This window comes from Brevundimonas sanguinis, from assembly GCF_029636725.1.
Taxonomy (GTDB): Bacteria; Pseudomonadota; Alphaproteobacteria; order Caulobacterales; family Caulobacteraceae; genus Brevundimonas; species Brevundimonas sanguinis.
Map to the genome: position 1 here is coordinate 2,916,596 of NZ_CP116770.1, position 108,274 is coordinate 3,024,869.

At 67.0% G+C, this 108,274-nt stretch carries 126 protein-coding genes, 3 tRNA genes, 2 pseudogenes and 1 riboswitch (2 of these 132 cut by a window edge); of the genes and pseudogenes, 80 read left to right on the plus strand and 51 right to left on the minus strand.

Going from position 1 to position 108,274, the window contains the following annotated elements:
• The 33 genes from PIB44_RS14325 to PIB44_RS14485 form a co-directional block, all read left to right on the plus strand.
• On the plus strand, positions 1-51 hold the 3' end of the coding sequence (locus PIB44_RS14325) for a hypothetical protein (RefSeq protein ID WP_278069876.1). The gene continues 408 nt to the left of window position 1, outside the view; the window shows 51 of its 459 coding nt (coding positions 409-459); the start codon falls outside the window, past its left edge; its stop codon occupies positions 49-51.
• A complete protein-coding gene (locus PIB44_RS14330; RefSeq protein WP_278069877.1) occupies positions 48-455 on the plus strand; it encodes a hypothetical protein in 408 nt (135 codons plus the stop codon). The genes PIB44_RS14325 and PIB44_RS14330 overlap by 4 nt, the downstream gene beginning before the upstream one ends.
• Positions 452-685, plus strand: a complete 234-nt coding sequence (locus PIB44_RS14335; protein WP_278069878.1) for a hypothetical protein — start codon at positions 452-454, stop codon at positions 683-685. Before PIB44_RS14330 ends, PIB44_RS14335 begins: the two co-directional genes overlap by 4 nt.
• Entirely contained in the window at positions 682-1,005 is a 324-nt protein-coding gene (locus tag PIB44_RS14340; protein ID WP_278069879.1) for a hypothetical protein, read from the plus strand. The genes PIB44_RS14335 and PIB44_RS14340 overlap by 4 nt, the downstream gene beginning before the upstream one ends.
• On the plus strand, positions 1,005-1,754 hold the full coding sequence (locus PIB44_RS14345) for a hypothetical protein (protein ID WP_278069880.1): 750 nt from the start codon (positions 1,005-1,007) through the stop codon (positions 1,752-1,754). The genes PIB44_RS14340 and PIB44_RS14345 overlap by 1 nt, the downstream gene beginning before the upstream one ends.
• Positions 1,751-1,984 carry a hypothetical protein gene (locus PIB44_RS14350; RefSeq protein ID WP_278069881.1) on the plus strand — a complete coding sequence of 78 codons (234 nt, stop codon included), beginning with the start codon at positions 1,751-1,753 and terminating at the stop codon, positions 1,982-1,984. The genes PIB44_RS14345 and PIB44_RS14350 overlap by 4 nt, the downstream gene beginning before the upstream one ends.
• A gap of 22 nt (positions 1,985-2,006) precedes the next feature.
• Positions 2,007-2,294 carry a hypothetical protein gene (locus PIB44_RS14355; protein ID WP_278069882.1) on the plus strand — a complete coding sequence of 96 codons (288 nt, stop codon included), beginning with the start codon at positions 2,007-2,009 and terminating at the stop codon, positions 2,292-2,294.
• Positions 2,291-3,271 carry a helix-turn-helix domain-containing protein gene (locus tag PIB44_RS14360; RefSeq protein WP_278069883.1) on the plus strand — a complete coding sequence of 327 codons (981 nt, stop codon included), beginning with the start codon at positions 2,291-2,293 and terminating at the stop codon, positions 3,269-3,271. Before PIB44_RS14355 ends, PIB44_RS14360 begins: the two co-directional genes overlap by 4 nt.
• Positions 3,264-4,094 (plus strand): hypothetical protein, encoded by an 831-nt coding sequence (locus PIB44_RS14365; protein WP_278069884.1) that lies wholly within the window; start codon positions 3,264-3,266, stop codon positions 4,092-4,094. The genes PIB44_RS14360 and PIB44_RS14365 overlap by 8 nt, the downstream gene beginning before the upstream one ends.
• Positions 4,095-4,342: 248 nt before the next feature.
• Positions 4,343-4,723: an HNH endonuclease gene (locus PIB44_RS14370; RefSeq protein WP_278069885.1), complete on the plus strand. Its 381-nt coding sequence runs from the start codon at positions 4,343-4,345 to the stop codon at positions 4,721-4,723.
• 11 nt (positions 4,724-4,734) lie between these two features.
• A complete protein-coding gene (locus PIB44_RS14375; RefSeq protein WP_278069886.1) occupies positions 4,735-4,914 on the plus strand; it encodes a hypothetical protein in 180 nt (59 codons plus the stop codon).
• A 79-nt stretch (positions 4,915-4,993) separates the two neighbouring features.
• Entirely contained in the window at positions 4,994-5,452 is a 459-nt protein-coding gene (locus PIB44_RS14380; RefSeq protein ID WP_278069887.1) for a hypothetical protein, read from the plus strand.
• 45 nt (positions 5,453-5,497) lie between these two features.
• Positions 5,498-7,135: a terminase large subunit gene (locus tag PIB44_RS14385; RefSeq protein WP_278069888.1), complete on the plus strand. Its 1,638-nt coding sequence runs from the start codon at positions 5,498-5,500 to the stop codon at positions 7,133-7,135.
• 10 nt (positions 7,136-7,145) lie between these two features.
• Complete coding sequence (locus tag PIB44_RS14390; protein ID WP_278069889.1) at positions 7,146-8,423, plus strand: phage portal protein; 1,278 nt, start codon at positions 7,146-7,148, stop codon at positions 8,421-8,423.
• On the plus strand, positions 8,410-9,279 hold the full coding sequence (locus tag PIB44_RS14395) for a head maturation protease, ClpP-related (RefSeq protein ID WP_278069890.1): 870 nt from the start codon (positions 8,410-8,412) through the stop codon (positions 9,277-9,279). Before PIB44_RS14390 ends, PIB44_RS14395 begins: the two co-directional genes overlap by 14 nt.
• A gap of 25 nt (positions 9,280-9,304) precedes the next feature.
• Positions 9,305-10,552, plus strand: a complete 1,248-nt coding sequence (locus PIB44_RS14400) for a phage major capsid protein (RefSeq protein ID WP_278069891.1) — start codon at positions 9,305-9,307, stop codon at positions 10,550-10,552.
• A gap of 110 nt (positions 10,553-10,662) precedes the next feature.
• A complete protein-coding gene (locus PIB44_RS14405; protein WP_278069892.1) occupies positions 10,663-10,902 on the plus strand; it encodes a hypothetical protein in 240 nt (79 codons plus the stop codon).
• A 3-nt stretch (positions 10,903-10,905) separates the two neighbouring features.
• On the plus strand, positions 10,906-11,205 hold the full coding sequence (locus tag PIB44_RS14410) for a head-tail connector protein (RefSeq protein WP_278069893.1): 300 nt from the start codon (positions 10,906-10,908) through the stop codon (positions 11,203-11,205).
• A gap of 11 nt (positions 11,206-11,216) precedes the next feature.
• Positions 11,217-11,462, plus strand: a complete 246-nt coding sequence (locus PIB44_RS14415; protein ID WP_278069894.1) for a hypothetical protein — start codon at positions 11,217-11,219, stop codon at positions 11,460-11,462.
• Positions 11,449-11,808, plus strand: coding sequence for a head-tail adaptor protein (locus tag PIB44_RS14420; protein ID WP_278069895.1), 360 nt, complete (start codon positions 11,449-11,451; stop codon positions 11,806-11,808). Before PIB44_RS14415 ends, PIB44_RS14420 begins: the two co-directional genes overlap by 14 nt.
• Positions 11,805-12,212 (plus strand): HK97 gp10 family phage protein, encoded by a 408-nt coding sequence (locus PIB44_RS14425; protein ID WP_112999599.1) that lies wholly within the window; start codon positions 11,805-11,807, stop codon positions 12,210-12,212. Before PIB44_RS14420 ends, PIB44_RS14425 begins: the two co-directional genes overlap by 4 nt.
• Positions 12,209-12,634: a DUF3168 domain-containing protein gene (locus PIB44_RS14430; RefSeq protein WP_278069896.1), complete on the plus strand. Its 426-nt coding sequence runs from the start codon at positions 12,209-12,211 to the stop codon at positions 12,632-12,634. The genes PIB44_RS14425 and PIB44_RS14430 overlap by 4 nt, the downstream gene beginning before the upstream one ends.
• A 66-nt stretch (positions 12,635-12,700) precedes the next feature.
• The gene (locus tag PIB44_RS14435) at positions 12,701-13,141 is read left to right on the plus strand and encodes a phage tail tube protein (RefSeq protein ID WP_278069897.1); all 441 of its coding nucleotides are present in this window, start codon (positions 12,701-12,703) and stop codon (positions 13,139-13,141) included.
• Positions 13,141-13,593 carry a gene transfer agent family protein gene (locus PIB44_RS14440; protein ID WP_278069898.1) on the plus strand — a complete coding sequence of 151 codons (453 nt, stop codon included), beginning with the start codon at positions 13,141-13,143 and terminating at the stop codon, positions 13,591-13,593. The genes PIB44_RS14435 and PIB44_RS14440 overlap by 1 nt, the downstream gene beginning before the upstream one ends.
• A gap of 159 nt (positions 13,594-13,752) precedes the next feature.
• Positions 13,753-14,109, plus strand: coding sequence for a hypothetical protein (locus PIB44_RS14445; protein WP_278069899.1), 357 nt, complete (start codon positions 13,753-13,755; stop codon positions 14,107-14,109).
• A gap of 67 nt (positions 14,110-14,176) precedes the next feature.
• A complete protein-coding gene (locus PIB44_RS14450) occupies positions 14,177-17,137 on the plus strand; it encodes a phage tail length tape measure family protein (protein ID WP_278069900.1) in 2,961 nt (986 codons plus the stop codon).
• Complete coding sequence (locus PIB44_RS14455) at positions 17,137-17,742, plus strand: hypothetical protein (RefSeq protein ID WP_278069901.1); 606 nt, start codon at positions 17,137-17,139, stop codon at positions 17,740-17,742. Before PIB44_RS14450 ends, PIB44_RS14455 begins: the two co-directional genes overlap by 1 nt.
• 6 nt (positions 17,743-17,748) lie before the next feature.
• The gene (locus tag PIB44_RS14460) at positions 17,749-18,387 is read left to right on the plus strand and encodes a hypothetical protein (protein WP_278069902.1); all 639 of its coding nucleotides are present in this window, start codon (positions 17,749-17,751) and stop codon (positions 18,385-18,387) included.
• Positions 18,387-18,848, plus strand: coding sequence for a DUF6950 family protein (locus tag PIB44_RS14465; RefSeq protein WP_278069903.1), 462 nt, complete (start codon positions 18,387-18,389; stop codon positions 18,846-18,848). The genes PIB44_RS14460 and PIB44_RS14465 overlap by 1 nt, the downstream gene beginning before the upstream one ends.
• Positions 18,841-22,761: a phage tail protein gene (locus PIB44_RS14470; protein ID WP_278069904.1), complete on the plus strand. Its 3,921-nt coding sequence runs from the start codon at positions 18,841-18,843 to the stop codon at positions 22,759-22,761. Before PIB44_RS14465 ends, PIB44_RS14470 begins: the two co-directional genes overlap by 8 nt.
• A 185-nt stretch (positions 22,762-22,946) precedes the next feature.
• Positions 22,947-23,282: a hypothetical protein gene (locus PIB44_RS14475; RefSeq protein ID WP_278069905.1), complete on the plus strand. Its 336-nt coding sequence runs from the start codon at positions 22,947-22,949 to the stop codon at positions 23,280-23,282.
• Between the two features lie 80 nt (positions 23,283-23,362).
• Entirely contained in the window at positions 23,363-23,698 is a 336-nt protein-coding gene (locus PIB44_RS14480; protein WP_050796573.1) for a hypothetical protein, read from the plus strand.
• On the plus strand, positions 23,695-24,207 hold the full coding sequence (locus PIB44_RS14485; protein ID WP_278069906.1) for a hypothetical protein: 513 nt from the start codon (positions 23,695-23,697) through the stop codon (positions 24,205-24,207). Before PIB44_RS14480 ends, PIB44_RS14485 begins: the two co-directional genes overlap by 4 nt.
• A 136-nt stretch (positions 24,208-24,343) precedes the next feature.
• On the opposite strand, the gene PIB44_RS14490 is transcribed toward PIB44_RS14485, so the two are convergent.
• On the minus strand, positions 24,344-24,547 hold the full coding sequence (locus tag PIB44_RS14490) for a hypothetical protein (RefSeq protein WP_278069907.1): 204 nt from the start codon (positions 24,545-24,547) through the stop codon (positions 24,344-24,346).
• A gap of 576 nt (positions 24,548-25,123) precedes the next feature.
• Here PIB44_RS14490 and PIB44_RS14495 point away from each other — a divergent pair.
• From PIB44_RS14495 to PIB44_RS14515, 6 genes are all read left to right on the plus strand, one after another.
• A complete protein-coding gene (locus PIB44_RS14495; protein ID WP_278069908.1) occupies positions 25,124-25,561 on the plus strand; it encodes a M15 family metallopeptidase in 438 nt (145 codons plus the stop codon).
• Positions 25,558-25,929 (plus strand): hypothetical protein, encoded by a 372-nt coding sequence (locus PIB44_RS14500; protein ID WP_278069909.1) that lies wholly within the window; start codon positions 25,558-25,560, stop codon positions 25,927-25,929. The genes PIB44_RS14495 and PIB44_RS14500 overlap by 4 nt, the downstream gene beginning before the upstream one ends.
• Positions 25,889-26,119: a hypothetical protein gene (locus tag PIB44_RS14505; RefSeq protein ID WP_278069910.1), complete on the plus strand. Its 231-nt coding sequence runs from the start codon at positions 25,889-25,891 to the stop codon at positions 26,117-26,119. Before PIB44_RS14500 ends, PIB44_RS14505 begins: the two co-directional genes overlap by 41 nt.
• A gap of 219 nt (positions 26,120-26,338) precedes the next feature.
• Positions 26,339-26,626 (plus strand): type II toxin-antitoxin system HicA family toxin, encoded by a 288-nt coding sequence (locus tag PIB44_RS15205; protein WP_376787719.1) that lies wholly within the window; start codon positions 26,339-26,341, stop codon positions 26,624-26,626.
• Positions 26,604-27,107 (plus strand): type II toxin-antitoxin system HicB family antitoxin, encoded by a 504-nt coding sequence (locus tag PIB44_RS14510; protein WP_278069911.1) that lies wholly within the window; start codon positions 26,604-26,606, stop codon positions 27,105-27,107. The genes PIB44_RS15205 and PIB44_RS14510 overlap by 23 nt, the downstream gene beginning before the upstream one ends.
• Positions 27,104-27,508, plus strand: coding sequence for a hypothetical protein (locus tag PIB44_RS14515; protein ID WP_278069912.1), 405 nt, complete (start codon positions 27,104-27,106; stop codon positions 27,506-27,508). Before PIB44_RS14510 ends, PIB44_RS14515 begins: the two co-directional genes overlap by 4 nt.
• A gap of 166 nt (positions 27,509-27,674) precedes the next feature.
• On the opposite strand, the gene PIB44_RS14520 is transcribed toward PIB44_RS14515, so the two are convergent.
• Both PIB44_RS14520 and PIB44_RS14525 read right to left on the minus strand, forming a co-directional pair.
• The gene (locus PIB44_RS14520) at positions 27,675-27,983 is read right to left on the minus strand and encodes a hypothetical protein (RefSeq protein ID WP_278069913.1); all 309 of its coding nucleotides are present in this window, start codon (positions 27,981-27,983) and stop codon (positions 27,675-27,677) included.
• Positions 27,984-28,066: 83 nt separating this feature from the next.
• Positions 28,067-28,375, minus strand: coding sequence for a hypothetical protein (locus tag PIB44_RS14525; RefSeq protein WP_278069914.1), 309 nt, complete (start codon positions 28,373-28,375; stop codon positions 28,067-28,069).
• A 111-nt stretch (positions 28,376-28,486) separates the two neighbouring features.
• On the opposite strand from PIB44_RS14525, the gene PIB44_RS14530 reads away from it, so the two are divergent.
• Positions 28,487-28,903 carry a translation initiation factor 2 gene (locus PIB44_RS14530; protein WP_278069915.1) on the plus strand — a complete coding sequence of 139 codons (417 nt, stop codon included), beginning with the start codon at positions 28,487-28,489 and terminating at the stop codon, positions 28,901-28,903.
• 58 nt (positions 28,904-28,961) lie between these two features.
• Here the strand turns inward: PIB44_RS14530 and PIB44_RS14535 are convergent, their stop codons facing one another.
• From PIB44_RS14535 to PIB44_RS14555, 5 genes are all read right to left on the minus strand, one after another.
• Positions 28,962-29,150, minus strand: a complete 189-nt coding sequence (locus PIB44_RS14535; protein WP_278069916.1) for a hypothetical protein — start codon at positions 29,148-29,150, stop codon at positions 28,962-28,964.
• Positions 29,147-29,848, minus strand: coding sequence for an SOS response-associated peptidase family protein (locus PIB44_RS14540; RefSeq protein ID WP_278069917.1), 702 nt, complete (start codon positions 29,846-29,848; stop codon positions 29,147-29,149). The genes PIB44_RS14535 and PIB44_RS14540 overlap by 4 nt, the downstream gene beginning before the upstream one ends.
• 86 nt (positions 29,849-29,934) lie before the next feature.
• The gene (locus tag PIB44_RS14545; protein ID WP_134581747.1) at positions 29,935-30,210 is read right to left on the minus strand and encodes a hypothetical protein; all 276 of its coding nucleotides are present in this window, start codon (positions 30,208-30,210) and stop codon (positions 29,935-29,937) included.
• Between the two features lie 9 nt (positions 30,211-30,219).
• Complete coding sequence (locus PIB44_RS14550) at positions 30,220-30,753, minus strand: hypothetical protein (protein ID WP_278069918.1); 534 nt, start codon at positions 30,751-30,753, stop codon at positions 30,220-30,222.
• A 179-nt stretch (positions 30,754-30,932) separates the two neighbouring features.
• Entirely contained in the window at positions 30,933-31,094 is a 162-nt protein-coding gene (locus tag PIB44_RS14555) for a hypothetical protein (RefSeq protein ID WP_278069919.1), read from the minus strand.
• Positions 31,095-31,179: 85 nt separating this feature from the next.
• Between PIB44_RS14555 and PIB44_RS14560 the strand changes: the two genes are divergently transcribed.
• The 7 genes and pseudogenes from PIB44_RS14560 to PIB44_RS14585 all read left to right on the plus strand — a co-directional run bounded on the left by PIB44_RS14560 (position 31,180) and on the right by PIB44_RS14585 (position 34,529).
• Positions 31,180-31,309 (plus strand) — tRNA-Ser (locus tag PIB44_RS14560).
• A gap of 179 nt (positions 31,310-31,488) precedes the next feature.
• Positions 31,489-31,605: pseudogene (locus PIB44_RS15210) on the plus strand (DUF6538 domain-containing protein); the annotation flags it as partial.
• Positions 31,606-31,626: 21 nt separating this feature from the next.
• Positions 31,627-32,334, plus strand: a complete 708-nt coding sequence (locus PIB44_RS14565; RefSeq protein WP_278069920.1) for a hypothetical protein — start codon at positions 31,627-31,629, stop codon at positions 32,332-32,334.
• Entirely contained in the window at positions 32,331-32,855 is a 525-nt protein-coding gene (locus PIB44_RS14570; RefSeq protein WP_278069921.1) for a site-specific integrase, read from the plus strand. The genes PIB44_RS14565 and PIB44_RS14570 overlap by 4 nt, the downstream gene beginning before the upstream one ends.
• 68 nt (positions 32,856-32,923) lie before the next feature.
• The gene (locus PIB44_RS14575) at positions 32,924-33,286 is read left to right on the plus strand and encodes a hypothetical protein (RefSeq protein ID WP_278069922.1); all 363 of its coding nucleotides are present in this window, start codon (positions 32,924-32,926) and stop codon (positions 33,284-33,286) included.
• Between the two features lie 353 nt (positions 33,287-33,639).
• Positions 33,640-33,900, plus strand: coding sequence for a hypothetical protein (locus tag PIB44_RS14580; protein ID WP_278069923.1), 261 nt, complete (start codon positions 33,640-33,642; stop codon positions 33,898-33,900).
• A gap of 83 nt (positions 33,901-33,983) precedes the next feature.
• Complete coding sequence (locus PIB44_RS14585; RefSeq protein WP_278069924.1) at positions 33,984-34,529, plus strand: DUF488 domain-containing protein; 546 nt, start codon at positions 33,984-33,986, stop codon at positions 34,527-34,529.
• Between the two features lies 1 nt (position 34,530).
• On the opposite strand, the gene PIB44_RS14590 is transcribed toward PIB44_RS14585, so the two are convergent.
• The 4 genes and pseudogenes from PIB44_RS14590 to PIB44_RS14605 all read right to left on the minus strand — a co-directional run bounded on the left by PIB44_RS14590 (position 34,531) and on the right by PIB44_RS14605 (position 37,004).
• Positions 34,531-35,124 carry a recombinase family protein gene (locus tag PIB44_RS14590; RefSeq protein WP_278069925.1) on the minus strand — a complete coding sequence of 198 codons (594 nt, stop codon included), beginning with the start codon at positions 35,122-35,124 and terminating at the stop codon, positions 34,531-34,533.
• Positions 35,125-35,208: 84 nt separating this feature from the next.
• Positions 35,209-35,442 carry a hypothetical protein gene (locus tag PIB44_RS14595; protein WP_278069926.1) on the minus strand — a complete coding sequence of 78 codons (234 nt, stop codon included), beginning with the start codon at positions 35,440-35,442 and terminating at the stop codon, positions 35,209-35,211.
• A 42-nt stretch (positions 35,443-35,484) separates the two neighbouring features.
• A complete protein-coding gene (locus tag PIB44_RS14600; protein ID WP_278069927.1) occupies positions 35,485-35,646 on the minus strand; it encodes a hypothetical protein in 162 nt (53 codons plus the stop codon).
• A 169-nt stretch (positions 35,647-35,815) separates the two neighbouring features.
• A pseudogene (locus PIB44_RS14605) lies at positions 35,816-37,004 on the minus strand (IS3 family transposase).
• Between the two features lie 126 nt (positions 37,005-37,130).
• On the opposite strand from PIB44_RS14605, the gene PIB44_RS14610 reads away from it, so the two are divergent.
• Positions 37,131-37,574 (plus strand): hypothetical protein, encoded by a 444-nt coding sequence (locus PIB44_RS14610; protein ID WP_278069928.1) that lies wholly within the window; start codon positions 37,131-37,133, stop codon positions 37,572-37,574.
• Positions 37,575-37,700: 126 nt separating this feature from the next.
• Here PIB44_RS14610 and PIB44_RS14615 read toward each other — a convergent pair whose 3' ends face one another.
• The 3 genes from PIB44_RS14615 to PIB44_RS14625 form a co-directional block, all read right to left on the minus strand.
• Positions 37,701-38,021 (minus strand): HigA family addiction module antitoxin, encoded by a 321-nt coding sequence (locus PIB44_RS14615; protein ID WP_278069929.1) that lies wholly within the window; start codon positions 38,019-38,021, stop codon positions 37,701-37,703.
• A gap of 54 nt (positions 38,022-38,075) precedes the next feature.
• Entirely contained in the window at positions 38,076-38,357 is a 282-nt protein-coding gene (locus PIB44_RS14620) for a type II toxin-antitoxin system RelE/ParE family toxin (protein WP_278069930.1), read from the minus strand.
• A 118-nt stretch (positions 38,358-38,475) separates the two neighbouring features.
• Positions 38,476-38,706, minus strand: a complete 231-nt coding sequence (locus PIB44_RS14625) for a helix-turn-helix domain-containing protein (protein ID WP_318035480.1) — start codon at positions 38,704-38,706, stop codon at positions 38,476-38,478.
• 218 nt (positions 38,707-38,924) lie between these two features.
• On the opposite strand from PIB44_RS14625, the gene PIB44_RS14630 reads away from it, so the two are divergent.
• The 5 genes from PIB44_RS14630 to PIB44_RS14650 all read left to right on the plus strand — a co-directional run bounded on the left by PIB44_RS14630 (position 38,925) and on the right by PIB44_RS14650 (position 41,796).
• Positions 38,925-39,365, plus strand: coding sequence for a HEPN domain-containing protein (locus PIB44_RS14630; protein WP_278069931.1), 441 nt, complete (start codon positions 38,925-38,927; stop codon positions 39,363-39,365).
• Positions 39,362-39,634: an RNA polymerase sigma factor gene (locus PIB44_RS15215; protein ID WP_376787720.1), complete on the plus strand. Its 273-nt coding sequence runs from the start codon at positions 39,362-39,364 to the stop codon at positions 39,632-39,634. Before PIB44_RS14630 ends, PIB44_RS15215 begins: the two co-directional genes overlap by 4 nt.
• Before the next feature lie 274 nt (positions 39,635-39,908).
• Entirely contained in the window at positions 39,909-40,112 is a 204-nt protein-coding gene (locus PIB44_RS14640) for a hypothetical protein (RefSeq protein ID WP_278069933.1), read from the plus strand.
• Positions 40,113-40,124: 12 nt separating this feature from the next.
• Positions 40,125-40,502, plus strand: coding sequence for a recombinase family protein (locus tag PIB44_RS14645; protein ID WP_278069934.1), 378 nt, complete (start codon positions 40,125-40,127; stop codon positions 40,500-40,502).
• Positions 40,390-41,796 carry a recombinase family protein gene (locus tag PIB44_RS14650; protein ID WP_278071006.1) on the plus strand — a complete coding sequence of 469 codons (1,407 nt, stop codon included), beginning with the start codon at positions 40,390-40,392 and terminating at the stop codon, positions 41,794-41,796. Before PIB44_RS14645 ends, PIB44_RS14650 begins: the two co-directional genes overlap by 113 nt.
• Here PIB44_RS14650 and PIB44_RS14655 read toward each other — a convergent pair.
• A tRNA-Arg gene (locus tag PIB44_RS14655) sits at positions 41,767-41,843 on the minus strand. The genes PIB44_RS14650 and PIB44_RS14655 overlap by 30 nt on opposite strands.
• Before the next feature lie 137 nt (positions 41,844-41,980).
• Between PIB44_RS14655 and PIB44_RS14660 the strand changes: the two genes are divergently transcribed.
• A complete protein-coding gene (locus PIB44_RS14660) occupies positions 41,981-43,267 on the plus strand; it encodes a hypothetical protein (RefSeq protein WP_278069935.1) in 1,287 nt (428 codons plus the stop codon).
• Between the two features lie 68 nt (positions 43,268-43,335).
• Positions 43,336-43,641, plus strand: coding sequence for a hypothetical protein (locus tag PIB44_RS14665; protein WP_278069936.1), 306 nt, complete (start codon positions 43,336-43,338; stop codon positions 43,639-43,641).
• A 180-nt stretch (positions 43,642-43,821) separates the two neighbouring features.
• Here PIB44_RS14665 and lpdA read toward each other — a convergent pair whose 3' ends face one another.
• The 5 genes from lpdA to PIB44_RS14690 are packed head-to-tail and all read right to left on the minus strand — an operon-like array spanning position 43,822 to position 49,754.
• Positions 43,822-45,222, minus strand: a complete 1,401-nt coding sequence (lpdA, locus tag PIB44_RS14670; protein WP_278069937.1) for a dihydrolipoyl dehydrogenase — start codon at positions 45,220-45,222, stop codon at positions 43,822-43,824.
• Positions 45,219-45,710, minus strand: a complete 492-nt coding sequence (locus PIB44_RS14675) for a hypothetical protein (protein WP_278069938.1) — start codon at positions 45,708-45,710, stop codon at positions 45,219-45,221. The genes lpdA and PIB44_RS14675 overlap by 4 nt, the downstream gene beginning before the upstream one ends.
• Before the next feature lie 56 nt (positions 45,711-45,766).
• Positions 45,767-47,416, minus strand: coding sequence for a dihydrolipoyl dehydrogenase family protein (locus tag PIB44_RS14680; RefSeq protein ID WP_278069939.1), 1,650 nt, complete (start codon positions 47,414-47,416; stop codon positions 45,767-45,769).
• Position 47,417: 1 nt separating this feature from the next.
• Positions 47,418-48,521, minus strand: a complete 1,104-nt coding sequence (locus PIB44_RS14685) for an alpha-ketoacid dehydrogenase subunit beta (protein ID WP_278069940.1) — start codon at positions 48,519-48,521, stop codon at positions 47,418-47,420.
• A 3-nt stretch (positions 48,522-48,524) separates the two neighbouring features.
• Positions 48,525-49,754 (minus strand): 3-methyl-2-oxobutanoate dehydrogenase (2-methylpropanoyl-transferring) subunit alpha, encoded by a 1,230-nt coding sequence (locus tag PIB44_RS14690; RefSeq protein ID WP_278069941.1) that lies wholly within the window; start codon positions 49,752-49,754, stop codon positions 48,525-48,527.
• A gap of 148 nt (positions 49,755-49,902) precedes the next feature.
• Here PIB44_RS14690 and PIB44_RS14695 point away from each other — a divergent pair, with 148 nt between their 5' ends.
• On the plus strand, positions 49,903-50,391 hold the full coding sequence (locus PIB44_RS14695; protein WP_025976636.1) for an Lrp/AsnC family transcriptional regulator: 489 nt from the start codon (positions 49,903-49,905) through the stop codon (positions 50,389-50,391).
• 31 nt (positions 50,392-50,422) lie between these two features.
• Here PIB44_RS14695 and pdeM read toward each other — a convergent pair whose 3' ends face one another.
• Complete coding sequence (gene pdeM, locus PIB44_RS14700; protein ID WP_278069942.1) at positions 50,423-51,154, minus strand: ligase-associated DNA damage response endonuclease PdeM; 732 nt, start codon at positions 51,152-51,154, stop codon at positions 50,423-50,425.
• Positions 51,151-53,661, minus strand: a complete 2,511-nt coding sequence (locus PIB44_RS14705) for a ligase-associated DNA damage response DEXH box helicase (protein ID WP_278069943.1) — start codon at positions 53,659-53,661, stop codon at positions 51,151-51,153. Before PIB44_RS14705 ends, pdeM begins: the two co-directional genes overlap by 4 nt.
• 58 nt (positions 53,662-53,719) lie before the next feature.
• Here PIB44_RS14705 and PIB44_RS14710 point away from each other — a divergent pair, with 58 nt between their 5' ends.
• The 4 genes from PIB44_RS14710 to hisC all read left to right on the plus strand — a co-directional run bounded on the left by PIB44_RS14710 (position 53,720) and on the right by hisC (position 59,576).
• A complete protein-coding gene (locus PIB44_RS14710; RefSeq protein ID WP_278069944.1) occupies positions 53,720-56,590 on the plus strand; it encodes an ATP-dependent DNA helicase in 2,871 nt (956 codons plus the stop codon).
• Between the two features lie 75 nt (positions 56,591-56,665).
• Positions 56,666-57,724 (plus strand): DUF2125 domain-containing protein, encoded by a 1,059-nt coding sequence (locus PIB44_RS14715; RefSeq protein ID WP_278069945.1) that lies wholly within the window; start codon positions 56,666-56,668, stop codon positions 57,722-57,724.
• 13 nt (positions 57,725-57,737) lie between these two features.
• Entirely contained in the window at positions 57,738-58,430 is a 693-nt protein-coding gene (locus PIB44_RS14720) for a hypothetical protein (RefSeq protein ID WP_278069946.1), read from the plus strand.
• A gap of 30 nt (positions 58,431-58,460) precedes the next feature.
• On the plus strand, positions 58,461-59,576 hold the full coding sequence (hisC, locus tag PIB44_RS14725; RefSeq protein ID WP_278069947.1) for a histidinol-phosphate transaminase: 1,116 nt from the start codon (positions 58,461-58,463) through the stop codon (positions 59,574-59,576).
• Between the two features lie 4 nt (positions 59,577-59,580).
• Here hisC and PIB44_RS14730 read toward each other — a convergent pair whose 3' ends face one another.
• From PIB44_RS14730 to PIB44_RS14750, 5 genes are read right to left on the minus strand one after another with little or no spacing between them, the layout of a single operon-like run.
• Positions 59,581-60,372 carry a MipA/OmpV family protein gene (locus PIB44_RS14730; protein WP_029972385.1) on the minus strand — a complete coding sequence of 264 codons (792 nt, stop codon included), beginning with the start codon at positions 60,370-60,372 and terminating at the stop codon, positions 59,581-59,583.
• Positions 60,373-60,423: 51 nt separating this feature from the next.
• Complete coding sequence (locus PIB44_RS14735; protein WP_253121909.1) at positions 60,424-61,137, minus strand: lysophospholipid acyltransferase family protein; 714 nt, start codon at positions 61,135-61,137, stop codon at positions 60,424-60,426.
• Entirely contained in the window at positions 61,134-61,781 is a 648-nt protein-coding gene (locus tag PIB44_RS14740) for a YdcF family protein (protein WP_025976645.1), read from the minus strand. Before PIB44_RS14740 ends, PIB44_RS14735 begins: the two co-directional genes overlap by 4 nt.
• Before the next feature lie 10 nt (positions 61,782-61,791).
• On the minus strand, positions 61,792-62,673 hold the full coding sequence (locus tag PIB44_RS14745; protein WP_278069948.1) for a cell division protein FtsX: 882 nt from the start codon (positions 62,671-62,673) through the stop codon (positions 61,792-61,794).
• A complete protein-coding gene (locus PIB44_RS14750; RefSeq protein WP_025976647.1) occupies positions 62,670-63,410 on the minus strand; it encodes a cell division ATP-binding protein FtsE in 741 nt (246 codons plus the stop codon). The genes PIB44_RS14745 and PIB44_RS14750 overlap by 4 nt, the downstream gene beginning before the upstream one ends.
• 69 nt (positions 63,411-63,479) lie before the next feature.
• Here PIB44_RS14750 and PIB44_RS14755 point away from each other — a divergent pair, with 69 nt between their 5' ends.
• A complete protein-coding gene (locus tag PIB44_RS14755) occupies positions 63,480-64,343 on the plus strand; it encodes an MJ0042-type zinc finger domain-containing protein (protein ID WP_253121923.1) in 864 nt (287 codons plus the stop codon).
• Positions 64,336-64,875, plus strand: a complete 540-nt coding sequence (locus PIB44_RS14760) for a phosphoribosyltransferase (RefSeq protein WP_025976649.1) — start codon at positions 64,336-64,338, stop codon at positions 64,873-64,875. Before PIB44_RS14755 ends, PIB44_RS14760 begins: the two co-directional genes overlap by 8 nt.
• Here PIB44_RS14760 and lysA read toward each other — a convergent pair.
• Genes lysA through argH form a run of 3 tightly spaced genes read right to left on the minus strand, consistent with a single transcriptional unit; the run spans position 64,872 to position 67,856 of the window.
• Complete coding sequence (lysA, locus tag PIB44_RS14765) at positions 64,872-66,152, minus strand: diaminopimelate decarboxylase (RefSeq protein WP_278069949.1); 1,281 nt, start codon at positions 66,150-66,152, stop codon at positions 64,872-64,874. The genes PIB44_RS14760 and lysA overlap by 4 nt on opposite strands.
• Positions 66,153-66,189: 37 nt before the next feature.
• Positions 66,190-66,441 carry an LPS translocon maturation chaperone LptM gene (gene lptM, locus PIB44_RS14770; protein ID WP_235599170.1) on the minus strand — a complete coding sequence of 84 codons (252 nt, stop codon included), beginning with the start codon at positions 66,439-66,441 and terminating at the stop codon, positions 66,190-66,192.
• Positions 66,438-67,856, minus strand: coding sequence for an argininosuccinate lyase (gene argH / locus PIB44_RS14775; RefSeq protein WP_278069950.1), 1,419 nt, complete (start codon positions 67,854-67,856; stop codon positions 66,438-66,440). Before argH ends, lptM begins: the two co-directional genes overlap by 4 nt.
• Between argH and PIB44_RS14780 the strand changes: the two genes are divergently transcribed.
• From PIB44_RS14780 to PIB44_RS14790, 3 genes are all read left to right on the plus strand, one after another.
• Entirely contained in the window at positions 67,855-68,517 is a 663-nt protein-coding gene (locus tag PIB44_RS14780) for a TlpA family protein disulfide reductase (protein WP_278069951.1), read from the plus strand. The genes argH and PIB44_RS14780 overlap by 2 nt on opposite strands.
• A 70-nt stretch (positions 68,518-68,587) precedes the next feature.
• The gene (locus PIB44_RS14785) at positions 68,588-68,959 is read left to right on the plus strand and encodes a YciI family protein (RefSeq protein ID WP_278069952.1); all 372 of its coding nucleotides are present in this window, start codon (positions 68,588-68,590) and stop codon (positions 68,957-68,959) included.
• 78 nt (positions 68,960-69,037) lie between these two features.
• The gene (locus PIB44_RS14790; protein WP_278069953.1) at positions 69,038-70,396 is read left to right on the plus strand and encodes a hypothetical protein; all 1,359 of its coding nucleotides are present in this window, start codon (positions 69,038-69,040) and stop codon (positions 70,394-70,396) included.
• Positions 70,397-70,461: 65 nt separating this feature from the next.
• On the opposite strand, the gene clpB is transcribed toward PIB44_RS14790, so the two are convergent.
• Positions 70,462-73,050 (minus strand): ATP-dependent chaperone ClpB, encoded by a 2,589-nt coding sequence (gene clpB / locus PIB44_RS14795; RefSeq protein ID WP_278069954.1) that lies wholly within the window; start codon positions 73,048-73,050, stop codon positions 70,462-70,464.
• Positions 73,051-73,224: 174 nt separating this feature from the next.
• Complete coding sequence (locus tag PIB44_RS14800; RefSeq protein ID WP_278069955.1) at positions 73,225-75,495, minus strand: TonB-dependent receptor domain-containing protein; 2,271 nt, start codon at positions 75,493-75,495, stop codon at positions 73,225-73,227.
• A gap of 211 nt (positions 75,496-75,706) precedes the next feature.
• Here PIB44_RS14800 and PIB44_RS14805 point away from each other — a divergent pair, with 211 nt between their 5' ends.
• From PIB44_RS14805 to PIB44_RS14815, 3 genes are read left to right on the plus strand one after another with little or no spacing between them, the layout of a single operon-like run.
• Positions 75,707-78,562, plus strand: a complete 2,856-nt coding sequence (locus PIB44_RS14805) for a M16 family metallopeptidase (RefSeq protein ID WP_278069956.1) — start codon at positions 75,707-75,709, stop codon at positions 78,560-78,562.
• A gap of 56 nt (positions 78,563-78,618) precedes the next feature.
• The gene (locus tag PIB44_RS14810; RefSeq protein WP_278069957.1) at positions 78,619-79,194 is read left to right on the plus strand and encodes an SEL1-like repeat protein; all 576 of its coding nucleotides are present in this window, start codon (positions 78,619-78,621) and stop codon (positions 79,192-79,194) included.
• Positions 79,158-79,652: a tetratricopeptide repeat protein gene (locus PIB44_RS14815; protein ID WP_278069958.1), complete on the plus strand. Its 495-nt coding sequence runs from the start codon at positions 79,158-79,160 to the stop codon at positions 79,650-79,652. Before PIB44_RS14810 ends, PIB44_RS14815 begins: the two co-directional genes overlap by 37 nt.
• 7 nt (positions 79,653-79,659) lie before the next feature.
• On the opposite strand, the gene PIB44_RS14820 is transcribed toward PIB44_RS14815, so the two are convergent.
• From PIB44_RS14820 to rlmN, 3 genes are all read right to left on the minus strand, one after another.
• Positions 79,660-80,484, minus strand: coding sequence for a S1 family peptidase (locus PIB44_RS14820; protein WP_278069959.1), 825 nt, complete (start codon positions 80,482-80,484; stop codon positions 79,660-79,662).
• A gap of 10 nt (positions 80,485-80,494) precedes the next feature.
• Entirely contained in the window at positions 80,495-80,938 is a 444-nt protein-coding gene (locus PIB44_RS14825; protein ID WP_029972642.1) for a DUF350 domain-containing protein, read from the minus strand.
• 132 nt (positions 80,939-81,070) lie between these two features.
• The gene (gene rlmN / locus PIB44_RS14830; RefSeq protein ID WP_025978069.1) at positions 81,071-82,234 is read right to left on the minus strand and encodes a dual-specificity RNA methyltransferase RlmN; all 1,164 of its coding nucleotides are present in this window, start codon (positions 82,232-82,234) and stop codon (positions 81,071-81,073) included.
• Positions 82,235-82,338: 104 nt separating this feature from the next.
• A riboswitch (yybP-ykoY riboswitch) is annotated at positions 82,339-82,520 on the plus strand.
• Positions 82,521-82,529: 9 nt separating this feature from the next.
• Between rlmN and PIB44_RS14835 the strand changes: the two genes are divergently transcribed.
• From PIB44_RS14835 to PIB44_RS14845, 3 genes are all read left to right on the plus strand, one after another.
• Positions 82,530-83,120, plus strand: a complete 591-nt coding sequence (locus PIB44_RS14835) for a manganese efflux pump MntP (RefSeq protein ID WP_278071007.1) — start codon at positions 82,530-82,532, stop codon at positions 83,118-83,120.
• 92 nt (positions 83,121-83,212) lie between these two features.
• Entirely contained in the window at positions 83,213-83,437 is a 225-nt protein-coding gene (locus tag PIB44_RS14840; protein WP_278069960.1) for a hypothetical protein, read from the plus strand.
• A gap of 613 nt (positions 83,438-84,050) precedes the next feature.
• The gene (locus PIB44_RS14845; protein WP_025978066.1) at positions 84,051-84,260 is read left to right on the plus strand and encodes a cold-shock protein; all 210 of its coding nucleotides are present in this window, start codon (positions 84,051-84,053) and stop codon (positions 84,258-84,260) included.
• A gap of 238 nt (positions 84,261-84,498) precedes the next feature.
• Here PIB44_RS14845 and PIB44_RS14850 read toward each other — a convergent pair.
• Positions 84,499-84,575 (minus strand) — tRNA-Met (locus PIB44_RS14850).
• Positions 84,576-84,769: 194 nt separating this feature from the next.
• Here PIB44_RS14850 and PIB44_RS14855 point away from each other — a divergent pair.
• The 3 genes from PIB44_RS14855 (at position 84,770) to PIB44_RS14865 (ending at position 89,658) form a co-directional block, all read left to right on the plus strand.
• Complete coding sequence (locus PIB44_RS14855) at positions 84,770-86,002, plus strand: PQQ-dependent sugar dehydrogenase (RefSeq protein WP_278069961.1); 1,233 nt, start codon at positions 84,770-84,772, stop codon at positions 86,000-86,002.
• A 240-nt stretch (positions 86,003-86,242) separates the two neighbouring features.
• Positions 86,243-87,448, plus strand: coding sequence for an acetyl-CoA C-acetyltransferase (locus PIB44_RS14860; protein ID WP_278069962.1), 1,206 nt, complete (start codon positions 86,243-86,245; stop codon positions 87,446-87,448).
• 17 nt (positions 87,449-87,465) lie between these two features.
• The gene (locus PIB44_RS14865) at positions 87,466-89,658 is read left to right on the plus strand and encodes a 3-hydroxyacyl-CoA dehydrogenase NAD-binding domain-containing protein (protein WP_278069963.1); all 2,193 of its coding nucleotides are present in this window, start codon (positions 87,466-87,468) and stop codon (positions 89,656-89,658) included.
• 295 nt (positions 89,659-89,953) lie between these two features.
• Here the strand turns inward: PIB44_RS14865 and PIB44_RS14870 are convergent, their stop codons facing one another.
• From PIB44_RS14870 to PIB44_RS14880, 3 genes are all read right to left on the minus strand, one after another.
• Positions 89,954-90,769, minus strand: coding sequence for a TIGR02186 family protein (locus PIB44_RS14870; RefSeq protein WP_025978062.1), 816 nt, complete (start codon positions 90,767-90,769; stop codon positions 89,954-89,956).
• Positions 90,769-91,692 (minus strand): sulfite exporter TauE/SafE family protein, encoded by a 924-nt coding sequence (locus PIB44_RS14875; RefSeq protein WP_025978061.1) that lies wholly within the window; start codon positions 91,690-91,692, stop codon positions 90,769-90,771. The genes PIB44_RS14870 and PIB44_RS14875 overlap by 1 nt, the downstream gene beginning before the upstream one ends.
• A 120-nt stretch (positions 91,693-91,812) precedes the next feature.
• Positions 91,813-94,635: an SEL1-like repeat protein gene (locus PIB44_RS14880; protein ID WP_278069964.1), complete on the minus strand. Its 2,823-nt coding sequence runs from the start codon at positions 94,633-94,635 to the stop codon at positions 91,813-91,815.
• Positions 94,636-94,879: 244 nt separating this feature from the next.
• Here PIB44_RS14880 and PIB44_RS14885 point away from each other — a divergent pair, with 244 nt between their 5' ends.
• Both PIB44_RS14885 and PIB44_RS14890 read left to right on the plus strand, forming a co-directional pair.
• Positions 94,880-95,098: a hypothetical protein gene (locus PIB44_RS14885; protein WP_025978059.1), complete on the plus strand. Its 219-nt coding sequence runs from the start codon at positions 94,880-94,882 to the stop codon at positions 95,096-95,098.
• 60 nt (positions 95,099-95,158) lie between these two features.
• Positions 95,159-95,665 carry a pyridoxamine 5'-phosphate oxidase family protein gene (locus tag PIB44_RS14890; protein ID WP_025978058.1) on the plus strand — a complete coding sequence of 169 codons (507 nt, stop codon included), beginning with the start codon at positions 95,159-95,161 and terminating at the stop codon, positions 95,663-95,665.
• 44 nt (positions 95,666-95,709) lie between these two features.
• On the opposite strand, the gene argF is transcribed toward PIB44_RS14890, so the two are convergent.
• From argF to PIB44_RS14910, 4 genes are all read right to left on the minus strand, one after another.
• On the minus strand, positions 95,710-96,627 hold the full coding sequence (argF, locus tag PIB44_RS14895; protein WP_376787721.1) for an ornithine carbamoyltransferase: 918 nt from the start codon (positions 96,625-96,627) through the stop codon (positions 95,710-95,712).
• 154 nt (positions 96,628-96,781) lie between these two features.
• Positions 96,782-97,957 carry an aspartate aminotransferase family protein gene (locus tag PIB44_RS14900; RefSeq protein WP_278071008.1) on the minus strand — a complete coding sequence of 392 codons (1,176 nt, stop codon included), beginning with the start codon at positions 97,955-97,957 and terminating at the stop codon, positions 96,782-96,784.
• 135 nt (positions 97,958-98,092) lie between these two features.
• On the minus strand, positions 98,093-99,007 hold the full coding sequence (locus tag PIB44_RS14905) for a M20/M25/M40 family metallo-hydrolase (protein ID WP_278069966.1): 915 nt from the start codon (positions 99,005-99,007) through the stop codon (positions 98,093-98,095).
• Between the two features lie 56 nt (positions 99,008-99,063).
• Positions 99,064-99,903, minus strand: coding sequence for an ABC transporter permease (locus tag PIB44_RS14910; protein ID WP_278069967.1), 840 nt, complete (start codon positions 99,901-99,903; stop codon positions 99,064-99,066).
• A gap of 235 nt (positions 99,904-100,138) precedes the next feature.
• Between PIB44_RS14910 and gcrA the strand changes: the two genes are divergently transcribed.
• Positions 100,139-100,681 (plus strand): cell cycle sigma 70 cofactor GcrA, encoded by a 543-nt coding sequence (gene gcrA / locus PIB44_RS14915; RefSeq protein ID WP_025978053.1) that lies wholly within the window; start codon positions 100,139-100,141, stop codon positions 100,679-100,681.
• Between the two features lie 440 nt (positions 100,682-101,121).
• Here gcrA and apaG read toward each other — a convergent pair whose 3' ends face one another.
• Positions 101,122-101,529 carry a Co2+/Mg2+ efflux facilitator ApaG/CorD gene (gene apaG, locus PIB44_RS14920; protein ID WP_025978052.1) on the minus strand — a complete coding sequence of 136 codons (408 nt, stop codon included), beginning with the start codon at positions 101,527-101,529 and terminating at the stop codon, positions 101,122-101,124.
• 93 nt (positions 101,530-101,622) lie between these two features.
• Here apaG and PIB44_RS14925 point away from each other — a divergent pair, with 93 nt between their 5' ends.
• A complete protein-coding gene (locus PIB44_RS14925) occupies positions 101,623-102,660 on the plus strand; it encodes a 2'-deoxycytidine 5'-triphosphate deaminase (protein WP_278069968.1) in 1,038 nt (345 codons plus the stop codon).
• 192 nt (positions 102,661-102,852) lie between these two features.
• On the opposite strand, the gene PIB44_RS14930 is transcribed toward PIB44_RS14925, so the two are convergent.
• A complete protein-coding gene (locus PIB44_RS14930; protein ID WP_446680385.1) occupies positions 102,853-104,061 on the minus strand; it encodes an MFS transporter in 1,209 nt (402 codons plus the stop codon).
• Positions 104,062-104,249: 188 nt separating this feature from the next.
• Between PIB44_RS14930 and dapE the strand changes: the two genes are divergently transcribed.
• A complete protein-coding gene (dapE, locus tag PIB44_RS14935; protein ID WP_278069970.1) occupies positions 104,250-105,437 on the plus strand; it encodes a succinyl-diaminopimelate desuccinylase in 1,188 nt (395 codons plus the stop codon).
• A 27-nt stretch (positions 105,438-105,464) separates the two neighbouring features.
• Here dapE and uraH read toward each other — a convergent pair whose 3' ends face one another.
• The 3 genes from uraH to PIB44_RS14950 all read right to left on the minus strand — a co-directional run bounded on the left by uraH (position 105,465) and on the right by PIB44_RS14950 (position 106,524).
• Entirely contained in the window at positions 105,465-105,866 is a 402-nt protein-coding gene (gene uraH, locus PIB44_RS14940) for a hydroxyisourate hydrolase (protein WP_278069971.1), read from the minus strand.
• A gap of 99 nt (positions 105,867-105,965) precedes the next feature.
• On the minus strand, positions 105,966-106,181 hold the full coding sequence (locus PIB44_RS14945; RefSeq protein ID WP_025978047.1) for a hypothetical protein: 216 nt from the start codon (positions 106,179-106,181) through the stop codon (positions 105,966-105,968).
• A gap of 1 nt (position 106,182) precedes the next feature.
• Positions 106,183-106,524 carry a RidA family protein gene (locus PIB44_RS14950; protein ID WP_025978046.1) on the minus strand — a complete coding sequence of 114 codons (342 nt, stop codon included), beginning with the start codon at positions 106,522-106,524 and terminating at the stop codon, positions 106,183-106,185.
• 129 nt (positions 106,525-106,653) lie between these two features.
• On the opposite strand from PIB44_RS14950, the gene PIB44_RS14955 reads away from it, so the two are divergent.
• Positions 106,654-107,088 carry an SRPBCC domain-containing protein gene (locus tag PIB44_RS14955; RefSeq protein WP_025978045.1) on the plus strand — a complete coding sequence of 145 codons (435 nt, stop codon included), beginning with the start codon at positions 106,654-106,656 and terminating at the stop codon, positions 107,086-107,088.
• 21 nt (positions 107,089-107,109) lie between these two features.
• Here PIB44_RS14955 and PIB44_RS14960 read toward each other — a convergent pair whose 3' ends face one another.
• The gene (locus tag PIB44_RS14960) at positions 107,110-108,102 is read right to left on the minus strand and encodes a type II secretion system F family protein (protein ID WP_025978044.1); all 993 of its coding nucleotides are present in this window, start codon (positions 108,100-108,102) and stop codon (positions 107,110-107,112) included.
• A 16-nt stretch (positions 108,103-108,118) separates the two neighbouring features.
• Positions 108,119-108,274, minus strand: the final stretch of a protein-coding gene (locus tag PIB44_RS14965; protein WP_278069972.1) for a type II secretion system F family protein. It continues 828 nt past the right edge of the window; only the last 156 of its 984 coding nucleotides appear in the window; the start codon falls outside the window, past its right edge; it ends in the stop codon at positions 108,119-108,121.

Below are 108,274 nucleotides of genomic sequence, written 5' to 3' on the forward strand. Positions count from 1 at the left end.
TCCGCCATCGCGGCCCTGGCCGGGGCAGCGTTCAAGGGCGGCAGGCCATGACCGGCGGCTGGAACGGCCGGAAGCCGGGGGTCCGCGCGACGGGCGTCAACACGCGGGCGCAGTGGCGGGACCTGCTGAGCCTGGCCGGCCAGTGCGCCGCCGACGCGGACCGGGGCGACGACGGCGAGGCGGCCCAGCTGAGGCGGGCCAGCCTGGCCAACCGGATCAACACGGCGACCGCCGCCCTGTTCGAGCGCGAAGCGGGGGCGGCGACGGCGGACGCGGCCAAGGCCTTCATCCGCGTGACGCGGGCGTTCGCGCGGCGCGAAACGGCGCAGGCCCTGCGCCACGACATGGCGAACATGGTCAGCGACGCGGCGGCGTTTCTGGACCTGCGCCTGACGCAGATGGCGACCGACGATTTCAACCGCGCCCATGCCGGGCGCCCGGAGGTGTGGCGATGAGTGCAGAGACAGTGGTGGTGTCGGCCGAGCGTCTGGCGCAGGCGCTGGTGCGGTCCAGCCGGGGCGCGGGGATCGATCCGTTGACGGTCTTTGAGCCGCAGAACGAGTTCGTGCGGGCCGAGGCGGCCACCTATTTCGGGCGCTTCACACCCGGCCGAGTTGCGTTTCTGACGCGGGTGCTGCGCCTGCGTCACCCAGACTGCGCCTGCCTGCGGACGGGCGCGGCATGAGCGCGGAGGTCATCCAGTTCCCGGCCAAGACGCCCAAGCCGCCCAAGCATTTGAAGGAGGGCGACCTGCTGGTCACCTGTTTCAACGCGACCATGGGCCTGTGGTGCGCGTGGCCGGTGGCCGCCGTCGATGACGACGGCGTGCCGATGGGCGTGCGCCTGAGGAGCGGCAAGGTGCTGGCGGCGGATCGCGTCAGCTGTCAGCCCGAGGCGTACGGCTTCCGCCGGGGCGATCACGGAGACGGGTGTTTCGAGCGGCTGGCCTGGCGCACCTGGACATCGTCGGACGCGGCGCTGGAAGCGTTCGGAGGGCCGTGCTGATGGCGGGCTCGCGCGCGACGATGGCCAGCCGCGTCGAAGATCCGCAGAGCCTGGACTACTTCCCGTCGCCGCCCTGGTGGGGACGGGCGCTGGGCGAGGCGCTGGAGCGTCTGGGCCTTCCTCTGGCCTTGCACGGCTGGCCGTGCGCGGTGGAGGAGCCGGCGGCGGGCGAAGGCCATCTGGCCCATGGTCTGGCCGATGTGTTCGACGATGTGTGGGCGTCGGACGTGTTTCCCTATCCGCCCCGGCCGGGCGCGGTTCCCATCGTGGTGCAGGACTATCTGCATCCGGGGCGGGCGCCGTCGAGGCCTGCGCCGTGGCAGTCGTGTTCGGCGGGCTGGACCGCGACGAATCCACCCTTTGGCGACCTGACCGAGCCCTTCATCCGGCGCGCCTATGGGCGGGCGAAGGTGGGCGCGGCGATGTTGCTGCAGCTGCGCCTGCTGGAAGGCAAGGGGCGGCATCAGCTGTTCCGGGAGTGCGGCCTGTACGCGACCGTGGTCCTGCCCCGCAAAGGGTCCGGGGTGCGCAAGGGCGTGTGGAAGCCGGGTCAATCCACGGCGACGGCCTATGCGTGGTTCATCTTCGTCAAGCCGGGGATCGTGCCCGGCTGGCGGGGCTTTGACGGCGAGGCGCGTCAGCTATGGATGGACCCCGAGGCGGCCGCCCGGCTGACCCGGCCCAGCGACATGGCGTTCGCGGGACTGAAGGGCGTTGCGTCCGTGCCTGAGCTCGGGGCCGCGCCATGACGGGCGATCTCTTCGGACATGATCCGCCGAAGCGTGAGTCCGCAGGCGGTCAGGTGGCGCTGGCGATGGTGCTGCACGGCGAGACGTCGTCCGCCTGGCTGTTGGCCGAGGGAATGGACCGGCGCGAGGCGCGCTGGGTTCCGAAAAGCGAGTGTCGTCGCGGCGAGGGTCGGGACGAGAACGTCTGGACGCTGCCGACGTGGATGGCGCGCGACCGGGGGTGGATGTGATTCAAGCTTTGGGGGTGCGGCCATGCAGGCGGCGCTGAATATCCTGAGAGAGCAGAGGCGGGCGGTCCTGGACGTGCACCGGCAGTTGCTGCGCGATCATGCGTTGGAGGCCGAGGACCCGGCGCACCGCCGCCAGTTGCTGGCTCAGACATTGGCCGAGCAGCGCGAGCTGTCCGAGGCGCTTACCCTGATCGAACGGGTTATGGGCGGGCGTCTGGTCGAGGTCGCGGGAGAGGCGCGCCCGGCGCCGATAGGGGCGTGGGCCGAAACGGCGCCGGGCCGGCTGGTATCGCGCGAGGCGGGGGCATGAGCGACGTAGCCGTGACCTGGGCCAAGGCGCAGGAATGCCGGGACGCCAAGGGCAATCGCGACCGCAACGCCAAGGACGTGCTGAAGACGATCGCTGCATGGGCCGACGCCCAGGGCGAGGTGTGGGCCGCCGTGCCGGTTCTGGCGCTGGAGTGCGAGGTGTCGGAGCGGACGGTTCAGCGTGGCCTGCGCGCCCTGAAGGGCATGGGCCTGCTGATCGAGACGGGCGAGAAGAAGGTCTATCTGGGCCGGGTCTATCCCATCTATCGCATGCCGCTGGAGACGGGCCACGCCAGCACGATCCGACGCCTGAGGGCCGAGCGGGAAGCGGAGGCTTGGGGTGACACGGGCGTCACCCCAAGGGCTAACGATGGGGTGACGCCCGTGTCACCCCATGACGACACGGGTGTCACCCCGCGGGGTGACACGGGCGTCACCCAAATAGGGAAGGAAATTACTCAAGGGTTGAAACCCTCATCGCAGGCGCGCGCGTGTGCAGCCGCATGCGAGGCCTGGGCGACCAAGGCCCCCGAACGGGTCGCCCCTCGGCCGGTGGAGCGGGCGTGGCTGACCGCGGTGGAGCGATCGGGGCTGGGCGGCGAGCAGCTGCTGTCGGCGGTGCTGGCCGCCGTGGGCCGCGATCCGGACTTTGGGCGCGGCAAGGCGATGAACCTGGACCGCTGGCTGGACGAAGGCCGGTACGAGGCGTGGCTGGCGAGCGAGCCGGTCGCGGGTCCGGCTGCCGGCTCGGCGATCTGGGCCGGACCTGCGGAAGTGGTGACGACCGTGGCGGCCGCCATGGGGCCGGCGGCTGTGGCCAGCTACCTGAACCGAGCAGGCTGGGACGGCGGTCGGAGCGTCATCATCGCTTCCACGACGGTCGCGGCCGAGCGGCTGCGCGACGGGGCGGGAGCGGCGTTGCGGGCTATCGGGGTCCGCGTTGAACACGGGATCAGCGGGAGCGCTCAGCATGGCTAGGTCAGTGAGCGCAGCGGCCAAGATGCTGGCGGTCGCAGCAGGCGAGGTCGGGGCGCGGAAGGCGAACCGGGCTGCGTCAGACCGGATCGTGGTCAACGGGCAAACCCTCAACCGGGAGCAGGCCGAGGCGCTGGAGCGGGCGGCGATCCTGGCCAAGGGCTCGATCGAAGATCGGCGGCAGGCGGCTGCTATGGTCCGCCGCGTCGAGCGTCAGCTGTCGGCCGCGCGTGAGGCGGCTGCGGTCGCCGCCGGCATCGTCGAGACCGTGCAGGCGCTGGGCGGCGCTGATGTGGGCGTCGCGGTGGAGGTGGTCGAGACGGCCAGCTTTGTGCGCGACACGCACGGCGCCGTGCTGCGCCACCAGGGCGAGCCGGTGCTGAAGGTCGAGACCGCGACCCGCGCGAAGCGGGTGGACGGCCTCGAAAGCCTGCTGAAGTCCGGCGCGCTGGACGCGCATGACCATGAAGCCGGGCTGCTGTACCGGCGGATGGTGGCCAAGGCGCAGGCATCGGTCGGCTCCAGCCTGAACGAGCGATCGGCTGCGCCGCGGATGAGCAGCGACGGGGCGGTGTGGTCCGCCCTGGAGCGTGGCTATGCGGCGCTGAGGCTGCGGCTGGTCAAGGCGGCTATCGGGGATGAACGGTCGATGGCGGTGCTGGACGCTGTGGCGGGGCGCGGGATCACCATCAGGACGCTGGCCGGTGGCGGCGATGTGCGGGCCGCGAACGTGCGTCGCTTGGTGCGGGCTCTGCGCGTGGCCGGGCCGTTGCTGCGGACCACGGATGCGCAGTTGAAGAAGGCGCTTGCGAATCAGGGCCGCTAAGGGCATCTGATTCAGCACATTCAGAAATGCGCCTTGAGCCCGCCAGACACCTGTCTCGGCGGGCTTGGCGTATCTGGACCTCTTCCCGCATCTGATCACCCTGGGCCGGCTCCGAGCGCGGCAGGGACACCACGGCGGGCCTTAGGCTGAGAAAGCAACGGCGATGCGGGCGGCTCGCGTAACGGTCGGTTTCCTAACCGGCTGAGCCGATCTTCACCGGAAGGCCTGTCACACTCGGGCGAGTTCACATGGCGAAGTTGAAGGGTCCGCCGCCACTGATTGGCGCGCCGCGCTCAAGGGTCGGATGGGCTGCGGATGAGCCGGTTCGCAGCGATGCGCGCTCCAGCGGGGCTGCATGGCGCGCCTGGTACAAGACGGCGCGATGGCGCGCGCTGCGGGAGCAAGTGCTGATCCGCGACGCCTACACGTGCAAGCGCACCGGGCAAGTGCTGGGCGGGCGCTATCCCGCGCCGGACAGCCCGACCGTCAACCACAAGCGGCCGCATCGCGGAAGCGCCGAGCTATTCTGGGACATCGACAACCTGGAGACGGTCAGCAAGGCCGTCCACGACAGCGAGATCCAGCGCGAGGAACAGGTCAGCCTGCACCATCGCGGGGTCTGGGACTGAGGGAGATCGACATGGCTCCAATCCAAGTGACTGTCCGAGTTGTGCGGCCTTGGTGGCTGCCTGTGGTGGTCTACCTCGCCAAGCAATGGTTCGGCTGGAGGGCCTTCTGCCTCGACCGCAAGCTGACCGACGCCGAGTTGGCCGCCTTCGCTGATTGGTACGGCCGCCAGCTGCGCGCCGTCGTCGACTGACCCGGCCGGGGGGCATCGAAAGTCTGGAAGGCCCTTGTCTCAGAGACCGGCGCCCCCCTCACTCAGGGATTTTTTTCCGATGAGCGATGAAAACGAGGGCGATGTCGATCTGTGGGGAGACCCGTGGACGCCGCCGAAGGACCGGCGCGGGCGGAAACGGCATCGCTGGATGAAGCAAATCGCTGAAAACATTGCGGTTTTGAAAGCCTCGGGCCTGACGGTGGAAGTGATCGCCAGCCGCATCGGGCTCAGCGAGCCGACGCTCAGGAAGTATTATTTTCGGGAGCTTGAGGAAGGGGCTGACCTCGCCCAGGCGGTGCTGAACGAAGCGATGTGGCGGAAGGCGATCGCCGGAAACGTCGGCGCTGCGCGGTACATCCGAGAGGAGTTCGGCAAGGGGCCTGCGAAGGCGGCGGCGAACCGGGTTCGTCAGCGCGAAGAGAAGGCGCCCGCCTTGGGCATCAAGGCGGAGCGGCAGGCAGCCGCCGAGCGCGTCGGCGGCATCTTCGCGACCCCGGCCCCGCCGAAGCTGCAGTAAGCCATGGAGTGGTCGACGGCCTGCCTGGACTGGCGCGAGAGGATCGTGTCCAGGCGCTCTTTGCTGCCCGCACCGCTCTTCGTTGATGAGGGTGAGGAGGCGCTTCGCGTCTTCAAGTCGCTGCGCATCGTGGATGCGCCGGGCAAGCCGACCTTTGGCGAGGCCTGCGAGGAGTGGGTCTTTGATTTCGTTCGCGCGATCTTCGGCGCTTATGACGCGGCCAGCGGCCGGCGCCTGATCCGCGAGTTCTTCCTGCTGATCAGCAAGAAGAACTCAAAGTCGACCATTGCGGCCGGGATCATGGTGACCGCCCTGGTTCGTAACTGGCGTCATTCGGCCCAGCTGCTGATCCTGGCGCCGACTCTGGAGATCGCGAACAACGCCTTCGAGCCTGCTCGGGACATGATCCTGGAGGACGAAGACCTGGTCGTGCTGATGCACATCCAGGAGCACACCCGGACCATTACGCACCGAACAACGAAGGCGGTGCTGAAGGTCGTCGCGGCGGACACGGACACGGTCGGAGGCAAGAAGGCCGGGTTCATTTTCGTTGATGAGCTGTGGATTTTCGGCAAGCGCCCCAAGGCCGACGCCATGCTGAGGGAGGCGACCGGGGGCCTTGTTTCGAGGCCGGAAGGGTTCGTGATCTGGGCGAGCACCCAGTCGGATGAAGCGCCCGCCGGCGTCTTCAAGACCAAGCTGGACTACTTTCGTGGGGTCCGCGACGGGCGGATTCATGATCCGGCCAGCCTGCCCCTGATCTATGAATATCCGGAGGCGATGATTGAGGCGCAGGCCTATCTAGACCCGGCCAACTTCTACATCACCAACCCGAACATGGGGCGGTCTGTCTTCCTGAACTGGCTGGTCGATGAGCTGAAAAAGGTCATCAACGCCACTGGCGGTGAGCTTCAGGTCTTTCTCTCGAAGCACCTCAATGTCGAGATCGGTCTCCGCTTGGCGCAGGATCGCTGGGCCGGCGCAGACCACTGGCCAGGAGCTGCCGACGAAACGCTGACGCTCAACGAGCTGCTGGCCCGATCAGAGGTGGTGGTCGGCGGTGTTGACGGCGGCGGACTGGACGACTTGATGGGGCTGGGCCTCATCGGTCGGTGCCGGGACACGCGCGATTGGCTGTCGTGGTCGCGGGCTTGGGCCCACGACGACGTGCTGCAACGGCGGCAGGACATCGCGACCCAGTTGTGGGAGTTCGAGGCGGACGGAGATCTGGTCATCTGTGATGATCCGCTTCAGCCCATCCGGGAGGCCGCGGACATTCTGGAGCAGGTCTTCGCAGCCGGCCTGTTCCCCGAGAAGTACGGCATCGGCCTCGACCCGTTCGGGATCGCCGCCCTGATTGACGAGCTGGCGGTTCGGAAGATCGAGGGCGACCTGCTCTCGTCCATTCGCCAGGGATCGGCGCTGTCTCCGGCGTCCTGGGGGTTGGAGATCAAGCTGAAGAACCGAACGTTCCGCCACGGCGGGCGTCGGATGATGACCTGGTGTGTCGGGAACGCGAAAGCGCAGGTCCGCGGCGGCGCCGTGCTGATCACGAAGGAAAGCGCCGGGCGGGCCAAGATTGACCCCCTGGTCGCCCTGTTCAACGCGGCCATGCTGATGAGCCGCAATCCGGAAGCTACAGGCCCGTCCGTCTATGAACGGCGGGGCCTGTTGATGGTCTGAAGGAGGCGGAATGGATCTCGCCCGTCTCTGGCCCTTCGGGGCGAAACAGCAGGCCGAAGCAACCGCGCCCCGCGCCGATGTCGGCGATGGGGCCGTTTTCTATGCGCTCAACGACCCGATGGTGCAGGAATTTCTGCGCGACGGTCTGACGGCCGCGTCCGGCGCCACGGTCAACACCGAGACGGCGCTTCGCAATCCGGCGATGTTCCGGGCGGTAAGCCTGATCAGCTACGCGATCGGGATGCTGCCGCTCCACGTTATTGACGAGGAGACGAAGGAGAAGGCGGATCACCCGCTGTTCCGCATCCTTCACCGCGAGCCGAACAACTGGCAGACGGCCTTTGACTTCCGTTCGCTGATGCAGCTGCGTGCACTGGTCAAGGGAAACGCTTACGCCCTGATTGTCCGGTCGCGGCAGATCAGGACCGGCCGTGACGAGATCGTCCGCCTGGTCCCCCTGAACCCCGACTACGTTCAACCGGTCCAGAACGCCGATTGGAGCGTCAGCTATCGCTACCAGCCGCCGCAGGGCGTTCAGCGGACGCTGCGGCCGGAGGAGGTGTTTCACCTGCGCGGCCTGTCTCTGGACGGCCTCAACGGCCTCTCTTTGGTCAAGCAGGCTCGGGACGCTATCGGCCTCGCCCTCAGCGCCGAGCTGGCGGCTGGGCGTCTGTTCAAGAACGGCTCGTTTATCGGCGGCGCCCTGAAGCATCCTGGCAAGCTGTCTGACCCCGCCTTCGAGCGGCTCAAGACCAGCCTTGCCGAGAAAGAGGGCGCTCAGAACGCGGGCAAGAACCTGATCCTCGAAGAGGGGATGGACTACGTGACCATGGCGCAGAACGCCAAGGACGCGCAGCTGACCGAACTTCGAAAGATGCAGGTCGAGGAAATCGCCCGCGTCACTGGCGTGCCTCGCCCGTTGCTCATGGTCGATGAGACGAGCTGGGGTTCGGGCATTCAGGCGCTGGGTCAGTTCTTTGTCCAGTACGCCCTGGGGCCGTGGTTTGAGGCCTGGCAACAGGCGGCCGAACGATCGCTTCTTGTTGGGGCTGAGAAGGATCAGTTTTCCGTCAAGTTCAACCCGGGCGCCCTGTTGCGCGGCTCGACCAAGGATCAGGGCGACTTCTTCGCCAAGGCGCTCGGAGCAGGCGGCCAGCCCGGCTGGATGAGCCAGAACGAGGTCCGCCGTCTCAACGACATGCCCGCTGTCGAAGGCGGCGACGAAATCAGCAAGGGGCTTGGCGCGCCGCCAACCCCATCGAAAGGAGGCGAAGATGAGCCAGCGTAACCTGCGGGTCTTCGCCAAGACCCGCCCGGCGGCCATGCCGCAACCGGCGACCCGCGATGTTCACGCATTCACCAAGCCCCAGGTGTTCGACAAGTGGTCGGACGACGCGGCAGGCATCCGTGCCCTCGAGCGTGGCGACAACGTCATTACGATGTTCGACATCATCGGTGAGGACTTCTGGTCCGGCGGCGGGGTGACGGCGAAGAAGGTCGCCAGCCAGCTCCGCGCCATCGCCGGTCCTGTCGAAGTCCAGATCAACTCGCCCGGCGGCGACATGTTCGAGGGGATCGCCATCTACAACGTCCTGCGGGAGCATCCGCACGACGTGACGGTCAAGGTGATGGGCATGGCTGCCTCGGCGGCTTCGATCATCGCCATGGCCGGCGACACCGTCGAGATTGGCGCGGCGTCGTTCCTGATGATCCATAACTGCTGGGTCTTGGCCGTGGGCAACCGCCACGACATGCGGGAGACGGCAGAGTTCCTGGAGCCGTTCGACGCGGCCATGGTGGATGTCTACGCGGCGCGTTCCGGCCAGAAGTCCGAAGACATCGCCAAATGGATGGACGCCGAGACCTTCATGAGCGGCTCGCAGGCCATCGAGCGCGGCTTCGCCGACGCCCTGCTGGCGGCCGACAAGATCACGACCGATGACAAGGCGAAGGCTGAAGATCGTCGCGTCAACGAGCTCCGCGCGATGGAGCTACAGCTGGTTTCTGCGGGACTGACGCCTGCCCAGGCGCGCGACCGCATTCTCAAAATCACGGGCAAATCTGTCCCTGATGAAGCCGCCGAACCCGGCGACCAAGGCCTATCGGCGTCTATTGTCGGCCTGCTGGCTACCCTTCGCGCCTGAGGCGCTTCAACAGAAAGACCACACCATGAAGACCCATCTGTTGGGCGCCGCTCCGCGCGCCCTGTGCGGCGCCGTGCGCGCCGACGCGTCGGACCCCAAGGCCATGATCGGCCAGCTCCAAGCCGCCTTCGAAGAGTTCAAGAAGGCGAACGACGAGAAGCTGAAGGCCAAGGCCGACGTTGTCCTGGACGAGAAGGTCCAGCGCATCGACGCCGCTGTCGACGGCTTCCAAGCCGCCATCGACGAGCTCAACGCGAAGATCGCGGCAGGCCCTGCCGGCGAGAACATCATCGGCGATCTGCAAGGCGATCCTGAGTATGTGAAGGCCTTCAAGGCTCACATGCGCAAGGGCGACAACGCCGGCTCTGAGATCCAGGCCGCCATGACGAAGGGCACCGACGCGGACGGCGGCTATCTGGCCCCGGTCGAGTGGGACCGCACCATCACCGGCAAGCTGAAGCAGGTCTCGCCGATCCGCGCGAACGCCCGCGTCATCTCGATCACCACGAACGGCTTCAAGAAGCTGTTCACTGATCGCGCCGTCGGCAGCGGCTGGGTTGGGGAAACGGCCGCCCGTCCGGCCACCAGCACGCCGCAGATCGCTTCGCTCGACTTCCCCCTGGGTGAAATCTACGCGAACCCGGCGATCTCTCAACAACTGCTGGACGACGCGGCCATCGATCTGGAAGCCTGGCTGGCCGATGAGGTCCAAACCGAGTTCGCGCGCCAAGAGGGCATCGCCTTCCTGTCGGGCGACGGCACGAACAAGCCGCACGGCATCCTGACCTACGTGGAAGGGGCCGCCAACGCCGCTCGCCACCCCTGGGGCGCCATCCAGACCGTCAGCAGCGGCGACGCCGCCAAGCTGACCTCGGACGGGTTCATTGACCTGTTCTACAGCATCCCGACCGAGTACCGCGCCAACGCGAAGCTCTACACCAACCGCGGCTCTCAGGCTGCGATGCGTAAGCTGAAGGACGGTCAGGGCAACTACCTGTGGCAGCCGTCCTATGCTGCTGGCCAGCCGGCCACGCTGGCGGGCGAAACCATCGTCGAGGTGCCGGACATGCCGGCCGTGGCCGCCAACTCCATCGCCGCCCTCTACGGCGATATGGAAGCGACCTACCTCGTGGTCGATCGCGTCGGCATCCGCGTGCTGCGCGATCCCTACACCAACAAGCCTTTCGTCCACTTCTACACGACGAAGCGCGTGGGCGGCGGGGTCTACAACCCCGAGCCGATGCGGGCCCTGAAGGTGGCGGCGGCCGCCTAACCATCACGACAGACTGACGGGGCCGGTTCACGCCGGTCCCGGCTTTCCCGAGCGGGCGTGCTGCGCCCCTTCTGGCAAGTCGGGGAACCCACATGGCTCAGGAGGCCAATATGACCGAGACCAAAGACAAGAAGACCGAGGCCAAGATCGCCCCGGCGACCGAGTTCGCGCCGTCGGGCGCTCCGATCCAGTCCGTGCCGGACGTTGATCCGAATGACCCTGCCGTCGACTCCGACCCGCGCGCTGGCACGACCGAGGACCAGAACCGCATCGACTTCAACGATCCGACGCTGTCGGGCGCCGAAGCGGTCGCCAAGAACCTCGGCTTGAAAACCGAAACCAAGGACTGAGCCATGCTCAACGTCGTCGTCACCGAGACCGGCCCGCTCTTCAGCCTGGCCGAGGCCAAGCAGCACCTGCGCGTCGATCACGATGACGACGACACCCTTATCGAGACCTACGCTGACGCCGCGGTCTCAAGGGTCCTGCAATATTGCAACATCGCCACGGTCCCGGCCGGGGACATCCCGGTCGCTGCCTTCAAGGCGTCCGCTCTTCTGACGCTGGGCGCCCTTTACGAAAACCGCGACGACGGTGTGTTGCCGAGGGCCGCGAGCCTTCTGGTCGATCCATACCGTTGGCTCCGCGTCTGAGGAGACCCGCCATGCGCGTTCGCTTCACCGAACCCTATGACTACACGCCGAGCGAAGAGCCGCGCGTGCTGATTGCTTTCTCTCCGACTGGCGGGGCCGAGAAGGACGGCGCCTACACAGTCCGCCGGGAATGCGGCGAAGCTGCCGTGAAGGCGGGCAAGGCGGTCGAGATCGCCCCGGACCCGCTCGACCACGACCGCAACGGCCGCAAGGGCGGATCGCTGCCGAAGGCGAAGAAGACCAGTGCCGAAGCCTAAGGGTGCCGGCGACCTTCGCCATCGGGTGAAGTTCCAGCGCCGGCCGATCGACGGCGACGACGGCTACGGCAACCCCGAAGGCGACTTCGCCGACCTGGGTATCGAGCGCTCCGCCAGCCTGACCCCGACGCGCGGCGGCGAGGATGTTCAGGCCGGCCGCGTGGCAGGCAAGGCCCTTTGGGACTGCTGGGTCAGGAACGACAGCGGGACGCGTCAGATCACGACCGGCGACCGTGTGGTGGACGCCAGAGATCCAAGCTGCGTCTTCAACATCCGCTTCATCGGCGACATGGACGGCGACCGGACGTGGCTGCTGATGCAGCTGGAGAGCGGGGTCGCGACGTGAGCGAGGACATCGAAGGCCTCAACCGCCTGATGGCCCGGTTCGCCGCTATGCCCGCCAATGTGCGCAAGCGCGCCGGCCAGCAGGCGTTCATGGGCGCCGAGGACATGGTCGCGACGATGAAATCCATCGCCCCGCGTGATGACGGGGAAGACGGCGACCAGAAGCTGGTGGATCACATCTACCAGGAGGAAGGGCGGCTGGGGGATATCTCCTACGTCGTCATCAGCGACGCCAAGGACAGCAAGGGGCGGCCGAAAGCTCCGCGTGTCGAGCTGGGGCACGTCGCGGAGGATGGAACGCAGGTGCCGGCCGTGCCCCACTTCTACCCGGTCGTCCGGACCTTGGGCCCGAAGATCAAGCGCCGGATCGCCAGCGCCGTGACGCGGGAGCTTCGCAAGAAATGATCGACGGACAACTGGAGCTGCAGGGCGCCATCAACTCCACGGTGCGCGGATCGGCTGTCATGGATGGGCTGATCGGCAAGCGCATCTATGACCAGGTCCCGGCGGACGAGACCGGGCGGGTTTCGGACGACCTCTTCCCATATGTGTCGTTCGGCCCGATGACGTCTGGCGACGACGGCGACCAATGCCACGACCTGGTGGCGATCTCCGTCCAGTTGGACTGCTGGTCGCGCGCTGTGGGCTGGCCCGAAGTAAAGCGGATCGCAGCGGCCTTGGTGAAGCTGCTGAACGACAAGATCGCGGTGCCCGGCTTCACCGTCGTCATTCACGAAGTGGAGCGGGTGCTTTCGACCCGCGAGGCAGACCGGCGGACCAGCCGCGTCGCCATCCACCTTCGCTACCGGCTGGCGCCTCGCGCCTGATCCCCGAGCAACCGCTCAACCCTGAACCGCCCCTGACCGGGCGGCGCTTTCACATGGAGAACCGCTATGGCGGAACCTGAATACGTTGAGGTCGTCTCGGGCGAGTCGATCCTTGTCCAAATCGGCGATGGCGCTGACCCCGAGGTCTTCGCGCACGACTGCATGATCAACGGCTCGCGCTCCTTCGAGCGCACTGCGTCGGTGACCGAGCAGAGCATTCCCCGCTGCGACGACCCTTCCCAGCCCGACAAGATCGTGCGGCGTGTCGACAGCACCGACAGCAGCATTGGCGGTGGCTTTAAGGTCCACGCCTCTTCGATGCTGCCGTGGATGCAGCGTGTCGGTCAGACGGTGAACGTGCGCGTGCGTCAGGCTGGCATGTGGCGCGTGGCCGGGGCCTACATCCTGCAATCGTTCAGCGTCGAGGCTGAAGCTCGCGGCTACGCCACCGGCTCGATGAACATGGTGCAGGCCGACGAGCCGACCATCGGCGCGGACGCTCCTTAATGAGCCGTTCGGCCAAGGCCCGCGCCCCGTTCGGCGACAGCGTCTATGACTTCCAGCTGACCATCGGTCAGTTGGAGGAGCTTCAGGAACTGACCGATGCAGGGCCGGAGGAGATCTATCAACGGATCTCGGAAGGTCGCTGGCGGCTGGCGGACCTGCGGCAGACGCTGCGCCTGGCGCTCATCGGCGGCGGCGTCGATCAGTTCAAGGCGCTGGGCCTGGTCGAGCGATACGCTGGGCCGGGCGACTTCCTGGCCTTGAAGCCGCTGTGCCTGTCCATCATCGCCGCCGCGCTGGTCGGCGCTCCTGACGAGGACAAGCCGAAGGGGGAGATGGAGGGGGAGACGAACCGCTCCCCCGACGAAAGCTCCGGTTCGGCAACTTCTACGCCATTGGCGGCGCCATCGGCCTCTCGCCCGAAGCGGTCGCGCAAACCTCGATCTGGCGACTGATGCGAGCCTATGACGGCTGGCTGAAGGCCCAGGGCGCGGAGAGTAAGGAAGGCCCGCCGTCCGATGCCGAGTTTGAGGCGGCGGTGAAGGCGGCGCGGAGTTAGGCCTTCCCCGAGGGCTGCCGCCAAAATATGCTCCTGCGAATGAGCGGAGGGTTCTTTGAAAAAGATCGCGATCTTGTCGTTGGCTTTTCTCGCAGGTTGCGGCTCGGCGCTGGACATCCGGGACGCGAAAGAGGCCGTGAAAGACACGCTTCGAGACCCGGGTTCTGCAGAGTTTAGACACGTAAGAGTGGTTCGGCAGGACGGGCAGCCACGAGTGGTGTGCGGAGCGTTCAACGGCAAGAACGCTTTCGGCGGGTACGTTGGCTTTCGCGACTTCTATTATCGAGACGGTTATCTGCGCGTGGGTAGTGAGGTCGGCGACGCCTCGCGCTCACTAGCGGAGATCGAGGACAGCACGAGATTCATTCGTGAGCACGCGCGGCTGTGTTTGGGGCTGGATGTGCAGCCGTAACCGGCAGGCAGTCTGAAGGTGTAACGGGCGGTTCTTTCGGAGCCGCCCTTTTTCATGGGCGGTGTGCATGGCCGAAGAGATTGATCGGCTGCTGGTTCGCATTGAGGCGAACGCGACGCAGTTCGAAGCGACCATCAAGAAGATGAACCGCTCGCTGCATGGCGCCCAGGCGGAGACCCGGCGGTCCATGGCGGAAATCCAGAAGAGCGTCGATGGCGCATCGATGGGCATCCGTCGCTCGGCGCTGATGGCCACTTCAGCCTTGGCTGCCCTCGGCGTCAGCTTTGGCGCCGCCCAGCTGGTGAAGGATTTCCGGGAGGGCGAAGAGGCCGCCAAGCGGCTGGAAGCCGTTTTGAAGACGACCGGCCACGCGGCGGGCTTGTCGTACGGGCAGATCGCTTCCTGGGCGCGAGAGCTGGAAGAAGAGACAGGACGAAGCGCCACCGAAATTCAGAACGCAGCGGCGCAGCTGGCGACCTTCACGTCGATCGGTCGGCGCGAGTTCACCGAGGCCATTGAGGTCGCCACCGACATGGCGGCGGTGTTCGGCGGGGACCTGAAGTCCAATCTGGACGCTGTGGCGCGGGCGCTGGACGATCCGATTGAGGGCTTTGCGAACTTGCGCAAGCGGGGCTTCGCCCTGACCGAGGCCGAGCTGAAGCGGGCCGAGGCTCACATGAAGGCGGGCCGGTTCGCCGAGGCGCAGCAGGTCGTTCTCAAAAACCTCTCTTCCCAGGTCGATGGCGCGGCCAAGGCCGTGAACACGGGCCTGACCAAATCACTGAACGATCTGCAGCGGCAGGCGGGCGACACCTTTAAGCAGCTGGCCGATCAGGGCGGGACAGCTGCGGCTATCGCTGCGCTGGAGTTGGCGACCAAGGGCGTCGCTTTCCTCGGCGACAACATGGGCGTCCTGTTGGATGCCGCGCAGGCGTTGGCGATATTCATCGGGACCAACTACGTCGCGTCGTGGCTGGCAGCGGAAAAGGGCATGGTTCGCACCGCGATCTCTGCCGCGCGCGCGGAGGGGGCCGTCAAGGCTCTTCAGGCCGCGCTAAGCGCCAACGCTGTCGGCCTCGCGACGCTAGCCGTTGCTGGGTTGGTGACTGGCCTGGTCATGTTGGCCAAAGCCCAGACTACCGCAGAAATCACCGCCAAGGCCCACGCCAAGGCGCAGGCTGAAATCGCGCCTGCAACTAGCGAGTTGGAGAAGCTGGTCAGGAAGCTGGCTGCCGCCAATGATGAAGAGACGGCGAGCATTCGCCGGAAGATAGACGCCCTGCTGGCTGAGGAGCGCCTCAAGGCGCAGATGAAGCGGAACGCTTATCTGGACGCGAAGGCTGAGGTCGCGTCGAAACCAGTCACAACCTATTCCCAATCGCTTTCGATGGGCGGCATTCCGGCGGGCTTCTCACTCCTGCCCCAAGAACAGCGGCCCACCCAGATCGGCCCGAACGGCAACCCGATTGATACCGTCCAGGAGACGACGGACCTCAAACGCCTGCGCATCGAGGCAGAGGAAGCCGAGAAGGCCTATCGGGCGCTGGCCGAAACTGCGCAGGAGACGGTCGTTCAGGCGACAACGCCGCTCGAATACACCGACAAGAACGCGGGCAAGAACGCCAAGGCCGCCGAACAGCGCAAACGCCTGCTGGAGGACCTGAAGGCGCAGACGGCGCTGGAAGTCGCGCAGCTGGATGAGCAGGTCGCTAAGGTCCGCGAGCTGGAGCGTCAGGCCGAGATCACGGCTCGCATCCGTCAGCTGGAAGACGCCGGGTTCAAGGCGGCGCAGGCGAAGGCCATTTCGAGCGAGGTCCAGACCAAGCTGGACGAAGCCCGCGCCCGCGCCATGGAGCGCGAAGAAGGGTTGCTGAAGCGCGGCTGGGACCTCGACATCGCCCGCCTGGACGAGAACTGGGCGACGGTCCGCGCGATTGAGGAAGAGGTCGAGAAGCGGGAGCTGGTGGCAGCGCTGGCCAAGGTGACGGCCGACGAGACGAGCGCCATCGCCAAGGCCGAAAGCATGCTGGCCGCCATTCAGTCCGCCCGCGTGGATGCGGCCAAACGCGGCCTCGATCTGGCCCGCGAGGAGCATCGCCTCGCGGTTGCGCAACTCAGCGGCAACCGCCAGCTGACCAAGGAGCTGCAGGACCAGGCGGCAATCCGTGAACGCACCAAGGCCTATCAGGCCGAGGGTTACGGACTGAAGCCTGCCGATGCGGAGCGTCGAGCGACTGAGGAGGTCACACGGGAGCGGACAGCGGCGACCTACGGCGAACACCGCGAGTTGTTCGCCTCGGCGTTCAGCGACGGCATCCGCGCCGCGATGGCGGGCGACCTGCAGGGCTTCCTGTCCAATCAGTTCGGCAACTTCGCCGATACGATGATGCAGAAGGCGGGGGAGCAGATCTTCGACGCGGTGTTCGGCGGAGTCGATGCTGTGGCTACGGGGACTGCAGAGGGCGCCGCCCATGCGGCCGTCGTATCACCGGCCATCGTCACAGCAGGCGCGGCTGCCGGAACGACGATGGCAGCCTCGATCGTGACTGCTGGCGCGGCGGCGGGGGCCGCCATGGCCGCACAGATCGTGGCCGCATCCGCCGCAACCTCGTTCCTGCCGGGCTTCTCATCCGGCGGCTACACCGGCCCCGGCGGCGTGAATGATCCGGCAGGCGTCGTCCACAGGGGCGAGGTGGTTTGGTCGCAGCGGGACGTCGCGCGCGCCGGCGGCGTGGCTGCTGTCGAGGCCATGCGCCGGGGCTTGCCGGGATACGCCAGGGGCGGCGTTGTGGCGTCCACGCTCCTGCCCCAGGTCGCCCGTGCCATGGAGCGCGGCGAAGGCGCTGGGCGTCAGCCCATCATCGTCGAACAGCATCTGCACAACAACTTCGAGGGCGCGGTGATGACCGAAGAGCTGTTGCGGGACATGGACCGCAAGGCTGCAATGGCCCAAGCGGGCGCTGTGGCTCAGGTCGCCAGCGCCTCAGCCGAACAGCAGCGCAAGTCCATTTACAGGACGCGGCGGTAATGGCTCGGCTGACACTGCCGCCGCTGCCTCGTCAGACCGACTATCAGGAAGTCCAGATCGCCGCCGGAACAACGCAGCGCCCGGCCTGGGGCGGGCCGCTGCTGCCCTTGGCCCGGACCGGTGACCGGTGGGCTTTCGATGTCTCGATCCCGGCCATGGCGGCGGCGACGTGCGGAGCCAAGGTCAAGCTCATCCTCGCGAAGGGCAAGATCAATACCGTGATTATGGCCGTTCGCGAACCGGGTTCGCCTGATCGCGATTACGGCGCACCGCGCGTGGCGCTGGGCGGCCAGCAGGGCACGTCGCTCAACGTCGCGGGCCTGACGCCCGGCGTCGTCATTCCCGACGGAAAGTGGATGAACCTCGTCATCGGCGTCCAGCACTTCCTCTATCTGGTCGACGGCGAGGTCACGGCGGACCTCAACGGCGCCGCCATCTTGAAGCTGTGGCCGATGATCCGGCGCAGCGCGCCGCTGAACGCGCCCGTCCGGCTGGCCGACCCGGTGATCGAGGGCTTCGTCACCATCGAGGGCGGGGTCTCCATCAAGGACTTCGCGCACGTTGGCTCGGCCGCCGTGAACTTCCGCATCGAAGAGCAAGAGTAGGTTCCCATGGACCCGATCCTGAAAGCCGCGCTGGGGCAACCGGCGCGGACCTTTACGGCTGTGCGCGGCGAACTGCCCGACGGGGCGGCGCCCCTGCGTCTGCTGAACGGCGGGCAGGCCGTCATCGCGGGCGAGACCTATCTCGGCCGGGATGACCGCTTCGGCGCCATCGACAAGATCAGCCCCATCAGCGACGGCGTGAAGAGCGAGGCGACCACGGCCAGTCTCGTCCTGCGCACGGCCACGGCCGAGGCCATTGAGGTGCTGGCCAATCCGAGGACGCAGGGCGCGCCGATCACCATCACGCAAGGCGCCATCGACACGGACACCGGCGGCGTCTTCGGCGTCGAACTGCTGTTCCGAGGCGAGATCAACTATGCCGTCCTGGTCGCCGACGAAGAGACGCGGGCGGTTCGGGTCGAGCTGATCACAGAAGAGGCGCGTGCGCTCGAGCCGAATGATGAACGTAGGCTGAGCCATTCCTTCCATCAGTCCGTCTGGCCCGGCGAGCTGGGCCTCGTCCACGTCACCGGCGTTACGCAGAAGGATTTCTGGCGCATCCGCAAGCCCTCAGTTTCGTATAGCGGCGGCGGCGGGCGCCCTGGCGGCGGCCACTTCGACGGCGGCATGGCGCACCTGTTCTGATGGCCCGCGAGACAATCCGCCGGGAGGCGGCGGTGCGAGCCTGTATGGCGCGCTTCGACGGCAAGGAACTGCGTTATGGCGTGGCGGACTGCGTTCGCCTTGTCGGCCATTCGATGCACAAGCTCGGCGTTGGCACCCCGCTGTTGAAGGGGGTGCGGTATCGCTCGGAGTTGGGTGCGGCCAAGGCGCTGAAGGGCCTGGGCTTCGCCGATCTGGCTGAAGCTGTCGACGCGCTGGGCTTTGTGCGCATCGGCGCCGCCATGGCGTGGCCCGGCGACATCATCGCCGGACCCAGCCGTGAGGACGGTCCGTTCCGCGTCGCCCTATCGGTCGCGCACGAATACGGCGCCGTGCGCACCCTGGCATTCGGCCCCACGCCGGACGGCCGTGTCATCTGCGGCGTCGGCAAGCCCGACCTATCGCACCCTGACGTGATCGCCTGGAGGGTCGCCCATGGCTGAGATGGCAGCGGCCGCGTGGGCCTTCGTCAAGGCGGCCTTCGTCGCCGTAGGGAGCGGAACTGCAACGGCCGGTCAGGTCGCAACCGTGGTCGCTGTCAACGTGGCCGGTTCGGTCGCTTTGTCGACCGCAGCTTCGGTGCTGATGAAACCGGACGTGGGCGGTCGCGCGCCGGGCGAATGGCTGGCGGACCCCAACGCCGGCATCCCGTTCGCCATCGGCGACCGCATCGGCGTCGCCGGAAACATCGTCTACAAGAACACGTTCGGGAAGGATAACGAATACAAGGGGATCGTCACCGTCCTGTCGGGTGCTGGCCCGATCAGCGCCTATCTTGGCTTCACCGCTGACCGCGAACCCATCGGCTTCGCCGGAGAGGCGGCGACAGGGCGCTATGGCGGCGAGATGTGGATGCAGCGGCGTCTGGGCGAACAGCCGGACACCGCGCTAACTTCGCCTGCCGCGATCACCTATCAAACCCTCCCTAACTGGGGGCCAAACCACAGATTGTCCGGCAAGGCAGCGTTCATGTGGACGCTGCGCATGGACTCCAAGTTCAGCGTCTATCCGCAGGGCGAGCCTGCCCCGATCACCGTCCTGCGTGGGATCAAGGGCTATGATCATCGCTACGACAGCACCATGCCGGGCGGCTCCGGGCCGTGCCGTCTGAACGACCGCACGACCTATCGAACCATAACCAACCCGGCCATCGCGGACCTGAACTGGTGCCTGGGCCTGCGCGAGAACGGCAAGGTGGTCGGCGGACTGGGCGTCTCGCCCGCCGGGATCGACTGGAGCGCCTATACCCGCGCGGCCAATGTGGCCGACGCCAACGCATGGACCCTGGCGGCCTATCCGCGCTCGGACGAAAGCAAGTCCGAGGTCCGGGCCGGGATGCTGCAGGCGGCCGGGGCGGTCATCAGCCGTCGTGCGGGTCTGGTCAGCTGCGTCACGCGCGGCGCGCCCAAGTCGCCGGTCATGACGATTTCGGCGGCGGACACCGCTGGTCCCATCGAACTGGACACCGCGGCCAACGTTCTGAACCGCTACAACACCATGACGCCGCGCTATCTGAGCGAGGCGCATGAGTGGCAGTTGGCGCCCTCCGCGCCGGTAAGCTCCAGCGTCTACGTCGAAGAGGATCGGGGCCGTGTCCGATCCGATCAGCGCGACTATCCCTATGTGCCGAACGCCAAGCAGGCGGCGGAACTGTGCGCCCTGGATATCGCCCATAGCCGCGAGGGCATCGCAGGCCGCTGGCCCCTGAAGGCCTATTGCCGCGAGCTTGAGCCGGGCGACGTGTTTACCGTGAATGAGCCCGGCCTGCTGTTAGACGGCATGGATATGCTGGTGCTGGATCGTGACTACGATCCGGAGACGGATACGCCCTATGTGGTGTTCGTTTCGGAGACTCCGGGCAAGGTCGCCTGGGCTCTGGGCCAGCAGGCGAACCCCTCGCCGACGCCCGCGCTGTCTGCCCGCCATGACCTGAACGCTCCCGATCCCGGCGCCTTTGATGTGGTGATCGTTCCGCCCTCGCCCGAAGGCGTGTCGGCGCCCGGCGCGGAAGTCGTGATCGACATCGACAACGTCCGCGCCGAAGACCTCGTTATTGAGATAGGGCCTTCGTTTGACGGTCCGTGGCGCGTCGCGAAGACGGTGACCATCAACGACGGCCAGCTGCGCATTCCGGTCAATGAGCTGTCGCCAGGCGAAGTGTTCTGGGTCGCGTTGAGCTATCGCTCTGCCGATGACGGGGCGTCGCCAAAGACGATCAAGGGACCGTACACGGCCGGCGACCTGATCGCGGGCGACATCACCCCAACTGCCCCGACCATCGTCGGCATCAGGAACGACATCGAGGCGGCGTTCGGCGACATCTTCAACGTGTCGGAGCTGGTGGGGCAGACGCGTGCCGATCTGGAGGCGGCGGACGCGCAACTATCCAGTACGCTCGGGCAGGCGCGCGCTGATCTGGAGGCGGCGGACGCAACCCTCTACGGCAACATAGTGGTCCTAGATAATCGGGCTGGCGTTCTGGAGACGCAGACACAGAGCCTGGAGACCAATAAGGCGTCGGTCGCATCCCTGAACGCACAGATCGTCCGCATCAACGATGTCGAGGCTGTCAACGCGACGCAGGCTCTCGCACTGGTGGACCTCGAGAACGGCAAGGTCGCACTGAGCGAATACAACACGCTCAAGGGTGAAGTGGTCGCTGGCCGTGATGGTCAACCGTCTCTGTTGGCGAAGATCGAAAACCTCAAGGCGGTCGATCTCGACCTCCAGCAGAACAAGGCCAGCGTGCAGGCCGTCTCGGCGCTGAGCGTGCGGACAGAGAGTCTTGAGGCCGATATCACGGGCCTGCAACAGGTCACCGCTGATCTTGAGGCTAAAAAGGCCACTTCCGAGGCCCTGAACGCACAGCGGCTACGCATCGATGATGTTGAGGCTGTCAACGCGACCCAAGCGCTGGCGTTGGTCGATCTTGAAAACGGCAAGGTCGCCCTAAGCGAATACAACACTTTGAAGGGGGAGGTTCAGGCCGCTCGCGATGGCGCTCCCTCTCTGCTCAGCCAGATCCAAAACCTGAAGTCGGTCGATCTGGACCTCCAGCAAAACAAGGCCAGCGTCGCCTCGGTCGACGCCTTGACGGCTCGGACTGCGCACACTGAAGCCGACATCATCGACCTCGAAAACGCTCTGGCCAATGAAGTGACGGCGCGGGCGGAGGCGATCAGTCAGGTCTCGGCGCGTGCGGGACACCGGGCCAACCTGATCGACAACCCCAGCGGCGCGGATGACTTCAGGGGCTGGGTCAAGGAGGGCAGCCCGGCGTCCTATGTAGATGACGACCGTCTGGCAGGCCGGATTTTCGTCGTCTACGGCTATATGGTCTCGCAGGTCTATCCAGCTGCGGCCGGTGATCAGCACAGCCTTGGTTTCGTGGCCTCGCCGCTGGGCGACGGCGGGCATGTCCGCCTTCAATATGTGACGCCGAGCGGGCTTATGGAAGGCGCGCTCGTCCTGGCAGGCAGCGCTGGCTATGATGTCCGTCGCCGGTCAACAGCGCCCTCGACCGCACCGGCTGGCACGACCGGATTTCGCGTAGTCGTAGTCCCACCGTCAGGCGGGGTGCTTCCCGTCTGGGCCATCAAGGTCAACTTCGGTTCCGTGGCGGCTGACTTCTCGGATGACTACTCGGCCACGGTGCTGGCTGCGACGGTCGCCGAGCAGTCTCTCGCCATCGTCGATCTGGAGAACCAGCAGACCATCGCCTCTTGGCGCATCAAGTCGGCGGCGTCAGGAAGCAAGCCTGCGATCATCGAGGCTGTATCGGCTTTGGGAGGCTCGTATGTGGCCTTCGGCGCGGAGCAGATCTACTTCGGCGACAGCACCGTCTTCGACGATGCGACCGATACGATGCAGACCGTCGTCGGCGGCCGGGTTCGGGTGGTGGCCTACGGGGCTCCGTTCGGCGCGGCCAACAATCTGCTGGAATGGTGGGGGCCGACCGGGGTCGCCCTCGGCGCCATGAACACCACGAACGGCCTTCAGGGCCGTATGACCTCGTTGCCCTACGTCTTCGACAACACCATCAACGCGCCCTTCGTAGCCGTCTGCAACCCGCCGACCAGCGGCAGGGTGGTGACGACGCCCGGGACCTACACCTCGACGGTAGTCACCGTTGAGGTCACAGGCGGGTCTGGCCTCTACGAATATCAGTGGGGCTATTTCGCCGGCAGCACTGGCGCCACCGCGACCAGTCCGACGGGCGCGGCGACCCAGATCAACCAGACGGTGGCCTCGGGCGAAACCAAGAGCGTCGTGTTCCTCTGCATGGTGAGGGACACGGTCACGGGCCGCACGACCACGGCGACCTATCGCTACACCCTGACCCACTCGGCCGCCTGAGCCGAAAGCGCCACCATCTCATCAACCACCCAAAGGAGCCTGAAATGGAAATCGTGATCGCACTCGCCGTCGCCGCAGCCGTCGTGGGCCTTGTCGCCTACCTGCGCTCTCGCAGAGGTCCCTCCCGCCGCGGACCCGGTGCGGGTGGCCGCCCCGGCGCTGACAAGCATTGAGAGGAACAACCAATGACCGAACTGACCGACGCCGAAAAGCTGGCCGCCGCCGAGGCCGCAATGTCCGCAGCCGCTGAAGCCGCCAAGGCTGCGCGCCTGCCATCCGCCAACGCTGCGGTCGCGCTGCTGGAAGGAAAGACTGGAGCTGCCTTCCTGTCTGACCTGAAGGCCGCCATCGCCGCCAGCGTAGACGACCTCCCTCGCCCTCTCGGCACGCCCGGCGCAGAAGGCACGAAGCAAATGCTCCAGCGCATCGTGACGTCGATGGAAAGCGGCCTGTCCGCCGCTCAGGCGCGCGTCCAGGCGTTGCAGCCGCCGCCCGCGCCTGAGGCTGCCCCCGAAGACTGACGAACCCGGTTCGTCCCCTGAAGCCCGCGCCCTGAGCGTCGGCTGCCTCTCACCTATGGCCGACATTCTTGGAGGGGCGGATGCTCGACCCGAGGGATTTCCCCGCGTTCTGGGGCCTGTGCGGCGGCGTGCTTTTCGGCGCCGTCGGTCTTGTCACCGCCTATTCCGCCAAGGCCGGCAATCCGCTGGCCCAGCGTAAGGCGTGGCTGCATCTGGGGCTCGGCGTCGTAGCCGGTCCCATTCTGGCCGAAGCGTTCACGCCCAGCCTGATCGCCGTCGTTCCCGCGCTCGATATGCGCGGGGTGGCGATGACCTTGGGCTGGATCGCGGCGAACGACCCTCGCGGCTTCTTCGGCTTCACCAAGCGCCTGGTCTATGCGGCGCTTCACGCGGTTCTGAAGGAGACACAGCGATGACCGCTCACGACTGGATGGTTCTGGCGACGGGGCTTGTTTTCCTGTCGGCCGGGGCGGTGCTAAGCCAGGTGTTCCGCCTGCTCGGGCCGACCTATCACACCAAGATCACCGCCCATTGGGCGGTGCGGGGCTTCTTCTTCGCCTCGACGCTCATTCTGGTGGCGCGCGGCCTGTCGTTCGTCTTCCCCGGCCGGGCCTTCGCGGTCCAGCACATGAGCGCTCTAGTGCCTGCCTCGGGCTTTGTCGTGCTGGGCCTGTCGCTGGTCCTTCTGGAATGGGTGATGCGGGACCGGGCGCCGCCGCCATGGACGGAACGGCTGCTCGGGTTCGCCGTTCGCCGCGGCGTCTCGGATCAGGCGGTCGCGGAGATGGCCTTCGCCCTGCCGCCCGAACCCCACGGACGATCCGCCAGCGAGCGCGAGCCTTGCCGCTGTGTGCGGCTGTGCATGATGGCCGGGGCCGTCGCTGTCATCCTGATCATCGTAGCCGTGCTGCTTACGGCAGCGTGACAGTCCCGCTCGCTAGAGCAGGCGCTCGTTCCCGGTCAGTCGTTTGAAGAGGCTGTCGAGCGCCGCAAGCAGGTATCCACCAAGTCCAGTCATATCAGGCCAACAGGCTGTGCAGGATCTGGTTCCTAATCGGCCATCAGCTGTGATTGTCGGCCTTCTGCTTGGCGGCGCTCCCGCACCGTTCCCGAAGCTGTTGCCACGTGGCCTTGCCTTCCAGCCCGAACACATCTGACTGCGTGTAGCCTTCCCGCAAAAGAGCCCTGCGCACTTCGCTGGGAACGCGGAAGTTGCCGCTGTCGGCCAACTCCAAAGCGCGCTCGATCACTGACGTTTGCGTCATTCCAGACCTCCCCTGTCAGGCGAGTCTGAACGCAGATGTCTCGGCTAAGGTTGCGGCACGGGACCGGGCGGGTTCAACCTACGGCGATCCAGAAGAGGACGCCGAAGATCGCCAGACACAGGGCGATCAGCACAGACTCCATCACCCAGCCGACGCGCCGGCGACGCTTCCTCTGCATGTCCTCCCCTCCAGTAACGCCGGTACCATCTGCAGAAATGACCAGGCTGTCCAGCCAGTGAGCGTCAGGGAGGCCGCCGCATCATGCAGCGGGCGCGTACCGCTAAAGTTCAGGCAGTTCGCCGTCGGTGCACAGTGAGCGCTCACGCCGCTCGTTTCCAGATGGGACCGGCGCGATGAGCCGCCAGTTCGATGTCCACACCGTAATCTCGGAGAATCTGGGCCGCGAGTTCGGTACATCCGAGTACAGGCAAAGTCTCCCCAAAATGCTGCATCCAAGCGTCAGCAACGATCTGCTCTTTCACCGATAGCATTCCTACTCCTACGCGCTGCCGCCCAGCCCATAAGCAGCGCTGAAACGGCGCTTTCTGTTCCTCACAATCTGAACTGGAGACCATCATGGCCTTTCGCCTTGGTGCGCAGTCGCGCGCCCGGCTCGCTGGCGTCCACCCGGATCTCGTCCGAGTGGTCGAGCGGGCCATTCAGCTATCATCCGTCGACTTCTCCGTGCTGGAGGGCGTTCGGACGCCGCAGCGCCAGCGCGAGCTTTATGCGCAGGGCCGCACGAAGCCCGGCCCCAAGATCACCTGGACGCTGGCCAGCAACCACTTCGTCAACGCCCGGACCGGCTACGGCCACGCGGTCGATCTGATCCCGTTCCCGGTGGATTGGGAGGGGCCAGTTCGCTTTCCGAAGTTCGACGCCATCGCCACGGCCATGCTCGCGGCGGCGGCCGAGCTAGGCGTCCCGATCCGCTGGGGCGCCGACTGGAACCGCAACGGCAAGCCGCGCGAGCGGGGCGAGACCGACAGCCCGCACTTCGAGCTGGCGCTATGAGAGAAGCTTTCCGCACCCTGACCGCCGCTGGCTGGGCGTTGGCGGCGATCGGTCTGCTGCTGATGATCGTCCTGATCTGGTGGTCCGCCACGGCGGGCGGCCGCGAGCGCGCCAGGCAAGAGCGCGCCGTCCAGGCCGCAAACGCCCAAGCCCGCGCCACGGACGCGGCGGCCCGCGATAGGGCGGCCGATCAGCGGCTGACCGACCTGAAGATCAATACCCGACTGGAAAAGGAACGGACCGATGCTGTCTCTGCGATCCCCGACGCTCGCCCCACTGCTGGCCGCGTCGCTCTTGCTTGTCACCGCCTGCGCGAGCAGGGAACGCGTGACGCTGATCTACCCGCCGAGTGCCGACCTGGCCGTTGAGGCCAAGCCGATCATGCCGGCCGAGGCGGTGCGCAGCGAGGCCGCCGGCATCGCTCATGACATCGCCGTCGAAGGCTGGGGCGAGCGGGGGTGGGATGCAGTCGGGCGACTGTGCCGCTGGGCGGCCGACAACGGCATGAAGGGACTGAGTTGCCCGCCGCCGCCTGAACTGCCGCCCAGGCCTGGCTGACGGGCATAAGAAAACCCGTCTGCCGCATTGGGACTCAGACGGGCCTAATGAGCCGAGGCTCGTATCCTAATGGGGATGCTAGCCCGCGTTGCAAGCGACAGCCGCAACAAATAGCGAACAGTTGCCTTTGTCACGAATCATCGTTCATTTTGAGGGCGCGGTTCAACGAATCCTGTTTACGCCGCACCGATTGCGGCTTAAGGGACTTGACACCATCTAATGGTATCACCGCCAACCAGTGGAAAGCATGCTCGCACATATGCGGCTATCTTCGCGGAACCAACGCGGAGCAATGTCGTATGGACCGATATCGAAGCTCTTATCGTGTGGCTTGGCGCCACTAGATCAGAGGGACGTGGGTCACGTGTGCGCTTCGAACTGGAAGGAGTAAAAGGTTCGTTTCATCGTCCGCACCCTGAAAAGGAGTGCGACAAAGGGGCGCTCCAATCGGTGAGAAGGTTTTTGAGGCAGACGGTGGAGAGAGATGACATCAACAGTCACATATGAGGGCTACATCGCCCAACTGACGATAGATCTTGACGCCAATGTCATTCACGGCGAAGTCATCAACACTCGTGATGTTCTCACTTTCTCTGTGCGAGACCTTTCCGAGGTGCGGCAAGCCTTTGCTGACACCATCGAGGACTACAAGGAATGGTGCGCGTCGCTAGGGCAGACCGTTCAGAAGCCATTGTCTGGGACAATGACCCTTCGAATGACGCCGGAACTGCACCAAGCCGCGGCGAATAGAGCCGCAATGATGAAGGTCAGCTTGAATGCATGGATCGTTGGAACGATAGAGTGCGAAGTCGGAAAACGCCCTGCAGTTCTAACCGCTGGGGAAGTTGACACCCGAGTAGCGGCTGGCGTGAAAGATGAAGTCGTGAAGGTGTTGGCGTCGCGTAATATTTTCGGGAATGACACCGAGGTGCCTGCCTGGCAGGAAGTTGCGTTTTCACGACCAGCGATTGACGAAACTATTCAATGAACGACAAGATCAACGTTCTTACGGCGTTTGCCTATGACGATATCCGTTTCGAAGCAAACGGAGGGATGTCGTTTATGGGAGCCGTCACAGACGGTCAGTTCGAGTTTTCCCGCTTCCCCGCAAGGCTGCGCTTAGGTATCAGCATTATCTGTGACGTCAGCCAGACTGGAGAAGCGACGCTGTTTCCCAAGCTTCGCTACAATGGCGAGATCAAGTGGGCTATCGAGCATGATCTGGAACTAGATGGGACGAGCACAGGCGTCATCCTGCCCATCTGCCACACATACGCTTCGTTCGAGGAACCCGGTATCCTTGAACTTCTTCTGGGCATCGACTCGGATGATGAGAGCGACTTAGCGGTAGTTAAGACTTGGAACATCACTAAGAGTCCGGATGAATAACTTCAGGCTCCGCTATCGAGGCCCGCTCTCTTCGGAGGGCGGGCCTTTCTTCGTTTGGAACCGTCTTCAGTCCGGTCAGTTGGCTCATCGCAGCCCTTCCCATCCTCTGGGGCTGCCTTCTGGACAGAGCCCCTCGCCGGATGCCCCAAGCGCCGGCGAGGGGCTTTCAGTTCGGCGTAGTGCTGCCGCCAGCGTTGGCGGCCAGCTCCATCCTTATGTTCGCTGCGATGGCCTGCACGGCTTCTTCCACAATCTCTCGTTCGAGATGCGGGTAGGCGTCAGGTGCGGCTTCTACGAAGGCTGTCAGAAATAGCTCTGCGACCTGATTGTCATTGAGGTCTGACCAGGCCAGGCCTTCTTCACGCATCCGTCTCTCCAGAGCGATCCCAGTCGAGTGCAGAGCTGTGCCGAGCGGTCCCTCAAGCTGTTCCGCAAATTCTTCAAGGTCCGCGACGGTCGTGGGGTGGCGCTTCATGGACGCGACCCTCACATAGCGCCCCAGTTCAGGCAAACCGCTACGCCCCGTCGCCCTCACCGGGTGGCGGGGCTTTCTGCGCTTCAGGCTCTAGGCTCCAGATCGCGATAGGGCGCGCCGCGCTCGCCCGCCTCGGCGCGGGTCATCACGCGGGTGTCAAACGCGGAGGAGATGGCGATCTTGATCCCTCGATGTCGGACCCCTTCGTCTAATGACTTGGCCGTGTGTTCGATCTGATAGAGCGTTTCGCACCATTCGGCGCTGTTGATTTCGATGAGGCCGGGCAAACGGTTGGGGTCGTCGGCAGCGGCCATGGCGTCGAGGGTGGCGTTCAGTTCATCGAGGGTCATGGCGCAGCGGTGTAGCTGAGTCGCGAGCATGCCGCCTGGCACGTTCCAAAAATCCTAACTTCGCTGTCTAGACTTGTACGAACGGCGTGATATTCCGCCGTTATGCGCTTAGGCAGGGGGCTTGGGCGATTAACTTTCGGGGCATCCCAAAAAATGAACAAGATCGTCATTCTGGCGGCGCTTGGCGTCGCCACATCGCTCACGTCTGCCTGTGCCTCAGTCACGCGCGGCACCAAAACCGCCTGGGAAGTGACCTCGACACCGCCCGGCGCTCGAGTCGAGACGTCGAATGGCTTCCAATGCCAGGCCACGCCCTGCTCTATCAAAATGCCGCGCAAGTCGGAGTTCATCGCGACCTTGACCTTGGATGGGTATCAGCCCGCGACCGTAACCGTGACCAATAAGGTCTCGACCGGCGGCGGCGTGGCCATGGCTGGAAACGTGCTTGTCGGCGGCATCATTGGTGCGGGCATCGATGCGGGAACCGGCGCAATGCTCGACCTGACGCCTAATCCGGCACATGTCGACATGACCCAAGACCGCGCGCCCGCTACTGGTCGCCCGGAGTAATTAGGACTCCCTTGGCAATGGCGGTTCTGCACAAGGCCGCCGTTGCTTTCGGACAATATCAGACGGCCGAATCGCCAGCAGCGGAACGGCAGCGCTGCTTCAGCAGCCGCGCCGCTTCTTCCTTCCATAGCGCCATGAAGCGCAGGATGATCGAGCCGGGCCGGGTGCGGGCCGACCACGACCGGCGGTGGAGGTCCCGCGCTTCGGCCTCGAACCGCGCCGCCTTGTCTAGATCGGCCTCACTCATTGGATGACCAGGGCGCCGTCCGGCAGCGCCCGTTGAAGCTCTCGCGCGGTCTCCCACGGCGCGTTCATCCAGACCTCGATCTCTTCGGGTTCAGTCAGGATCACCGGCATGGCCTTGGGGTGGACGGACTTCACCGGCTCGCTGGGCTCGGTCGTCAGGAAGGCGAAGAGGTCGCAGGTCTCCATGCCGGTCTTGATCTTGCGCACGCAGGTCCAGTCCGTGACGTGGATGCCGGCGAAGAAGGCGAGGGGCTCCGGGTCATCGCCGGCCAGCTCGAACCAGACTGGCCGATATTTGCCCTCGGCGTCGCGGCCGGGCTCGCTGAAAGACGTGAAGGGGACGAGGCACCGGTTCACCGGCCGGAGCCAAGGGCGCCAGTGGGCGGACGAGGTGTTGCGCACGTTCGTCGTTCCGCTGTCCGGCTCCAGCTCCAGCAGTTTGGGAAAGTCGACCTCTTGTCCTTTCGCCCGCAGTCTATCGGCCCGCCGGGTCGCGTTCTCGAGAATAGCCTTGCGCGATGAGGGCAGGCCCCAGCGCGCCGTGGTCAGGATCCGGTCGTCACCGTCCCAACGCACGATCGGGGCGCTGTAGTCGGGGTAGATGTCGCCCGGCGCCAGGTTGCCCACGTCCGAACGCATGGCCCTGGCGGCGTCCATGATGGCCTGTGGCCCCGAGCGCTGGCGGTAGAGGTTGCACATAGGCGGAACCGATCACGGCTTTCACGCGCTGTCGAGTCGCAGAGGCGGCTGTAGGGGTGGTGGCCCGCCAGATTGCGCTACCCCATCTAGAACATCTCGACCCTGAGGCCGCGGCCTTCGGGCGGATAAGTCCAGAAGAGCATCCGGCCTTGGCAGCGGCGGCGTCGGCAGCGGGCCGTCCGGCCCCAGAGCACAAAGTCCGGCCCGAGCGCTCTGCGCACGACCGACAGATCGACATCCATCTCCAGACCGCAGCGTTGGCAGTGGGCTACGACCGGCCAGCCCTGGCGCTGCAGGTCGCCGACCTTGGCGGCGCGGCCCATCCACTGAGCGCGTGTCCAGGCGTTGTAGCGAGGGTTCATGCCCATGGATCATTTGCCGCGCTTCGCCGCCAGACGAGATCTGGGCCAGTAGTCAGCGCAGTGATGGCCGCCGTAGCTGAACAGGCTGATCACTTCTTTGGGCATCCCCGCCGCCGACAGGCAGACGTGGTTCACGTCGCGCAGGAGGTAGGCGACATCATCCAAACGCAGCCCGCCCTCAGGCAACCAGGCGAGCAGCCGGCGGATGCGCACGACTTCAGACGTGTCGCCCGGTCCCTCTCGAAAGCCCTGGGCTGACGGGTCGTCGGCGATCGAGAGGGCCAGCCGCTGGGAGCCGCAGCCTTCGCAACGCAGCGTGCATGCCCACTCGCAGGCATCGCGGGTCAGCCAGTCCGGGAAGTCCCTGATCAGCTCCAGGCCCGAGATCTGCCTCCGTGCGCGACAGGCGCAGCAGAGGACGCGCAGCAGGTTTCCCCGGTCGGGCGCCTCGATCAAAGGGAAGTGGCGCAGACCGATGGGGAAGTCGTCGTCAGAAACGGATCCGATGCCGCGCCAGAAGGGGGTGTCCTCTTCCAAAGACATGGCTCAATGCGCCGTCGCGCCCCGCGTCGTGCAGGCTCTGCGCAGCCGGGCCAAAGCCCCAGGGGCCTTCGACTCGATCTCGCGCAGGATGCACCCGGCTCCAGCCCGGCCATCTGCGGTTGTCAGGTCCAGGCCGGTCAGGCGCAGCATCAGTGCGGCGAGTTCCTTGTCCCGCTCACTCATTGCGGCCGCCCCACCAGGCGCATTCCGGCGACGAGCCCGGCGACCAGATCAACTGTCGGGGTAGGGATGTCCGCGCGCTCGCGCTGTTCCAGGTCGCGGTCCAGCTTCTCCAGATCGCGAGCGAAGGCCTCATCGGGGCCAAGGGGTTTCGTTTCCATCTTCGTCCTCCTCATGCACCGACCGAGGCGGACTCCTAGTGGCGAACCCGGTTTGTGGCGAGTCAATTGTTCGCCTTTTGTTCCCGTACCCATAGCTATGACCATCGGACGGCATTCTGTTACAAGGTCGCCCTCCCCTGTCCGTTGATGCGTTTATGATTTTTCCCAGACTACGAATCTGGGGGTCAGGAGTTCGAATCTCTTCGGGTGCGCCATCTTTCCCAACATCGTTGAAAACGCTGCGGAATTACCGTCCGCACGACCGTCTTTCGACGATTGCTACACAACTCTGCTACACAATTCGACTGACGATCAGGGGATAAACCGTTCTGATCATTCAGGAAAACGGTCAGGCGGCTGCTACACAAACCTGCTACACAATGTTCGAACGCATTTGGTCGAACGCAGTGGCGGTCGCATCTACTACCGGCGGCGAGTTCCTGAGGCTCTTCGAGCCATTATTGGCAGGAGAGAAGTCTGGAGATCGTTGGGGACGGACAGCCCGACGGTAGCCAAGCGTCGCGCCTTACGAGTGGCTTCCCAGATCGAGCATGAGTTCGAAATCGCCCGGTCAAGGGCTGGCCTGAACGTCGATCCGATCATGCTCGAAGCGTTTGCCGAACCGGCGCCCTTTGCGGCGGCGGCGTCGGTCGCCGAGCCTGAGGAGCCGAACGGCATCACGTTCGGCGATCTCTATGACGCTTATATGGATGATCCGACGCGCGACTGGTCGCCGACCACGCGTATGGCTTATCAGACGACCAAGCGTCTGGTGGTGGCGATCCTCGGCGCAGATACGCCAGTGCGCTCCATTAGTCGTAGCCAGTGCCGCGAAATGATCGAGGTGCTGCGCTGGCAGCCCCGCAACGCCTCCAAGCTTTTCCCGAAGCTCTCCCCTGTCGAGATCGCCGAACGGGCGAAGGCAGAGGGGCGAACCGACCTGATCAACGCCGCCAACATTAACACCTACCTGAACAAGCTCGGCGGCGTGCTGAACTGGGCAGTGAAGGAAGAGATGCTGGAGCGAATCCGGCGCAGGGCCTGCGCGTGCCCGATCCGGTTGCTCGTCGTGACAAACGGCTCCCGTTCTCGACCGGTCAGCTACAAGCGATATTCTCGGCGCCGCTTTACACCGGCTGCCGCGACGACGGGCACGGCTACGCCACGCCCGGCCCGGAGCGGCCCCGCAACGCTCGGTTCTAGATTCCATTGCTGGCGATGTTCGGAGGCCTTCGCTTGAACGAGGCCTGCCAACTCGACGTGGCCGACATTCGACGCATCGACGGCGTGGACTGTTTCGTCATCACTGAACGATCAGAGGGCGACCACAATGACAAACGGCTGAAGACCGCATCCAGCGAACGGGTCGTCCCGATCCACAGAACCTTGATCGACCTCGGCTTCATGGATTTCGTCCGCCAGCGGAAGCGCGCTGGTGAAACCAAGCTGTTCGCCGAGGTGGGTATGGGCGCCACCGGCTATCGCTCCACAACCTTCTCTGCGTGGTTTCGACGTTTCGTCGCCAAGGCCGGAGCAGGATCGCCAAAGACCTACTTTCACAGCTTTCGGCACGGCTTCCGAGACGCCCTTCGCGAGGCGCGCATCGACCGTGACATCGCATTGGCATTGGGCGGATGGACGGCCGGGAACGGTTCCGCTTCCGTGGCTGATACCTATGGGAACGGCTATCAGATCGCGACGCTGAAAGAGGCCATCGACCGAGTGCGCTATCCCGGCCTTGACCTATCGCACATGCGATGAGGCAATGATCGCCTTCACTAATCAATGTTCTATCAGCTATAAGGTGGCGGGAAGCTGGAGGAACGGCCATGCTGAGAGATGGCGAACATGATCAACTAAGCCCCGCGCAGAGACAAGTTTATCTTCGAGGCAGCCCGGCAGAACGCGCGATGTTTGCTCGTGTCTGGGAGGCGACCAATCGAGGAAAAGCCGGAAGTAACGCCGAAGGTTCGTCAGGAATGCGTTCATTGGGCGCGAACGGAACCGTTTTGACAGCCATTTCTTTGGCGATATTCTCGTTTTTGTTCGCTTGGGAGCCCTACAATGTGGTTTGGCTGCTCTTTTTGGTCATCATCGGACCCCTTTGCGTTATCTCGATTTTCATGTGGATGTTGGGCGTCCTTGAGCAGAGGCTCATCGCGATCAACGAGACCCTCAAAAACCGACCTTAACAATGCCGCCCTAGCAGCCGCCTGACCGTTTTCCTGAATGATCAGAACGGTTTATCCCCTGATCGTCAGTCGAATTGTGTAGCAGAGTTGTGTAGCAATCGTCGAAAGACGGTCGTGCGGACGGTAATTCCGCAGCGTTTTCAACGATGTTGGGAAAGATGGCGCACCCGAAGAGATTCCTCGGGGGGCGGTTTTCCTCGGTCATTGCGTTGCCTCTGATCTGGAGCGTCCAGCCATCGTCATCGAGGCGATTCCGGTCAACGCTGTGGTAGGCCGTAACGACGACAAGCGACCGGGTTTGTCGGCAGTCGATCAGGGATTGGGGGGAGTGAGAGATGAGGCGGTTGGCGCATGTGATCGAGGCGACCGAAGTCACCGCCGTAGAGCGACGGCTTGAAAACGCATTGAAAGCTGCCGGATTTAACGTTGGGCGGCTCAACCTCACGCCGCTTGCCCAGCAGGTCGCCGCTGAAGAAGCGAAGGAGCTACTCGTCGCCGTCAATATCCAGCCGGTTGAGGCTCCTTTTTTCGGGCGAGGCGACGGCGGCGTGGAAGTGCGGTTCGTATTCGGAACTGAAACCGATCACGTGATGGCCAAAACGATTCTGGCTTAAGCCGCCACGCTCTCCTGACGGCTCCCTTCCACCGACCCCAAGCCAGCGTTTGATCGAAGTTTCAGCCAGCGAGTTATCTCGTCATGGCTCAGCCTTTTTTCACCATCGGCCACGCGACGCGCACACTGGATCAGTTCGTCGAGCTTCTGATGGAGAGCCGGATCGGCATGGTTGTGGATGTGCGCTCCATGCCCCGGTCCCGCACCAACCCGCAGTTCAACCGCGATGTGTTGCCGACCAGCCTTCAGGACTACCAGATCGGGTATCGCCACCTCGCCGCCCTCGGAGGGTTGCGCAAAAAGCAGATGCCGGAAGAGGAGTCGCCGAACGACTATTGGCGAGTGAAGAGCTTTCGACGTTACGCCGATTATGCCCTTGGCCCCGACTTCGCGGAGGGCATGGCCGCGCTCCGCGCTCTGGGCTCAGAGCAGCGGATCGCCATCATGTGCGCTGAAGCGGTGTGGTGGCGGTGCCATCGGCGCATCATCGCCGATTACCTTCTCGCTCGTGGGGAGGAGGTGTTTCATATCCTTGGTCGGCGCGACGTTCAGCCAGCCACTTTAACGCCCGGCGCCCATGTTTTGTCGGGGGGTGAGCGGATCGAATATCGGGCCGAGCAACCCGCCTGATTTACGCCGCCACGCTCTCCTGACGGTCCTCTTCCACTGTCTTCAGCGTGCGGGCGATGGTCGTCACCGTGGTCGTGGACGCACGATGGAGGCGGGCGGTGGCGCGGATGCCCAGACCGTCGCCCAACGATTTCCTGATCGCTTCCACACGGTCCTGCGGCATCGGTTTACGACCGCTCTTCTTGGTCGTGCGACGAAGCCCAGCCATGATGCGCTCACGGATCATGGCTCGCTCGAATTCGGCGAAGACGCCCAGCATCTGGAACATCATCCGCCCGCTGGGCGTCGAGGTGTCGAGGCCCTGCTGGTGGAGATAGAGGTCCACGGACTTGGACTGGATGTCGTTCAGAAAACTGACCAGATCGGGGAGGCTGCGGCCAAGGCGGTCCACGCTCCACGCCATGATCTGCTCGAAGTCCTTGCGGGCCACGCCTTTTAGCAAAGCGTCGTAGCCGGGGCGCCGGTCGCGGCCTTTCACCCCGCTGATGCCTTCGTCGGTGAAGGTGGCGACGACCGTCCAGCCCTGACGCTCGGCGACGGCCAGCAGATCACGAAGCTGGTTCTCGACGGTCTGGTTTTTATCCGCCGTGCTCACACGAGCATAGATCGCCACACGCTTGGTCAGGGCCGTTCTCCTATTCGAAGTCGGGAGAACAGGCTCTCATGGATCGGCTAGGCGTCAACCGAACTTGGGCTTACCCTTTAAGCCCGCAAGAAAGAGCCGGTCGCAGTCGTCGCCTTTCACCAGCGGGATCACATCGCACTGGTCGCCCAACGTCAGGATGGCTTCAGCCGCCACCGCGTTGAACTCGTCCTCAAACCCAGATCGTCGGAACAGGACGAAGCCATCTTTGGCATCGATCACGCCGTAGGCGGGCGAGCCTTCGAGCAAGGTGTGGAGAAGCACAGACATACCATCGGAAGCCGTGATGCCTCCGAAGGTTCAGAACGGTCGTCAGGAAGGCGGCATGTCGTCCAGCGGGAGAATGAACATTTGACTGTAGCCGTGGTCGCCATCGCTGATGGGAAAGGCCACGTAATCTTCGCCAGCGTCGTCGGTGGCTTGTCGCACTATATCGTTGAACTGGGCGGCTCGCTTCGGATTGCCGATCAGCAAGAAGCCATCGCTGTCCCGCCGAACTTGGTAGGCGGGTGACGTTTCCAACAGACTGTCGAGAAATCGCCTCATAGGCGAATATGAACATCGCTCGGCGAACAATTCAAGCTACGGCGTGGGCAAACACGGCCAAGGCGTCGTCGCTTAGGTATGACGTGCCCCCCGTTTCTCATCCAGCCATAACAAGAGTCCGAGGTTGATCTGGGTAGAGATTGGTTGGGTTGGCAATAGGGCGGCCTGCGCAGCCGTCAACCAGCGCAGCAGGCCGCCCGGCGTTTCCAGCAAGGGCTTGCGCGTAGGCCTGCGGCGTCAGCCAGCCGAGCTTCGAGTGCGGTCGCCGTTCGTTGTAGTCACGCCGCCAGGCCTCGAGCACCGCGCGCGCGTGCGGCAGGGATCGAAACAGCGTCTCGTTCAGCAGCTCGTCACGCAGGCGCCCGTTGAAGCTCTCATTGAAGCCGTTCTGCTGGGGCTTGCCCGGCGCGATGTAATGCCAGCCGACGCCGGTGTCGTCGGCCCACGCCAGGACGGCGTTCGAGGTGTATTCCGTGCCGTTGTCGCTGACGATGGTGTCGGGTCGGCCCCGCTGCCGGATGACGGCGTCCAACTCTCGCACCACCCGAGCGCCCGACAGCGAGGTGTCGGCCACCAACGCCAGGCACTCGCGGGTGCAGTTGTCGATCACCGTCAGGATGCGGAAGCGCCGCCCGTCCGTCATCTGGTCAGAGACGAAGTCCAGCGACCAGCGCTGGTTGGCCACCAGCGGCAGGTCCAGCGGTCGCCGCGTGCCCATTGCTCGCTTCCGCCCGCCGCGCCGGCGCACCGTCAGCCGTTCCTCACATAGATCCGCTGAACCCGCTTCTTGTTGACCGCATGGCCCTCGCGCCGCAGCAGGACGTGCAGGCGGCGGTAGCCGAACCGGCGACGCTCCTGGGCGAGGGCCCTCAGCCGGTCGCGCAGGGCGCCGTCGTCCGGGCGCGTCGCCTGATAGCGCACGCTCGTCCGATCGACGCCCAGAACACGGCACGCCCGCCTTTCGCTCATCTCGTAGGCGGCTTGCAGATGACCAGCCGCCTCGCGCCAGCCGGCGGGCGTCACCACTTTTTTCCCAGCAGGTCCTTCAGGGCCACGTTGTCCAGCATCGCGTCCGCCAACATTCGCTTGAGCCGGGCGTTCTCGTCTTCAAGCGTCTTCAGCCGCCGAGCCTCCGACACGTCGAGCCCGCCGAACTTGGCCTTCCATTTGTAAAAGGTCGCCGAGCTGACCCCGTGACGCCTACACACCTCCGCCGTCGTCACTCCGGCTTCCTGCTCCCGCAGGATCCCGATGATCTGCTCTTCCGTGAACCTTGATCGCTTCATTCTGTCCGTCCTTCGTTAGGGCGGACTCTAGCTATTCCTGGAGGAGTTTCAGGGGGTCACGTCATCGCGGACAGCGGGACTCCCGACGTCGTCTGGGAGGACGACATCAAGGTCTGGGACCGATCTATGGCCTTCGAGGACGAGCTCATGATGATCCACGAGACCGGCGACATCATGCGCAAGGCTCATGTCATCGCCGTCTACCATCTTTGGGAGCGGGTCGTCGCCTCTTGGACGACGGCGCCCGGAAGGCCTGATCACGAGAAACTCGTCAGCCTCCTGCGGGGCAAGGGCATTACGGTCCACTCCCGGATGGCCGCCATCAGGGACCTCAACAACGCGCTCAAACACAACAGCGAAAAGTACGGCGCCGCCCTGGTGAAGTCATGGCCGGAGCTGTTCACGGACCGCTTCAGGGCGACCATCGACGCCCGCTTGGAGAAAATCAGGGCGGACCCCGCGTCGCCCAGGGTGGACTGGCATGAGGCCATCACGATCTCCCCGAATCGCATGGACGAGGTCCTGGAGGCCGTGCGCCAGTCTGGTCCGGTCTGGGGCAGGGAAGGATGATCGCTCTGACCCTTAAGGCACCTTTAGCTTCACTGGCGCTCACCGCCCCGGCTGAACGTCGCGTTTTCGCATGCTGGGGAATGTCTGAATCTGGCGCAAGGCGGAAGGGTCAGAGAGCCCGGCGTCTTAGGCTGGCGCGTGCAACTGCTCGATCCTCTCCAGTTCCCCGCGCCCCTCGATTGCGGCCTTGGACAGATCATGCGTGGTCTGGAGGTTGATCCAGTACTGGGGTGACGTGCCGAACACCTTGGCCAGGCGCAGCGCCGTGTCGGCCGTGACCGACTGCTTCTCACGCACCAGACGCTCGATACGGGCACGATCCTTCAGGCCCATGGCCTTGGCGAGGGCGCCGGCGCTGAGATTGTAGGCAGGCAGGTAGTCTTCCCGCAGGTGTTCGCCAGGGTGCGGCGCGGGCGCCGCGAAGTTGGCGAAGTCATGCATCTCCATCGGCGAACTTCTCTCTTCCTGGTCCGATCCCGGACCGCTCCACCAAGCCCCCGCTCAGTGGTAATCTACGAACTCAACATCCTCCGGGCCCTGATCGGTCCATCGGAAGCAGATGCGGAACTGGTCGTTCACACTGATCGACCACTGCCCCGCCCGGTCTTCGTGCAGGCGGTGCAGGCGGTTCCCCGGGGGATGTTTGAGATCATCGAGCCGCGTCGCCGCATCCAACTGGAAGAGGCTCCGCCGCACCCGCTTGAAGAGGTCGGCCGGAAAACCTTTGGGGCAGTTGCCCTCAAAGACCTCCCTGGCTTGTTTACCCTTCCAGCTGAGGATCACGGCGGCAGTCTTCCAGATAGCATGTAGCGCCACGTGCTACGTGAGTCAATAAAACGTAGCGCGATTCGCTACAAGGTGAGCGATTGACAGGCAGATTGTGAGGTGGGTTCCGAGAGAGTCAGCTCTTCAGTCGGACACCCGGTCCGCCCGTGGCATCGGCTGACACGAAGATAGCGCCGTCCGCTTCGAGGGCGGACTGAAGGCGCTCGAGTGTACTGGTCTGCATTCCACCCCTGCCAGCCTCAAAGCGGTGAATGGTTGATTCAGCCACGTTGGACCGTTCAGCCAGAACTCGAACGCTGATGCCAAGGCCTGCACGTGCCATCCGGATTTGGGCGGGATTGATCATTTTTAGCGAAAATCTCCGACTAGTTGCAGAATTCTGTTGACTCGGTCGGCGAATTCCGCTGAACTCTAACCGAAATACTCCGAAACTCCACCGTTCAGCATGATCTGAGCGACCGGGCGGCTGCGCGGGAGGTCACGCATGCCTGACCACCAGGATACCCAAAGACGTGCGATTTCTCCTCGCGGGGAAGCGACACAGGGCTCAGCGAGCGCGGTGTCATGAGGACCCGCCGGCGCGACCCCAACCCCCACCTTGCACGGGCGTTCGCCCATAACGCGCGCGCCTTCCACGCGATGGCCTGGACCGACGATGACCGCGTCGGCGTCCGATCGGCCTACCACTCGGCCATCGCCATCGAACTCGGCCTCAAAGCCTACCTGCTCCATCGCGGGCTCTCCGACGACTGGAATCGCACCCACCTGCGTCACGACCTGACCAAGGCGCTTCGGTGCGTCCGGATGCTGGGGTTTCGAGGCATCCCAGACGGCATCGCCGAACTCGCTGCTGTGCTCGGCCCTCTCTACGTCTCCGGCGCCTTGCGCTCAGGTATGTGCGATCCGGAACTACCGCTACCGTCCGACGCGATCGATCAGGCCATCTGCGACCTCCTCTGCGCAGTGGAGGCCGCCATCGGGGTGGAATGTGAGGCGACCCCATGAGGCGCTGGCCCTCGCCGCTCCGACGGCGTCCTCGTCGATCAGCCGAAGAACACCAACGCCGGGTTCTCGTCCGGGCGATCCGCCGACTGCCACGCGAATCTCGCGACGCTTTCGTTCTCCATCGCTTCGCCGGAATGTCCCTAGATCAGATCGCCGAGCATCTGGGTATCGACCAGCAGGCGGTCGAAGCGCGTCTGGCGCAGGCGCTCGTTCGCTTGGGCCGAGCCGTCGATGAGGCGGGCGGTTGCGAGCCTTCTGAACGGCAATGAGGGTCTAGGGCAGGATAGGCTTTGCGCCGGCATTGTCTGACAGGCTTGGCTGTATTGACCCTCATTTTGGGGTGGGGAGCAGCGCCGTCCGCCCGCTTCAACCCCGCTTCGCGCCCTGCGGGCTGCGGCGGGCGCCGCAGGCGTTGACCCGGTCGGCCGCTGCCGCTGGGGGCCTGGCATGGATCGAGGGATCGATCCGCTTTGCGAGAAAGCGGCCTCCGGAGATTTGCGAGGGAGAGGTTACGAATATGCGCGCGCTTATGGAGCGGACAGCTTGCTGGCTATGTATGTCCAGCCGTCATCAGAGCCCGTGGCGTGCCGGCGCCGGACTCCGGCCGCCCGGCGAGTTGGCGTACAGTCGGCCGTCCGCGTCACCGACACCTGGCCCGATGATCTCCCGATCACCCCGGCCGAGCTTCTGGCGGTGGAGGCGTGGCTTGGCGAGGTGCTCGACGAGATGCTGGGTCCGCGCCTCTGAGAGGAGCAGGGCATGAGCCGCAAATTTATTGCCACGACAGCAGGCCTCCAGAGCCGCGCCGCCCTCTATCTTCGGGTCTCGACCGGACGACAGGCCGTCAACGATTTGTCGATCCCCGATCAGCGCCGTCAGCTTGAAGCCTACTGCGAGAGCAAGGGATGGGAGACGACGGCGGAGTATGTCGAGCCGGGCAACACCGCCACCGACGATCGGCGGCCATCCTTCCAGTCCATGATCGAGGCCGCTGATCAAGCCGCCCGCCTTCGACATCATCGTGGTGCACAGCTTCTCGCGGTTCTTCCGCGATCAGTTCCAGTTCGAGTTCTACGTCCGGAAGCTGGCGAAGAACGGCGTGCGTCTGGTCTCCATCACCCAAGAGCTGGGCGATGATCCCATGAGCGTGATGATGCGCCAGATCATGACGCTCTTCGACGAGTATCAATCCCGCGAGAACGCCAAACACACCCTCAGGGCCATGAAGGAAAACGCCCGTCAGGGTTTCTGGAACGGCGCCCGGCCGCCCATCGGTTACCGCATCGTCGCGGCGGAGCAGCGTGGGGCCAAGATCAAGAAGGCGCTGGAGATCGATCCGCTCCAGGCTGAGACGGTGCGGACAATCTATCGCTGGGCGTTGACCGGCGACGGCTCGCAGGGACCGATGGGGCTGAAGACCATCGCCACGCGGCTCAACGATCAGAACATCCGCACGCGGGACGGGGGGCGCTGGGGCATCAGCGCCGTTCATCAGATCCTGACCCGCTCGACCTATATGGGCGAGCACCGGTTCAACACCCGCGACCACAAGACCAGGACGCCGAAGCCAGAGTCTGAGCACGCCGTGATGTCGGTGCCGCCCATCGTGTCGAAGGCAGACTACGAGGCGGTCCGGGTGCGCCTGGCGTCGCGGAACCCCAAGTGGACGCCGCCGCGCGTCTCGAGCGGGCCAAACCTGCTGACGGGCATCTGCTTCTGCGGATTCTGCGGCGGCGCGATGACCCTGCGGACAGGGAAGGGCCAGGCGGGCGGCCAGTATCGCTACTACGCCTGTTCGACCAAGGCTCGCATGGGCGAGGCGGGCTGCACTGGCTTGGCCGTCCCTATGGACAAGCTGGACGACGCCATTATCGACCACCTGGAAACCCGGCTGCTCGATCCGGACAGACTTGCCACGCTGATGGAGCAGCTTTTGGATCGGCGGGAGGAATGGGCTGACCAACGGCGCAGCCATATCGCAGAGATGCGCAAGCGCGCCACCGAGGCCGAGGCCAAGCTTAATCGGCTCTACGAGGCTATCGAGAACGGTCTGCTGTCGCCGGACGACGCTTCGCTGAAGGATCGCGTCGCCGAACTCTCCAGCATCCGCGATCAGGCAAGGGCGGACGCCGATCGGATCAGCGCCTCAGTGGAGCGGTTGGCGCCCACGATCACGTCGGACGCCTTGGCGCGGTTCGCCACCGCCGCGCGGCGTAAACTGCGGGATCGCACAAGCGGCTATCGTCGGGATCACCTGCGCGCCCTCACGCAACGCGTAGAGGTCATCAGCAAGACCGAAGCGCGCATCATCGGCTCGAGAACCGAGCTTCTCCGGGCCCTAGCGTCCAGTGATGGTGGGAATTACGCCGCCGCTGGCGGAGTTCTCGGTTTTAAACCGAAGTGGCGCACCCGACAGGATTCGAACCTGTGACCTCTGCCTTCGGAGGGCAGCACTCTATCCAGCTGAGCTACGGGTGCGTCTGCGGCGACGAGGCCGGACGGCGGTGCTTACAGCATGGGCGGGGCGGTCTCAATCCCTGAACTGCGTCCGCCGGCCGCTTCTTGGCGAGCGGCGCGCGAAGGCCTAGCGTCAGGGTCGAGAGAGGGAGATGTCCATGCGCGCTACCACCATCGCCGCCCTGGCGGGCGCCGTCGCCGTTCTGGCCGCCTGCGCGGCGACGCCGAAGCCGAACGCCGACAGTCTGGACGCCGTGGCGCGCGATTACGTCGCCCTGACGCTGGAGATCGGCGAGCGCGAGCCGGGTTATGTCGACGCCTACTACGGCCCGGCGGAGTGGGCCGAGACGGCCAAGGCGCGGCCGCGCGCCCTGCCCCAGCTGGCCAAGGGCGCGGCCAACCTCTCCCAGCGCCTGGACGCCCTGCCGGAGCATGGGTTGGACGCCCAGAGCCGCCAGCGCCGCGCCTATCTGAAGGCCCATGTCGCGGCCGCCTCGGCGCGGCTGCGGATGCTGCAGGGCGAGAAAATGGGCTTCGCCGATGAGGCCGAGGCTCTGTTCGGGGTGCGGCCGGAGCTGCGGCCCTTGTCGTCCTATGATCCGGTGCTGGCGCGCATCGACGCCCTGATCCCCGGCGAGGGGCCGCTGGCGGAACGGGTCGCCGCCTTCCGCGCCCGCTACGTCATCCCCAAGGGCCGGCTGGACACGGTGATGCGCGCGGCCATCCATGAGTGCAAGGCGCGCACCGAGCGCCGCATGACCCTGCCCGCCGGCGAGACCTTCACGCTGGAGTTCGTCAATGACAAGCCGTGGTCCGGATACAACTGGTTCAAGGGCGGGGCCTTCAGCCTGATCCAGGTGAACACCGACCTGCCGATCTATATCGACCGCGCGGTCGATCTGGGCTGTCACGAGGGGTATCCCGGCCACCACGTCTACAACGCCCTGCTGGAGCAGACCTTCGTCAAGGACAGGGGCTGGGTCGAGATGAGCGTCTATCCCCTGTTCAGCCCCATGTCCTTCATCGCCGAGGGCAGCGCCAACTACGGCATCGACCTGGCCTTCCCCGGCCATGAACGCACCGAGTTTGAGGCCCAGGTGCTGTATCCGCTGGCCGGGCTGGACCCGGCGACAGCCGAGGCGCAGACGCAGCTGCTGACCCTGACGCGCGAGCTGGCGCGGGCGGAATACACGGTGGCGGACGCCTATCTGGCGGGGCGCATCGACCGCGAAACGGCGCTGGATCAGCTGCAGAAATACAGCCTTGTGGCGCGCGACCGGGCGGCGCAGCGGTTGAGCTTTATCGAGACCTATCGTTCCTACATCATCAACTATGGCCTCGGCCGCGACATGGTGCAGGCCTGGGTCGAGCGGCAGGGGCCGGACCACTGGAAGACGATGGAGCAATTGCTGGCCAGCCAGACGCTGCCGGTCGACCTGAACTGAGGGTGATCGCAACCCGCGCCGGACCGCCGGCGTTAAGGCAAAGGTTCCTATCTCAGAGGGGTTCACCCATGCGCATCCGCACCTTGACCATCGCCACCGCCTCCGTCCTGGCGCTCGGCGCCGCCGCCTGCACCCAGGCCGAGCAAAACCAGGCCGAGGCCAACGCCGAAGCCGCCGGCGACAAGGCCGCCGACGTCGCCGCCCAGACCGGCGAAGTGGTCGAATCCGGCGCCATGAAGGCCGCTCAGGCGGTCGAGGAAGGCGCTAGCAAGGTCGCCGACAAGCTGGGGTCCAATCAGGCCGAGGCCGCCGCCAAGGGACGCCCCGGCGCCGTCGATCCGGCCACGGACACGCGCGTTCCCCCCAAGAACTGATTAGCAGGCGCTAGACGCAAAAAAGGGGCGCGCTGCATTCGCCGCGCGCCCCCTTTTCTTGCCCCTAAGCGCGGAGGGAATCTCAGGCCGCGTCGGGTCGGGAGGTCCCGAAGGGCCGACGATCGCGGCCCGCTCAACTGCGCTCAAGTCGCGAGGTTCCGCGACCCGAGCATAGCGCCCTCAGATGTGTATGGCGTGCCCGAGCGCCCGTAGGCTTGCTTCGTGGAAGGCTTCGCCCAGCGTCGGGTGGACGTGGATGGTTCCGGCGACATCCTCCAGCACCGCGCCCATTTCCAGCATCTGGGCGAAGCTGTTGGACAGCTCCGACACGTGCTGGCCGACGGCCTGGACGCCCAGCAGGCGGTGATCCGACTTGGAGGCGATGACGCGGACGAAGCCGCCGTCCTCGCCCGCCTCGATGGCCAGGGCGCGGCCGATGGCGGCGAAGGGGAAGACCGCCTGGATCACGTCGTCGCGGCCCTTCACGTCCTCGGGGCCAAGGCCCGCCGACACGATCTCCGGCTCGGTGAAGCAGACGGCGGCGATGGTGGTCGAATCGAACACCCGGTCATGGCCGGCGATGATCTCGGCGACGACCTCGCCCTGGGCCGAGCCCTTGTGCGCGAGCATGGGCTCGCCGGTCAGGTCGCCGATGGCCCAGACGTTCTTCATGCTGGTGGCGCAGCGCTCGTCGATCTTCACGAACGGGCCGTTCATGGCCACGCCCATGTTTTCGAGGCCCCAGCCTTGGGTCCGGGCGCGGCGGCCGACGGTGACCAGCACCTTGTCGGCGTCCAACTGCATCGGATTGCCGTCCTTGTCGGTGACGTTCAGCTTGCCGTCTCCGAAGCCGCCCGCACGGGCGCCGAGCAGCAACTGGACCCCGTGCTTCTCCAGCCATTTGGCGACCGGGTCGGTCAGGGCCTTGTCGTAGAGCGGCAAGATGCGATCAGCCATCTCGACGATGGCCACCTCGGCGCCCAGCTTGCGGAAGGCGATGCCCAGCTCCAGGCCGATATAGCCGCCGCCGACGACGACCAGCTTCTTGGGCACTTCCGGCAGGCTCAGGGCCTCGGTGGACGAAATCACGTCGCCGCCGAAGGGCAGGAAGGGCAGTTCGACCGGCTCCGACCCGGTGGCCAGGATGACGTGCTCGGCGGAGATGCGGATCTCGCCGTCGTCGGTCTTCACCGTGCAGGTCTTGGCGTCCGAGAACTCGGCCCAGCCCTTGATGACCTTGACCTTGGCCTTCTTCAGCAGGGCTGCGACGCCGGCGTTCAGCTTCTTGACCACCCCGTCCTTCCACTCGACCGTCTTGGACAGGTCGATGGCCGGGGCCGAGGCGGTGATGCCCAGGGCGCCGTCGCCGGATGCGGCCTTGGCCACCGTCTCATACTTGCCCGCCGCGTGGATGATGGCCTTGGACGGGATGCAGCCGACGTTCAGGCAGGTGCCGCCGAGGCCCGGCGAGGCGTCCACCAGCACGGTCTCCAGCCCCAGCTGGCCGCAACGGATCCCCGCCACATAGCCGCCGGTCCCGGCGCCGATGATCAGGACTTTGGTCTTGAGGGTCTGGGTCATTGGGCTCGTTTCAACTCTTGAAAGCGGCGCAGAACGCGTTGGGTGTCAGGGGCGTTGTCTACCAGGATGATGAAGTCCCAAGGAGCGGAAGCGTCTTCGGGTCGGCCAAGCAAGGTCACGCCAAGGCCGTTTCTTACGACCGGCAAGCCCGGATGCTCTCCATATTGATCCACGGCGGCGTGCAGATTTCCGTGCGCGCAGTTCACGAAATACTCCCACGGAATTGCAAGCCGGTCTGGTTCGCCCCGCCCCCAGAATGTCTGGGTTCGACGGATTTCCATGTTGGCGTTTCCATATCGGCCATCGGGCTGCTGATAGTTTTCGATGATCCCACGGAACAGCACCGTGGCGCGCCGAAGGCCCTGATCCTCGTATTCCTGCCTACGTTCCACGTAGTTGGGCGAAGGCGTGCAGGCGAGAACAGGCGCGGCGCAGACTGTAGCGAGCATGGCAGCGATGATCAGGGTGCCAGTTTTCATCTGCGACATCCTCTCCTCCGCTCACCCCCGCCTTAGCAGGGATGAGCAAAAGGGGTTGAGTTCGATCAGTTCATCCACAACGTCGCCGGGTTCTCCAGCAGGGTCTTGATCTTCTGCACGAAGACCGCCGCGTCATGGCCGTCGACGATGCGGTGATCGAAGCTGGAGGACAGGTTCATCATCTTGCGCACGACCATCTGGCCGCCCCGCACCACGACGCGCTCCTCGATCTTGTTCGGACCGACGATGGCGACTTCGGGGTGGTTGATGATGGGCGTGTGCACCACGCCGCCGAGCGTGCCCAGCGAGGTGATGGTGATGGTCGAGCCGCTGAGCTCCTCGCGCTTGGCGCTGCCGTCCTTGGCGGCGCCCGAGACGCGGGCGATCTCTTCGGCGGTGTCATAGGCGTCGCGCGCCTCAGCGTGGCGGACGACCGGGACCATCAGGCCGTTCGGCGTCTGGGCGGCGATGCCCAGATGGACGGCGTTGTGCTGGGTCAGCACGCCCGCCTCGTCGTCATAGGTGGCGTTGATGTTCGGCTGGTCCTTCAGGGCCACGACGACGGCGCGGGCGATGAAGGGCAGAACGTTCAGCTTGGGCTTCCCCGTGCCCTTGTTCTGGGCGTTCAGGTGGGCGCGCAGCTCTTCCACCGCCGTCATGTCGATGTCCTCGACATAGGTGATGTGCGGGATGCGACGGACGCTCTCGGCCATCTTCTCCGCGATCTTGCGGCGCAGGCCGATGATGCGGACTTCATTGGTTCCCTCAGCCTTGGCGTAGAGCGAGCCGCCCGAGGCCGTGGCCGGGGCGAACGCGCCGCCGCGGGCGACGAAGGCGTCCAGATCGGCGTGCTCGATGCGGCCGGCGGGTCCGCTGCCCGGCACGAAGACCAGGTCGATCCCCAGGTCGCGCGCGCGGTTGCGCACGGCCGGAGAGGCCAGCGGGCGCTCGCCCGGCTGGCGGCCGGTCAGGGCTGGAACGGGTTTGGCGTCGGCCTTGGGCGCAGCGGCAGGCTTGGCGGCCGGTGCGGCGACAGGAGCCGGCGCGGCCTTCTCGGCCTTGGCGGCAGACGCCGGAGCAGCGGCGGGGACTTCGGCGACGTTGCCCTTGCCCGCCACGTTGAAGCTGACCAGCGGGCCGCCGACGGCGATCTGCTGACCGGCTTCGCCGTGCAGGGCGACGACGACGCCGGAGACGGGACTGGTCAGTTCGACCGTCGCCTTGTCGGTCATGACCTCGGCCAGAATCTGGTCTTCCTCGACCGTGTCGCCGACCTTCACATGCCAGCCGACCAGTTCGGCTTCAGCGGTGCCTTCGCCCACATCAGGCAGTTTGAAGACGTGGTTCGCGCCGGCGGCGGCGACGGGCGCCGCAGCGGCTTCAGCCTTGGGCGCTTCGGCGGCGACCGGGGCCGGCTTGAGCTCAGCCACGACAGGCGCGGCGGCCGGCTCATCGGCGGCGGCGTTGCCTTCGCCCTCGACCTCGAACTCGGCCAGGGGGCCGCGCACGGCCATCATCTGGCCGGGCTCGCCGTGCAGGGCGGTGACGACGCCCGCGACCGGGCTGGTCAGCTCGACCGTGGCCTTGTCGGTCATGACGTCGGCGACGATCTGATCCTCGGCGACGGTGTCTCCGACCTTGACGTGCCAGCCGACCAGTTCAGCCTCGGCGGTGCCTTCGCCGACGTCAGGAAGCTTGAAAACAAAACGACCCATCTTAGCGACCTCCCATCATGACGGCTTTCAGCGCGTCCGCGACCCGCTGCGGTCCGGGGAAATATTCCCATTCAAAGGCGTGCGGATAGGGCGTGTCCCAGCCGGTCACGCGCGCCACCGGCGCCTCCAGGTGATAGAAGCAGCGCTCCTGCACCAGCGCGCTCAGCTCGCCGCCGAAGCCCGAGGTTTTCGGCGCCTCGTGCACGATGACGCAGCGGCCGGTCTTCTTGACCGAGGCCTCGATGGCTTCGATGTCCAGCGGCACCAGGGTGCGCAGGTCGATGACCTCGGCGTCCACGCCCGCATGTTCGGCGCCCGCCAGCGCGACCCAGACCATGGTGCCGTAGGCCAGGATGGTGACGTCGGACCCTTCCTTCATCACGCGGGCCTTGCCGATCGGCTCGACGTATTTGCCGGTCGGGACCTGGGCCAGGTCCTGCGCCTTCCACGGGCTGACCGGCTTTTCGTGCCAGCCGTCGAAGGGGCCGTTGTAGAGGCGCTTGGGCTCGAAGAAGATGACCGGGTCGTCGTCCTCGATCGCCGCGGTCAGCAGACCCTTGGCGTCGTATGGGTTGGACGGGATCACCACCTTCAGGCCGGCGATGTGGGTGAACAGGCTTTCCGGCGACTGGGAGTGCGTCTGGCCGCCGAAGATGCCGCCGCCGTAGGGGCTGCGCACCACCATCGGCGTGGTGAACTGGCCGCCCGAGCGATAGCGCATCTTGGCCGCTTCGGACACGATCTGGTCGTAGGCCGGATAGATGTAGTCGGCGAACTGGATCTCGACGACCGGGCGCAGGCCATAGGCGGCCATGCCGATCGCCGTGCCGACGATGCCGGATTCCGAGATCGGGGCGTCGAAGCTGCGGTTCAGGCCGTGCTTCTTCTGCAGGTGGTCGGTGACGCGGAAGACGCCGCCGAAATAGCCCGCGTCCTCGCCGTAGGAGACGACGGTGGGGTCTTCGGCCATCTTGACGTCCAGGGCCGAGTTCAAGGCCTGGATCATGTTCATCGGCGCAATGGCGGGGCCGTCCGGGGCGACCGACGCCGGGGCGTCCTTCTGGTCGACCATGTCGGCTTCAATCTTGTCGTTGATCTCGGCCATCACTCAGACTCCCACTTCGCGACGCTGTTCGACCAGACGCCAGTCCTCGGTCGCATAGACCTCTTCGAACATGGTCTTCACGCTGGGGCGCGATTGGCCCAGCGTGCCGATGGCCTCGGATTCACGGGCGGCGGCGCGGACCTTCTCGACCGCTTCCTTCTCGGCTTCTTCCTGCTGTTCGTCCGACCATTCGCCCAGGCCGATCAGGTGCTGCTTCAGGCGGGCGATCGGATCGCCCAGCGGCCACTTCTCGTGCTCGTCGCCGGGGCGATAGCGGCTGGGGTCGTCCGAGGTCGAGTGCGGGGCGCCGCGATAGGTGAACAGCTCGATGATCGTCGCGCCCTGATTGGTGCGGGCGCGTTCCTCGGCCCATTGGGTCGCGGCCCAGACGGCCAGGAAGTCGTTGCCGTCGACGCGCAGGGCGGGCAGGCCATAGCCGATGCCCTTGGAGGCGAAGGTGGTCTCAAGCCCGCCGGCGATGCCCTGGAAGGACGAGATGGCCCACTGGTTGTTGACGATATTCAGGATCACCGGCGCGCGATAGACGGCGGCGAAGGTCAGGGCCGAGTGGAAGTCGCTCTCGGCGGTCGAGCCGTCGCCGATCCAGGTGATGGCGATCTTGTCGTCGCCGCGGATGGCCGAGGCCATGCCCCAGCCCACGGCCTGAACATACTGCGTGCCCAGATTGCCCGAGATGGTGAAGAAGCCGTAGTCCTTGGCCGAGTACATGATCGGCAGCTGGCGGCCCTTGATGGGGTCTTCGGCGTTCGAATAGATCTGGTTCATCATGGTCGCGAGCGGATAATCGCGCGCGATCAGAAGGCCCTGCTGGCGATAGGTCGGGAAGCCCATGTCCTCGCGGCTCAGGATCATCCCTTGCGCGACCGCAATGGCCTCTTCGCCGGTGCACTTCATATAGAAGCTGGTCTTGCCCTGGCGGTGGGCGCGGTGCATCCGATCGTCGAAGGCGCGCGTCAGGATCATGGCCTTCAGGCCGCGACGCATGGTCTCAGGGTCCAGCTTGGGGTCCCACGGCCCGACGGCCTTGCCCTGATCGTCCAGCACGCGGATCAGGCGGAAGGCGTGATCGCGCATTTCGGCAGGGGTCGTGCTGACGTCGGGGCGGGCGACCGCGCCGGGCTCGTCGAGCTTCAAATGGCTGAAATCAGGCGTGTCGCCCGGCCGGCCCGAAGGCTCCGGGACGCGCAGCGACAGCGTCGGGGTATTCTTCATCAATGCCTCCCGTCCGGTTGAACCGGCCGCGTTTCCTTATGAACTAGGGCATAGCATGTCGGCTCACTGTTAGCTCTTCCAAAAACACTCTTGCCAAATACCAATTTGAGGTATTTTATTGCGCAGAAAGCAAATTCGGAGAAAGCCTTTGGCCGACGAACTCGACCCCATCGACGCGCGCATCCTTGACATCCTTCAGCAGGACGCAGGCCTGTCCGTCGCGGAGGTGGCTGATCGCGTCGGCCTGTCGGCGTCGCCGTGCTGGCGCCGGATCAAGAGACTGGAGGACTCTGGCCTGATACGCAAGCGTGTCACGCTGCTGGACGCCGGTCTGCTGGGCCTGGACTTCGAGGTCTACGCCATCGTCAAGCTCAGCCTGCCGACGCGCGACAATCTGCAGATCTTCGAAGAAGCCGTCGAGGGCTGGCCCGAGGTGGTGCAGTGCGCCACCATCACCGGGCGCGAAGACTATGTCCTGCGCATCATCACCACCGACATGCACGCCTTCGACCAGTTCCTGCGCGACAAGCTGCTGACGCTGGGCATCGTCTCCAACTGCGAGAGCCATATCGTCACGCGCGGGGTGAAGAACGTCACCACCCTGCCCCTGGGGATCATCACGCCGCACGTCGGCTGATCGGCCGCACCGTCCTGGCGCCGTCGCCGCCTCAGCTGAGGCGGTGGAAGGCGACGGCGTGGACCTTGTCCCGCCCCAGCAGAGCCGCCAAGGGAGCGGTCGCGAACAAGGACGCCACCGCCGCATCGCGCACGTCCAGCCCCCCGGTAAAGGCGCCGAAGGCGGGCATGATCAGCCGCCGCCCGTCCGTGACGAAACACGGACGCCGCACCCCCCGGCCGTAGGCGGCGACGCGCGCCGCCGGATGCAGATGGCCCCCGACCTCTCCGGGCGCCGGCTCGATCTGCGGCTCGTGGATCAGATACAGGCCGCCCAGCGCCATCGTCTCGACCACCCGGCCCGGCAGCTGGTCCAGGGCGCCGGCCAGGGCGTCCAGATCATGGTTCCCCTCCAGCCAGACCCAGTCGCGCCCGGACGCCAGCCTCTCCAGCCGCGCCAGCTGGGCGCCGTCCATGCGCGACACCGCCTTTGAGTCATGGAAGCTGTCGCCCAGCAGCACGACCGTGCGCGGGTCCAGCGCGTCGATCTCGGCCTCGAGCTTGGCCAGGGTCGCGGGGCTGTCATAGGGCGGCAGCATCTGGCCGCGCGCCGCAAAAGCCGACCCCTTCTCCAGGTGCAGGTCGGAGGCGATCAGGGCCTGACGCCCCGGCAACCACAGGGCGCCGGAACAGCGCAACACGCAGGCCTCGCCGTTGACCGTCAGCTTCAGCCCGCCGCAGGGATGGCGATAGGGCGACAGGGTTTCGCGCAACGCTGCGTTCACGCCGCCCCCTTCAGCGCTTCGGGCGCGTCTTCCATGACTTCGGCGATCAGGGCCTCGGCGCTTTCATCCAGGATCATCTCAGCGGCGTCGCCGCCGACCCGTTCACGACCGATCTGCACCAGCACCGGCACGCTGAAGGGCGAGGGCCGGTCCAGCGCCTTATGCACGATGCGGCCATGGATGCGGCTCAGCAACTGACCCAGCCGCGCCACGTCCAGCAGGCCCGTCGCCGCATCCGCGCGCGCCGTTCTCAGCAGCAGGTGGTCGGGCTGGTGCCGACGCAGCACGTCATAGATCAGGTCGGTCGAAAAGGTCACTTGCCGTCCGGTCTTCTCGGCTCCCGGCTGGCGCTGTTCGATCAGGCCCGAGATCAGGGCGCAGTTGCGGAAGGAGCGTTTCATCATGAAGCTCTCCTCCAGCCAGGCCTCCAGATCGTCGCCCAGCATGTCCGGCTCGAACAGGGCGTCCAGGTCGAGGTCGTCCATCGGCCGGATCGACCAGATCGCCAGCGAATAGTCGGTCACCACAAAGCCCAGCGGCCCGACGCCCATCCGGTCCAGTCGCCGGGTCAGCAGCATGGCCAGCGTCGTGTGCGCCAGCCGCCCCTCGAACGGATGGGCGACCAGGAAATGCCGAGCGCCCCTCGGAAACGTCTCGACCAGCAGGGTCTGGGCTTCAGGGATGGCGCTGCGCAGCTCTTGCAGCTCCAGCCACTCCTGCACGTCGGGCGGCAGGACGCGCCAGTGGTCGCGGTCCTGCACCATGCGCCGCACCCGCTCGGCCAGCGAGGTGCCCAGCGGGAATTTCGACCCTCCGTAAGAGGGAATTTTGGGGTCTTTATCCACGGCGGGCGCGACCAGGGCGTCGGTCCCGGCGATGTCTCGGAAGGCCCACACCTGACCGGCGAAGACGAAGGTGTCGCCCGTCGTCATCTGCTCGAAATACCACTCCTCGGCCTCGCCGATCTTGCGCCCCGCGACCAGATGCTTGCCCCCTGCCCTGCGACCGGCGACGCGAACGTTCAGATTGGCGGCCGAGACGATGGCGCCGACGTTCATCCGGTGGCGCTGAGCCATCTGGGCGTTGCGGACCTTCCACTTGCCGTCGCGGGTGCGCACGATACGGGCGAAACGGTCATAGGTCCGCAGCGCATAGCCGCCGGTGGCGACCAGATCGACCACCTCTTCGAAGGCCTCATAGGTCAGGCCGCGATAGGGGCCGGCCGTCGTCACCTCGGCGTATAAGTCTGACAGATCAAAGGCTTCGGAACACGCGCAGCCCATGACGTGCTGGGCCAGCGTATCGAGCGTGCCGGTATGCTCCGGCTCCCAGTCGAAGGCGTTCTCGGCCACGGCCTCGCGGGCAGCCTGACACTCCAGCATCTCGAAGCGGCTGGCCGGGACCATCAGGGCGCGCGAGGGCTCGTCCAGCCGGTGGTTGGCGCGGCCGATGCGCTGGACCAGGCGGCTGGCCCCCTTCGGCGCGGCCAACTGGATCACCAGATCGACGTCGCCCCAGTCGATGCCCAGATCCAGCGTCGAGGTGCAGACCACGGCCTTCAGGTCGCCGCGCGACATGGCCGCCTCGACCTTGCGCCTCTGCTCGGCGGCCAGCGAGCCGTGGTGCAGGGCGATGGGCAGGTCGTCCTCATTGATCGCCCACAGCGACTGGAACACGAACTCGGCCTGCCAGCGGGTGTTGACGAAGATCAGGCTGAGCCCTGAGCGCCGGATGGCGTCGTAGACCTCTGGGATGGCGTGAACGCCGGTGTGCCCGGCCCAGGGCACGCGGCCCTCGCTGACCAGCACGTCGACCACCGGCGGCGCCCCCGGGTCGCCGAGGACAATGCGAATTCCTTCTACCCTTGGGGGAGAAGGAGACAGCCAGTCGGCGATCTTTGCCGGATCATCCACCGTCGCGCTCAGCGCCACCCGCCGCATCCCCGGCGCGAACGCCTGCAACCGCGCCAGCCCCAGCGCCAGCAGGTCGCCGCGCTTGCCGCTCCAGATGGCGTGGACCTCGTCCAGCACCACGCATTTCAGGTCGGCGAAATAGTCCCTCGCCCCCTCCCAGGCGCAGAACAGGGCCAACTGCTCCGGCGTGGTCAAAAGGATGTCGGGCGGGAAGTCGCGCTGGCGCTGCTTCTTCGACTGTTTGGTGTCGCCGGTGCGGCTCTCGACGTGGATGTTCAGCCCGATCTCGCGGATGGGCGTCATCAGGTTGCGCTCGACGTCGGTGGTCAGCGCCTTCAGCGGCGACAGATAGAGGGTGTGGACGCCCGAGCCCGGCCCCGTTTCGGGTCGAGGCCCCCGGTCGGCCAGGTCGATCAGGCTGGGCAGGAAGCCCGCCAGCGTCTTGCCCCCGCCCGTCGGCGCCACCAGCAAGGCGTGCTGACCGGCCTGCGCGGCGGCGACCATCTCCAGCTGATGCCGGCGCGGCGACCAGCCCCGACCGGCGAACCAGTTGGCGAACAGAGGCGGAAGCGTTGCAGTGCGCGGCGTCGTCACGACAGGCCTATAACATGTTCCCGTTCCGTTTCATCACCTCTGGCGCTATTGAGCGAGAGTGACTGTTGAATCCGCCGACATCCGGACCGTTCCGTCCCTGACGTTCGACCTGCCCCCCGCGCTGGCCACGCCGCCCGGGGCCGGGGCCGTATGCGACGATCAGGGCGCGAGGAAGATCGGGCGAGGGGCCGCCGAAGGCCTGTTCACCGGCGGCGCCGTCATCGTCGCCCACGCCGGACTGACCGCGCGGCGGCTGGGCCTGGCGCCGCCGCTGCGCTCGGCCGAAATGCTGGATGCGCTGGAGCTGTTCGCCTTCGTGCGCCCGGCCCGGTTTTGCGCCCCGTCGGCCACCGGGCTGGCGCTGGCCCTGGGGCGCGAGGAGCCGAGGGGCGCCGAGGCGCAGGCCGCCGCCCTGCGCGCCGCCGCCGCCGACCTGCTGACCGAGCTGGCCGCGCCCGCCTATCCGGGGCGGGAGGAGGCCTACGCGCTGGCCCTGACGCTGGAACGGGCGGGCTGGGGCTGGGCGCCGCGCGTGCTTCGAGCCCTGCGCGCCGGGCCGTTGCGCGAGCGCCAGCAACGCGGCTCGGGCCTCGACGTCTGGGCGCGCTTGCAGGAGTGGGAGGACGAGGCGCCGCGCGGCGAGGCCGGGTCCGCCCCCGTCGACTCTGAGAGCGCCCGCATCCGTCTGGACAAGCTGCTTCAGGCCTCGGGTCTGGACGAGACGCGGCCCGCCCAGTCCGACTATGCGGCCGAGGCGGCCTACGCCTTCTCGCCCCGCAACGAGGAGGGACGCCCTCGGGTCCTTCTGGCCGAAGCGGGGACCGGCACGGGCAAGACCCTGGGCTATCTGGCGCCCGCCAGCCTGTGGGCCGAGCGCAACGCAGGGGCGGCGTGGATCTCGACCTACACCCGCGCCCTGCAACGCCAGATCGACCGCGAGAGCCGCGCCCTGTGGCCCGACGAGGCCGAGCGGCGGCGCAAGACCGTCGTGCGCAAGGGCCGCGAGAACTACCTGTGCCTGCTGAACCTCCAGGACATGGTGCAGGCGGCGCAGCTGGGGAACGGCGACCTGATCGGCATGGCCTTGGCCGCGCGCTGGGCCGCCCACACCCGCGACGGCGACATGACCGGGGGCGACTATCCCGGCTGGCTGCCGGGCCTCTATGCGACCGCGCCCCTGCATCAGGCGGGACCGGCCAATCTGGTCGACCGGCGCGGCGAATGCGTCCACGCCGCCTGCCCCCACTATCGCCTGTGCTTTGTCGAAAAGACCATCCGCGCCAGCCGCCGGGCGGATCTGGTGGTGGCCAATCATGCGTTGGTGATGACCCAGGCCGCCTTCGACGGCGCCCGCACCGCGCGCGGCCTGAAGCAGGACGGCGAGACGGCGGCGCTGAAGCGCATCGTCTTCGACGAGGGCCACCACCTGTTCGACGCCGCCGACAGCGCCTTCTCCGCCTGCCTGTCGGGGCAGGAGGCGGCCGAGCTGCGCCGCTGGATCCGCGGGCCGGAGGGACGCGGCCGTCGCGGGCGCGGGCTCGAGCAACGGCTGGGCGACCTGTGCGCCGACAACGAGGCCGCCCGCGCGGCCCTGACCGACGCCTTGCGCGCGGCGGCGCAACTGCCCGGCGAAGGCGTGGCCGGCCGCATCGCCCCGGCCTCGGGCGAGGTGAACCCCGTCGGCCCGATCGAGCGGTTTCTGGTCGCGGCGCTGGAGCAACTTCGCGCCCGCGCGGCCGAGACCGGCGGCGCCGAGTTCGGGCTGGAGTGCGCCTTGCGCCCTGTCACCGAGCCGGTGCTGGAAGCCGCGCGCGAAGCCGCGCGCGCCATCGCCGCCGTTGAAGCGCCGCTGCTGACCCTGTCGCGCCATCTGGAAGACATCCTCGACGAGGAGGCGGCCGAGCTGGACGGCGCCGCCCGCGCCCGCATCGAGGGGGCGCTGCGCGGCATGGACCGGCGCGCGCGCATGACCCTGCCCGGCTGGCGCTCCATGCTGGCGGCGCTGGAGGAGGGCGGCCCAGATGGCGACATGGGGCCCGATCCCGACTATGTCGACTGGCTGAGCGCGGAGGCCGCTTTCGGCCGCATCCACGACGTGGCCCTGCGCCGTCACTGGATCGACCCGACCGTGCCGCTGGAAGCCGCCGTGGTCATGCCCTCGCACGGGGTGCTGGTGACCAGCGCCACTCTGTCCGATCCGGCCGCCGAAGACCCCTTCGACCTGGCCCGCCTGCGCACCGGCGCGGCGCGTCTGATCGAACCGGCGCGAACGCTGAAGGTCGACAGCCCGTTCGACTATGCGACCAACAGCCGGGTCATCGTCGTCAATGATCTGGTCAAGGACGACCCGCGCCAGATCGCGGCGGCCATGCGCGAGCTGTTTCTGGCGGCGGGCGGCGGGGGCTTAGGGCTGTTCACCGCCATCCGTCGGTTGAAGGCGGTCTATGAGCGTCTGGGGCCGGAGCTGGCGCGGGCGGGCCTGCCGCTCTACGCCCAGCACGTCGATCCGCTGGAGGTCGGGGCGCTGGTGGATGTTTTCCGCGCCGAGCGGGACAGCTGCCTGCTGGGCACCGATGCGGTCAGGGACGGCGTGGACGTGCCGGGGCGCTCCTTGCGCGTCCTGGCCTTCGACCGCGTGCCCTGGCCGCGCCCGGACCTGCTGCACAAGGCGCGGCGCGAACGGTTCGGCACGGGCTCGGGCGGGCGTTCGTGGGACGACGCCCTGGCGCGCGGGCGGATCGCCCAGGCGTTCGGCCGCTTGATCCGCCGGGCCGACGACCGGGGCGTCTTCGTCATGCTGGACGCCGCCTGCCCGACCCGCCTGTTCGCCGCCCTGCCGCCGGGCACGGAGGTGCTGCGGCTGGGTCTGGCCGAGACGGTGGAGTTGACCAAGGCGTTCCTCGCTTCGTCATCATCCGATGGAGCCTAGCAGCGAACCGGCGCCGCCTTCGCCCTTATGGCGCCCCCGGTCCATGCGCTATAGGGGCGCGAATCCGGAGATTGCATGACCGACGCCGCCCCGCATCACAGCCGCAAGGGACTGATCATTCCCTTCGCCATCGTCGCCGTCCTCCTCGTTCTGTGGACCGGCTGGTGGTGCTTCCTGACGCAGCAGATCGAGCGCCGGATGGAGGCCAAGATCGCCGGACTGCAGCAGAGCGGCTGGACCATTGAGCACGCCGGACTCTCCACCACCGGGTGGCCCATGCACGCACGGGTGACGATCAAGCACCTGGACGTCGTCGCCCCGTCCGGTCATGCGATCGCTGCGCCCGAGATGATCGCCCAGGCCAACGCCTATAACCCCACGCGCTGGGTGCTGGCGGCGCCGGACGGCCTGACGGTCACGCGCGCGCAGAAGGGCAAGACGGCGATCCGCGCCGAGGGCATCCGCATGAGCGTGCACGGCCTGACGCAGCGCTGGCCCAATCTGGCGCTGGAGCTGGAGAAGCCGGTCTTCACCGCCCTGCCGGACGCCGAGCCCTTCCCGCTGAAACAGGCGCGTCTGGTGCAGTTCTACATGCGGCCGCATCTGGTCGGTTCGGACATGCCGACCGACGACGTGGATGTGCTGTTCCGTCTGGTCGACGGCGAGGGCCGCGCCAACGGTCCGGTCGAGGGCTTCACCCAGTCGGGAATGCTGAACGCCCAGATCGAGGCGGTGATCGAGAAGGCCTCGGCCCTGCGCAAAGGCGCGGACGCCAAGGGATTGCTGACCGCCTGGACGGCGGCGGGCGGGCGCTTCATTTACGTGAAGGGCCAGCTTCAGGCGGGCGAGAGCAAGGCCTTCTTCTCCAGCGACGCCCTGTCGGCCGACGCCAAGGGCCAGCTGGAAGGCGAGGTCTTCGTGCGCGCCGAGAAGCCGCTGGCGGCCATCGTCGGCCTGGCGGGCGCCCAGCAGGGCGGGGCGCTGGATCGCGCCGCCGCCGCAAAGGCCGCCGCGGCCACGCCTCAGGGCGGAACCGGCGACGACGGTCAGGGCGTGGAGCTGGCCATCCAGTTTCGCGGCGGCCGCACCTATCTGGGGCCGTTCGCCCTGGCGCCTGCGCCGCAGCTGTTCTGAGGCTGCCCCTGTCATGCTGATCGAGCCGCCCGCCGACGAGGAACGCCTGGCGCTGGAACGCGCCGTGGCCGAGGCCGCTCGCGCCCGGCTGGCGGCGGGGCCGCGCGGCTCAGTTGACGGCGACGCCATCGCCCTGCGCGCAATTCTGTCGGGGATGAGCTTGTCCGAAAAGGCGGCGGTGCGCGCCGTGTTGGGGCGGCTGGAGGCGGCGGACGGACGCCCCCTGATCGCCTGTGGGGCGCTGTCGCAAATGCTGGCCGCCGATCGCTGGGGCCTGGCGGCGCGGCCGATGTCCGAGGCGGATCAGGCGCTGCTCGCCGTGCGCGACGGGGCGGCGCGCAAGACGCGCGCCGTGATCGATCTGTCGGCGCGGCCGTGGTGGGGGCGGCTGCTGGCCCTGCCCATGCTGAAGGTCATCGCCGCCCTGCCCGATGACGCGGCTGGAGCTCCGCGCGCCCTGATGGTCGGAACCGAGGCGCCGGGGCCGACGGGCGACGACCGCACCTTCTGGGTCACCGACAGCGCCTGGCCGGACGCTCGCATCGTCGAGGCCCTCTCTCAGGCCGGTCTGGCGGCCGAATTTCTATCGGGCGGAGGCGGGTTGAAGCTGTTCGTCCTGACAGGCTATGTGCAGGCCGAAGACATCAGGCTGGACGGCGCGCCCGGCGGCCTGACCGGCGTCATCGGCGCCGCTCCCGTCTTTTGAACATGGCTGCCGGCAGGGGATGACGCGCGCATGACCGAAGCGAACCAGGCGCCGTCCGACGGCGCGCCACAACCTAAGCGCGGCCTGCTGGACATCGCCCCCTACGTCGGCGGCAAGAGCGCCATCGCGGGCGTGGCCAAACCGATCAAGCTGTCCTCCAACGAAAACGCGCTGGGCGCGGGCGAGAAGGCGCGCGAGGCCTTCGCCGCCGCCGCCTCTTCGATCCACCTCTATCCCGACGGCCGGGCCGACCGTCTGCGCGCCGTGGTGGCCGAGGCGCACGGGCTGGAGCCGGAGCGGCTGATCTTCGGCAATGGATCGGACGAAGTCTTCGCCCTGCTGAACCAGACCTATCTGGAGGCCGGGGACAACATCGTCACCAGCCAGTACGCCTTCGTCGCCTACCAGATTTCGGCCCGCGCCTGTCAGGCCCAGGTCAAACTGGCGGCCGAGCCGGAGCTACGCGCGGACGTCGACGCCATGCTGGCTCTGGTCGATGAGCGGACCAAGCTGGTCTATCTGTCGAACCCGGCCAATCCGACCGGCAGCTACGCCACGGGCGAGGAAATCCGCCGCCTGCACGCCGGCCTGCCGCCGCACGTCATCCTGGTGATCGACGAAGCCTACGCCGAGTTCGTGACCGAGCCGGACTGGGAGAGCGCCTTCGATCTGGCGCGCACGGCGCCCAACATCGTCGTCACCCGCACCTTCTCCAAGCTGCACGGGCTGGGCGGTCTGCGGCTGGGCTATGGCTATGCGCCGCTGGCGGTGGAGCAGGCCATCGACCGCATCCGTCTGCCGTTCAACGTCTCCCTGCCCGGCATCGAGGCGGCCATCGCCGCCCAGGGCGACGAAGCGCACCAGAGGGCCTCGCGCGATCTGGTGGCCGAGTGGCGGCCGCGCCTGACCCAGGCGATCAAGGGCTTCGGATTCGAGGTCTTTCCAGCTTCGGGCAACTTCATCCTGATCCGCTTCCCCGATGCGAAACGCCCGGCTTCGGCGGCGCAGGACTATCTGCAGGCCAAGGGGATCATCGTGCGCGGCGTAGGCAGCTATGGCCTGCCCGATTGCCTGCGAGTGACGATCGGGACCGAGGATCAGAACCGCGCCGTCCTGGACGCCCTCAGCGAGTTCGCGGCGGGCTGAAGCCTCAGCCGCCGCTGTTGAAGCGCACCACGCCGATGACCCCGGCGCGCCAGACGTAGTCGTCCTCGATCAACGGGCTGTCCTTGATGTCGCCCAGACGCTGTTCGTAGTTGACGAAGGCGCCGACGCCGTAACGGTCGCCGATCGGCACGGCCAGCATGGCTGCGGCGCCTGCGGCCGACAGTCCGCCCGACGGCGTGAAGGCGGCATAGTCGGTATTGGCGGCTTCCTGAGCGGTGACGCCGTAATAGCGCTGGACGCGCGCGTCGCTGCCGCCGCGCATATAGGCCATCGTCTGCAACAGGCCGACGGGCGTCACGCGCTGGTGGCTGACCGAGCCGTAGTACTCAAGACCGGCGTCGTCGCCGGTGGCGTCATGCTGGATGCGGCCTCCGACCACGACATTGCCCGGCAGACGTTTGAAGGCGTAAAGGGCCGCATCGGCGCCGTAGCCGGGCCGGTCCAGGCCCTCGATGTCGCCCGCCGCAAAGCGCGGACGCAACTGAACGCCCGCATGGAAATCGTCGCGCTTGACGGCGTTCCAGCCCAGTCCGTCCAGACCGTTGGCGTAGACGATGTCGCGATAGGAGGCCGAGCCCCAGGCGGTGAAGTTGAAATCCTCGGACTTGTCGCCCGAGACGCTGAAGCCCCGGACAAAGCCGCCGCCGATGTCGACCTTCCACGTCTGCGGCGCTTCCAGCGGCTGGAACGGCTGTGACTGCGCAGAGGCGACAGCCGGCAAGCCCCCCAGGATGGCGGTCAGCAGGGCGAGGCGAAAGGCGGAGCGTGAAATCATGAGCGGGTCCCAGGTCAACAGCTGATGATATAGGGGCCCGCCCTCCAAAGCCTAGGTTCTGGGCGGCAACAAGGCGGTCGAGGCGTCTTCGATCCGGCTTTCCAGCTGCTTCATGAACTCGACCCGCTTCAGACCCGCCGGGATCGGCGGCAGGAACTCGAACACCACCGTGCCCGGATAGCGTTTGAAGCCGTGCGCCGGCCAGTGAACGCCCGAGTTGGTGGCGACGGGCCAGCAGGGCGCGTCCACATCGCGATAGATGGCGGCGACGCCGGGCTTGTAGTCGGCCGGTTCGCCCGGCGTCGTGCGCGTGCCTTCGGGGAAGATCAGGATCTGACGGCCCTCGGCCAGGCGAGCGCGGGTCTGGCGCACCATGGCCTTCAGCGCCTTGGCGTGGGCGGCGCGGTCCACGGCGATCATCTTCGTCTTCCAGGCGAACCAGCCGAAGAAGGGCAGCGGCATCAGCTCCTTCTTCATGACGAAACAAGCGTCGTCGAGGAAGGCGAAGGGGGCGATGACGTCCAGCATCCCCTGGTGCTTGGCCGCGATCAGGGCCGGGCCGTTGGGACGATGCTCGAGGCCCCGCACCTCGACCTTGACCCCGGCGATCCAGCGCAGGCCGAACAGGACGAACCGCGCCCACATCTTGATCACCCCCATCGCCGCCCCGTGCGGCATCAGCAGGGCCGGCGACAGCAAGACCGCGAACAGCGGCATCGACAGATACAGCCACAGGGTGAAAAGCAGGGATCGAACGGTCGTCATGCGGCGGCCTTGCGGGGGTCTGAGGCGTCGGGTGCGGCGGGACCGGGGCGTTCCGGGTGACGCCCGGTCAGGCGATGCATCCCCTCGCGGCCCAGGACGGCCAGGTATTTCATGTACTCCAGCGTCATGCGCCGGGCGGTCTCGGTCGCGCGCCACCAGGACGGGGTGTCCAGCGACGGCGTCGAGATGGCGTGGGGGGTCAGCCGCACGCCGGGCGCCGCGCCGCGAATCTCCATCAGGCTGCGCGGCATGTGATAGTCCGAGGTGACGACGATCAGGTCGTCATAACCCTTGGCCCGCGCCCAAGAGGCGATCTCCTGGGCGTTGCCGACGGTGTTCTCGGCCTCAAAGCCCAGGTCGACGCAGCAGTTGAACAGCTTTTTGGACCCCGGCGTCAGGGCGCGCAGCTCCTGGCGACGCACCTCCCGATTGACGCCCGAGATCAGCAGCCGGTCGCCCTTGCCCTGCTCCAACAGGCGGATGGCGGCGTTGACGCGCTCGGCCGAGGGGCCGGTCAGGGAGACAATGGCGTCCGCCCGCGCCGGCTCCGGCGCAGGCGTCAGACCGCGAACCCGCTCGGCGAAGACGAACAGGCCCGTCAGCCACATCAGCGCCACCACGGCGATCAGCGTCAGGAACTTCATGCTTAACTAACTAGCGACGCCCGCCCAGCTTCGCCAGCGCCGTCAGGCGCGCAGCCAGCACCGCGACCGCCCCCGCCAGCAAGGGGCAGGCGATCAGCGCCAGCAGGTCGCCAAAGGCCAGCGGCAGGGCCGGGGTCAGTCCGCCTTCGCCCCCGATCAACCGCAGCGCCGCCAGCATCAGCGCCGCCAGGCCGGCCCCCGCGGCGCCCGCGGTCGCCGCAAGAATCCCGAAACGCCGCTGGAACAGTGTGGCGATGGCTCCGTCCGACGCGCCGTTCAGGCTCAGCGTCTCGATCACCGCCGCCTGGGCCGCCATGCCGGCGCGGGTGGCGTAGGCGATCGCCGCCGCCGTCGCCGCTGCAATCAGCAGGAAGGCCGCCCCCGCCAGGGCCGTGATCAGGCCCGCCGAGCGCTCGACCTCGCCGCGCCACAGGCTGTGATCGTCGACGCTGGCGTCCAGCCCGGCCTCGGCCAGAGCGCGGCTCAGGCTGGGCGCGCTGGCGGGCGCCTTGGGGTCCAGCCGGACAACGACCAGATAGGGCAGAGGCAGGTCGGGCAGCACCGCCTCCCCCACCCAGGGCCGCAACAGAGCCTCGGCCGCCTTGCGGTCCATCGCCTGCGCCTCGGCCACGCCCTTGACCCCGGCCAGGGTCTCGGCGGCGCGGGCGGCGGCGGCGGGGCCGGTCTCATCGACGCGCGGGCGCACCTGCACCGTCGCCTCCGCTCGCAGGTGACCCGCCCAGCCGTGCGCCGCCCGGTCGGCGGCCAGGGCCCCGACGGCTGCGATCGAGGCCAGGAAACACAGCACGGCGATGACCACCACCAGCCAGCGTTCGCCCCCGGCCTCGCGCGGCAGCAATTCTGGTTGGGAGCTGCGCAAGCGGCCGATCATGGCTGCGCCTCCGGTCCAACAGATGAAGCCGGCGCGATCTGCGTCAGCCGCCCGCCTTCCAGCCGCAGGACGGCCGCGCCGCTGCGCTCGGCCAGGGCCTCGTCGTGACTGGCGATCAGCACGGTGGCGCCCAGTTTGTTCAGCGACTGGAACAGCCGCATCAGCTTCTCGCCCATCGGCCGGTCGACGCTGCCGGTCGGTTCGTCCGCCAGGATCAGGCGCGGCCGCGCCACCACGGCGCGGGCGATGGCCAGACGCTGCTTCTCGCCGCCGGACAGGGTGGGCGGCAGGGCGTCCAGCCGCCCGCCCAGACCAACCCAGCGCAGCATCTCCTGCACGTCGGCGGCGTACTCGGCCGGGCGCTCGCCCGCCAGGCGCAGCGGCAGGGCCGCATTGTCGAAGGCCGACAGATGGTCCAGCAGGCGGAAATCCTGAAAGATCACCCCCATGCGGCGTCGCAGCGCAGGGACCTCGCGCCGGGGCAGGTGGGTCACGTCCTGGCCGAACAGGCTGATTCGTCCCGCCTGGGGCCGCGCCGCCAAAGTCAGCAGCCGCAGCAGCGAGGACTTGCCCGCCCCCGAAGGTCCGGTAAGGAAGTGGAAAGAGCCGTTTGGCAGACTAAGGTTAACGTCCCGCAGCACGGCGGGTCGGCCCCCATAGCCGAAGCCCACGCCTCTGAGGCGGACGGCGTCAGGCGCGGAATCAGGGTCGGCGGCGCGGCGGATCGGATCGGGCATAGGGTTTCGTATTGGACCGGGGCGTTGCGCCGCGACAGGAGGGGGCGATAAGCCTCACAGTCAGCTGACATGATACTGACCTGTCCCGCCTGCGCCACCAGCTATTTTGTTGCCGATGAAGCGATCGGCCCCAACGGCCGTCGTGTCCGCTGCAAGGCCTGCGGCCACGACTGGCGCGCCAGCCTGGAAGATGCGCCGCTGGAGCTGGAACCGGCGACGAAAGGCCTGAGCGCCGGCGAAGACGCTTCGCCCGAAACCCTGCCTGACAGTCTGGCCGAGACGCCCGCGCCCGAACTGCCGCGCGCCTTCCGCGCCAGGGCCGAGCGCAAGCGCCGCACACGGCAGGCGGCGGCGGCGGGCGCAGCCTGGGCGGCGGCGGCGGCGGTGGTGCTGGGGCTGCTCGCCGGCGGCGTGCTGTTCCGTGAGGAGATCGTCCGCAAATTCCCGGCTACAGCGGGCGCCTATGGCGCGCTGGGACTTGAGGTGAACATCGTCGGGCTGGAGTTCGAAGCCCAGCGGGCGCGGGTGGCGCCGCATGATCCCGGCCGGATCATCGTCTCCGGCGCCGTGCGCAACATCCGCGACACCGAGGTGTCGTCGCCCCCCATCCGCGTGATCCTGCAGGATGAGCGCGGCGTCGAGATCGCCAGTCGCGTGGTGCGCCCGGACTGGCCCCCTACCCTGCCCGGCCAGGCGCAGGGCTTCGCCACGGTCATCGGCGATCCTCAAGGCAAGGCCGTCGGCATAACGACGAAGTTCGTCCTTGAGCCCGTGCGCAAGACGCCCCCGCGCCCCGCCGACAAGACCGCCCGCCCTGAACCCGCCGCGCGCGAAGACGGGGGCCTGCGTCGTCTGGGCGCCCTCGACCTTGGCCCGGCGCCCTCGCCTCTCGACACCGACGTCGCAGAAGGGGTATCGGCGAGGCATGGCTGACACCCCATCGACGCTCGCTCCCGCTGTCCTCCTGTCCCAGGCCGAGATCGAGGCCGTCGTGGCCGATCTGGCGCGCCGCATCGCCCCCCATGTCGACGATGATACGGTGGCCGTCGTCCTGCTGACCGGCGGGCTGTGGTTCGCCGCCGACCTGACCCGCGCCCTGTCGCGCGAAGGCCGCAACGTCCGCTTCGACGCCCTGTGGCTGGCCTCCTACGGCGACGAGCAGACCAGCCGGGGCCGGATCGAGGTTCGCGCCCCCTATCAGCGCCCGCTGACCGGCAAGAAGGTGCTGATCTTGGATGATGTGTTCGACACCGGCCTGTCGCTGGCCGAGGCGGTCCGCATCACCAAGGAGGCGGGCGCCGCCGAGGTGCTGACCTGCGTCTTCGCCCGCAAGCCCTGGCCCAAGCCCCGCGCGCCCGAGCCCGACTTCGTCGGCTGGGAGGCGCCGAACCGCTTCCTGGTCGGTTATGGCCTGGACCACGCCGGCGGGATGCGCGGCCTGCCGGACATCTGCGCTCTGGACTAGTCCTTGAGCCAGTCCGCCATCGGTTCGCGGGCGAACATCGCTTCATAGGTCGGGCGCGGGCGGATGACCGCGCTGCGCTCGCCGTCGACCAGCACTTCGGCGGCCAGCGGACGGGTATTGTATTCGCCGCTCATCACCGCGCCATAGGCCCCGGCGCTCATGAAGACGACCAGATCGCCGGCCTTCAACGGCGGCAGGTCGCGGTCGCGCGCGAAGGTGTCGCCGGTCTCGCACACCGGCCCGACCACATCGTGAGGCAGAAGCTCGCCCTCGACCGGGCGGACAGGCTTCAGATCGTGGAAGGCGTCGTAGAGGGCCGGACGCATCAGATCGTTCATCGCCGCGTCCAGCACCAGGAAGCGGCGGCCGTCCGTGCGCTCATTGACCTGAATGACGCGGCTCAGCAGCACGCCCGCATTGGCGGCCATGAGGCGGCCGGGCTCGAAGGCGGCCTCGACGTTCAGCCCCTCCAGCACGCGCGCGGCCATAGCGACGTAGTCGGCCGGGGACGGCGTCGCCGCATCGCCGTAATAGGGCACGCCCAGGCCGCCGCCGAGATCGAGGCGGGTGACGCTGCGCCCCTGGGCTCGCAGGGCGTCGGTCATGTCCCGCAGCACGCGGAAGGCGGCTTCCAGCGGAGCCAGGTCGGTGATCTGGCTGCCGATATGGCAGGCCAGACCCACGGGCGTGACGTGAGGCGAGCTTGATGCGCGGGCGTACAGCGCCATCGCCTCCTCGACCGGCACGCCGAACTTGTCGCCCGCGCCGCCGGTGGTGATTTTGGCGTGGCCGCCCGCGCCGATCTTGGGATTGACGCGGATGGCGATGGCGGGGGCGGCTTTCCTGGTCGCGGCGACCGCGATCAATCGGTCCAACTCGGTCGAGGACTCCACGTTGATCTGACGCACGCCCTGTTCGATGGCGAAGGCCAGTTCGGCGTCGGTCTTGCCCACGCCGGAGAAGATGATCCGCTCGCCCGGAATGCCAGCGGCCAGCGCCCGGCGAATCTCGCCCTCGGACACGGTGTCGGCGCCGCAGCCCAGCTTGGCCAGCGTCGCCAGCACCGACAGGTTGGAGTTGGCCTTGACCGCGAAGGCGATCAGGGCGTCGCCCAGCGCGCCCCTGTGCGCGTCGCACGCCTCGCGCAGCAGGCCGTAATGACGGCGCAGGGTGGCCGAGGAGTAGACGTAGGTCGGCGTGCCGACGCTGTCCGCCAGCGCCTCCAGAGAAACGCCCTCGGCATGCAGGACGCCGTCCTTCAGATCAAAATAGTGCACCGGCGGGGAGTCCAGTCAGAGAGAGGAGCGCGAAGGCTCAATTCATCGGCGGCGGCTTGCCGAACGGGTTGCTCGTGCCGTTGTCGATGGGCATCTGGCGCGGCGGCAGGTTCTGCATCGCCTCTTCCGGCAAGCCCGGGGCCGAGCGGTCGCGGATAGCGCGCTCGGTCTGCTTCTTCGGCATGGCGCCCTGCGGCGGCTCGAGGTCGGCCATTCGCCCGCAGCCGGCCAGCAGAAGGGCGGCGGCGCCCGCGAGGATCAGGGTCTTCTTCACAGACGTCTTCGTCACAGGCGGCTTCTCCAGTCGGCGATGCGCGCGCGGACCTGTTCCGGCGCCGTGCCGCCGAAGCTCTGGCGGCTGGCGCAGGAGGCTTCGGGCGTCAGCACTTCATACACCCCTTCGGTGATCCGGCCATCCAGCGCCTGCAATTCGCTCAGCGGCAATTCGCCCAGCCCCAGGCCCAGCGCCTCAGCCCGTTTCACGGCGGCGCCGGTGACGTGGTGCGCCTGACGGAAAGGCAGGTTCAGCTCGCGCACCAGCCAGTCGGCCAGGTCGGTGGCGGTCGAGAAGCCCGCGCCGGCGGCGGCGGCCATCTTCTCGGTGTTGGGGCGGATCACGGCGACCATGGCGGTCATGGCCGTCAGCGCCAGATCCAGCGCGTCAAAGGCCTCGAACACCGGCGGCTTGTCCTCTTGCATGTCCTTGGAATAGGCCAGCGGCAGGCCCTTCATCACCGTGGTCAGGGCGATCAGGGCGCCGTTGATGCGGCCCGTCTTGGCCCGCACCAGTTCGGCGGCGTCCGGGTTGCGCTTCTGCGGCATGATGGACGAGCCGGTGGTCAGGTCGTCGGGCAGCGCAGCGAAGCCGAACATCGGCGTCATCCAGACCACGATCTCTTCGGCCAGACGCGACAGGTGGCCCGCCGCGATGGAGGCGGCGGCCAGGCTTTCCAGCGCGAAGTCGCGATCCGAGACGGCGTCCAGCGAGTTCGCCATCGGCCGGTCGAAGCCCAGCGCCTGCGCCGTCATGTGGCGGTCGATGGGGAAGGGCGATCCGGCCAGAGCGGCGGCGCCCAGCGGGTTCTCGTTCATGCGGGCGCGGGCGTCGGCGAAGCGCCCGGCGTCGCGGCCGAACATCTCGACATAGGCCATCAGGTGATGGCCGAACGTCACCGGCTGGGCCGTCTGCAGATGGGTGAAGCCCGGCATCAGGTCGCCCGCATGCTGCTCCGCCCGGTCCAGCAGGGTCCGCTGCAGATCCTGAAGCTGCGCCACGGTGCGGTCGCAGGCGTCGCGCACCCACAGGCGGAAGTCCGTCGCCACCTGATCATTGCGGCTGCGCGCGGTGTGCAGACGCCCCGACGGCTCGCCGATCAGCTCAGACAGGCGGGCCTCGACGTTCATGTGAATGTCTTCATAGGCGTCGCGGAAGGGGAAGCTCCCGTCCCGGATCTCGCCCTCGATCACGTCCAGCCCGCCGAGGATGGCCTGGGCGTCCGCAGCCGCGATGATCCCCTGTTTCTCCAGCATGCGACAATGGGCCCGCGAACCGGCCAGGTCCTGCGCCCACAGGCGTTTATCGACGCCGATGGAGACGTTGATCGCCTGCATGATGTCCGCAGGCTTGGCGCTGAAGCGTCCGCCCCATAGAGACTGGCCCTGAGCGGGGGTATCTGGCTGTGGTTTGGAAGGCGTATCGGACATGAGCGGCTCTGGACGGACTTGGGCGGGCGTGGCGACGTTCGCGGTGATCGGCGTGATCGGCGTGGGCGCGGCGCTGCTATACGTCAATCAGAAGGGCGGAGGCAAAGAGTCCGCGCCGCCCGCGGCCCAGGCCGCGGCCCAGGCCGCAGCACAGGCCGCAGCCCAGCCGCTTGAGCCGCAACTGGCGGCCTTCGCCAAGGGATCGCTGGCGGCCCTGCAGGCGCCCGCCTCCCCGACCGCGCCCGACTATGTGTTCAAGGCCGCCGACGGCGCCGACGTCCGTCTGGCCGACTTCGCGGGCAAGGTGACGGTGGTGAACCTGTGGGCCACCTGGTGCGCCCCGTGCAAGATCGAGATGCCGACGCTGGCGGCCCTAGCCGACCACTATAAGGCGCGCAACGACTTCGCCGTGGTCGCCGTCAGCATGGACCTGGACAAGACAGCCGACGAGGCGCGGGCCTTCATCGCCGAAAACGCGCCGCTGGACTTCTACATCGACCCGAAATTCCAGCTGGCGTTTGAGTTCCCCGGCAAGGGCGCCATGCCCCAGACCATCGTCATGGACCGCCAGGGCCGCGTCCGCGCCGTTCTGACCGGCGAGGCCGACTGGGCCGGCCCCGAGGCGCGCGCCCTGATCGACCACCTGCTGGCCGAGGGCTGAGGCCAGCCTCCGGCCCCGCTTGTCGAAGACGGCCCGAAGGGGTGATGCTCGGGCCGCACAGGAGGCTGCGATGAGCGTCGAGACCCACTATCTGGCCGTCTTCACCAGCGACAAGACCGGCCCCAAATGGCGGGCCTGGCGCGCCATGAGCGAGGCCGAGCAGGCCGAGACGGCCCGCCGCGGCGTGGCCGCCGTCGCCGCCTGGGAAGAGGCGCACCGCGACTCCATCGTCTTTCAGGGCGGCCCGCTGGGCCCGACCAAACGCATCGACGACGACGGCGCCGTGACGGACATGGTCAACCTGCTGACCGTCTTCATGGTCGTGCGCGCCGACAGCCACGAGGCCGCCGCCCGCCTGTTCGAAGGCCACCCGCACATGAGCATCTTCGTCTGCGACGAGGTGGAGGTGATGCCGGTGCTGGGAGCAGACGAACGCAACTGAATAGCGCGAGACTTGCTCCCGGACCGAACTTGCGCGAGCGTCAATACGCCTGGGGAGGGGCGCAAGATGAGCTACGTCTTGAAACACATCGACGACCTGGTTGTTAACCGGGCCAATGACCGCCACGGGCCGCTCCCCACCGAAGATGCTGCGCTTAAATGGCTGCTTGAAAATAAGGGCGACCATATGCGGCGCCTAGCGGCAGATATCGCGTCCGCCAAGAGAATCTATGAACCCCCACTGATCCGCGAAGAACCGGAGGGGTGGGTGATTTATGACGGTAACCGTCGCATTTCTTCTCTCAAGTTACTAAACAATCCGGGCAGAGCGACAACGCCGGAATGGACGAAATTCTACAGCGAGTTGGCAGCAGCCAACCCTGAAATTCCCGATAAGGTTGAGTGCCGACTTGAGACAGATGGCGAAGTTATCGACGAGTTGCTCTACAGGCGGCACACCGGCTCACAGAATGGGATTGGGCAGAGCCAATGGGACCCCACGGCAAAGCATAACTTCATCGAAAGAACTGGTCGAGGTCGATCAATAAACATCGCGCGGGAGCTTCATAACGCTCTCGAAAAGCAAGGCTACCCTCGCCCCGTATGGCAGGTGCCGATCTCGAACGTGAACAGGCTCCTTTCGGGAGAGGCCCAACGCAACCGTGTCGGCCTCAGATTAAAGAAAGACGAACTGTTCTTTACCCATGAACCAGCGTCGGTTCTGAAGGCCATTACCCGCATCTACGAGGACATGAGCACTGGTGATCGAGTGCTCGCCGACGTCTGGGACGCTGAAGCTAAGGGAAAGTATCTCAACGAGTTGGAACTGGAGAGCATCCTTCCAAGCCTAAAGTTTGCGCTTCGAACCCCCATTCCTTTGTCTGAGTGGCTAGAGGGCGAGGGCGACGAGGACGAACAAACCGACTCATCAGGCGACGATGGAGATGGTGATGCAACAGACCACGAACCCGCGGACCCTGAACCTAAGCCGAAACCGGCAAAGCGGCAGAACTTAATCCCTCACGACGTGAATTTCGGAATTGCCAAAAAGCCGGAACTAACGAGGGTAAGAGCGATTTGGGACGAACTTCAGTTTCGCCTACACTTAGACAAGCAACCAAACGCAATTTCAGTTCTGTTCCGTGTTCTTATAGAATTTAGCGCCACCTATTATTTGAACGCCGTCGGAGACACCAAGCACTCCAATTCCTCCTGGTCTGAGAAAATGCGTGCTGCGATTACCGATCAACGAGCTCAAGGCCTGATCGACCATGAGTATGAGGAAATTCTCAGAAAATTTCAACGAAACGAGGAGGTTTTATCAGCCTCCTCGATGAATAAGTATATTCATAGCGCCGACTTATCACCGTCGAGACAGCATCTTTGTAGTGTATGGGATACGCTTCAGCGCTTCTTGGTGAACTGCGTTAAGGCGTGACTGCACTCTAGCGCAACAAGCCCGCCCAGCCCTGGGCCGCTTTCGCGCCCCAGGGCCGCGAAGCCTCAATGCACCCGCGCCTTCCCGATCTCCAGCCCGTCGGCGCCCGCTGACACGCCCACCACGCTGCCGTCCTCGATCTCGCCGGCCAGCAGCTTCTTGGCCATCGGGTCGACCAACTCCTTCTGGATGACGCGCTTCAAGGGCCGAGCGCCATACACCGGGTCGTAGCCCTTGTCGGCGAGCCAGGTCAGGGCGCTGTCGTCCAGGGCCAGCGTCAGGCGGCGGTCGGCCATCAGCTTCTCCAGACGCGCCAGCTGGATGCGGACGATGCCGCCCATCTGCTCGCGGCCCAGGCGGTGGAACAGGATGATCTCGTCGATGCGGTTCAGGAACTCGGGCCGGAAGTGGGCGCGGACCTGCTCCATGACCAGGGGGCGAACGACCTCGACATCCTCGCCCTCGGGCTGGTCGGCCAGAAACTGGCTGCCCAGGTTGGAGGTCATGATGATCAGGGTGTTCTTGAAGTCGATGGTGCGGCCCTGACCGTCGGTCAGGCGGCCGTCGTCCAGCACCTGAAGAAGCACGTTGAAAACGTCGGGGTGGGCCTTTTCGACCTCATCGAACAGGACGACCTGATAGGGGCGGCGACGCACCGCCTCGGTCAGGGCGCCGCCCTCGTCATAGCCGACATAGCCCGGAGGGGCGCCGATCAGGCGGCTGACCGAGTGCTTCTCCATGTATTCGCTCATGTCGATGCGGGTGATGGCGTTGTCGTCGTCGAACAGATAGCCGGCCAGGGCCTTGGTCAGCTCGGTCTTGCCCACGCCCGTGGGGCCCAGGAAGAGGAAGCTGCCCAGCGGCTTGTTGGGGTCGTTCAGCCCGGCGCGGGCGCGGCGCACGGCGTCGGACACGGCTTCCAGCGCCTCGTCCTGACCGACCACGCGGCGGCCGAGTTCGTCCTCCATCTTGAGCAGCTTCTCGCGCTCGCCTTCCAGCATCTTGTCGACGGGGACGCCGGTCCAGCGGCTGACGACGGCGGCGATCTGCTCGGCGTCGACGACCTCGGGGGTCAGGGGGCCTTCCGCCGGCTTCTCGGCGGCTTCGGCCTCGGCCAGCTGGCGTTCCAGTTGCGGGATCTGGCCGTAGGCGATCTCTGAGGCGCGACCCAGGTCGCCGGCGCGCTGGGCGGCGGCCAGTTCGGCGCGCAGGCGGTCCAGGGTCTCGCGCAGCTGGGCGCCCTGCCCGACCTTGGCCTTTTCCGACTTCCAGCGGGCGGTCATGTCGTCGGACTGGCCTTCGAGATCGGCGATCTCGTCCTCCAGCTTCTCCAGACGCTGCTTCGAGGCGCTGTCGCTCTCCTTCTTCAGAGCCTCGCGCTCGATCTTCAGCTGCACCAGGCGGCGGTCGATTTCATCCAGAGCCTCGGGCTTGGAATCCACGGCCATGCGCACGCGGCTGGCGGCCTCGTCGATCAGGTCGATGGCCTTGTCCGGCAGAAAGCGGTCGGTGATGTAGCGGTTCGACAAGGTGGCGGCGGCGACGATGGCGCTGTCCGAGATGCGCACCCCGTGGTGGACCTCGTACTTCTCCTTCAGGCCGCGCAGGATCGACACCGTGTCCTCGACGGTCGGCTCGGCGACGAAGACCGGCTGGAAGCGACGAGCCAGGGCCGCGTCCTTCTCGACGTGCTTGCGGTATTCATCCAGCGTGGTGGCGCCGACGCAGTGCAGTTCGCCGCGCGCCAGGGCGGGCTTGAGCAGGTTGGAGGCGTCCATGGCCCCGTCGCCCTTGCCGGCCCCGACCAGGGTGTGCATTTCGTCGATGAACAGGACGATGCCGCCTTCGGCCGCCGCCACCTCGTTGAGCACAGCCTTCAGCCGCTCCTCGAACTCGCCGCGATACTTGGCCCCGGCGATCAGGGCGCCCATGTCCAGCGCCAGCACCTTCTTGTCCTTCAGGCTTTCGGGCACGTCGCCGTTGACGATCCTCAAGGCGAGTCCTTCGACGATGGCGGTCTTGCCGACGCCGGGTTCGCCGATCAGGACGGGGTTGTTCTTGGTGCGGCGGGCCAGCACCTGAATGGTGCGGCGGATTTCCTCGTCGCGGCCGATGACCGGGTCGACCTTGCCGTCGCGCGCGGCCTCGGTCAGGTCGCGGGCGTAGCGTTTCAGGGCGTCGAAGCTGTCCTCGGCGCCGGCGCTGTCGGCGGTCTTGCCCTTGCGGATTTCGGTCACGGCCTCGTCCAGCTTCTTGGCCGTGACGCCGGCGGATTTCAGCGCCTCGGCGGCGGCCCCGCCTTCCTTGGCGATGGCGGCCAGCAGGCGTTCGGTGGTGACGAAGGCGTCGCCGGCCTTCTTGGCCGCCTCCTCGGCGGCGCTGAAGACCCGCGCCAGGTCGCCGTCGAGGTAAAGCTGGCCCGAGCCGCCTTCGACTTGGGGCCGCCTCTTCAGCAGGCCCTCGGTGACGAGTTCGACGGCGGAGGGATCGCCGCCCGCCTGATCGATCAGCTTGCGGGCCAGACCGTCGCGCTCCTCAAGCAGCACCTTGAGCAGATGCTCGGGCGCGAACTGCTGGTGGCGGCGGGCCAGGGCCAGCGACTGGGCGGACTGGACAGCCTGTTTGGCGCGGTCGGAATAGAGGTCGAGATTCATGGCGTTCGGTTTCCCCTCAGGAGGCGGAGTTGAACTCAATGCGCCCTTATCTGAAGCGACGCCTTGAGCTGTCGCAAAGGAGGTGGGTGTGGCCGATCAGACACGCAAGGGCCCAAGCGAGAACGCCCGCCGCCACGGGGGCGACGGGCGTCAGGCGCAGTCCGGCGACAGGCCTTAGCCGCCGGTCGGGCCGGTCGAGAAGTCGAACTGCTCGGGCTGGCGGCGCGGCCCGCCGAAGGACCAGCTCAGGCCTAGGTAGAAGGCGCGCAGGTTCAGGTCCTGGTCGAGGCGCTCGCGGAACTGGGGCGTGTCATAGGTGGTGGCGCCGCCGAAGGAGTTTAGCAGGTCGCGGGCCGTGAACTGCAGCGACAGGGTGTCGTTCAGCTTGCGGCGGTAGCCGAAGTTCAGCATGCCGCCGCTCTCGCGCTGGCCTTGCGCCAGCAGCTGATCGCCCTGCCAGAAGCCCATCAGCTGAACGAAGTCCTTGGGCGTCGCCTGCCAGTTCAGGCTGAGGCGACCGGTCACCATCTCGCCCTCGCGGTCGCGGCCGCCGGGGATGCCGGCCGCGTCGATCTCCTGACGGAAGGCGTTGACGCTGGCGTTGTAGCGCAAGGTGGGGTGCAGGCGGCCGCTGGCAGTCAGCTCGATCCCCAGATCGCGGCGGGCGCCCAGGTTCTCGGGCCGGGTCAGCAGGACGCCGCCGCCCACGTCGGTCGCCACCTCGGTAAAGGCCTTGGTCGTGTCGCGGAAATAAGCCGTGGCCTGATAGAAGCTCTGACCCCGCCGCATCTGCCACATGGCCTCGAAGCTGTCGGTCTCCTGCGGCTCCAGGTCCGGGTTGCCCGAGCGCAGGTTCAGCGGGTCGCCATAGATGATGAAGGGATTCAGCTGCGACGGCTGGGGCCGCTGGATGCGCCGCGAATAGCTGCCGCGCAGGGTCTGGCTCTCGGTCAGCTGATACTGCAGGTGGAAGGTCGGATAGGCGCGGAAATAGTCCTGAGACGCGCGCACGGCGTTGGTCACGTCCTCAACCTCGATGTCGGCCTGTTCCAGCCGCAAGCCGAACTGGCCGGACAGCTTCTCGCCGAAGGGACGCTCATAGGTGGCGTAAAGCGCGTGGACCGTCTGCTCCGCCTCGAAGCGGTTGCTCTGTGAGGGAACAAGGGCGAGGGCGTTCTCGGCGGGTCCCCGCCGAACCTCATTATCCTGATCCGGCCTGGTGAGGTTCAGCTCATAGCCCGCGCGCAGCTTGGCGCCCTCGCCCATCGGCCGGGTGTAGGCGCTGGTGAAGCCGATCGTCTCCTGGGCGTTCAGGCCGCGCTGGGCCTCATACACCGTCGGCTGTATCGGGAGGCGGAAGACGTTGGCTGCCAGGGAGTCGTTCTCCTGATCGTTGCGATCATAGCGCAGCTCGTTCGACCATTCGTGCCCGGACGTATCGAACTGATGCAGAACCCGTCCGGTGACGCCCCAGCCCTTCATGGCGAAGCCGCCCGAGCCGTCGCGGCTATAGGCGCGCGTCAGGGCGCCCGAGGCGTCGCGCGTCTCAAACAGGCCGCGCACATCGCTGTCGATGTCGAAGCGATTGGCGCGCGCCTCGCCGGTCAGCATGGTTTTTTCCGTCAGCCGGTATTCGGCGGCGACGCGGCCGAAGACGCCGTCCTGGGTCGATTCAATATTTTGGGCGGTGGTCGTCGTGCTGACCACCGCGCCGGACGGGTTAAGCTGTTCGCGCAGGCGGTCGAAGGACAGGCTCTGCTCGTCGTGACGATAGCTGAGATCGCCAGTCAGGGTCAGCTTGCCCTGCTGGCGCGAGCCGCTGGCCCCGACGTTCCAGCGTCCATGATCGCCCACATTGGCGCGCAGCGATCCGGTCGTGACAGCGGCGCCCGGCGTCCCAGCGGCGGCGGCGGCGGCGGCCGCCGCCGGAACCGGCTTGGTGATCAGATTGATGACCCCGCCCGAGCCCTCTGGGCTGTAGGCGGCGGACGGATTGGTCATCACCTCGATGCGGGCGTAGCGATCGGCCGGCAGTTGCAGCACCGCATCGGCGCGGTTCGGTCCCGACAGGATGGCCGAGGGGCGGCCGTCCACCAACAGCGTGACATTGCTATCGCCGCGCAGGGAGACGTTGCCCTGAGGATCGACATCGACCGAGGGCACATTGCGCAGGGCCTCGGCCAGCGTCCCGGTCGCCGCCTGAAGATCGTCGGCCAGGCTGTAACTGATGGAGTCGATCGAAGTCCGCACGTCATTGGCGCGGGCGCTGACGACGACGTCGCCCACGGCGGCGGGCTGATCGTCCTTGTCCGCCTTCTGCGGCGCAGTCTGAACGGGACGGCTCTGGGACGGCTGCGTTCCAGGCGACGGCGTCTGCGCCAGAACCCCGGCAGCGGGCAAGGCCAGAACCACCCCCAGAAGGGGCGCGAACTTGTATTTTGTCATGATGGGCGTCCTCGCGCGGACGTCCCTCAACGTCCTGTTTCGCCGATATCAGCGTCCCGAGGCATAACCGAGTTACATCTTTTTCATCCCCGAGGCGGGTCTGTGGCCAAGCCTGCTTTCATTACAGCTCCGTAAGGTGCGCGGCGGCGCTTCGTCCTGTTAGGTTTTCAGCGCCCGTTTCTTCGAGCGCGGGCTTTGGAAAGCCGCCCTCATGAAGAATCGTCTGATCCTGACCGCCTGCGCCTCGGCGCTGCTGCTCGGCCTGCCGGCCGCCGCCCCCGCCTGGGCCAAGGCGCCGCCCGCCGCCGCGACGACCGCTCAAGGCGGCTTCCAGGTGCCGCCGCTGGGCTTCCACAAGCGGGTGCTGGCCAACGGCATGGAGGTCTATACGGCGCGCGACGCCTCGACCTCGAACGTCACGGTCCAGGTCTGGTATCGCGTGGGATCGAAGGACGATCCGGCGGGCCGCTCGGGCTTCGCCCACCTGTTCGAACATCTGCTGTTCAAGGCGACGAAGAACATGCCGTCCGAGACGTTCGACCGTCTGACCGAGGACGTGGGCGGCATGAACAACGCCTTCACCGCCGACGACGTGACCGCCTATTACGAGGTCGTCCCGGCCAACCACCTGCAGCGCATCCTGTTCGCCGAGGCGGACCGCATGGGCTCTCTGGTCGTCGATCAGAAGACCTTTGAATCCGAGCGCGACGTGGTGAAGGAAGAATACCGCCAGCGGATTCTGGCCAGCCCCTACGGCCGCCTGTTCGGCTTGTTCGCGCCCGAGACCATCTATCAGGACCACCCCTATCGCCGTCCGGGCATCGGCTCGATCGAGGAGTTGGACGCCTCGACGCTGGACGACGTGCTGCGCTTCCACGCCACCTACTACCGGCCGGACAACGCCATGCTGATCGTGGCGGGCAATTTCGATCAGGCGCAGTTGGACGGCTGGGTCGATGAGTATTTCGCCCCGTTGAAGCGACCGTCGACCCCCATGCCCGCCAATGACGTGAAGGAGCCCGAGCCCGCCGGCCCGCGCACCGCCACCTTCTATGCGCCGAACGTGCCCCTGCCCGCCGTGGCCCTGGCCTGGAACACCGTGGCCTATAAGGACGCCGACCGCCCGGCTCTGACGGTGCTGGACGGCATCCTGTCGACCGGCGAGAGCAGCCGTCTGTACCGCTCGCTGGTCTATGACAAGCAGATCGCAGCCCAGGCGGGCTCCAACCCCGACTTCGCCCAGCAGGCGGGCAATCTGGCCGCCTACGCCATCATGGCCGACGGCCAGACGGTCGAGACCGGCCAGGCGGCGCTCGAAGCCGAAATCGCGCGTCTGCGCGACGAGCCCGTCACCGCCGCCGAACTGGCCGAGGCCAAGAACGAGCTGGTCGCCAACGCCCTGCGCGGGCGTGAGAGCATCGACGACCGCGCCACCACCTTGGGCATGGCGCTGATCATGACCGGCGACGCGACGGCCGCCGACCGCGAGATCGCCGAGATCCAGGCCGTCACCGCCGCCGACGTGCAGCGTGTGGCCCGCCGCTATCTGACGCCGCAGCGCCAGATCACCATCAACTATCTGCCCGCCAGCGACGCCAACGCGCCCAGCGAGCAGAAGAAGAACGTCGACGCCCCCGTGACGGTCGCCGCCCTGGCCCCGGCCGGTCCGGTCGCCGTCCTGCTGCCCGAAGCCGAGCGCGCCCGCCTGCCCGAGCCGGGGCCTGAGGTGTCGCCCGCCACCCCGGCCATCGCCGATTTCCGCCTGGACAACGGCCTTCGCGTGCTGGTCGCCCCGACCAAGGGCCTGCCGCTGGTTTCGGCGCGGCTGAACTTCAACGCGGGCTCGGCCCATGACCCGGCTGACAAGGCCGGCGTCGCCTCCATGACCGCCAACCTGCTGACTCAAGGGACAACAACCAAGTCGGCGCCGGAAATCGCCACCGCCATCGAACAGCTGGGCGCCAACATCGGCGCGGGGGCGAGCGCCGACTTCACCAATGTCTACGCCAATGCGCCCAAGGACGTGTTCGGCCAGACCCTGACCCTGATGGCCGATCTGGTGCGCAACCCGGCCTTCGCGCAGGAAGAGCTGGTGCGTCAGCAGTCCCAGACCCTGGACGGGCTGCGCGTGGCGTTGAGCCAGCCCGGCTCCATCGCCTCCCAGTCGGTCGGCAGGGTGATGTACGGCGCCGCGCCCTACGGCGCGCCGGGCTCGGGCACGGTGACCAGCATCCCCGCCCTGACGCGCAACGACGTCGCCGCCTTCCACGCCGAGCGGTTCGGGCCCTCGCAGGCGACCCTCGTCTTCTCGGGCGACGTGACCTCCGCCGAGGCGCGCGCCCTGGCCGCCGAAGCCTTCGGCGACTGGCGCGACGCCGGCCCGGCCCCGGCCGCCATCGACAAGGCGGGTCAGGCGCCGGCCCCGCGCGTCGTCGTCATCGACCAGCCTGGCGCCGGCCAGGCCGCCGTGGTCGCCGCCATCCGCGGGATCAGCCGCACCGACGCCGACTACTTCCCGCTGACGCTGGGCAACACCCTGCTGGGCGGGGGCTTCTCGTCACGCCTGAACCAGGAAATCCGCATCAAGCGCGGCCTGTCCTACGGCGCCCGCTCGTCGGTCGGCGCCCAACAGCAGACCGGCGTCTTCTCGGCCTCGACCCAGACCAAGAACGAGACGGCGACCGAGGTGGCCGACCTGATCCTTGAAGAGATCGGCAAGCTGGGGACCACGGCGGCGACCGAGACCGAACTCGCGCCCCGCCGCGCCACCCTGATCGGCGGCTTCGGGCGTTCGCTGGAGACGGTGGACGGCCTGGGCGGCCTGGTCGCCAACCTGGCCCTGTACGACCTGCCGATGAGCGATCTGGCCGACTACGCCGGGCGCGTTCGCGCCGTCACCGCCGAACAGGTCGAAAGCGCCTTCGCTGAACACCTGCCGACGGACCGGGCCAGCCTGGTGATCGTCGGCGACGCGTCCAAGTTCATCGACGGCCTGCGAGCGAAATACCCCAACGTCGAGGTCATTCCCCTGAGCGAACTGAACCTGGACAGCGCGACGCTGAAGTAGGCCGACTTGCCACGGGCTCCGATTTCCGGCCTAGCTGGAAATCGGAGAACCTCATTATGCTGAAGACCGGATACGTCGCCCTGCTGGCGGTCGGCACGATCTGGCTGACCTGTTCGCCCGTACAGGCGCACTCGTCGGCGCTGGACCCTCTGAGCGACGCCCTGGAGTTGCTCCGGACCGATCCCTCTGCAGCCGCGGCCGCACTGGAGCCTCTGGTCGCCGCCGGCGATCCTGAGGCGGCGGCTTCCCTGGCTTCCGCGCTGGAATTTACCGGGGCCGACCCCGAACGGTCAGAACGCCTCTGGGCGCAGGCTCTGCGGGACGGGTCGCAGAACGCCCGCCTGAACATCGGCCTGCGACGATTGATGAACGACGACCCTGCCGACGATGCGGAAGCCATCGGCTGGCTCGAAGGTCTGGACGCGAAGTATCGGCCGGCCGCCGCCTATCCGCTGGGGCGGGCCTATCTCTTCGGCGCGGGAGTCCAACAGGATCTGAAAAAGGGAACCCGGCTGATACAGACGGCCGTCAGGGCGGACCCCGGCAATGTCGACGCGCAGTTCCTGCTGGGACGCGCCTATCAGGACGGCTGGGCGTGCCGGTCGACGTCGCCGCCGCTCGCACACACCTGAGCCTTGCTGCGGACAGCGGCGATCCGCGCGCCCAATGGAATCTCGGTATGCTGCTGCTGGACGGCGGGGCGCCTTCCGAGGTCGCGACGGCCTACCGTTACGTTCGTCAGGCGGCGGAACAGAATCTCGAAAGCGGCATGATTTCATTGGCGGTCATGCTGGCCGTGGGACAGGGCGTGGCGCCCGACCCCGCCGAGGCCCGCCTCTGGTATGCGCGCGCGGCCGAAAACGGCTCGGCCCACGCCCTGCGTGGTTTGGGCATGATGATACTGGTCGGCGAGGGCGGCGCCAGCGACCCGGTCAAGGGCGCGGCCTATGTCGAGCTAGCCGCAGAAGGCGGCGACGCCAATGCCGCGATCATTCTGAGGCAGTTCGCCAAGCCCCTGTCTCAACTTCCCCGCGCCGACATCGACACCGCCAAGGCGAAATGGGTCAAGGATCACGGCGCGCCGCGCTAGGCTCCATTCACGTCGTCAGACACACCACCTGGGCGACGCGCAGGTCCTGGCGCAGGCGGTCGGAGACGGCGCCGTAGTTCTGGGTCGTCACCGCCTGGCCCAGGGCCGCCTCGTCGGCGCGCTGCTGGGCGCCGACCGCAGGCACGAAGGTGTCGGGCGCCGTGGTGTAGATGCGGCCGCGACGGGGCGACTCGGCGATGGTCACGCCCAGCACCCGGCCGCGTCGGTCCAGCACCGGCGCGCCCGACAAGCCCGACAGCGTGCCCTTTAGTCCCCGTGTGCGCCCGGCCTCGGCCCAGGCCAGCACCGGCTCGTCATAGGAGCGGTGGCCACGAATTTTAAGCGTTTCGCGACCGATCAGGCGCGAGGCGACCTCGCCCGGCCGGCCCTGCGGGAAGCCGGGGTGGAAGGCGCGCTGGCCCTTGTAGAGCGGCGCCTCGGGCGCGATCGGCAGGGCGGGCGGCCCCCCGTCGGTCAGCAACAGGGCCACGTCCGCCCGCGCCGCCAGCCGCACGTCAGCCGCCAGAGCCCGGGTCTTGTCGATCACCAAAGCGGGCTTGCGGCAGCCCTCGACCACATGGCGGGCGGTTATCCAGCGACCGTCCCCGGCGATGGAGAAGGCCGTGCCCGACACGGGCTCATGCTCGTCGGACGTATCCACGGTGACGGAAGGGTCGAAGGGAGTGATCGGCCCCAGCAAGGGGCCGGACGCATCATCCTCATGCTGATCGTGAGGGGCGTCCGCGCGCTCGCCCCGGCTCAGCGAAGCGATCAGGATCACCCCGATGACGGCGGCGTAGATGGTCCAGTCCGGAAGGTGGGGAAAGCGCAATGCCGTCCCCTCAGCCCGTCAGGGCGGCCGCCAGGATCAGGGCGGTCGACAGCTTGGCCCCGGCCAGGACCACGGCGGCGGACACCTCGCCCTTCTCGATCCGTTGCGGCAGGCCGTGCAGCAGGAAGTCGACGACGCGGAAGGCCAGCAGTTGCAGCACCACCGTCGCCACGCCCCAGATGGCGATGTCGCGGATCGAGGTCGACACCGACAAGGACACAGCCAGCGGAATGGCCAGCCCGACCAGCACCCCGGCGAAGGCCACGGCGGCCGCTGGATTGCCTTGGCGGATCAGGGCGATCTCGCGCCACGGCGTCAGCAGGGCGTAGACCGCAGCCCCTGCGGCCAAGAGTCCGAAGGTCACCGCCAGATGCAGCATCAGGATCGGAAAGCCCGTCGCAAAAGCCTGGAGTTCAGGCGTCGACAGCACGCCCGGCAACGACGAGGTCTCCATGACGACGAACCCTAGCCTCCCGATCTGAAGGGGAACGAAACCAAAACATTCTTGCCCGAAAGCTTGAGCCTTCCGCTAGGGCGCCCGCGCCACACTCGGCGGACAAAGCGTCCAACCAGACGGTCAGCGGCCTCAGGCGGCGTCGACCGCTTCGCGCTCCGCCTTCAGACGCGCCGAGGCCCGCAGCTTCTCGCTCTCGGACTTCAGCTGGCCGCAGGCGGCCAGGATGTCGCGCCCGCGCGGCGTGCGGATGGGCGAAGCGTAGCCGGCCTTGTTCAGGATGGCGGCGAAGGTCTCGATCGTCTTCCAGTCCGAGCACTGATAGTCGGTGCCGGGCCAGGGGTTGAACGGGATCAGGTTCACCTTGGACGGGATGCCCTCGATCAGCTTGATCAGGGCGCGCGCCTCGGCGGGGCTGTCGTTGACGCCCTTCAGCATGACGTATTCGAACGTCACCCGGCGCGCGTTGGACAGGCCGGGATAGGCGCGGATGGCGGCCATTAGCTGATCCAGCGGATACTTCTTGTTCAGCGGCACCAGCTGGTCGCGCAAGGGATCGTTGGTGGCGTGCAGGCTGATGGCCAGCATGGCCGCCGTGCGCTCGCCTAGGGCGTTCAGCTGCGGCACGACGCCCGAGGTCGACACCGTGATCCGCCGCCGCGACAGAGCGATGCCCTCGTTGTCGGAGATGATGTCGATGGCGTTGGCCACGTGGTCCAGATTGTAGAGCGGCTCGCCCATGCCCATGAAGACGATGTTGGACAGGCGACGGTCTTCCTTGGGCGAGGGCCACTCGTCCAGGTCGTCGCGGGCCACCTGGACCTGAGCCACGATCTCGGCCGTGGTCAGGTTGCGGACCAGCTTCTGCGTGCCGGTGTGGCAGAAGGTGCAGTTCAGGGTGCAGCCGACCTGGGACGAGACGCACAGGGCCCCGGCCCGGCCCACGTCCGGGATGTAGACGGTCTCGACCTCGATGCCCGGCGCCATGCGGATCAGCCACTTGCGCGTGCCGTCCTTGGACACCTGGCGCTCGACGATCTCGGGACGGGCCAGGGTGAAGGCCTCGGCCAGCGCCGCGCGGGTGTCCTTGGCCACATCGCTCATCAGGGCGAAGTCGGTCACGCCGTAGTGGTGGATCCAGCGCCACACTTGCGAAGCGCGCATCCGGGCCTTCTCCGGCGGGCAAATCCCGGCGTCGATCAGAGCCTGGCGCAGTTCGTCGCGCGTCAAACCGCTGAGGTTGACAGGCGTCGTGGCTGAAGCGCTGGCGCGCGAAAGATCGAGCGTGATGCTCAAGGGCGGATGTCCTGCGGCGAAGAGTTGAGGCGGCGGCGTCTAGCACAGATGGGGCGTCTTGTCGCCTTTGGCCATGGCCGGCTTGATAGACGCCGAACGAGGCGCTAGAGGGGCGGCCGTTGGGGAGTAGCTTCCGGCATATCCCAGTCGGGATCGCGTCAACATACTTGCCTGCAAGGGCATGGCGCGATCAGCGGATCAACCTCCGCCTAGCGAGACCAGCATGCTGCACACGTGGGGCCGGCCCGCGCGTGGAGCGTGCTGTCGTACGCCCGGCCGAGTTCCCGTCTTGATCATGATGTCCCCGTTCGCCGTTGCGGTGCTGTCCCTCAGCATGTCCGCCGACGCCTTCGCCGCCGCCATCGGCCGAGGCGCTCAACATCGCCCAACCTTGCCCCAAGCCCTGCGCTCCGGCCTGGTGTTCGGCGTGGTCGAGGCGATCACGCCCCTGATCGGCTTCGTCCTGGGCGTGGCGGCCGCAGGCTTCGTCGAGGCGGTCGACCACTGGATCGCCTTCGGCCTGCTGGGCGCGGTCGGCGCCCGGATGATCTGGGAGGCGCTGAAGCGCGACGAGGATGCGGCCGAGGCCACCGTTCCCGTCGGCAAGACGGCGTCGCGCGGTTTGCTGGCCCTGATCGCGACCGCCGTGGGCACCTCGATCGACGCGGGCGCCGTAGGCGTGGGCCTGGCTCTGCTGGAAGCCAATATCTGGCTGATCGCCTTGTGCATCGGCTTCACCACCTTCGTCATGGCGAGCCTCGGCCTGTTGATCGGCAAGGCGGCCGGAACGCGCCTGGGCAGGGTCGCCGAACTGCTCGGCGGCCTGGCCCTGATCGCTCTAGGCAGCAAGATTCTTCTGGAACATCTCGGCCTTCTGACTGGTTAAATCTGTCACGAACCGGCTTTGCGCTTGCCCCCCGCAGGCGTTTGCGGAACCCTCGGCCCTGACGCCCTAAGGCTGCATCCAAGGAGACCCCCATGCGTCCGCCGCTATTGCTCATCGCCGTCCTCGCGGCCCCTCTAGCCCTGGCCGGGTGCGCCACCGGCCGAGGCTTGCCGACCTATCAGGAAGAAATGACCAAGCTCGACGCCGAATGCGTGGCGCGCGGCGGCATCCTGACCCCAAGCGGCATGCAGACGGGCCGCCCCCAGACCGACTATCTGTGCAAGATGACCGGCGCATCGCGGCTTCGGCAGGACTGAGGCGCAAACCTCAAAGCCCGCGCGCCGCCCACGTCGAACCAGCCGCAATCCGATATCCGGAAGCGAGACGCCCGCTGTCGGACGCGGCGAAAAGCAAAAAAGAGCGCTTGGAGGGGTGACGGGGCCGGCCCCGCCCCTGCGCATGCCGCGCCGTTCGACGGCCTTCACGCAGCCTAGAGCAACCCCACGCGCGTGCCGCGATTATCGCGCGCCGTTTCCATCGCAAGATCGCAGACACAGGCTGAGCGCCCGCCGCCGCCTGGACTTCCGCCCAGGCCTGGCTGACGGGCATAAGAAAACCCGTCTGCCGCATTGGGACTCAGACGGGCCTAATGAGCCTAGGCTCGTTATCCAAGTGGGAGACGCTCACCGAAACCGCAAGGGGCTCAAGATAAGAAGTTTCCGAAATCACGGAAATAAAAGGGTATTCGAACGGATGATAAAATAATCAATCCTTATGCTTGCATATGATGGCGCGCTCGTTCACCCTGCGGATGTCGATATCTCTGCGTAACGCCCTATTTCTTTGCGACGCATCGAGATTTTTCGTTTCCTTAGACCCGACAGCCCTCAGGACCTTTCCTCTGGGCAACCTTTTTCGGAGGTCATGGAAATGGCTACTGGTATTGTTAAGTGGTTCAACCCCACCAAGGGTTTCGGTTTCATCGCGCCTGACGCTGGCGGCGGCGACGTCTTTGTTCACATTTCCGCCGTTGAGCGGGCCGGCCTCACCGGGCTGAACGAAGGCCAAGCGCTGTCGTATGAGCTGGAGCACGACCAGCGCTCCGGCAAGGCTTCGGCGGGCCAACTCCAGGCCGCATAAGCGAACGCACCGGTTCACCGGCGCATCGAGGCCCGCCCCCCTATGGAGGCGGGCCTTGTCAATTCTGCAGACCGCGGCGCTCGATCAGGTACGACGGACCTTGAAGGTGCGGCGTCGCGCCGCAAGAGCCGGGGCGGCCTCTGCGAAAAAGTCGCTCGCCGATCCCCGAATGCCCTAATGGCGGTCCTGCGCCCTGGCTTGGAGCGCCCGCCTAAGTCCTTGATGTCAAGAAAGTCCGTGGTGGTTGGAGGCGGGATCGAACCGCCGACCTGTGGGTTATGAATCCACCGCTCTAACCATCTGAGCTACCCAACCCCATACGGAGCCTCTCGCCGGATCGAAACGACCCCGGGCGCGAGAGGGGTGCGTATATCGCCGCCTTCCGTTCGGTTCAAGCCGGTTCGGTGCGGATTTCGCGCAGGACCATCGGTCGCGGCGTCTTTCGGCTCGCGTAATGCGCTGCAAGCCTGCATCTTCGCTATCCAAAGCCACGCTGTTCAGGAGCCGCCATGCGCCCCGCCCTCTTCGCCGTTTCCGCCGCTGTCCTCGCTCTCGCCGCCTGCGGGGCCAATGGGCAGGATGAGCCGCAGACGTCCGCCGCGACCGGCGCTCCGGTTGAGACGCGCCCGCCCAACAACCCGGATCAGAAGCCCGCGCACGAAGGCCAGACCCGCGCCCCGTCAGTCAGCACCACGGCGGCCATGGAGCACGCGGTCGTCGCCGAGGGACTGGAGCACCCCTGGGGTCTGGCCCTGCTGCCGGACGGCCAGTGGCTGGTGACCGAACGGCCCGGCCGCATGCGCGTCGTCAGCGCCCAGGGCCGGATCGGCGCCACGATCAGCGGCCTGCCCGCCGTGGCGGCGCGCGGCCAGGGCGGCCTGCTGGACGTCATCCTGAGCCCGACCTTCGCTCAGGACCGGATGATCTACTGGTCCTACGCCCAGCCGCGGAACGGCGGCAACGGCACGGCCGTGGCGCGCGGCCGCCTGTCACACGACCTGAGCCGCGTCGAGAACGTACAGGTCGTCTTCCAGGTCAAGGACACCTACGACGGCGACAAGCATTTCGGCTCCTCCCTGGTCTTCGGGCCGGACGGCAAGCTGTACATCACCATCGGCGAGCGCTCGGATAAGCCGATGCGGCCGACGGCCCAGAGCCTGGCCTCGCACCACGGCAAGGTCATCCGCATCAACGCCGACGGCTCGGTCCCGTCCGACAACCCCTTCGTCGGCCGCGACGACGCCCTGCCCGAGATCTGGTCCTACGGCCACCGCAACCCTCAGGGCATCGCCGTCCAGCCGGAGACCGGCGCGGTCTGGAGCATCGAGCACGGCACGCGCGGCGGCGACGAACTGAACCTGGAGAAGGCCGGCGCCAACTTCGGCTGGCCCGGCGCGGCCTACGGCATCGAATACAGTGGCGACGCCATCCCTGGCGCGACGACGACGAAAGACGGCACCGTCCAGCCCGTCTACTACTGGGACCCGGTGATCGCGCCAGGCGGCATGGTCTTCTACGACGGCGCCATGTTCCCGGGCTGGAAGGGCAACGCCCTGATCGGCGGCCTTGGGGGCAAGCATCTGGTCCGTCTGGTGCTGCAGGACGGCCGCGTGGTCGGCGAGGAGCGCCTGCTGACCGGTCTCGGCGAACGGATCCGCGACGTGGCCGTCGGGCCCGACGGCGCTGTCTGGGTCGTGACAGACGAAGAGAACGGCAAGCTGGTGCGGCTGGCGCGCCGCTGAGGCGGAGAAGACAGGGCGGGCCGCGCACGACGGCCCGCCCTTTTCACATCCGGCGACCTCACGCGCCTTGTTACTTGACGTTGACGTAAACGTCGGCTTTCTAACGGATCGAGTTTCCACGCCACACGGGACGATCGGATTTTTCCGTCCGTCGCGCAGGCCCTAAGACGCCTAACCCGTCCTTCAAGCAGCTCGCCGCCGCGCGGCGAGCGCTAGGGACCCAACAAAGAGAGACGCTCCATGGCCGACGCCTATATCTACGACGCCGTGCGCACCCCGCGCGGCAAGGGCAAGAAGGACGGCAGCCTGCACGAGATCACTGCGCTGAGCCTGGCCAGCCAGGTGCTGGAGGCGCTGCGCGACCGCAACGGCCTGGACACCGCCAAGGTCGACGACGTGATCCTCGGCTGCGTCTCGCCGGTGGGCGAACAGGGCGCCGACATCGCCCGCACCGCGGTCCTGGCCGCCGGCTGGGACCAGGCGACGGCGGGCTTTCAGATCAACCGCTTCTGCGCCTCGGGCCTGGAGGCCGTGAACGTGGCCGCCGCCAAGGTGAAGTCGGGCGAGGCGGGCATGGCCGTCGGCGGCGGCGTGGAAGCCATGAGCCGGGTGCCGATGGGCTCGGACGGCGGGGCCTGGCCGACCGACCCCTCGTCGGCCTTCCCGACCTATTTCGTGCCGCAGGGCGTCTCGGCCGACATGATCGCCACCAAATACGGCTTCAGCCGCGACGACGTGGACGCCTATTCGGTCGAAAGCCACAAGCGCGCCGCCAAGTCGTGGGCCGAGCGCCGCTTCGACAAGTCGGTAATCGCGGTCAAGAACCAGCTCGGCCTGACCCAGCTGGACCGCGACGAGACCATCCGTCCGAACACGGACATGCAGACCCTGGGCGGGCTCAATCCCTCCTTCGTCATGATGGGCGGCATGGGTTTCGACGCCGTGATCGGCCAGCGCTACCCCGAGGTCGCCAGCGTCAACCACGTCCACACGCCGGGCAACTCGTCCGGCATCGTCGACGGCGCCGCGGGCGTGCTGATCGGCACCAAGGAGATGGGCGAGGCGCTGGGCCTGAAGCCGCGCGCGAAAATCCTGGGCGGCGCCTCCATCGGTTCTGAGCCGTCGATCATGCTGACCGGGCCGGAGCCGGTGACCCGCAAGCTGCTGGGCAAGCTGGGCATGCAGCCGGGCGACATCGACCTGTACGAACTGAACGAGGCCTTCGCGGCCGTGGTGCTGCGCTACATGCAGGCGCTCGACATCCCGCACGACAAGATCAACGTCTGCGGCGGCGCCATCGCCATGGGCCACCCGCTGGGCGCCACCGGCGCCATGATCCTGGGCACGGTGCTGGACGAGCTGGAGCGCTCTGACAAGTCGACGGCCCTGGCCACCCTGTGCATCGGCGGCGGCATGGGCACCGCCACCGTCATCGAACGCGTCTGATCCGGGAGCTTATGACCATGGAAAACTTCAAGATCGACATCGACGCCGACGGCATCGCCACAGTCGCCTTCGACGTGCCGGGCCGTTCGATGAACACCCTGACCAGCGCCGTCATTGCCGAGATCCCGGCTCTGGTGGAGAAGATCAAGACCGACGACGCCATCAAGGGCGTGGTCCTGACCTCGGGCAAGACCACCGGCTTCTGCGCTGGCGCTGACCTCGGCGACATGGCCTCGGGCATGCTGGCCGGCGGCGGCGACCTGCAGAAGGCGTTCGACACCGGCTGGGCGCTGAACGGCGCGTTCCGCGCGCTGGAGACCTCGGGCAAGCCGGTGGCGGCGGCCATCAACGGCCTGGCGCTGGGCGGCGGGCTGGAGTTCACCCTGGCCTGCCACTATCGCGTGGTCGAGAACGACCCGAAGATTCAGCTGGGCCTGCCCGAGATCAAGGTCGGCCTCTTCCCCGGCGGCGGCGGCACCCAGCGTCTGACACGCCTGATCGGCGTTCAGAACGCCCTGATGCAGATGGCCGAGGGCAAGTCCTGGCGCCCGAACGACGCCAAGGGCGCCGGCGTCGTCCACGAGGTCGTCGAGAAGGGCCAGTCGGTCGAGGCCGCCAAGGCCTGGATCAAGAACGGCGGCAAGGCCGTCCAGCCGTGGGACGATCCCAAGTTCAAGATTCCCGGCGGCGGCCCATACCACCCGGCGGGCGCCCAGGTCTTCATCATGGGCAACGCCATCCTGCGCAAGCAGTCCTACGGCAACTACCCGGCCGTGCTGAACATGATGAAGGCCGTCTATGAGGGCGTGCAGGTGCCGATCGAAGCGGGCCTGCGCATCGAGACGCGCTACTTCATCAAGACCCTGATGACGCCGCAGGCCCAGGCCATGATCCGCAGCCTGTTCCTATCCAAGCAGGAACTGGACAAGGGCGCCGTGCGTCCGGCGGGCGTGCCCAAGTCCGACCCCAAGAAAGTCAGCGTCCTGGGCGCGGGCATGATGGGCGCCGGCATCGCCTATGTGCAGGTCATGGCCGGCATCGAGACCGTGCTGATCGACCAGACGCAGGAGGCCGCCGACAAGGGCAAGGCCCACGTCGAGGAACTGCTGAAGAAACGCCTGTCGCGCGGTCAAATGACCCAGGAGAAGTTCGACGCCACCCTGGCTCTGGTCACGGCGACGACGGACTATGACCTGATCAAGGGCTCGGACCTGGTCATCGAGGCCGTGTTCGAGAACCGCGAGATCAAGGCCGACGTCACCAAGCGCGCCGAGGCTCAACTGGCTGAGGGCGCCGTGTTCGGCTCCAACACCTCGACGCTGCCGATCACCGGCCTGGCCGAGGCCAGCGTCCGGCCCGAGGACTTCATCGGCATCCACTTCTTCTCGCCCGTCGACAAGATGATGCTGGTCGAGATCATCATGGGCGAAAAGACCGGCGACGCGGCCCTGGCCAAGGCGCTGGACTATGTCCTGAAGATCAAGAAGACGCCGATCGTCGTCAACGACAGCCGCGGCTTCTACACCTCGCGCTGCTTCTCGACCTTCCTGATGGAAGGCATGGCCATGCTGGAAGAGGGCTATTCGCCCGTGCTGATCGACAACGTCGGCCGCATGACCGGCATGCCGCGCGGCCCGCTGGAGATGCACGACGACGTGGCCCTGGACCTGTCGTACAAGATCGCCAAACAGACCCGCGAGGATCTGGGCGACAAATACGTCCCGACCGAGGGCGAGCAGATCGTCGCCACCATGGTCGAACAGGGCCGCTACGGCCGCAAGAACGGCAAGGGCTTCTACGACTACGACAGCAAGCCCAAGGTCATCTGGCCGGGCCTCTACGACCTGGCCCCGACCACCAAGGGCGCCGAACTCGGCGAAAGCCCTGAGGCGCTGGCCGCTATCGACGAGCTGAAGACCCGCCTGCTGTATCGCCAGGCGGTCGAAGTGGCCCGCTGCTGGGAAGAAGGCGTCATCGACGACCCGCGCGAAGGCGACCTGGGCGCCATCCTGGGCTGGGGCTTCGCGCCCTGGACCGGCGGCCCCATCACCTTCATGGACCAGACCGGCCTGAAGGCCTTCGTGGCCAAGGCCGACAACCTGGCCGCCAAATACGGCGACCGCTTCAAGGTCCCGCAGCTTCTGCGCGACATGGCCGCCAAGGACGAGACCTTCTACGGCCGCTTCGCGCCGCAGACGAAGGCGGCCTGAGCCTCATATACAGAGTGAACCGGAAAGGGCGGCCTTCGCGGGCCGCCCTTTCTTTTTGCGCTACGCTCGCGACGCGGTCGCTCGCTGCTTGAGCGCGTTCTTTCTAGGGGCGCTATCGCTCGCAACGCGGTCGCTCGCTGCTTGAGCGCCTTGCCCTATTTCCCGCTCATCCCGGCGGACGCCGGGATCCAGTGAGAGCCACGCGCTCCGCCTTTGAAGAAGGCTAAGATTTCCACGCGCACGGATGCAGCCAAAGGACTGGATCCGGGCGTCCGCCGGGATGAGCGGAAGGAGTTTACCGACTCCGGAACACCCGCGACGCCGCATAGCCCGTCAGCGCCGCCAGCAACACGCACAGCACGCCGTAGCTCCACGGCCTCCGATGGGCGAACTCATAGATGTCGCGCTCCAGCCCCACCTTCTCGACGGTCAGGGTCAGGTTGGACACCGACACCGCCGCCCCCTCCTGAAACAACCAGACCTCGGCGTAGTATTTTCCGGTCGGCGCCACGGCGGGCAGTTTGACCTCGGCGCGGAACAGGCCCCGGTCGACGAACTGCACGCCCTTGGGATCGGTATCGTAGAGGGCCGCCGCCTCCTTCAGCCGGATCACGGCGCGGCGCCAGTCCAGATAGTCTTCGCCCAGGCGACTGATGACCACGTCGCGCACGCCGTAGCGGGTGACGGTGCGGGCCTCTTCCGGCGCGTCGATGCGCAGGTGGTCGACTCCCACGCCCAGACGGCGCAACTGGCCGAAGTCGGCGATGTCGCTGAGGGGCCGCGTCGAGGCGGTCATGTAGAAGCCGGGCGCGCCCTCGAACAGCACCGGGCGGCTGTTCAGCCAGACCCCCATGTTGCGCGTCTTCTTGACCAGGCGGACCGGGGCGTCGGGCCCGCGCACCACCACCACCACGTCGGCCGGGGTGGCGCTGGGGTTGAACACGGCCCCATAAAGAACGATCGACGCGCCCTTGAAGCCTGAGTCCACATCCACCCGCGCGTCGGTCAGGGCGGCGGCGACGCGCACCTCCTCGGTGGTGGCGGCCGAGCGTTCGATGATGATCTCCGGCGCAGCCTGCGGCGGCGGCTCGGGCGGCAGGACCTGGAACATCAGTCCGCCACCCCTGGCGCCAGCAGGAACAGGTCGCTGGGCCGCACGAACAACTCCAGCCCCATCTGGATGCCGACCAGAAGGACGATCAGGCCCAGGGCCGCCCGCATCTCTTCGGCGCGGAACCGGCCCGACAGCTTGGCGCCGTATTGGGCCCCCACCACCCCGCCCAGCAGCAGGATGGTCGACAGGACGATGTCCACCGTCTGGTTGCGCCCGGCCTGAAGCACAGTGGTGATGGCTGTGGTGATGATGATCTGGAACAGGCTGGTGCCGACCACCACGCTGGCCCTCATGCGCAGCACATAGAGCATGGCCGGCACCAGGATGAAGCCGCCCCCCACCCCCATGATGGCCGACAGGACGCCCGCGAACACGCCCAGGCCGAACGGCGGAATGGCGCTGATGTACAGGCCCGAGCGCGGGAAACGCATCCTGAACGGCAGGCCGTACAGCCACATCGGGCGACGACGCTCCTTGCGCGGCGGCGTCTCGCCCCGGACGCGGTGCAGGATCTGCGTCAGGCTCTCGTACAGCATCATGCCGCCGATAGAGCCGAGGAACAGCAGATAGGACAGCGACACCACCAGATCGGCCTGACCGAGCAGCCGCAGGTAGCGGAACAGTTCGACGCCCACGAGCGCGCCCAAGGCGCCGCCCACGGCCATGATGCCGCCGATACGGTAGTCGACCGCGCCCATCCCGGAATAACGGATCACGCCCGAGGTCGAGGACGCGACGACGTGGCTGGCCTGGCTGGCCACCGCCACCGTCGGCGGAATGCCCAGAAACACCAGCACCGGCGCCATCAGGAAGCCGCCGCCAATGCCGAACAGGCCGGACACGAATCCGACCAGCGCCCCCAGCATGACCAGGAGCGGCCAGTTCACCGAGACTTCGGCGATCGGCAGGTAAATATCCACGGCACGCGCCTTCGGCTGGAAGGACAGGCAATCGGCGCCGGAAAGGCGACTAGATCTTCGGTCTTAGCGGCCCCTGCGGCGAACCGCCACCCCCGGCCAGCGCCTGTTTGCGCGCGGCCTCTACGCCAGCGGCGGCGCGGTGAAGGCGTCGGCGGCCTCTCGCGCCTTGCGGCGTTCGACGGCCGACAGGGCGGGCGTCAGCCGCTGCACCGAGGCCAGGGCCTGCTGATCGCCGCGTCGGGCAGCGATCATGTACCATTTGAAGGCTTCGGTGCGGTTGGCGGCCACGCCCTGATCGCCCTGCTCCAGCATCTTGGCCACGTTGTACTGGCTGTCGACGCGGCCGGCTTCGGCGGCCTTCTTCAGCCAGATCAGCGCGTCCGGCCCGTTCTTGGCCCCGCCGACGCCGTCATACAGCTGCATGGCGTAGTGATGCATGGCCTTGGCGTCGCCGCCCTCGGCCGCGCGACGGGCCCAGGCGCGCGCCTCGGCGTCATCGACGGCCAGCCCCGCCTGACCCTCCTGATAGAGCATGGCCAGACGCAGCTGCGCCGGCGCATAGCCCAAATTGGCCGCGCGGGTCAGCGGCTCGACGCCGGCCTCGTCGCCGTTGTTCAGCATCAGGCTGGCGCGCGCGAACAGGGACGCGCCCTCGGTCGCCGCCGCCTCGGGCGACGGCACGGCGTCGGTCGGCGCAGCGTCCAGCGCCACGGCGGCGATGGGCGCATCCAGCCCAGCTTCTGCGTCCGCCGAACCCGCCGCAACGCCGGGCGCGCTTACGCCCGGGAAGCGCAGGCCCGCGCCTTCGGCCACCTGCAGGCTGGCGTAGCCGCCGCCGACCACCAGGGCCGCCACGGCCGAGGCGCCGATCGCCTTGCGCATGGTCGAGCCCTGGCGGCCCGCCTGCCTGTCCAGACGCTCCTGCAGCTTGGACTTGCCGCCGCGTTTCTTGAGGCCGAAGCCGGAGCGGGCGCCGTCATCGGCGGCCTCGGGCGCCATCGCGGCGCGCGCCGCGTCCAGCACGTCGCGGGTCGTCGTCGGCCCCTCGTCGGCCGTCGCGCGCGGCGCGGGATCGACGAACTCCAGTTCCGCCGCAAAGCCGTCGTCGTCATCGTCCAGCGTCAACGGGCGGTCGGCCGCCGCCGCGGCAACCGTCTCGGGACGGGCGAAGACATCCGCCGCCGGGTCTTCGAACGCCGCCAGAATGTCGCTGATGTCGGCGCCGCCGAAAGAGTCCGGCGCATGGATCGAGCCGGGGTCCGCCGCCAGTTCGGACGGGGCGCGGCCAAACGGCGTCGCGTCCTGCCGCGGCTCCAGGAAATCGGCCTCGAACGGGTCGGCGAAGACGCCGTCGTCCGGATGGCGCTCCGTCTGCGTCGGGAAAGGCTCAGCCTGAACAGCGCCCGCCAGCGGATCCTGCGACCAGGGCTCGACCGGGTCGGCGAAAGCCGCCGCGCGCCAATCGCCGCTGGGACTTTCAGCGGGGGTCCAGGGGGCGGGCTCCGAGCTTTCCAGCGGAACGTCGCGACGTTCAGTGCGGCCGGCGCGCTGCTCGATGCTGTCGCGCGCCTCGGCCAGCAGGCGCGCCGTGCGCTCCTCGCTCTGACGCATCCGCTCGGCCAGCTCGCCCGAGGCGCGCTCATGGCGCTGATGCATCTTGTCCGTGCTTTCGGCCAGGCGGCGGCCGATGTCGTCCAGAGCCTGGGCCGAGCGACGCTCGGACTGGGCGATGCGTTCGCCGAGCCTGTCAGAGATCCGGGCGATCTCGCCGCCGAGCCGCTCCAGCGCCAGGGCGTGTTGATCGTCGGCCTGAGTCAAGCGCTGGTCCACCGCCTGGGCGTGGCGAGCCAGATCGCGCTCCAGCTTCTGTTCCAGCGCGGCCACGCGCGCGTCGGACGCCCCTGCGCCCGCCGCCTCGACCTTCTCCATCCGGCCGTTCAGGTTGCGGGCGATGCGCATGATCTCGTGGCCCATGCCCTCGACCGCGGCGACCGAGCGCTGCTCGGCGGCGCGGGCCTGCTCGCCGATCGCGGCCAAGGCGCGCTCGATCCGCTCGACGCGGCCTTCGGTTTCGGCCGCGTCCAGGCGGCGCATCATCTCGATGCGGCTGGATTCCACCTGCCGGGTGAGAGCCTCAGCCAGCTTTTCAAAGCGCGAGGCTTCGCGCGCGTGGTCCGGCTCGATGCGGCGCTCGGCGTCGCGCATCCGCAGGTCGAGGGCCGCGAACGACCGCTCCAATCCCTTGAGCGCTTCTGAGGTCTGCGACTGAGCGTCGTCCAGACGTACGCCCACTTGCGACAGCAGAGTTGTTCCGGCGCCCGGCCCAGCCGCCTTCTCGACCGCTTCGATCCGATCGCGCAGTTCGCTGACGCCCGCCCGCTGGCGCTCGTCCATTTCATAAAGACGGGTGGAGACGGCGGTCAGGGCCGCATCCAGCTTGTCCAGCCCGTCGCGCGCCTCGGCTCCGGCGTCCTGCTCCAGGCGGCGCAGGCGACGGTGGCCCTCGCGCAGTTCCTCGGCGATGTCGTCGATGCGGCGCGCCTTGGCCGCCTCAGCCTCGTCCTGCGCCTCCATCCGACGCACCAGCCCGACGACGGCCTGATCAATCCCCTGAATGGCCAGCGTCGAACGACGCTCAGCCGCCTCCAGGCGCTCGGCGATCACCTCCAGCGAGGCGCCCATTCTGCCCAGACTTTCGTGCCGGTGCGCATCCTCGCCATAGACGTCGTCCAGACGGCGCGAACGGCTGCGACGATCATAGGGATCAGGGATGGGCGACCGACGCGGCAGGGTGGCGACGCTGTCGTCCTCTTCAGGCTCATCCATGATCATGGAATTCAGCCACTCGCCCAGGGTCATGCCCGAGCGACGCGCCAGATCCTTGGCGATCTCGCGCGCCTTGGGATCGATGCCCTTCACGCTCCACGGCGCCGCTGCGGTCACTGATTCGCCTCCCGACCCATGGCGCGAACGGTATCCTTCCAGATAGAGCGTGTAAACGTGTCGTTAACCGCAAGATGTGGCGCCTCGTCACGAGACGCCCGCGGCAGCCGACACGGCGCTGATGCGCCCAGCATGGTTAATGCCGCGTTTACATTAACCGCGCATCAAGAAATACGGCCAAGCTGCCGATCATGGGCGGCGGGACGCTTGCATCCCAGCCTCGGGCGCCCCAACTGCCGCGGTCATGGACGCCACGCTCACCCTGATCCTGCTGATCGCCTCCTTGGCGGTCGTCGTCTTCGCCGGGTGGCGCGGCGCGCGACCGATAGACCTCACGCGCGGCCCGCGCATGATGCCGTGGCGGTTCATCATGTTGCTGGCCGCCGCCTTGGCCTTCTACCTGCTGATCCACCTGATGGCCGAGCTGAGCGGACGCCCCCTGCCGGCGGCGCCGGCTTTCTAGCGGGAACGCTCTGGCCTGCGGGCGGTTTTCCTGTCTCCCCATGGACAACAGGAGACCCGCGTGACCGACAAGGAACTGACGCCGGCACAGGCCGAAGAGGCTTTCTGGAAAAGCTTGAAATCCAGCAACACCGGCATGCTGGGGCTGGACCGGCCCGGCTATCACAGCCAGCCGATGACCGCCTTCCGCGAAGCTGAAACTGGGACCATCTGGTTCTTCACCCGCGACGACACGGACCTGGCGCGGGATGCGGCGACGCCGGGGCAAACGGCCATGTTCAGCTATGGCTCGAAGGACCAGAAGGTCTGGGCCTGCATCCACGGCGCCCTTTCGGTGCATGGGCGCGACCGGGAGGTCATCGAGCGCTACTGGAACCCGGTGCTCGCGGCCTGGTATCCTGAGGGGAAGGACGATCCGCGACTGACGCTTCTGCGCTTCGACGCCGGCGACGGCCGCGTCTGGGTCAGCGACGGCGGCCTGATGAAGTTCGCCTTCGAAATCGCAAAGGCGAACCTGACCAAGACCCCGCCCGACGCCGGCGATGTGGCCGACGTCAACCTGAGCTAGCGCCCTCGCCCGCCCTCAAGCGGCGCGAAGCGCGTCAGGGCTTTCTAAAAAGCTCCGAAACACCAGGCCAGGACCGCCTTCTGCGCATGGAGGCGGTTCTCGGCTTCGTCCCAGATCAGCGACTGCGGGCCGTCGATGACGGCGTCCGTGACCTCTTCGCCCCGGTGCGCCGGCAGGCAGTGCAGGAAGACGGCGTCATCGGCGGCTTCGGCCATCAGGGCCGCGTCGACGCTGTAGGGCTCGAAGGCCGCCAGCCGGGCCTCATAGTCCTGGTCGCCCATCGACACCCAGGTGTCGGTGACGACGACGTCGGCGCCCTTGACCGCCTCGCGCGGGTCGCTGGTCAGGGTGACGTGAGCGCCGCCCTTTTCCAGATCGCGCAGGTCCGGGTGGTATTCCGCCGGGCAGGCGACGTTCAGGTGGAAGCCGAACTTGGGCGCGGCGTGCATGAAGCTGTGGCAGACGTTGTTGCCGTCGCCGATCCAGGCGATCGTCTTGCCCTCGATCGAGCCGCGATGCTCTTCGATCGTCATCAGGTCGGCCAGGATCTGGCACGGGTGGCTGCGGTCGGTCAGGCCGTTGACCACCGGCACCGTCGAGACGCGGGCGAAGCGCTCGACGTCCTCATGATCATTGGCGCGGATCATCACGGCGTCGACCATGCGCGACAGGACGCGGGCGGTGTCCTCGACCGGCTCGCCCCGGCCCAGCTGCATGTCCGACGCGGTGGCGATGATGGACGCGCCGCCCAGCTGGCGGATGGCCGCGTCGAAGCTGAAACGGGTGCGCGTCGAGTTCTTCTCGAAGATCATGGCCAGGACGCGGTCCTTGCCGGGCGCGTCGGCGTCAGGCCGCCCCTGGGGCCAGCCCTTGCGGGCGCGTTTGCGGGCGTGGGCGTCGTCCAGGATGGCGCGCAGGGTCGCCGCGTCCAGACGGTGAATGTCGAGGAAGTGACGAACCATGACCAAGCCTTCTCCCTCCCCTTCATGGGGAGGGTGGTCCCGCAGGGGCCGGGTGGGGGCGGCCCTGCGGAAATCTGGAGGTAAAATAAAGCGTCCCCACCCGGCCTCGCCTCTCGGCTCAGCCGCCCTCCCCATGAAGGAGAGGAAAAAGCGTTTAGCCCGCGACCTTGGTGCGGGCGAACTCGCAGGCCTTCTCGAACTTCTCGACCGCCTCGCGGGCTTCTTCGAGGGTGATGTTTAGCGGCGGCAGGACGCGCACCAGATTGTCGCCGCCGCCGGCGACCAGCAGCTTCGCCTCATCACGCGCCCAGCCCATGAACTCGCGGTTGTTCGGGACCAGCTTGACGCCCAGCAGCAGACCCTTGCCGCGCACCTCGACGATCACGTCGGGGAAGCGTTCGGCCAGACCATGAAGCTGCTGCTTCAGATAGCCGGCGACCTCGTTGACGTTGTTCAGGATGGCGTCCGACGACACCTCGTCAAAAGCCGCCTTGCCGACCGCCATCGCCAGCGGGTTGCCGCCGAAGGTCGAGCCGTGGGCGCCGACCGTCATGCCCTTGGCCGCTTCAGCCGTCGCCAGGCAGGCGCCGATGGGGAAGCCGCCGCCCAGGGCCTTGGCGATGGCCATGATGTCCGGCGCCATGCCGGCCCATTCGTGGGCCCACAGCTTGCCGGTCCGGCCCATGCCGCACTGGACCTCGTCGAAGATGATCAGGACGCCATGCGCGTCGCACAGTTCGCGCAGGCCGCGCAGGCACTGTTCCGGCATGGCGCGGCAGCCGCCCTCGCCCTGCACCGGCTCGACGATGATGGCGGCGGTGGTCGGGCTGGCGATGGCGGCCTTGATGGCGTCGTGGTCGCCCCACTTCAGCTGATGGAAGCCTTCCATCTTGGGCCCGAAGCCCTCGGTGTAGCTGGGGTTGGCGGCGGCGTTGATCGCGCCGTAGGTGCGGCCGTGGAAGGAGCCGTCGAAGCCGTAGATGTCGATCCGCTCAGGCTGGCCGTTGGCGACGTGGAACTTGCGCGCCGTCTTCAGCGCGCATTCGACCGCTTCGGTGCCCGAGTTGGTGAAGAAGACCACGTCGGCGAAGGACTTGGCGCACAGGTCGTCGGCCAGGGCGTCCTGGCCCGGAATCTTGAAGATGTTGGAGACGTGCCACAGCTTGTCGGCCTGGGCTTTCAGCGCGGCGACCAGCTTGGGGTTGGCGTGACCCAGCGCATTGGTCGAAATGCCCGAAACGCAGTCCAGGTACTCGGTCCCGTCAGCGGACCACAGGCGGACGCCCTGGCCGCGCTCCACTTCCAGCGGCGCGCGATTGTAGACACCCATCAGATGACCGGACACTTGGCAAACTCCATAAAGTGAGACGGCCCCGGCGCGTCAGCGACGGGACCGCTTTTGGAAAAGGGCGAGGAACTTGTCGGGCGCTATTTCCGCATAGTCAACACCGCCCGCGATGCGAATTCAGCGCAGCTGCGCATCCAGTTTGCGGATCAGGGCGGCGTAGGTCCGGCCGGCCAGATCGATCGCCTCGCCCTCGACCGCCTCGATGGCGTCGTCCTTGGAGTGGATCAGCCGGAAAACCTGCGGGACGAAGCCTTCGGCCAGGCCGTTCGTCTTTCCGCCGTTGAAGGCCAGCCACATCTGGTGGGCGCCGACCTCGTCCTGGAAACCCAGCGAGACCACCGGCGCGCCCGCCGCCGAGAAGGCCCGGTCGTCCGACGGCGGATAGATGGGGAAGCCGACGCACTGCAGGGCCTGTTCGGCGCACAGCTCCTGCACCGCGCGAGTGACGAAGGCCGACTGCGGCCCGTTGTTCTGGCCGTACATCATCGTGTCGCCATAGGCGGCGACATCGGAGTTCACCACGGCGGCGACGTTGGCCAGACCGTGCGCCTCGATCCACTTCCGTGCGCCGATCAGGCCCAACTCTTCCTGGTCGAAGAAGATGATGCGGATGCGGTGGGACAGCGGCGCCTCGCGCAGGATCTTGGCCGCCTCGATCACAGCGACGACCGAGCCGGCGTTGTCGACCAGACCATCCGCCATCGTCCCGTCCCGCAGCTTCACCGCGTCATAGTGAGCGGTCAGCAGGATTTCCTTCGCGCCCTCGCCCAGGGTGACGACGACGTTGGAGCCCTGCATCGGCTCGCCCCGCCCGCCGCCGTCGAAGGTCTCGACGGTGGGCGCGAAGCCCTCGGCCCGAAGCTGGCGCAACAGCACTTGCAGTCGTTCGGCGTTGGACGGCTGGGCGTAGGCGCCGACCTGTTCACGCAGATCGGCGGCGCGGTTCTGGGCGAGCGACGGCGCCGCAGTCAGGCAGACGGCAGCCAGAACGGCGCCGCTGACTGCGGCTTTCAGGCGAAGATGAAACGACATGGCGAGGCCCCATTCGCGAAGCCCCTCGCCTCGCGCTCGACGCCCTGATTAAGCCGTCAGCTCTTCAGCCGCCAGCCCGAACGGAACACCAGCCAGCAGGCCGCGCCCATGATGACGGTGAGCACGGCGCTCATGACCACGCCAACCACCAGGCTTCCTTCCGCGTGGCCGATGAATCCAGCCCGGAAGCCGTCGATCAGGTAGAAGAAGGGATTGAACTTGCTGATGCTGGCGAAGGGCTCGGGCAGGCTGTCGATCAGATAGAAGGTGCCCGACAGGAAGGTCATCGGCATGACCACGAAGTTCTGCACCGCCGACAGATGGTCGAACTTCTCGGACCACAGGCCCGCCAGCACCCCCATCATGCCCATCAGCAGCGAAGCGATCAGGCCGAACCAGACGATCAGGGCGATGTTGGCCAGGCCCAGCTTCGCAAACGGCATGACGCAGATGGCCGTCACCAGGCCGACCGCCACGCCGCGCGTCGCCGCGCCCAGGGTGAAGCCGATGGTCAGTTCCAGCGGGCTGAGCGGCGGGGTCAGGAAGTCGGTCGCCGTGCCCATGATCTTGGCCTGGATCAGGCTGGACGAGGCGTTGGCGAAGGCGTTCTGAAGGATGGCCATCATGATCAGGCCCGGCGCCACGAACTCGGCGAAGGGCGTGCCGTGCAGCGGCGGCCGGGCGCCCTTCAGCGCCACCACGAAGACCATCATGTAAAGCAGGGTCGTCACCACCGGCGCCGCTACGGTCTGAGCTCCCACCTTCCAGAAGCGGCGGACCTCTTTGAGATACAGTGTGCGCAAGCCCACCCAGTTGATCCCGTCGTAGCGGCGGGGCTGAGGCAGGCCGCCAGCAGCAGCGGAAGAGGCGTCGGAACCGGCGGTCAGGTGCGTCATGCGGCCTCAGATGCGACAGGCGAGGCCGTTTCGCAAGGCGCCCGCCCTGTGGATGAAGGCCAAGAAACTGATTCAAATCGGGACATTAACCATACTACATATAGTTTCTGTGGACAGGTGAATTCCCACATATTGCGTCTTTTAAGAGGTGATTTACGATTAGAGGCGTGATGAGGGGCCGAAATTCGGACTCCGACACAAGATATTGAATCTGACGTCTCCGCAGGAGGACGACATGAACCCAGGTTGGACCGAAGACCGCGTCGGCGCGCTCAAGAAGCTGTGGCTGGAAGGCCAGTCAGCGAGCCAGATCGCCAAGGCCTTGGGCGGCGGCGTGACCCGCAACGCCGTGATCGGCAAGGTGCACCGCCTGGGCCTGTCGGGCCGGGCCGCCCCGTCGCAGCCCGCGCGCACCACCTTCCGCCCCGCCCGTCCGCGCGCCGCCGCCCCGGCCGCGCCGGTGCAGGCGCCGTCGGCTCCGCGCCGCCTTGAGGCCGTCGCCCCGCGCCCGATCGTCGCCGCCGCTCCGCAGTCACCGGCCCCGGCCCCCGCGCCGGAATTGCCCGGCACCGCCACCGTGCTGACCCTGGGCGCCCATATGTGCAAATGGCCGATCGGCGACCCGTCGACCAGCGACTTCAGCTTCTGCGGCCGCCGCGCTTCGGAAGGCGTCTACTGCGTCGAGCACGCCCGCGTCGCCTACCAGCCCCAGGTCCGCAAGAGCGCCAGCAAGGACGCCTCCTCAGACCTGGCCCGCAGCCTGCGTAGGTATATTTAAGTTCGCTATCGCTCGCGACGCGGTCGCTCGCTGCTTGAGCTTTTAGGCCTGCTACCGCTCACCGCGCGGCGGTTCGCTACTTGAGCAGCCGCCGCGTCGGCGCCGTTCGGCCCCACGGCCGAGACGAACGCCCCCTAGTGGGGCCGCCGTCCGCCCCGCCGGTTTCCTGCGGGTTCCGGGGCGGGACTGCGGTTCTCCGGGTTGACGCAGTCCCATCCCCCTCGCCTCTGGCGAGGGGTTTTTGTTTGGCCTTGCCGCGCTCCGCTCAGCCCCTCCCTCTTCTCCGTCATCCTCGGGCTTGACCCGAGGATCGAGCGGCGGGCGCGCTCCGCCCCGCCTATGTCGCGCAGGCGGGCCGTCCGATCCTCGGGTCAAGCTCGAGGATGACGGCGTGTGGGAAGGAAGAGCAGAACGGCAGCGATGCGACGCCCGCTCCCCCGTTAGTTCAGCACCCTTCGCGCATCGGGCACGTCCAGACTGAAGGCGGGAATGGCGGCTTCGAACATCCGCCCCTCTGCGTCCTGCATGAAATAGGCGCCGACCATCGAGCCCGAGGGCGTCGTCAGCGGACAACCCGAGGCATAGGCGTAGCTGTCCCCCGGCTCGATCACCGGCTGTTCCCCGACCACGCCGGGGCCGCGCACCTCCTCGACCCGGCCAAGCGCATCGGTGATGGTCCAGCGGCGAGCCACAAGCTGCACCGGGCCGCCGCTCAGATTGACGATCTCGACCTGATAGGCCCAGACCCAGCGTCCCTCGGCCGGGTCCGACTGGCCCGCCAGATAGGAGGGGCGGACGCGAACGACGACGCCTTCGGTCTCGGCGGAGTAGGCAGGAGCGGAGTGCATGCGCTATATGCAGCCCGCCGTGCGCGGGGTTCAAGCGTCTGTCGTCGCCGACAAGCTACACAGACGGGAAAATCCGTGTGAGAACAGGACGGCATGACCAGCTTTCAGATTCCCGACCAGCCCGGCATACTTCCCTTCCAGGGTATTGAGACCCTGATCGCGATCGGCGCCATCGCCTCCGACACCCCCTTCGACGTCGATCAGGTCCAGCCCGCCAGCCTGGACCTGCGGCTGTCGGATCAGGCCTGGCGCGTGCGCGCCTCCTTCCTGCCCGGCCAGCGCAAGGTCGAGGAACGCATCGCCGACGTCGCCATGCACGCCATCGACCTGCCCGACAGCGGCTATGTGATGGAGAAGGGCTGCGTCTACATCGCCCGCCTGCAGGAGCGTCTGCACCTGCCCAAGGGCCTGAACGCCCGCGCCAATCCGAAGAGCTCGACCGGCCGCGTCGACGTCTTCGTGCGCCTGCTGACCGATCAGGGCGGCAGCTTCGACGACGTGGAAGAGGGTTACGACGGCCCGCTGTATCTCGAGATCGCGCCTCAGACCTTCTCCATCCTGGTCAAGCCGGGCACGCGTCTGAACCAGTTGCGCCTCAAGGCGGGCGAGCCACCCAAGCTGGAGACCCGCAGCGTCGGCGTCGACCTGCGTGCGGGCGAGCACGGCGTCGTCGGCTATCGCGGCCGCCGCCACGCGGGCGTCATTAACATGGACCACATCGACGGCCATGATCCGCGCGACTTCTGGGAGCCGCTGACCCTGCGTCGCGGCGAACTGCTGCTGGACCCGGGCGAGTTCTACATCCTGGCCTCGTCGGACGACGTGGAGATCCCCGTCGATCAGGCCGCCGAAATGACGCCGATCGACCCCTCGGTCGGCGAGTTCCGCGTCCACTACGCCGGTTTCTTCGACCCCGGCTTCGGCACGGACGAGGCGCACGGCGCGGGCTCCAAGGGCGTGCTGGAGGTCCGCACCCACGACACCCCCTTCCTGCTGGAGCACGGTCAGATCGTCGCCCGACTGGTCTATGAACCGCTGACCGAACGGCCGTCGCGCCTCTACGGCGAGGGCGGCAGCCACTATCAGAGCCAGGGGCTCAAGCTGTCGAAGCACTTCCGCCCCTGGGGGTAATGCACCCTTCTCCCCTTGGGGGAGAAGGTGGGCGCCAAAGGCGCTCGGATGAGGGGTGTGAGCGCCGCGGTCAGCCGATCGCGGCGCTTTTCTTTCATCGACTGAACAGCCGCCGCCGCGTCGACACCCCTCATCCGTCATGCTCCGCATGCCACCTTCTCCCACAGGGGGAGATGGATCACCTTGAGCGCATCAGGTCAGCCGGTTCGCCTTCCTCAGATCCGGAAAGACCTTGGCCCAGACGCCGGTCGCCGCCAGCGCCCCAAAGCCGCCGACCACCGCCGCCCCGATGGGGCCGAGCAGGCGCACCGCCACGCCGGAATAGGCCTCGCCCAGTTCGTTCGACGCGCCGATGAACAGCATGGACACCGAGGACACCCGCCCGCGCATGTGATCGGGCGTAGCCAGTTGGATCAGGGTCTGGCGGATGTTGACGCTGATCATGTCCGCCGCCCCGCCCAAGAACAGCACAGCCCCTGACAGCCAGACGCTCTTGGACAGGCCGAACACCACGGTGCAGACCCCGAACACGGCCACCGCTGCGAACATCCAGCGCCCGCCGTGGCGCACGATAGGGAAGCGGCTGAGATACAGCGCCATGATCAACGCCCCGACCCCGAACGAGGCGCGCAGCAGGCCGAAGCCGATGGCCCCGACATGCAGGATGTCGCGCGCGAAGATCGGCGTCAGCAGCGCCACCCCCGCCAGCAGCACCACGACCAGATCCAACGAAATGGCGCCCAGCACGATCTTGGTCTTCCAAACATAGGCCAGCCCTTCGCGGACCTGCTGCACCGGGCCCAGCTTGGAGGGATCGACCTGCGGCTTGCCCCTGGTGCGGATCAGCAGGAAGCAGGCGATTGCCGCCAGAAACAGGGCCATCGCCGAGGCGTAGGCCAGCGGCACGTTCAGGCCGACGATGACCCCGCCCAGCGCCGGCCCCGCAATGGCGCCGGTCTGGAAAGCGATGGACTGGGCGGCGATGGCGGGCGGCAGGGCCTTGCGCCCCACTACCATCGGCAGGAAGGCCTGGCTGGCCGGCGCCAAAAAGGCGCGCGCCGCGCCGAACACGGCGGCCACCGCTAGCAGCCCCCACAGCGGCGGCGACCCGTGCAGCGCCATCATCAGGAAGGCGCCCGCGCACATCCCCTCGACGATGATCGACAGGGTGACGGTATGCTTGCGGTCGCGCCGATCCGCCATAGCTCCGGCCGGCAGGGTGAAGGCCAGCAGCGGCAGGAACTGGCACAACCCCACCAGGCCCAGATAGAGGCTGGCCTCCTCGATCGGATGATCGCGCCGGGCGATCTCATAGACCTGCCACAGCAGGGCCGACGACTGGATCTGGATGCCCAGCACCGCCACCAGCCGTCCCAGCCACAGCAGGCGGAAGTCGCGAATGCCCCAAGGACTGGACGGCCCGTCGCCGTGCGAGGGCGGGCCTGGCGGCGCCGGAGGTTGAGGAGGAACCGTCGGGGCGGTGTCGATGCTTTCGGTCGTCACGGTCGTGATGCGTCTTCAACCAAGGGGCGCTGTCGCGGCCGTCGGGCCTTCTCGCGGATGCGGGATATGCCTAAAGCATAGAGCCTATGAGCGCCGCATCACATTCCGTCATCGATCCTGTCGAACTGACCCGCGACCTGATCCGCATTCCCTCCGTCACCCCCGCCGACGAAGGGGCCATGGACGTGCTGGAGCGGACGCTGACCGGCCTGGGCTTCGCCTGCCGCCGCATGGTGTTCGAGGGACCGACCGGGGTCGGCCACGACGCCCGCATCGAGAACCTCTACGCCCGGCGCGGCGCGGCGTCGCCCAACCTCTGCTTCGCCGGCCACACCGACGTGGTGCCGACGGGCGACCCGGCCGCCTGGAGCGCCGGCCCCTTCGAGGGCGAGACCCGCGACGGCGTACTCTACGGCCGGGGCGCGGTGGACATGAAGGGCGGCATCGCCGCCTGGGTCGCCGCCGTCTCGCGGGTGCTTGCCGAGGGCGACGTGCCCGGCTCCCTGTCCTTCCTCATCACCGGCGACGAGGAAGGCCCCGCCCTGCACGGCACCAAGCGGGTGGTCGAGACCCTGGCCGCCGAGGGCGAGGTCATCGACGCCTGCGTGGTCGGCGAGCCCTCCTCGGCCCATCACCTGGGCGACATGATCAAGGTCGGGCGGCGCGGCTCGCTCAACACCTGGATCTCCGTCCATGGCAAGCAGGGCCACGTCGCCTATCCCGACCGCGCCGCCAACCCGGCCCCGGTGATGGCCAAGCTGCTGACCCGCCTCGACGCCCACGTCCTGGACGACGGCTACCCCGAATTCCCGCCGTCGAACCTCGAGATCACCACCATCGACGTGGGCAATCCGGCGAGCAACATCATCCCGGCCGAGGCCAAGGCGCGGCTCAACATCCGCTTCAATCCGACCCACACCGGCGACGGTCTGATCGACTGGCTGAACCGCGAGGCGGGCGCCGTCCAGGCCGAGACCGGCCTGCGCATCGAGCTGACCCACATGTGCTCGGGCGAGGCCTTCCTGACCGAGCCGGGCGTCTTCGTCACGGCGGTGCAGGATGCGGTGGAGGCGACGCTGGGCCGCCGCCCCGAGGCCTCGACCACCGGCGGCACCTCGGACGCGCGGTTCATCCGCACCCTGTGCCCGGTGCTGGAGCTGGGCCTGGTCGGCCAGACCATGCACCAGGTGGACGAGCGCGTGCCCGAAGCCGAGCTGCGCGCCCTGACCGACGCCTATCAGGCGGTCATCCGCACGGTGTTCGAACGCCTCTGACCGAGGCGTCCGAACACGGTCACGGCCTTAGTTGCCGCGATAGGTGCTGTAGCCGTAAGGGCTGACCACCACCGGCACGTGATAGTGGACGCTGGGATCGGCCACCTGGAAGACCACGTCGATCTCGGGGAAGAAGGGCGGCGTCGTCGGCTCGCCGTAACGCGACATGTCGAACACCAGGCGATAGGTCGCCGCCTCGGTCTTGATCGCGTCGCCGAACGAGCGGACGCGGCCGTTGTCGTCGGTGCGGCTGGTCGCCAGATCGCGCCACTGGCCGTCGGCCGACTTGATTTGCAGGGTAACCGGGACGTCACGGCCGCCGACGCCGCGCGCCAGATCCAGCACGTGGGTCGAGATGGTCTCGGCGGCGGCGGGGAAGGCGCAGGCGGACAAGGCGGCGGCCGCCACGGCGAGGGTGCGAAGGTTCATCGAACGATCTCCTGAAAGTGAAATGCAGTAGCGCGGCCTTATTCGCGCGAAAGACGGCGACGGATGGGTCGCGCACCACATTTCGTCAGTCTGTGAAGATCAGGCTTCGCCCGCCGCCTCCAGCCGGGCGATGCGCCGGTCCATGTCGGCGACCTGATCCTTCAGGCGCTGCGCCTCGGACGCCATGTCGACCGGCGTGCCGTCCTCATAGGTCAGTTGCGCCCCCTTCTCGATCAGGTCGAGACGGTACAGGGCGGTGACCCGGGTCGCTCTGAACCGCTCCAGCTCGCTCTCATTCGAGATGACGCGCGCCATATCAGCGCGCCGCCACGACGATGACCTCGACCCGATAGGCGGGCGTGGCCAGTTTCGCCTCGCAAGTGGCGCGCGCGGGCGGATTGATCGGGTCGACCCAGGCGTCCCACACGCTGTTCATGGCCGCGAAATCGGCGATGTCGGCCAGCCAGACCTGGGCCGAGAGGATCTTCGACTTGTTGCTCCCGCATTCAGCCAGAAGAGCGTCGACCTCCGCCAGGGCGGTGCGCGTCTGAGCGACGACGTCCTGCCCCGGTTCTCCGACCTGACCGGCCAGATAGATGGTGTCGCCGTGGATCACGGCTTGGCTCATGCGACGTTCGGGCTGGATGCGGGTGATCATGACGGCTCCTTGCTTCGCCTTCGGCCTTAACGCGACGGCGCCGGCGCTCCAAGGGCAAACGCCGCTTCGACTGGAAGCTCAGGGCCGCGCCGTCTTCCTAAACGGCAAAACCCATGTCACAGGGAGCGCATGGAAACGATCCGCATCGAACACCGCATCGGCGTGCGCGCGACGGCCGAACGCCTCTGGGACGTGCTGACGGACTTCGGCGGCTGGGAGCGCTGGAATCCGCATGAGGTCAAGGTTCAGGGCGCCCTTGGCTATGGCGCGCCGATCAGCCTGACCGAACGTCTGCCGGATCTGGGCGAGCGCCAGGTGCAGGCGCATCTGGGCGAGTGGGAGCCCAACGCCCAGCTGGTCTGGGTCGAGCGTCGCGGCTTTCTGTTCCGCACCCTGCGCTACTATGAAATCGAGGAGCTGGATCGCGGCGCCTGCATCGTCTCGCACGGCATGGTCTTCACCGGGCTGCGGGCCGAACTGTTCCACGACAAGCATCGCGCCCGCATCCGTCCGGCCTATGAGGCCATCAGCGAGAAGCTGAAACAGATCGCCGAACAGGGCTGACGTCGCCTCCCGGCAGAGCCGTCAGCCGCCCTTGATCGTATCGGTGATGTTGATGATCGCCGGCCCCAGGATGACGACGAACAGCACCGGCAGGAAGAACAGGATCATCGGCACGGTCAGCTTGGCCGGAAGCGCCGCCGCCTTCTTCTCGGCGGCGGCTAGGCGCAGGTCGCGGTTTTCCTTGGCCATCACCCGCAGGGCGCTGCCCAGAGGCGTGCCGTAGGTCTCGGCCTGGGTCATGGCTGTCGCCACCGCGCGGATGCCCGGATGCTGCGTCCGCTTGGCCATGCCCTCATAGGCCAGGCGCCGCTCGGGCAGATAGCTCAGCTCCGCCGACAGCAGGGACAGCTCCTCGGCCAGTTCGATCGACTGGCCGCCGACTTCCTGACTGACCTTCTGAATCGCCGCCTCGATGGACATGCCCGACTCGACGCAAATCAGCAGCAGGTCCAGCGAGTCGGGGAAGGCCGCGACGATCGACTGACGCCGCTTGTCGATCATGTTCTTCAGATAGATGTTCGGCGCATAGAAGCCGACGCCCGCCGCCAGAATCACGAAGGAAAACAGGGTGAAGCCCGGCAGGTCCGGTTTGATCACCACGAACAGGTAGAAGGCCGTCAACGCCATCAGGATGAACGGCAGGGCGAAGCGGAAGAAGTAGAAGGTGTTCAGCGGCCTTGGCCCGCGAAAGCCGGCCTGGGTCATGTTTTCGGCAACCTTAGGGTCTTCCAGCAGCTTGACCAGATTCAGCCGCGCCACCACCCGGCTGCGGAAACTGTCGTCGGTGCGACGCAGCCCGCCGCCCGTCTCGCCCCCGCCGCCGCGCAGGGCCTGACGCGAACGACGGCGCAGTTCCTCGCGGCGTTCGGCCACCGCCTTCATTCGCTTGTCCAGCCGCGGCCCCCCGCCGACGAAGGACGACAGCAGCGTCAGGACGCTGGCGAAAACGGCCACGCCCACGCCGATGCTCAGCAGGTTCTGCGGATCGGTGATGAAGCGCATGAAGGCGTTCACGGTCCTGGCCCCTTCCTCAGAACTTGAAGTTGATCATGCGCTTCATCACGAAGACGCCGGTGGCCATCCACAACACTGCGCCCAGCAGCATCACATGGCCGCGCACGTCGGTGAACAGCAGCATCATGTAGCTGGGGCTGGTCAGGGTCACCATGATCATCACCACCGGCGG

Excerpts from the sequence above, each read along its gene's own strand:
- PIB44_RS14330 (WP_278069877.1), top strand. The coding sequence starts at position 48 with ATGACCGGCGGCTGGAACGGCCGGAAGCCGGGGGTCCGCGCGACGGGC.
- PIB44_RS14335 (WP_278069878.1), top strand. The coding sequence starts at position 452 with ATGAGTGCAGAGACAGTGGTGGTGTCGGCCGAGCGTCTGGCGCAGGCG.
- PIB44_RS14340 (WP_278069879.1), top strand. The coding sequence starts at position 682 with ATGAGCGCGGAGGTCATCCAGTTCCCGGCCAAGACGCCCAAGCCGCCC.
- PIB44_RS14345 (WP_278069880.1), top strand. The coding sequence starts at position 1,005 with ATGGCGGGCTCGCGCGCGACGATGGCCAGCCGCGTCGAAGATCCGCAG.
- PIB44_RS14350 (WP_278069881.1), top strand. The coding sequence starts at position 1,751 with ATGACGGGCGATCTCTTCGGACATGATCCGCCGAAGCGTGAGTCCGCA.
- PIB44_RS14355 (WP_278069882.1), top strand. The coding sequence starts at position 2,007 with ATGCAGGCGGCGCTGAATATCCTGAGAGAGCAGAGGCGGGCGGTCCTG.
- PIB44_RS14360 (WP_278069883.1), top strand. The coding sequence starts at position 2,291 with ATGAGCGACGTAGCCGTGACCTGGGCCAAGGCGCAGGAATGCCGGGAC.
- PIB44_RS14365 (WP_278069884.1), top strand. The coding sequence starts at position 3,264 with ATGGCTAGGTCAGTGAGCGCAGCGGCCAAGATGCTGGCGGTCGCAGCA.
- PIB44_RS14370 (WP_278069885.1), top strand. The coding sequence starts at position 4,343 with ATGGCGAAGTTGAAGGGTCCGCCGCCACTGATTGGCGCGCCGCGCTCA.
- PIB44_RS14375 (WP_278069886.1), top strand. The coding sequence starts at position 4,735 with ATGGCTCCAATCCAAGTGACTGTCCGAGTTGTGCGGCCTTGGTGGCTG.
- PIB44_RS14380 (WP_278069887.1), top strand. The coding sequence starts at position 4,994 with ATGAGCGATGAAAACGAGGGCGATGTCGATCTGTGGGGAGACCCGTGG.
- PIB44_RS14390 (WP_278069889.1), top strand. The coding sequence starts at position 7,146 with ATGGATCTCGCCCGTCTCTGGCCCTTCGGGGCGAAACAGCAGGCCGAA.
- PIB44_RS14395 (WP_278069890.1), top strand. The coding sequence starts at position 8,410 with ATGAGCCAGCGTAACCTGCGGGTCTTCGCCAAGACCCGCCCGGCGGCC.
- PIB44_RS14400 (WP_278069891.1), top strand. The coding sequence starts at position 9,305 with ATGAAGACCCATCTGTTGGGCGCCGCTCCGCGCGCCCTGTGCGGCGCC.
- PIB44_RS14405 (WP_278069892.1), top strand. The coding sequence starts at position 10,663 with ATGACCGAGACCAAAGACAAGAAGACCGAGGCCAAGATCGCCCCGGCG.
- PIB44_RS14410 (WP_278069893.1), top strand. The coding sequence starts at position 10,906 with ATGCTCAACGTCGTCGTCACCGAGACCGGCCCGCTCTTCAGCCTGGCC.
- PIB44_RS14415 (WP_278069894.1), top strand. The coding sequence starts at position 11,217 with ATGCGCGTTCGCTTCACCGAACCCTATGACTACACGCCGAGCGAAGAG.
- PIB44_RS14430 (WP_278069896.1), top strand. The coding sequence starts at position 12,209 with ATGATCGACGGACAACTGGAGCTGCAGGGCGCCATCAACTCCACGGTG.
- PIB44_RS14435 (WP_278069897.1), top strand. The coding sequence starts at position 12,701 with ATGGCGGAACCTGAATACGTTGAGGTCGTCTCGGGCGAGTCGATCCTT.
- PIB44_RS14440 (WP_278069898.1), top strand. The coding sequence starts at position 13,141 with ATGAGCCGTTCGGCCAAGGCCCGCGCCCCGTTCGGCGACAGCGTCTAT.
- PIB44_RS14450 (WP_278069900.1), top strand. The coding sequence starts at position 14,177 with ATGGCCGAAGAGATTGATCGGCTGCTGGTTCGCATTGAGGCGAACGCG.
- PIB44_RS14455 (WP_278069901.1), top strand. The coding sequence starts at position 17,137 with ATGGCTCGGCTGACACTGCCGCCGCTGCCTCGTCAGACCGACTATCAG.
- PIB44_RS14460 (WP_278069902.1), top strand. The coding sequence starts at position 17,749 with ATGGACCCGATCCTGAAAGCCGCGCTGGGGCAACCGGCGCGGACCTTT.
- PIB44_RS14465 (WP_278069903.1), top strand. The coding sequence starts at position 18,387 with ATGGCCCGCGAGACAATCCGCCGGGAGGCGGCGGTGCGAGCCTGTATG.
- PIB44_RS14470 (WP_278069904.1), top strand. The coding sequence starts at position 18,841 with ATGGCTGAGATGGCAGCGGCCGCGTGGGCCTTCGTCAAGGCGGCCTTC.
- PIB44_RS14475 (WP_278069905.1), top strand. The coding sequence starts at position 22,947 with ATGACCGAACTGACCGACGCCGAAAAGCTGGCCGCCGCCGAGGCCGCA.
- PIB44_RS14480 (WP_050796573.1), top strand. The coding sequence starts at position 23,363 with ATGCTCGACCCGAGGGATTTCCCCGCGTTCTGGGGCCTGTGCGGCGGC.
- PIB44_RS14485 (WP_278069906.1), top strand. The coding sequence starts at position 23,695 with ATGACCGCTCACGACTGGATGGTTCTGGCGACGGGGCTTGTTTTCCTG.
- PIB44_RS14490 (WP_278069907.1), bottom strand. The coding sequence starts at position 24,547 with ATGACGCAAACGTCAGTGATCGAGCGCGCTTTGGAGTTGGCCGACAGC.
- PIB44_RS14495 (WP_278069908.1), top strand. The coding sequence starts at position 25,124 with ATGGCCTTTCGCCTTGGTGCGCAGTCGCGCGCCCGGCTCGCTGGCGTC.
- PIB44_RS14500 (WP_278069909.1), top strand. The coding sequence starts at position 25,558 with ATGAGAGAAGCTTTCCGCACCCTGACCGCCGCTGGCTGGGCGTTGGCG.
- PIB44_RS15205 (WP_376787719.1), top strand. The coding sequence starts at position 26,339 with ATGGTATCACCGCCAACCAGTGGAAAGCATGCTCGCACATATGCGGCT.
- PIB44_RS14510 (WP_278069911.1), top strand. The coding sequence starts at position 26,604 with ATGACATCAACAGTCACATATGAGGGCTACATCGCCCAACTGACGATA.
- PIB44_RS14515 (WP_278069912.1), top strand. The coding sequence starts at position 27,104 with ATGAACGACAAGATCAACGTTCTTACGGCGTTTGCCTATGACGATATC.
- PIB44_RS14520 (WP_278069913.1), bottom strand. The coding sequence starts at position 27,983 with ATGAAGCGCCACCCCACGACCGTCGCGGACCTTGAAGAATTTGCGGAA.
- PIB44_RS14530 (WP_278069915.1), top strand. The coding sequence starts at position 28,487 with ATGAACAAGATCGTCATTCTGGCGGCGCTTGGCGTCGCCACATCGCTC.
- PIB44_RS14535 (WP_278069916.1), bottom strand. The coding sequence starts at position 29,150 with ATGAGTGAGGCCGATCTAGACAAGGCGGCGCGGTTCGAGGCCGAAGCG.
- PIB44_RS14540 (WP_278069917.1), bottom strand. The coding sequence starts at position 29,848 with ATGTGCAACCTCTACCGCCAGCGCTCGGGGCCACAGGCCATCATGGAC.
- PIB44_RS14545 (WP_134581747.1), bottom strand. The coding sequence starts at position 30,210 with ATGAACCCTCGCTACAACGCCTGGACACGCGCTCAGTGGATGGGCCGC.
- PIB44_RS14550 (WP_278069918.1), bottom strand. The coding sequence starts at position 30,753 with ATGTCTTTGGAAGAGGACACCCCCTTCTGGCGCGGCATCGGATCCGTT.
- PIB44_RS14555 (WP_278069919.1), bottom strand. The coding sequence starts at position 31,094 with ATGGAAACGAAACCCCTTGGCCCCGATGAGGCCTTCGCTCGCGATCTG.
- PIB44_RS14575 (WP_278069922.1), top strand. The coding sequence starts at position 32,924 with ATGCTGAGAGATGGCGAACATGATCAACTAAGCCCCGCGCAGAGACAA.
- PIB44_RS14585 (WP_278069924.1), top strand. The coding sequence starts at position 33,984 with ATGGCTCAGCCTTTTTTCACCATCGGCCACGCGACGCGCACACTGGAT.
- PIB44_RS14595 (WP_278069926.1), bottom strand. The coding sequence starts at position 35,442 with ATGTCTGTGCTTCTCCACACCTTGCTCGAAGGCTCGCCCGCCTACGGC.
- PIB44_RS14610 (WP_278069928.1), top strand. The coding sequence starts at position 37,131 with ATGGCCTTCGAGGACGAGCTCATGATGATCCACGAGACCGGCGACATC.
- PIB44_RS14615 (WP_278069929.1), bottom strand. The coding sequence starts at position 38,021 with ATGGAGATGCATGACTTCGCCAACTTCGCGGCGCCCGCGCCGCACCCT.
- PIB44_RS14625 (WP_318035480.1), bottom strand. The coding sequence starts at position 38,706 with ATGATCAATCCCGCCCAAATCCGGATGGCACGTGCAGGCCTTGGCATC.
- PIB44_RS14630 (WP_278069931.1), top strand. The coding sequence starts at position 38,925 with ATGAGGACCCGCCGGCGCGACCCCAACCCCCACCTTGCACGGGCGTTC.
- PIB44_RS15215 (WP_376787720.1), top strand. The coding sequence starts at position 39,362 with ATGAGGCGCTGGCCCTCGCCGCTCCGACGGCGTCCTCGTCGATCAGCC.
- PIB44_RS14645 (WP_278069934.1), top strand. The coding sequence starts at position 40,125 with ATGAGCCGCAAATTTATTGCCACGACAGCAGGCCTCCAGAGCCGCGCC.
- PIB44_RS14660 (WP_278069935.1), top strand. The coding sequence starts at position 41,981 with ATGCGCGCTACCACCATCGCCGCCCTGGCGGGCGCCGTCGCCGTTCTG.
- PIB44_RS14665 (WP_278069936.1), top strand. The coding sequence starts at position 43,336 with ATGCGCATCCGCACCTTGACCATCGCCACCGCCTCCGTCCTGGCGCTC.
- lpdA (WP_278069937.1), bottom strand. The coding sequence starts at position 45,222 with ATGACCCAGACCCTCAAGACCAAAGTCCTGATCATCGGCGCCGGGACC.
- PIB44_RS14675 (WP_278069938.1), bottom strand. The coding sequence starts at position 45,710 with ATGTCGCAGATGAAAACTGGCACCCTGATCATCGCTGCCATGCTCGCT.
- PIB44_RS14680 (WP_278069939.1), bottom strand. The coding sequence starts at position 47,416 with ATGGGTCGTTTTGTTTTCAAGCTTCCTGACGTCGGCGAAGGCACCGCC.
- PIB44_RS14685 (WP_278069940.1), bottom strand. The coding sequence starts at position 48,521 with ATGGCCGAGATCAACGACAAGATTGAAGCCGACATGGTCGACCAGAAG.
- PIB44_RS14690 (WP_278069941.1), bottom strand. The coding sequence starts at position 49,754 with ATGAAGAATACCCCGACGCTGTCGCTGCGCGTCCCGGAGCCTTCGGGC.
- PIB44_RS14715 (WP_278069945.1), top strand. The coding sequence starts at position 56,666 with ATGACCGACGCCGCCCCGCATCACAGCCGCAAGGGACTGATCATTCCC.
- PIB44_RS14720 (WP_278069946.1), top strand. The coding sequence starts at position 57,738 with ATGCTGATCGAGCCGCCCGCCGACGAGGAACGCCTGGCGCTGGAACGC.
- hisC (WP_278069947.1), top strand. The coding sequence starts at position 58,461 with ATGACCGAAGCGAACCAGGCGCCGTCCGACGGCGCGCCACAACCTAAG.
- PIB44_RS14730 (WP_029972385.1), bottom strand. The coding sequence starts at position 60,372 with ATGATTTCACGCTCCGCCTTTCGCCTCGCCCTGCTGACCGCCATCCTG.
- PIB44_RS14735 (WP_253121909.1), bottom strand. The coding sequence starts at position 61,137 with ATGACGACCGTTCGATCCCTGCTTTTCACCCTGTGGCTGTATCTGTCG.
- PIB44_RS14740 (WP_025976645.1), bottom strand. The coding sequence starts at position 61,781 with ATGAAGTTCCTGACGCTGATCGCCGTGGTGGCGCTGATGTGGCTGACG.
- PIB44_RS14745 (WP_278069948.1), bottom strand. The coding sequence starts at position 62,673 with ATGATCGGCCGCTTGCGCAGCTCCCAACCAGAATTGCTGCCGCGCGAG.
- PIB44_RS14750 (WP_025976647.1), bottom strand. The coding sequence starts at position 63,410 with ATGCCCGATCCGATCCGCCGCGCCGCCGACCCTGATTCCGCGCCTGAC.
- PIB44_RS14755 (WP_253121923.1), top strand. The coding sequence starts at position 63,480 with ATGATACTGACCTGTCCCGCCTGCGCCACCAGCTATTTTGTTGCCGAT.
- PIB44_RS14760 (WP_025976649.1), top strand. The coding sequence starts at position 64,336 with ATGGCTGACACCCCATCGACGCTCGCTCCCGCTGTCCTCCTGTCCCAG.
- PIB44_RS14780 (WP_278069951.1), top strand. The coding sequence starts at position 67,855 with ATGAGCGGCTCTGGACGGACTTGGGCGGGCGTGGCGACGTTCGCGGTG.
- argH (WP_278069950.1), bottom strand. The coding sequence starts at position 67,856 with ATGTCCGATACGCCTTCCAAACCACAGCCAGATACCCCCGCTCAGGGC.
- PIB44_RS14785 (WP_278069952.1), top strand. The coding sequence starts at position 68,588 with ATGAGCGTCGAGACCCACTATCTGGCCGTCTTCACCAGCGACAAGACC.
- clpB (WP_278069954.1), bottom strand. The coding sequence starts at position 73,050 with ATGAATCTCGACCTCTATTCCGACCGCGCCAAACAGGCTGTCCAGTCC.
- PIB44_RS14800 (WP_278069955.1), bottom strand. The coding sequence starts at position 75,495 with ATGACAAAATACAAGTTCGCGCCCCTTCTGGGGGTGGTTCTGGCCTTG.
- PIB44_RS14805 (WP_278069956.1), top strand. The coding sequence starts at position 75,707 with ATGAAGAATCGTCTGATCCTGACCGCCTGCGCCTCGGCGCTGCTGCTC.
- PIB44_RS14810 (WP_278069957.1), top strand. The coding sequence starts at position 78,619 with ATGCTGAAGACCGGATACGTCGCCCTGCTGGCGGTCGGCACGATCTGG.
- PIB44_RS14825 (WP_029972642.1), bottom strand. The coding sequence starts at position 80,938 with ATGGAGACCTCGTCGTTGCCGGGCGTGCTGTCGACGCCTGAACTCCAG.
- PIB44_RS14835 (WP_278071007.1), top strand. The coding sequence starts at position 82,530 with ATGATGTCCCCGTTCGCCGTTGCGGTGCTGTCCCTCAGCATGTCCGCC.
- PIB44_RS14840 (WP_278069960.1), top strand. The coding sequence starts at position 83,213 with ATGCGTCCGCCGCTATTGCTCATCGCCGTCCTCGCGGCCCCTCTAGCC.
- PIB44_RS14845 (WP_025978066.1), top strand. The coding sequence starts at position 84,051 with ATGGCTACTGGTATTGTTAAGTGGTTCAACCCCACCAAGGGTTTCGGT.
- PIB44_RS14855 (WP_278069961.1), top strand. The coding sequence starts at position 84,770 with ATGCGCCCCGCCCTCTTCGCCGTTTCCGCCGCTGTCCTCGCTCTCGCC.
- PIB44_RS14860 (WP_278069962.1), top strand. The coding sequence starts at position 86,243 with ATGGCCGACGCCTATATCTACGACGCCGTGCGCACCCCGCGCGGCAAG.
- PIB44_RS14865 (WP_278069963.1), top strand. The coding sequence starts at position 87,466 with ATGGAAAACTTCAAGATCGACATCGACGCCGACGGCATCGCCACAGTC.
- PIB44_RS14870 (WP_025978062.1), bottom strand. The coding sequence starts at position 90,769 with ATGTTCCAGGTCCTGCCGCCCGAGCCGCCGCCGCAGGCTGCGCCGGAG.
- PIB44_RS14885 (WP_025978059.1), top strand. The coding sequence starts at position 94,880 with ATGGACGCCACGCTCACCCTGATCCTGCTGATCGCCTCCTTGGCGGTC.
- argF (WP_376787721.1), bottom strand. The coding sequence starts at position 96,627 with ATGGTTCGTCACTTCCTCGACATTCACCGTCTGGACGCGGCGACCCTG.
- PIB44_RS14900 (WP_278071008.1), bottom strand. The coding sequence starts at position 97,957 with ATGGGTGTCTACAATCGCGCGCCGCTGGAAGTGGAGCGCGGCCAGGGC.
- PIB44_RS14905 (WP_278069966.1), bottom strand. The coding sequence starts at position 99,007 with ATGTCGTTTCATCTTCGCCTGAAAGCCGCAGTCAGCGGCGCCGTTCTG.
- PIB44_RS14910 (WP_278069967.1), bottom strand. The coding sequence starts at position 99,903 with ATGACGCACCTGACCGCCGGTTCCGACGCCTCTTCCGCTGCTGCTGGC.
- gcrA (WP_025978053.1), top strand. The coding sequence starts at position 100,139 with ATGAACCCAGGTTGGACCGAAGACCGCGTCGGCGCGCTCAAGAAGCTG.
- apaG (WP_025978052.1), bottom strand. The coding sequence starts at position 101,529 with ATGCACTCCGCTCCTGCCTACTCCGCCGAGACCGAAGGCGTCGTCGTT.
- PIB44_RS14925 (WP_278069968.1), top strand. The coding sequence starts at position 101,623 with ATGACCAGCTTTCAGATTCCCGACCAGCCCGGCATACTTCCCTTCCAG.
- dapE (WP_278069970.1), top strand. The coding sequence starts at position 104,250 with ATGAGCGCCGCATCACATTCCGTCATCGATCCTGTCGAACTGACCCGC.
- uraH (WP_278069971.1), bottom strand. The coding sequence starts at position 105,866 with ATGAACCTTCGCACCCTCGCCGTGGCGGCCGCCGCCTTGTCCGCCTGC.
- PIB44_RS14945 (WP_025978047.1), bottom strand. The coding sequence starts at position 106,181 with ATGGCGCGCGTCATCTCGAATGAGAGCGAGCTGGAGCGGTTCAGAGCG.
- PIB44_RS14950 (WP_025978046.1), bottom strand. The coding sequence starts at position 106,524 with ATGATCACCCGCATCCAGCCCGAACGTCGCATGAGCCAAGCCGTGATC.
- PIB44_RS14955 (WP_025978045.1), top strand. The coding sequence starts at position 106,654 with ATGGAAACGATCCGCATCGAACACCGCATCGGCGTGCGCGCGACGGCC.